This is a genomic window from Algoriphagus sp. NF, assembly GCF_028823735.1.
Classification (GTDB): domain Bacteria; phylum Bacteroidota; class Bacteroidia; order Cytophagales; family Cyclobacteriaceae; genus Algoriphagus; species Algoriphagus marincola.
This window is the reverse complement of sequence record NZ_JAPEIB010000009.1, coordinates 1-115,343: the sequence shown is the minus strand read 5'-3', so window position 1 is coordinate 115,343 and position 115,343 is coordinate 1. Positions and strand designations below refer to the sequence as shown.

Sequence of the window (115,343 nt, the reverse complement as noted above, 5' to 3'; positions counted from 1 at the left end):
TGAATTGAAAGACGAACCCTTCCCCTTCCAAACTATAAAAATACCCACTAGCACGGATATCAAAATACCCAATTCGTTGTATTTCTCTGGATGATTTTTACGGGCAACTTGCAAATAAAAATCCACTATGAAACTAAGATCTTTACTACTTGGCCTTTTGGCCTTCGTTTTTTTTGCATGCCCAGATAAGGATGATGAGATTCCTCAGGGTTCTCTGAATGTAGAAGCTACCATCGACGGGCAAGCCTGGAGAGGTGCCGGAAATAGCCGAATTACCAATGTGGCAGGTTTCACTGTCTTGGCTATCGGAGCCGGAGCGACTGATCGCTCTAATTTGGCTTTTACGCTGGATGCAGAGCGAACTGGGAATTTTGACCTAGCAGGTACAGCTCTTTGGACTACATCCAATCAAGTGGTGCATAGCGCAACCTCCGGAACTCTTACGATCACAAATATTGATGGGGACAAAGTATCGGGCACTTTTTCTTTCAAGGCGAGTCCGATGACTGGTAGTGGGCCCGAGGTGAATATTACAAACGGAAAGTTTACGGATGTAAATATTATGCGCTGATCAATTTTTAAGTGAAACTGAAATTCACAAAATCCATACCCTATAGAGTTAAATGGACGACTTTTAGCTTTTGTTTGGGACTTTTTTGATAAAGGGGAGGCAAGGGTGTGCCTCCCTTTTTTTTAGATCAGGTTCTCCTTTTCTAGTTTCAATTTGATCCGTTCATGCTGCTCCCAGAATCTAGTCTCAATTTTCTGCATCGCGCTCTGGAATCTCGGTCGATTCTTTATCGGTTCAAATACCGGTTCATCTTTCAGATACAAAAACCAAAATTGATTATTTTCCTCTTTGGCAAAGGCTTCCAAGGATTCCAATGCTTTTTCCCAATCCTCCTCTATCGCATGCTTGGTGGCCAAAGCTATATTGCGGTAAATGGATTGATCTAATTCAGCAAATTCTTGGTACTCTTCAAAAAGTCGATTGGCCTCCTTTACTTTTCCATTCTGCTCATAGACCAGTGAGATTTTAGAATTTTCTAATTCATAAATAGAAAGACCATTGGTCTCTCGAGCTTCCACAAAAATGGTGTAATAGAAATCTGCACTGTCGTACTTCCTGTCTAGGTAGAAAAACTTTCCAATATCCTGAAGAATATCCAGTCGGCTTGGATCTCTTTCCCATAACTTAATCAAGCGCTGACGCATCTTTTCATTGTCCTTTTCTTTGGCAAAGAGGATGTATGACCTCAGGTGCGGGGCATAATAATTTGTCGAATCAAAAGCTAAAGATCGATCGATAAATTCCTTGGCTTCATCTACAAAACCTGCCGTAACCAGGGCATTTGCCAACTGAAGGTAGCTGTAACTTTGAGAAGTGGAGTCTCCACTTTCTACCTGAATCTGTACTGCCTTTAAGGCATATTCCAGGTATTTTTCTGTATCTGGCTCCAGCCTAAAATAGAAATCTGCCAGCATTTGTATGGCTAAGGCCGAATTTGGGTTGTATTCGAGTGCCTTTTCCAAATAAGGTCTTGCAAGGGCAAATTCTTCGCTTTGGATATAATAAAAGGCCTTAGCCGTCAGGCTTTCGGCCGATTTTGAATCGAACAAGAGCGCCTTGTCGGCGTAAGAATTTATTTTCTCGGTATACTGCTTTTCAGCGCGAAACATCTCCAATAAGTAGTAGGAGATAGCCACGTGAGCGTAAGCCAAAGAAAACTCTGGGTCCTGCTCGATTGCCTTTTCGAAAAGGGCAATCCCTTTCAGAAGGCCTTCGTCAGTCCGGGAATGGTAAGGTTCCAAAGCCTGGAGGTAATAGTCGTAAGCGAGAAGGTTATCCGTCGGTCGCTTTTCGATTTGTTCAAGTTCAGTCGGAGTGACGAATACCTTGATCGCATCTGTGATTTGGGTCGCAATTTCATCTTGAATGGAAAAAATGTCTGCCAATTGACGATTGTACTGCTCCGCCCAAACTTGCCGCTCTGTCTCTGCATCGATCAACTGGATGCTGAGTAAGACTTGCTCCCCGACCTTTTGCCCGCTGCCTGAGACAAAATAGCTTACCCCAAGCTCTGAAGCCATTTCAGGAATGCTTTTGTTGGTATTTCGGTACTTTTCTACGGACGAGCGACTGATCACCCGGAGGTTTTTGATTTTCTGAAGATTGTTCAGGGTAGACTCCATCAGACCATTCACAAAGTAGAGATTGCTGGAGTCGGCACTTTCATTTTTAAAGGGGAGTACCGCAATGGATTTCTCTTCCAGGGAAAACTGAGGCTCCGTTTTGGGCCAAAAGAAATAGCTGAATGCTACAACTAGTAAAACTGCCAAAAGTCCAAAAATCCAAGTTTTCGAAAGCCTATCTTGGTTTAGTTGTGCGATAGGGTTATCTTCTTTTTGAGGTATTTCTATTTTTTGTTTTCCTACTTCGCCGGGAGGAAAACCATACTGTTCGCGAAAACACTTGATAAAATAAGACGCGCTACCAAAACCTACCTGATACGACACTTCCGAAACAGTCATGTTTCCTTCTTTGAGGAGATCCATGGCAATTTCCAAGCGGATTTTTCGGATGAAGATGCTTGCCGAAAGGCCGGTCCCTGCCTGTATTTTTCTCAATAGGTTGGATCGGCTCATGTTCATCGCCTCTGCGAGTTCGGATACACCAAATTGCTCATCGGAAGCTTTATCCACCACGATGGCAGTGGCCTGAGAAAGGAAGTCTTCGCTATGTTTTTGATCTTCTGCCATGCTAAAAATTCATTTTCAAGGTAGAGAAATTTACTCAAAGTGACAGCCACTTTTTCCGAAGATTCTCCTGCCAATCCAATGCTTTTGCGTCATAGTTTATAGCCTTGCGTCATAAATTTTATCCTTGAGCGATACTTTATGCTTTTGGCATCCTGCCTTTTACACCCACCTCTGAGGCTTGCCCCAACTTTGTAGCAAACAAAATTCAAAAAGTATTCAATCAAAAAACAACACTATGAAAGCTTTAAAAAACAACACGCTCAAAGTCATTGCTAGCCTTTTACTAGCAGTAATCCTTTTGCCCGCATGTAGTAATGCGCAAGACAAGGCTGGAAAAACTCAGCAAATTGAAGCGCCTAAACTTGACATTCATACGGCAGTGATGACCAATAATCTGGATGTGGTCAAGCAGCATATTGCTGCAGGTTCGGATATTAATGCAAAGGAATCTTTTAGTGGATCCACTCCTCTCATTACAGCAATCACATTTGACAAGCGGGAAATCGCTCAAAATCTAATTGAGGCCGGAGCGGACTTGACCATCGCCAACAATGACGGAACGACTCCACTGCATGCTGCGGCCTTTTTTGGTCGGGTAGAAATCGTGGAAATGCTGCTTGATGCGGATGCGGACAAGTCACTCCAAAATAATTTTGGGTTTACTCCTCGCGAGACGGTCATGGGACCATTTGCCGAAGTCAAGCCGATCTACGAAATGATGAAGCAGCAACTCGGGCCAATGGGTCTTGAATTGGACATGGAGCGACTGGAAAAGACTCGCCCCGTCATTGCGATGATGCTTCAATAATTCCCAGTATCATTTCATCAGATCATGACAACTCAAAGAAGATACGATATTGATTGGCTGCGGGTGATTGCGATCGCCCTGCTGCTGATTTACCATATTGCGATAGTATTCCAGCCTTGGGCCATGTTTCTCGGTTTTATCAAAAGCGAGGAGCTCATGACAGGGCTTTGGAAGCCGATGACCCTATTGAATGTCTGGCGGATACCTTTTCTATTCTTCGTATCAGGAATGGGGGTTTACTTTGCTATCCGCAAGCGAAACTGGAAGGAACTCTTGATGGAGCGGAGCAGGCGAATCCTGCTTCCCTTCCTTTTTGGAGTGGTGGCGATTGTGCCTATTCATTTTTTGATTTTCCAAGCTTATTATATTCTCCCGTTGGGTTACTCAGCACATCCTGCCCATTTGTGGTTTCTAGGAAATATTTTCGTCTATGTGCTTCTTTTAGCTCCGATCTTCTTTTACCTGAAAAAATCAGAAAATGGAGCTTTTAAGAAGAAGCTAGCAGTCTGGATGAGTAATCCCCTTGGCCCTTTGTCTCTTTCATTGCTTTTTGTTTTGGAGGTGATTTTGGTCAAACCACAGGTCTTTGAAATGTATGCCTTGACTTGGCATGGATTCTTTATCGGAATTTTAGCTTTTTTCTGTGGTTTTCTGCTGGTCTACAGCGGAGAAGCTTTTTGGAAAACGGTCTTGAACTGGCGTTGGGCTTACCTAGGGCTAGCTTTGGGGATGTATCTGACTCGATGGATGGTCTATGATTTGGTCGCTCCCGGCTATTTGATGGCGATAGAATCGATCTCTTGGATTATGGCCATTTTCGGTTTTGGGTACAGGTACCTCAATAAGCCGAGTGCTATCTTGAGCTATCTGAGTCAGGCGGCATATCCGGTTTATATCTTGCACATGGTGGCCTTGCATACTGCGGCTTCGGTGATTTTACCGCTGAATTGGCCGATTTTCTTTAAATTTCTTGCCATTATTGGATTCACAGGAATTTTCTGTTTCGTGATTTTCGAATTCCTGATTCGTCGAATACCATTCCTAAGACCGCTGTTCGGACTTTCTTGGGATTTCAAAACCTCCAAAATCAAACCACTATCCGTTCCTTCCCTTGATTGATTTTCAGGGAATGTTTTAAGCATTTATCAGCACTATGAACTCATCAAAAAGAAAATATGCCATCCTTGCGGGGCTTTCCCTGATCCTGATGGCAGTCTTAGCAGGCTATGCCTATGGCTTTGTCTATGGCTCCTTAGTTTTTCCCGCAGATGCTGAGAAAACGAGGGATTCGATCCAGCAAGCTCTTGGAACCTATCAATCTGGCATCGCTGCTTGGATAGGGATTTTAATCTTGGATATTTTGGTCGCATGGGTCTTGCATCTGTATCTTCGGGAAGTACATCCTCGCCTTTCCCTCACGACCGCAATGATCCGAATTTTGTATTCAGCGGTGTTAGGATTGGCGATATATCACCAACTGACAGTCATTTGGATCCTAGATGAGGGTACGGCAAACCAGATCATTCAAGAGCTGAAAGCCTTCGAAAGCATCTGGTCTAATGGCTTGATTCTTTTTGGACTCCATTTGATTGGTTTAGGGTTTCTTGCCTGGAAGGCTGAATTCGTGCCCAAATTTTGGGGAGTACTATTGATTTTTGCAGGAATATCCTACTCGGCAATTCATCTGGCAAAAGCTTTTTTTCCTGAGCAGATCGATCAGATCATTTCGATCGAACAGGTACTTTCTTTACCCATGGCCCTTGCTGAAATTGGATTGGCAATCTGGCTTGTTTGGAAGGGTGGAAGGATTCCTAGTCACAGTAAAAATTTGTCTCAATGAAACTCAAAAAAGTACTTCGAATCCTTTTTATACTCGTGTCAATTTCCGCTACCATTTATTTCGTCCCTTGGTTGATCCTGCGGGCTTGGCTGGCACCAATCCCTGATACTATTCAGGAGCAGGTAGCAATGGCTATAAATTACAAACTGGATGGTATCATCGTCTATGTGGATCAGGGTGGAAAAGAACCGCATTTCTATTCGGCTGGCTGGAAAGATCGGGATCAAAAAGCCCCTGCCGACCCCAATTCACTATTCAAAATCGCCAGTATCAGCAAGCTCTACATCGCCGCTGCAGCCAGCAAAATCGTGGCGAGTGGAGCCCTTTCGCTGGATGATACCTTGGAAGAGTTGCTTCCTGAGGTTGCTAAACATATTGAAAATGCAGATCAAATTACCCTTCGACTTTTGATCCAACATCGCTCCGGGATTCCTAATTATTCTGACCAGCCGAATTATCCCTGGGATAAGCCATTTACCGAAAATCGTCCGGCCTTGGAATTGATCTACGACTTGCCGGCTGACTTTGCTCCCAATGAGAAATACGCCTATTCAAACACGAATTATTTGCTGATCGGTGAAATTTTGGACAAAACCTTGGGCTATTCTCATCATGACTTTATCCGAACAGAGATTTTAGAGCCTCTGGGATTGAAGCGCACCTATAGTTTGCTATCGGAAGTGGATCAGGATGAACTGATGAGTGGGTATTTTGTGGGCTATCCTTTGGATATAAAGGGAAATGATTTTATCCACCCGGGAGGATCCATGATTTCTACTGCGGAGGAAGTGGGAATTTTCCTCCGCGCCTTGATCGACGGGACCTTGCTCACAGAAAAGGAGCAAGAAATTTATTCCTCGGTATACGTCTATGAGCACACTGGGCTCGTGCCTGGCTACCAAAGCATTGCCAGATATCATTCGGATATCGATGCGGTGGTGGTACAGTTTGTCAATACGAATGGAGGCTACGCCTGGAACTTACACGAGATTGTATATAATCGGGTGGTGAAGATTTTGAGGAGGAATAAATAGCTTTTGTTTTTTATAAAAGATAGATGTTTGAAAATCTTTGCGCATCGATTTCATCTTTTGTGCCTGAACTTTTTTGAGTATACTTGTGTACACAATAAGGTACACCAAATTTGATTTTATGTTAGTCATCAGTTCTCGAGAATTCAGGGATAACCAGAAAAAGTATCTTGACTTAGTTGATCAAGATGAGCATATCATCATCCAAAGAGGGAGAAATAAATCGTATGTGCTATCCCCTGTGAAGGAAGGGGATGAGTTTTTGATGGACCCTAAAACTAAGGCTCATATCCAAAAGGGCATAGCTGATCATCAATCAGGAAGAATTACAAAAGTAAAGCCTGAAGACATCGATGCTTTACTTGGGCTATGAAATATGAACTTGCCTTTACGGATCAAGCCATCAAGGATATTGAGAAGTTTAAGATTTCAGGAGATAAACCTTTGCTTCGAAAATTGAGAGCTTTATTGGATGAGTTGCAAGTTCATCCTCAAACTGGAACTGGCAAACCAGAAAGATTAAAGCATGATTTTGCTGGTTATTGGTCCAGAAGAATCAATCATAAGCATAGGTTGATTTATTCCATCGAAGAGGACAAAGTGCTAGTCACGATAATTGCTGCCTTTGGACACTATTCTTAATTAAATTGACATTGCTTAAAAATGACAATCAACAGATTGATTATTCTTCAAATCAATCCCCTCCCAATCGCATCCTCAGCCCTAGATTTCCCCTCAGGAAGACTTGATCTCCTAATAAGTAGGGTGTAGCTTCCATTAGTATTCCCAGTCTTCTAAAAGTAGAAATGGGTTTAATCGTTGTGCCAAAGGGTAGCCCTATTGAAGCTTCTGGACCTATTCCGAAATCACCAAAAAATCCCAGCATGACTCCTCCATGGAGATTATACCACTCCGAGCGGTAAAAATTGTATTGTCCAATAGCTTCTATGCCAAGGTCAAGCTCCAATCTGTCTGGAGCTAAAAATCGAAGTTCACCAAAAAACTTCTTTTCGATATCAGTTCCGACGCCGATCTGCGCAGATAGTCCTGAATGATATATCCCCACTTGAACCTGAGAAAAAGCCCTGCTAAAACAAAGAAAGGCAAATACAAAGATTAAAATGTGCTTCATAAAGATTCGATTTTCAATAATTGGTTAGTTTCAAATAAAGGCAAACATACTACTATAAATCACATTAAAAAACTGAAATTATGTATTTAGCAAGTTGATCTAAGGGGACTTATTTGTGACCTGAGATTGAAGGCTTCGACTCCGCTCAGCCTGACATTGATTTTGCTTAGCTCGACGTCAAGAACAATATCTAATGTATTGCTGAATTTCTTTTCCAGGTTAATTCTTCGGTATTTCAATTTTCTTTCCCTCAAAAGCCCATTTCTGCTATCTTTGTGCCTTATTTTGAGCGGGATGCCCCGCGTGAGGGATAGAAGCGGTATCTGCCTGATCCGATGGCAATCGGATCAGCGGATAAGAGCGGATAGCCCGACCCCGCCTTTTCCGGCGGGGGCACGCCCAAAAAAGCCCGACATTCATTCATCCGACCATATTCGATAGTGAAAACGTATCAGGAATTCAAACAGGTAGATTACCCGCACATCGGGGAGTCAATCCTTCAGTATTGGAAAGAAAATCAAATCTTCGAAAAGTCCATTGCCAACCGGGAAGGTGCGGAAACCTTCACATTTTTTGAAGGTCCGCCTTCGGCAAATGGAACTCCCGGGATCCACCACGTGATGGCCCGGACGCTGAAGGATATTTTCTGCCGCTACAAGACACTGAAAGGTTTTCAGGTCAAGCGAAAAGGAGGTTGGGATACGCATGGACTTCCTGTGGAGCTTCAAGTCGAGAAAGAACTCGGCATTACCAAAGAAGATATCGGCAAGAAAATCTCGGTGGAGGAATACAATAAGCGATGCAAGGAAACGGTGATGCGATTCAAAGACGAATGGGATGACCTGACCGAGAAAATCGGCTATTGGGTTGACTTGGATGATCCGTATATCACCTTTGACAGCAAATATATTGAGACGCTTTGGAGCTTGCTGAGAAGGCTTTATGAAAAAGGCTTGCTCTACAAGGGCTACACTATTCAGCCTTATTCACCGGCTGCCGGTACGGGACTTTCTTCCCACGAGTTGAATCAGCCAGGGACCTACAAAGACGTCAAAGACACTTCCATCACGGCTCAGTTTAAGTTGAAAGGGGAAGAGAATACCTACATTCTCGCCTGGACCACTACGCCTTGGACTTTGCCTTCCAATTCGGCTTTGGCGATTGGTGAAAACTTGGATTATGTGAAAGTGAAGACTTTCAACCCTTATACCCACGAGCCGGTCACGGTCATCTTGGCAAAGTCAAGAATGGGAGCTTATCTCAATCCAAAGGCTGCGGAGCTGAAGTTGGAAGATTATAAACCCGGGGATAAATTGATTCCTTACGAAGTGGTGGATGAATTCAAAGGGAAAAGCATGCTGGGATGGGAATACGAGCAGATCTTCCCAATTGAAGCCTTGGCATTGCCGAATCCGGCGTTTACGGTGGTAGCGGGTGACTATGTGACCACTGAAGATGGTACTGGAATCGTTCACTTGGCGAAGGCATTTGGTGCGGATGACTTTCGAACTTTGGTACAGAATAATGTGCCCGGCGTGTTTGTCAAGGATGACTTGGGTAATGATATTCCAGTCGTAGACAAGCAGGGGAAATTTCTTCCGGTAGTAGGAGAATACCTAGCTGCGAAAATGAAGGAGCATGGAATCACGGCTCACAAAGCGTATGGGGCGGATGATTTTTATGTCAAAAATTACACTGAGGATGATGAGAGTGCTGCGGATTTCAAAAACACCGATATCATCATCTCCATCATTCTGAAGAATGAAAATAAGGCCTTTAAGGTCGAGAAGTATGAACACACCTACCCTCACTGCTGGAGAACAGACAAGCCTGTCTTGTACTACCCCCTAGAGAGCTGGTTTATCAAAACCACTGCCTACAAAGATCAGCTGGTAGCCCTAAATAAGACCATCAACTGGAAGCCTGAGGCAACTGGTACGGGGCGATTTGGCAACTGGCTGGAAAATCTGGTAGACTGGAACCTCAGCCGTTCCCGATTCTGGGGTACTCCCCTTCCAATCTGGAGAACAAGCGATGGTACCGAAGAAAAATGTATTGGTTCTATTGCTGAACTCAATGCTGAGATCGAAAAGTCCATCGCTGCTGGCTTTATGAAGAAATCTCCTTATGAAGGAAAAGAACTGGATTTGCACAGACCCTATGTGGATGATGTGATTTTGGTTTCGGAGAAAGGTGAAAAAATGTTCCGAGAGCCAGACTTGATCGATGTGTGGTTTGATTCTGGAGCCATGCCTTATGCGCAGTGGCATTATCCATTCGAAAATGAGGAAATCTTCAAAGCCAACTATCCGGCGGATTACATTGCCGAAGGTGTGGATCAGACTCGAGGATGGTTCTTTACCCTGCATGCCATTGCCGTGATGCTTTTCGATAGCGTTGCCTTTAAAAATGTGATCGCCAATGGCTTGGTCTTGGATAAAAATGGAAACAAAATGTCCAAGCGATTGGGCAATGCTGTGGATCCGTTCAAGACCTTAAAAGAATACGGCCCGGATGCTTTGCGCTGGTACATGCTGAGCAATGCCAACCCTTGGGACAACCTAAAATTCAATCTGGACGGTGTAACCGAAGTGCAGAGACGCTTCTTCGGTACGCTTCAGAACAGCTATAATTTCTTTGCGCTATACGCTAATTTGGATTCATTCGTCTACGACAAGGCACAATCCGTACCGGTAAGTGAACGGGCAGAACTAGATCAGTGGATCGTTTCTAAGTTGCAGTCTTTAATTGCCGAGGTAGAGGAAGCCATGGATAATTATGATGCAACAAGAGCAACTCGAGCGATCATGAATTTCACGGTGGATCAGCTTTCCAATTGGTATGTGCGTTTGGCTCGGAAGCGATTCTGGAGGGGCGATATGAATAGAGATAAGCAGGCTGCCTACGAGACCCTTTATGAGTGTCTGCTTTCTATCTCCCAACTCATGTCTTCCTTTGCTCCTTTCTATGCTGATTGGCTCTACAAAAATCTGACAGAGGCAGGTGAAAGCGGCCAAGAATCTGTGCATTTGACGGATTGGGTTTCCGTAGACCGAGCCTTGATCAATACTGATTTGGAAGAGAGCATGGATTTGGCGCAGACGATTTCCTCCTTGGTGCATTCGCTTCGCAAAAAGGAAAAGTTGAAAGTTCGTCAACCGCTGCAGCGAATCTTGATCCCTGTTTTGAGTAAGAAAACGCAGTCCCAAATCAAGCATGTGGAAGAATTGATCAAAACTGAGGTCAATATCAAGGCGGTTGAATACATCGATGATGCTTCCGGGATTCTAGTAAAAGAAGTAAAGCCAAATCTGCCTGTGCTTGGCAAAAAATATGGTCCTAAGATGCGATTTGTGGTTGCAGCGATCAAATCATGGGGACAAGATCAAATCAATCAAGTCGAGCGAAACGGTTCGATTGCCATAGATGTTGATGGAGAAAAGGTAGATCTACTTTTGGAAGAGGTACTCATTTCTTCTCAGGACATTCCAGGGTGGTCTGTAGCTTCAGATGGAGGAGTGACAGTTGCCTTGGATGTTACCCTGACAGATGAGCTGAAGCAGGAGGGTGTGGCCCGCGACTTGGTCAACCGAATTCAAAACCTGCGAAAGGATATGGGACTGGAAGTACAAGACAAGATTCATATTTTGGTGGCTGATGGCAATGCATTGGTAGACGAGTCGATCAAAAATTTTGGTTCCTACATTCAATCTGAAACCCAAGCGCTGAGTTTGCGTGTGAGTGAGGAGGCAAAATCAGGAACTTTACTCGATATGGATGATTTCGAAATCGAAGTGAAGCTCACCAAAGCCTAATCCTAAATCATGAATAAATACATCAAATATTTCGGAATTGCGCTTTTGGTCATCCTCATCGATCAGGCAGTGAAAATGCTTGTTCATTTTGAGATGGATTTTGGCACACCTGGTCAAATTAAGATTTTTGGGGACTGGTTTAAGCTTCATTATACCACCAATCCAGGAATGGCATTTGGGATGGAGCTGGGAACCGAATATGGTAAACTTCTCCTAACTAGCTTCCGATTAGTAGCGATGTTTGGGATAGGTTATTATTTATATTACATCATACAAAAGAAGAATCATACTCTTTATATTATTTGTATTTCCATGATTTTGGGAGGTGCAATTGGTAATTTGATTGATTCTATATTTTATGGTGTTTGGTTAAATAATGCCCCTTATGATGCACCTACACCATGGTTTCATGGTCAGGTAGTGGATATGTTCTATTTTGATATTTGGGAAGGATACATCCCTGATTGGGTTCCGCTTTGGGGTGGAAGTTATACAGCATTATGGCCTATATTCAATATTGCAGATGCAGCAATTTTTGTAGGAGTGGCCATTATTCTGATTTTCCAAGGGCGTTTTTTCCCGGAAACACCGAAAAAAGAATCACCGGAACCCGAAATAGAGGTGAATGAACAGTGATTTTTGATGAATCAAAAAGAAAACCCTTTCTGGAATGCTCCCGAAAGGGTTTTTTTGTTAATTTTCACATTCCTATTCAATAATAAATAGCCGCCTCTTTATCGAATTATCAAAATTCGTTGGTAATAATTATACAATAATTAAATGATTGTAGATTCCTCGCAACCTTTTCAAATAGTCTATTCAATTTTCAATCATGAGTTTCTAGGCTTACTATTTGAGTCTTTTGTAGTGCAAATTGATGATAAAGGAAGACTCTCTTTAGCCTACCAAAATATCAGTTCCGCCAATGCCTCGGAGTTCGATTCCGGACTCGATACTAAGGACTATGAGTTGATCAAGTTGATGGATGCGATGCAACCGGAGGAGGTAATCAAACCGTTAATCCCTGCCAAGAAGAAAGTCCGTCCAAAAGACTATGTACAGCAGGTATTTGATCCAAAAACTGAAAATAAAGCCGTTCAGGAACTACTGCAAAAGCGTTTAGAGCGACAGCGCGCTGAGATATTGCCCAAGCTGATTGGTCGAAGACTTTTCGAGATGGGATCGGATGGAAGCCCAACTTGGAAGGAAATTGAAGTGCTGCCGGAGCCTACATCCATTATATTTCATTTTCATAAAAATCCAGACAATACGCATTATTACCCTACACTAAAATACAAGGGTGAGCAAGTCGTGATTCATGGAAAAGGTGGATACCTTTTATGTAAAGATCCTGCGTGGTTTACGGTCGATCAAAAGCTTTATCACTTTCCCAATCATGTTGATGGGATGAAACTTCTGCCTTTTTTGAGAAAGAAGTTTATTCTGATTGAGAAAAAGATGGAACCGGTGTATTTCCGAAAATTCATGGTTCCGATGATGACGCAATACAATGTAGACCCCAAAGGTTTTGAGGTGACTACGGATCGGGGAAAACCAGAGACCATTCTACAGTTTTATCCTTTGAGTGGAAGCCAAGGCGATATTTGGGGAGGCTTTTCGGACGAAAGTGAAGAGCAAAAGATTGTTTTTGAAATTCGATTCAAATACGGTGATGAGCTTTATCCTCCCGGTGCAAAAGAGGATGGATCCAGTCAGCCTGTTACCTTGATTGAGAAGGACGGTGAGTTCATGTTTAAGCAAACCATCCGGGCCGTACAAAAGGAAAAGTCCATGATCTCATTCATCAAGAAGCTTGGGATGGATTTTACCAAAGAGCGTCCTGTCAATCTTGCCAAAACCCTGGCATTTGAGTGGCTAAGCGAAAATGAGGAGTTTCTTGAAGAAAAGAGTATCAAGGTTATTCAGAAGCCAAGCTTCGAAGGAAAAGTCTATCATATAGGCAAGGCTCAGATGACCATCGAAGTCAATGAAAATATTGACTGGTTTGATGTCAAAGCCATGATCAAGTTTGGAATATACTTGGTTGCTTTTCAGAAAATCCGAAAAATGATCTTGCAGGGCAAGACTGAATTTGAATTGCCCAATGGAGAAATGGCGGTTATTCCCGCTTCTTGGTTTGTCAATTACTCGGAGCTGTTTTCTTTTATGGAAGATGGTACGGTGGATGGTCAAGTGATCATGCGGAAGCATCATTTGGCTTTGGCCAAGCAGCTTGAGGAAGGCAATCTTGTTCAGTTGACGCTCAGTAGAAAACTTGAGCAGCTTCGAGACTTTGAAAGTATTGAGGATTACGCATTGCCAGAATATTTTGAAGGGGATTTACGACCCTATCAAAAGGCCGGCTACAACTGGCTTCGTTTCCTTAATGAATTTAGATTTGGAGGCTGTTTGGCAGATGATATGGGTTTGGGTAAGACTGTTCAAACACTGGCTCTTTTGGCCTTCGAAAAGCAGGAAAACCCGGGTTTTTGTTCATTGCTGGTCATGCCTACTTCCCTGATTTATAACTGGGAGCTAGAGGCAAGGAAGTTCTGTCCTGAATTAAAAATTCTGGTCTACTCCGGTACACAGCGGATCAAGGATCCATTCAAGTTTAGAGAGTATGATTTGGTGCTGACATCCTATGGGATTACTAGACTGGATATCCATGTGCTGAAAGATTTTTATTTCAATTATGTCATTCTGGATGAATCCCAAGCGATCAAAAATCCAAGCAGTAACATCGCCAATGCAGTCAATAAGCTAAAAAGTAAGCAAAAGCTGATTTTGACAGGTACTCCAGTTGAAAATGGTACCATGGACCTTTGGTCTCAGATGAACTTTGTAAACCCAGGACTATTGGGTACACAGGCAGGATTCAAAAAGCAGTTTCTTCAGCCCATCGAAAAGCAAAATGACAAGGAGAAGGCGATTAAGCTGCATTCGATGATCAAACCATTTATTCTTCGAAGACTCAAATCACAAGTAGCAACCGATCTTCCGGAGAAAATCACCAATGTGAAGTACTCAGCGATGACTGAGGAACAGGAAAAGGTATACGAAGAGGTAAAAAGCTATTACCGGGAGAAAATCATTGGAGAGAATCCATTGGCATCTCTTGGTCGCCAACAGTTTACCTTGCTTCGGGGTCTTACCCAACTGCGACAGATCGCCAATCACCCCAAATTGGTTCGAGATAATTATGAGGGGAATTCCGGTAAGCTAGAAGATGTGACCTACATGTTGCAATCAACAGTTTCGGAGGGGAATAAGGTTTTGGTATTTAGTCAGTTTGTAAGGCATCTCGCTATAGTTCGGGAATATCTGGACTCGGAGGGAATATCCTATTGCTACCTCGATGGCTCGACTAAGGACCGACAAGGGCAGGTGGAGCGTTTTCAGCAGGATGACAGCGTAAAAGTATTTTTGATTTCCCTCAAAGCGGGTGGGGTAGGATTGAACTTGACCAAGGCAGAGTATGTCTTCTTGCTTGATCCATGGTGGAATCCAGCAGTCGAGGCACAGGCAATTGACCGAGCGCATCGAATAGGCCAAGAAAACAAGGTGATCATCTATAAATTCATCAGTATAGGATCAGTGGAGGAGAAAATCATGGCCTTACAGGATCGAAAGCTTGCACTTGCCGGGGAATTGATCGGAACAGAAGATAGCTTTATGAAAAGCCTCGATAGTGAGGATATTCGGGCTTTGTTGGATTAAATAATTTCAAAATTCCAAAATTTGAAAATTCCAAAATTGGAATAACTCTTCCGTTTTGGAGGATTGAAAGATTGGTAATTAGCTACTGGATAATTTTTCAATTTTTGAATCTTTCAATTTTCAAATTTAAAAAATTGAAAGTCAGTCGACTAGGCTACTATTCATAAGATTTAACCATAATTTATTCTTATCGAGTGATATTCTCAGAGATATTTTTCTAAATTATTACAATCAATTACCATTTATTCTTTCCTGCACATGCCTAGAGCCAAATCCGATAAAGATCGGAAAATCTTTGTGCTGGACACGTCAGTGATCCTATATGCACACAATTCCATTATGAATTTTGCCGAGCACGATGTAGTCATCCCGATTACGGTGTTGGAAGAACTCGATCAGTTCAAAAAGGGCAATGATACCAAAAACTTTGAGGCCCGGGAGTTTATCCGACTATTGGACAAGCTGTCGAGGGATCAAATGATCCATGAGTGGACTCCGCTCAATGGAAAGACCAAGGGGAACTTCAAGGTCTTGATGAACCCAGATAATAAGATCAATGCCAATGTGATCTTTGGAGAGGAGAAGAATGATCATAAAATCCTCAATGCGGCTCTTTACCTTAAAGAGAATGAGAAAAACCGAAAGGTCATTTTGGTCTCAAAAGACATCAATCTTAGGCTAAAGGCAAAATCGCTTGAGATTCTTGCTGAAGACTATGAGACTGGTAAGATCAAGAATATCACAGAACTCGAAAATACCGGCAAGTATGTGCTCGAAGATGTAGATCCAGATCATATCAATACCCTTTATGAGGTAGGATTTATCGAAGCCAAGTCTGTTTTGGGTACTCGTAAGCGAAAGGCTAATGCTTATTACATCCTCAAAAGCAATAAAAACTCGGTCTTGACTTATTACAATTCCGATGAGAATGTACTGGAGAGAGTAGATAAAAAGCTAGCATACAATATCAAGCCCAAAAATGCGGAGCAGACTTTTGCACTGCACGCCATCACTAATCCAAATATTAGACTGGTGTCCATTCAAGGGGTAGCGGGTACCGGAAAGACTTTATTGGCATTGGCTGGGGCCTTGGAGCAGCGTAGAGATTACAAGCAGATCTATTTGGCACGGCCGATTGTGCCTCTTTCCAACAAGGATATAGGGTATTTGCCTGGAGACATTAAGTCCAAGTTGAATCCTTACATGGAGCCGCTTTGGGATAATCTGAAATTTATCCAAAATCAATACAAGGAGACAGATAAGGAATATCAAAAGATCACTGAGATGGTCAATCAGGAAAAACTGGTTATTCAGCCACTTGCTTACATTCGAGGTCGTTCTTTATCCAATATTTTCTTTATCGTGGATGAGGCTCAAAACTTGACTCCTCACGAGATCAAGACCATTATTTCCCGAGCAGGTGAAAATACCAAAATCGTTTTCACCGGGGACGTGCATCAGATTGATACTCCGTATTTAGACTCCCAGTCTAACGGCATGTCCTACCTGATTGACCGGGTAAAAGATCATCCTCTCTATGCCCATATCAAGTTGGAGAAAGGGGAGCGGTCTGAGTTGGCAAACTTGGCGAATGAATTGTTGTAAATAGTCTTTCAGTAACTTTACTCAAATGGGCGGTCTTATAAATTCTTATAGGACCGCTTTTTTTGTGGACTGGAATAAAACATGTAAAACTTTGTAACCCTGAAACCCCCAAATTTTCTTTGGTAATTTGTCCGTAAGTGATAGAGAAGCGTACGTTTTTGAACACTAATTTTTTGAAAAAGCTTAAAATCAGGCTTCTAGGCCAATATTTTCACTTTGGGTCAGTTTTGGCATATAGGATTGGTACAAAAGCAAACCAACTTACAAAGCCATGACTACTTCAATCTTCACACAAAAAAACATCTGTGCAGCTTTAGGATTGGCAATGGCTGTTACCATTGTCATCAAAGCAAATGTCGAACAAAGACAAACAGAAAATACTGCCCGATTTGAAATCACTAAACCAACTACACAAATGGGCTTAGAAACTGCCGAAGGTCCTGAGATTCCTCAGGTAAAAATTTATCGAGAGGAAAACTCCTGATCATAGAGGAACTCTCAAAACGACAACTCGTAAGGGTTAATTTGGTTGATTGTTTGGTTAAATAGAAAGAGACGGGCATTGTCCGTCTTTTTTTTTCAATCAAACGTAGTTTTTTAATATTCCTTTCTATCAAATTGAATCTTATCAATTCCTTAAAACTAATTACCGAATCAATTTTTACATTTGAATTGCTGGAAGCATTTAATAAAACAAATACCCTAGACAAATTTCAGGGTCTATGAGCCAATTTATCCGATACCTCCAAGACTACTTTCAAAAGCATTTCCATCTTGGGTTTTATCTCAGTGTGACACTTTTTCTGGGCTTAGGGATTTTTCTCAATTATAGATTTGACTTCGAAAACAGCTTCATTGATTCATTTCATCAGACCTGGGCTCAATGGCCATTGATGTCCATTGTCACTATGTTTCCTTTTTTGGTCATTTGTGGACTGCTTTATTTATTTAATCTAAACCGAAAATGGCTTTTCTCTTTAGAGTTTTGGCTTCTGTTTTTGCTGGCGACTTTACTGATTGGATTTCAGCGTTCTTTCTTTTTACACTATACAATTGTGGACTTATTTGAACTTTCGGATCGTCTTTTTATCGGTAAATTACTCTGGTACCTGAAGTCCTATATTATCACTTTGGTTCCTTTGTTGGTCTTTTATCGATTTTATGAGTATCCCCAGGATCCGCATAAATCTTGGTACGGATTAAAGGTAAAAGGCTCTGACTTTCGACCTTACCTTTTCTTGATCCTTCTTGTCTTTGTAGGAATAGGTTTGGCTTCCTTTATTGGAGATCTGACTCGCTATTATCCCCGCTTTGATAAGTCAGGAGGAGATATTTTTGCACAGGCACATGGAATTCCGGAATGGGTCAGCATTTTGTTTTTCGAACTGCTATATGGCCTCAATTTTCTGAATATTGAGTTTTTCTTCAGGGGCTTTCTGGTAATAGGTTTTTCCAGAATTTTAGGAGGAAATGCAGTGATGGCTATGGTGGGGGCTTATGTTTTCTTACATTTTGGCAAGCCCATGGCAGAATGCATTTCTTCGGCCTTTGGGGGCTACATTATCGGGGCATTTGCCTTTTATTCAAAGCGTATTTGGGGAGGTGTGGCGCTGCATGTCGCCTTAGCTTGGAGTATGGAGTTTTTTGCTTGGCTTCAGAAGTCCTTATACTAAGATCACCAGCAGACTTTTTGCACCATGAGCTCCGATTACCAATGATTGTTCGATATCTGCAGTCTTGGATGGCCCTGCGATAAATAGTCCAAATCCAGAATGATCACTGTCTATTCGGTCATAGGCCTGATGCATATTGCTGACCAAGGTTTCTTTCGAAAGAATCAAGACCAAATGCTCGGTGATAAAAGGAAGGGCTCGGTGGGGTAATTGAGAATCATCCAACCACATCGCTCCATTTTCAGCTACTCCAAACTGAGCATCCAAAATCGCCAACTCAAGATGATCTAATTGATGTGCATCGTCAGGAAGCTCTTGCGTAGCGTAGGTATGAAAAGGCTCCGAACAGGAAATGACGTGTTGAAAATTGGTACTTGCTATCCAGTTTTCAAATTCCTTCTTGCTCAAGATTTCTCCTTTATTGGCCTCAATGGCACTTTTAAAAAGTTCTACCAAATCACCTTCTAGCTGAAAGTTTGGGATATCGGGTAAGGCTTTGTTTTCTTTTTGAATACCCCGTATCGAATTCAAGATTTCTTCCCGACTACTCATGGCGATTTCGTTTATACCAGTCTTGAAATGATTCCTTTGGAGCTTTGGGAAGGTCTCGGCTTTTTCCCCAAATATTCAGCGGATTATAAATCACGCTCTCTGGCAAGCTTTTGATTACTTTTCGCATCAAAGATCCAGAAAATTGATAGGCTAATGGACTTTTGAATATTCCACTGGCTAATTTCATGGAAAGGCCTTTTCCTACTTTTCCATGATGTTTAGTGATTTCCTGTCGCCATTCATAGAGCTGTTCGTGAATATTGATTTTGACTGGGCAGACATCCGAGCAGCTTCCGCAAAGGGTGGAGGCAAAAGGCAGGGTGCTGTATTTTTTCATGTCTAATCCCGGCGAAAGAATAGATCCAATTGGGCCGGGGACGGTGCTGCCATAGCTAAATCCTCCGCTTCTGCGATAAATGGGACAAGTATTCATACAAGCCCCACATCGAATGCATTTGAGGGAATTTCTAAACTTTTCCCTAGCCAATTGTTTGCTTCGGCCATTATCCACGAGGACTAAGTGGATCTCTTTCCCTTTGGCAGGACTTCTAAAATGTGAATTGTAATTGGTGATGGGCTGTCCGGTAGCCGACCTAGCCAAAAGGCGTAAGAAGACCCCTAGGTCTTTCCTTCGGGGAATGATCTTCTCAATGCCCATGCATGCGATATGGGTATCAGCCAAATGAACTCCCATGTCCGCATTTCCTTCATTGGTACAAACGAGGAATTCACCTGTCTCGGCAATGCCAAAATTCACCCCGGTGATGGCTACTTTCGCTCCCAGGAACTTCTCCCGCAAATGGAGTCTTGCCGCATTGGTCAGATAAGTCGGGTCCTCATTTCCCTTCTCAGTATGTAGCTTCTCGTGGAAAAGGGCTGAAATATCCCGCTTCTTCAAGTGAATAGCAGGCATAACAATGTGGCTAGGCGGCTGCTGAAGGAATTGAACGATTCGCTCGCCTAGATCCGTATCAACGACCTCAATACCCTGTTTTTCCAGATAGGGGTTAAGATGGCATTCTTCGGTCAAAATTGACTTGCTTTTGACAATAGCCTCGCAATTTTTCTCTTGAAGAATGCTCAGTACAATTTCATTGTGCTCTTTCGCATCCTTGGCCCAATGAACTTTTATGCCGTTTTTTTGAGCATTTGCTTCAAAATTCTCTAAATAAACATCAAGATTGGATAGGACATTATCTTTGATTTGGGAGGCAAGATTTCTGAGTTCTTCCCATTCCGGGATAGTCTTGCTGATGAGGTCCCGCTTTTCCCGGACCATCCAAAGCGTTTCGTCATGCCATTGGGAATTGGCTTGATCCTTTAGAAACTCAGTGGCTGCTTTGGGATGGCTCATCGAATAGCTTGATTTAGGATTTCTGCGATATGCATAAATTCAACTTTTTGTCCCTCTCGCTTGGCTATGCCTTCCAAATGCATTAGGCAAGACAAATCCCCGCCGGTCAAAACGTCTACCTCATGGGATAAATGATCGGCCAAGCGATCTTTTCCCATCTGGATAGATAAGGCTTCTTCGGTAATGGCAAAGGTCCCCCCAAATCCACAGCATTCATCATTGCGACTGAGCTCGACCCACTCCAATCCGTCTAACTTTTTCAATAGCTGTTGTGCTTTGTTAAAATGAGGAATATTCAACTCAGAGCAGGAAGCCAAACGAAGTCCCCGCAATCCATGGCAAGAGGAATGAAAACCAACTTTTTTGGGGAAGGAGCCTTTTAGTTTTTCTACTTTGAGTATATCAGTCAGGAACTCGGTTAACTCATAAATCCGATCATGCACCCGATTTTGCTCCTTCTCCATGTCGGGGAGCTTGGGAAAATGCTCCTTCACATGCAAAACACAACTGCCGGAAGGGGCGACGATGTAATCAAACTCTTCGAAAAGTTGGATAAAGTGAAGACTTGAACCTTCTGTATCTCGCTCATATCCTGCATTAGCCAATGGCTGTCCACAGCATGTTTGCCCCAATGGATAGCTTACCTTACAGCCTAGCTTTTCCAAAAGCTCCAAAGTAGCAATGGCCACTTGAGGATAAAACTGATCCACGTAGCAGGGGATGAATAGGCCAATATTAGGTTCTTTTTTCATCGATATTGTAAAGGCTTGAATTTAGAATTTTTCATTCAAGTCAATCCAAGAAAGTGATTTTTCATCAAAACTCATTGGCTATAGCGTTCTGAATTTATATTTCTGGTTTTCCAAAAGATTTTTTAACCCTAACTTCGAAGCCAAAGAATCCAAAAAATGAAAAAATCACTCTTTCTTATTTTATTCCTAGCCTTTGGGCTTGGAGCAGCTTTCGCTCAAATCCAAACCCCTGAGCAGTTTCTTGGCTACAAGCCCGGTGACCGATTCACTCCGCATCATCGGATGGTAGATTATTTCGAGCATGTAGCTGCGAATAATCCCAATATCCAACTCGTTCAATACGGGGAAACCAATGAAAAAAGGCCGCTTTTTATTGCGATTCTTTCTAGTCCTGAAAATATGGCCAATTTGGAACAAATCAGGGAAGACAATCTCAAGCGAACAGGAATGCTGGAAGGTACTCCAAGCACGGCTGTTCCGATCAACTGGATGTCTTTCAATGTTCACGGAAATGAATCCGTGGGAATGGAAGCAGCGATTTCTGCCTTTCATACCTTAGCTGACCCTACTAACGCAAAGTCACAGGAATGGCTCAAAAATCAGGTCGTGATCATCGATCCCTGTATCAACCCTGACGGTAGAGATCGCTATGCCATGTGGTACAATCAAAAGATGAATACCATCCTCCAGCCGGATTTGCAATCTATGGAGCATAATGAACCTTGGCCGGGTGGTCGAGCAAACCACTACCTCTTCGATCTCAACCGTGACTGGGCATGGCAGGTACAAGTGGAATCTCAACAAAGACTAAAAATCTATCAGCAATGGATGCCTCAACTCCATCTGGATTTTCATGAGCAGGGAATCAATAATCCATTTTATATGGCACCTGCTGCTGAGCCTTTGCATGAGCAATTGACTGACTGGCAGCATGAATTTCAGGATATTTTTGGAAAGAATACGGCCAAGTATTTTGATGAAATGGGTCGTTTCTACTTCACAAAAGAGCGTTTTGATTTGCTTTACCCATCCTATGGCGATACCTACCCGATGTACAATGGTGCTATTGGAATGACCATTGAGCAAGGTGGAAGCGGACGCGCCGGACGAGGAGGATTTAATGCCGTGGGTGATACAGTCACTTTGAGCTATCGTATCGAAGGCCACTACACCGCGGCCATGTCTGCTGTAGAAGTTACCAGCCAAAATAGCCAAAAGCTATTGGACGAGTTTTCGAAGTATTTCGAGCAGAATTCTTCAAATCCGATCGGGAAGTATAAAAGCTTTGTAATCAAAGGCGAAAGTAACCCTGCCCAAAAGGCAAAATTATTGGCACTTCTGGATAAAAATGGAATTCGATATGGTAAGGCCGGAAGTAAGTCAGGTCTTCGCGGCTTTGAATATTCAAGTGGTAAGAATGTGAGTTTTTCCACCGACGAAGATGATATCGTCATTTCTGCCTTTCAGCCAAAATCAGTTTTGACTCAGGTATTTTTTGAGCCCAATCCGCAGTTGAATGACAGTATTACCTATGACATCACTTCCTGGGCACTTCCATACGCTTACAATCTCGAAGCTTATGCTTTGGAAAGCCGCTTAGATCCTTCAGGAGAATATGAGGAGGCAGAATTTAAAAATGTTGCGGTTTCGAAAACTCCTGTAGCCTATATCGCACGATGGGAAGGAACCCGAGATGCGGCATTTTTGGCCTCACTTCTCAGACAAGGAATCCGAGTGAAATATCCTGAATACGCCTTCAAAACTGAGGGCAAAAGCTTTCCCGCAGGGACACTTTTGATTACCAAAGGGGGGAATGAGTATGTAGCAGATTTTGACAAAAAAGTGGCTGAAACTGCCAACCGCTTTGGTGTGATGCTCGAGACTACCATGACTGGATATATGGAAGAAGGTAAGGATTTTGGTTCGCCGAATATTCGGGTGATCCAAGCTCCAAAAGTTGCCTTGGTTGGTGGTGATGGTACTTCTTCACTCAATTACGGTGAAATCTGGCATTTCTTCGAGCAGGAACTCGACTATCCGCTTGTAAATCTAGAAATGGGTGATTTGGGCCGATATGATTTGAGTGATTATGACGTCTTGATTATGCCATCTACCTGGGGTGGAGGACTGAGCAAAAGTGCAGAAGAACGAGTATTGGAGTGGGTTCGCGCGGGTGGTAAGTTGATTGCCATTGATGGAGCAGTTAATCTGTTTGCGAATAAGGAAGGATTTGCCCTGAAAACATTTGATACTGATGAGGAGGAAAAAGCTGCAAAAAAAGCTGCTGATACCTTAGCCAAGGTGGAGCGTTTGGAACCTTATTTGGAAGGAGAGCGCCTGGCAATTTCCGGCGGAGCAGCTGGAGCGATTTATCAAGTCGATATGGATGAGACGCATCCTTTAGGCTACGGTACGGGAGGAAAGTACTACACGCTGAAGAATAACTCCAATATTTTTGCCTACATGGACCGAGGAGTCAATGCCGGAAAAATCATTTCGAATGACTCCTACCGTACCGGATATATTGGCTACAAAATCAAATCAAGTATGGGCGAATCTCTGGCAATCGGTAGCGAGCGAAAAGGCCGTGGAGAGATCGTTTATTTTGTAGACAATCCGATTTTCAGAGGTTTCTGGGAATCCGGTAAATTGGTCCTGAGCAATGCGATTTTTTTGGTAGGACAGTGATTTAGTAGCAAGTATCTGGTATCAAGTAGCAAGAGGCCGACTCCGATTATCGGGGTCGGTTTTTTTGGAAAAAAGGCGCTCTAATAAATTAAAATTGCACATTGATTTGTGCACTTTTTGTGGTTTTTTGCACATATGGATGTGCAAAAAGTCATAGGCCTATCTGGCTGTTAATTTTATTCTATGTATTTCCGCTTTCCTGCTGGGAAAATAGGTGTATAATCCAAAATAAGCCTTAAGGTTTAGAATTCGGAGACTTCATTCTTCCAACTTCTAGCTTCCAGCCAGAATGAATAAGAATGAATTTCAACTTTTATTATTGATTACAATCTTCATCTTTTATGAAATATTCTCAATTTCTTTCCCTATTTTGTCATACTGAAACAATAAACCTTTAAACCCTTTTGCCATGAAATCAAACAGAAGAGAATTCTTCAAAAAAGTGGGTGTTGGCACACTAGCTGCATCCGTTCCTTTTTCTTCCCAAGCTTTTGCAAAGGAAAGTGCTCCAAATTCTGATGAGCAATTTCTCCAAATCGGAGACAATATTGCGATCGCAGATACCAGTAATGGTAAAGTTCGCGGCTATATCCTCAACAGTACTTACACTTTTTTAGGCGTTCCATACGGAGCAGATACCTCAGGGAAAAACCGTTTTATGGCTCCTAAAAAGCCAGAACCCTGGACTGATGTAAAACCCACAATTTGGTGGGGGAATACCGCTCCGCAGATTATGGATAACCGCTACGCCAATGTGCATTATTCTTTTGCGGATCATTGGAATTACGATGATGTCAGCGAGGATTGCCTTAAGCTCAATGTTTGGACTCCTAGTTTGGACGGAAAGCGAAGACCAGTCATGGTTTGGCTACACGGTGGAGGCTTCACAAATGGAAATGGCATCGAACAGGACGGCTACCATGGTGAGAATTTTGCACAGCAAGGGGATGTAGTCTTTGTCTCCATCAATCATCGATTGGGTCCGATTGGATTTACGGATCTTTCGGGTGTAGGAGGGGAGAAATACAAGGATTCCGGTAATGTCGGCATGCTGGATATTATCGCTGCTTTGGAATGGGTCCGGGACAATATTTCCAACTTTGGAGGAGATCCAAACAATGTTACCATCATGGGACAGTCTGGAGGAGGTGCAAAAGTAACCTGCGCTATGGCGATGCCTGCCTCAAAAGGGATCGTTCACAAGGGTGTAGCGCTGAGTGGAAGCATGCTTACCGCGAATGATAAAGAATATGCTCAAAACCTCGGAAAGTATGTGATGGAGGCAGCTAACTTGACTCCTCAAACCATCGATCAACTTCAGGAGTTGAGCTGGAGGGAGTATTTGGATGTGGCTTATGTGGCATTGGAGCGCATGCGAAAAGAATTTCCTCAACCAGGTTTCAGGGGTGGGTTTGGTCCTGTGGCTGACGATATTCATATCCCGAAGGGAGAGTTTTTTAGCGAGACTTCCCCTCATGCATCCGATATGCCTTTGATGGTTTGTACGACATTTCATGAATGGAACCCGACCCGAACCAATGCTGAATTAGAAAAAATCGATCGACTAGGTGTCATCGATCAATTGAAAGGACGGTTTGGAGATAAGGCCGAAATGGTTTATTCAGCCTATGAAAAGGATTTCCCCAGTGTCTCCCCGGCTGATCTTTGGGCGATGATCTTATCCAATCGTCAGGGCGCGATCAATACTTCTACAGCAAAAGCCAAACAAAGTGCCCCCGTTTATTTGGCTTGGTTTGGCTGGGAGCCCAATCTGTACGATGGCAGAATGAAGGCATTTCACTGTATCGACATTTGCTTCTGGTTTAAGAATACGGACCGCATGTACACGCATACAGGTGGAGGTGCGAGACCTCGTGCTCTCGCGGATAAAATGAGTGCTTCACTTTTGGCATTTATGCGCACAGGAAATCCGAATGTACCTAGTCTTCCAGATTGGCCAAAATTCTCAGCAATTAATGCAGAAACGCTAATACTCAATGATTCCTGTCAGGTCAAAAACAAACCTGATGGAAATGGTTTAGCGGCTTTGATGGCCTAATTCAATAGAATGCTGCTCTTCAAAAGGGCAGCATTTTTATTTCAAACGGTTTCCAAAATTTTTCCTTGAATTTTTATCCTTCTGGGCCTTATTTCCCATTGCTTTTCCCATAAATTAGGCGCTCTCAAATGAATGATTATGACTGATTTTAAAAATTATAGCGTTCCTTATCAAATCGCTCCTGAATACACTCAAAAAGTAGCTTACTTCTCCATGGAGTTTGCCGTACATCAGCCGCTAAAGATTTATTCCGGCGGTTTGGGTTTTCTTTCCGGCTCCCATCTACGAAGTGCTTACGAATTGGGGCAAAATCTGATCGGAATAGGGATTCTTTGGAAATATGGCTATTACGATCAAACTCGAAATCAAGATCAAACCCTCAAGCCTGAGTGGTATGAAAAGACCTACAGCTTCTTGGAAGATACCGGAATTAAGTTTCGGGTGACTGTTCACGACGTACCGGTATGGGTAAAGGCTTGGTATCTTGCCCCTGAGACTTTTAACTCGGCTCCTCTATTTCTGCTCAGTACAGATTTGCCTGAAAATGACTACCTCAGTCAAACCATCACGCATAAGCTATACGACTCTGATACAGCCGCCAAAGTAGCCCAATGTCTGCTACTTGGGATCGGAGGAGCCAAATTGCTGGATGAACTCAATTTCAATCCTGATGTCTATCATTTGAATGAAGCTCATGGCGTAAGCTCAGTTTTTCATTTGATGCGCAAGTTTGGTAGCAAAGAGGATGTTCAAAAGCGATTGGTTTTCACTACCCACACACCAGAAGAAGCGGGTAATGAAAAACATGATATTCATTTATTGAATAAAATGAGCTTTTTCAATGGATACTCTCCTGACGAAGTACGAGAGATAGTTGGCTTTACAGGTGATACTTTCAATCATAGTCTTGCAGCTTTGCGCTTTGCGAGAAAGGCCAATGGTGTGTCTAAATTACACGGAGAGGTAAGCCGGGAAATGTGGAGAAACTATCCGAATATTCCTGAAATCACACATATCACCAATTCCCAAAACTTCAAATACTGGTCCGATAAGCAATTGTACCGATTTATGGATCAGGAGGATCAGGAAGGCTTCGATGATAGAAAGTGGTACTTGAAAAAGCGGGCTTTTGAAATCGTGGCCGATCAGACCGGGAAATTACTTGACCCTAAAGTACTCACCATTGTTTGGGCAAGAAGGTTTGCTACTTACAAGCGGGCAGAGCTTATCACAAGGGATATCAGAAGATTCGACGCATTAATGCGAAACTCAAAATACCCGATTCAAATTATTTGGGCTGGTAAGCCCTATCCACTTGATTACAATGCGATCTCGGTATTTAATCAACTCGTTCATCTGAGTAAACAGTACCCTAATATGGCAGTTTGCACGGGCTATGAATTGACGCTTAGTAAGCGATTGAAACAAGCCTCAGATATCTGGCTGAATAATCCCCGAGTACCACGGGAGGCTTCTGGCACCTCAGGAATGACCGCATCCATGAATGGTGGAGTAAATTTCTCCACCTTTGATGGATGGATTTGTGAGTTTGCTGAGCATGGGAAAAACAGCTTTATCGTTCCTCCAGCTAATTATAATACCATGCATGTGGAAGATCAGGATGAGTATGATTTGGAAAAGCTTTATGAGGTGTTAGAAAATGAGATTCTTCCTACCTATTATGATCAGCCTGATCAGTGGAGAGGAATTGTTCAGAAGGGAATGAAAGATGTCATCGGCTTTTTTGAAAGCAATCGTATGGCCAAGGAATATTACGAGGTACTTTACAAAAGTTGATTTAAAAAAGTATTTTGACCAATCTATCAAGCTCAAATCGGATATTCCGGTTTGAGCTTTTATTTTGCTTCTCAAAGCTGAACGTTTTATGAAAAAGATCCTGCTCCTAGTATTTCTATTTCCCATAGTTTCCATAGCTCAGGAGATAATGCCTCCATTGATTCCTTGGAACGGAAAATCTGAAACTCTTCTTGTCGAAAAATCCAACCCATGGATCACTCCCGGTGAACTCAGTAATTTGACAGAGTCACCAACATACGAAGAAACCTATCAGTGGATCAAAAAACTGGCTGACTCAAGTCCCTTGCTTCAATTGAAAAGTCTGGGTAAAAGTGAGCAAGGACGAGATATATGGATGCTTGTTGCCTCAGCTTCTCAACGTTTTGATGGAGCTAGTCTTAAAGCTAGTGAGAAGCCTTTGATCTTCTTCCATGGAGGGATTCATGCTGGGGAAATCGACGGAAAAGATGCAGGGATGATGTTGCTGAGGGATATCGTTCATGGAGATAAGGGAGACTTACTCGAATTGGCAGATATTCTTTTCATTCCAATCTTGAATGTCGATGGTCATGAGCGCAGAAGTCCTTTTGGACGCGTCAATCAGCGGGGCCCTGCTGAAATGGGGTGGCGGACCAATGCTCAAAATTTGAACTTGAACCGAGATTTTTCAAAAATCGAAACAGCAGGAGTTCGGGCAGTAGTAGAAGTCATCAATGAGTATCAGCCTGATCTGTATGTAGATGTGCACGTGACAGACGGGGCCGATTACCAATACGATATTACCTACGGCTACGTCAAAACCGGTGGCTATTCTCCGGCAGTCAGTGAGTTTTTGGCAAATACCTTTCAGCCCGAAGTGGATCAAGCACTTGAAGATTGGGGACACATTCCTGGCCCTTTGCTTTTTGCAGCAAACGGAAGAGATTTCTCTGCTGGGAATGTTGCTTTTTCCTTTAGTCCACGCTTTTCCCATACCTATGGGGATGTCAGGCATTTGCCCTCCATTTTGATAGAAAACCATTCGCTCAAGCCCTTCCGGCAGCGTGTTTTAGGTACTTATGTATTTATGGAACAAGCCATCAAAACCATGGCTTTACATTTCGAGGCAGTTCAGCAGGCAATCGAAAAAGATCAAAACCAGGCCAAAGAGTCCTTGGCTGTTAAATTCAAATTCCGGGATGCACCGGCAGATACCATGGACTTCAAAGGAGTGGCTTCAAGAAGAGAGAAGTCAGAGATCACGGGCGGGGAATATGTCGTTTGGGAAGGAAAAGCGATCAGTCAGCAAGTACCCTCACTTTTGATGGATGTACCGGTACAAACTGTACCTATTCCCAAGGCCTATTGGATTTCTTCCGAATGGGGTGAAGTAATCGAAAAGCTACAGATTCACGGTGTTGAAATGGAAACCCTTACCGAGGCAAAAGAGCTGAAATTGGAATATTCCAAGGTGACAGAGTTCAAAATGGTTGCTCAGCCCTATGAAGGCTTGATGCGGGTGCAGGATTTCGGTTCGGAAAAACTTTATCGGACCCAAACCTTCCTTCCAGGCTCGGTTCGAGTTAAAACAGATCAAGATTTGGGTGAGTTGATCGTAATCCTTTTAGAGCCTGAGTCTGTGGACAGCTTTTTCCAGTGGGGATACTTCAATTCGATTTTTTCACAAACCGAATACATGGAAACTTACATCATGGAGCCAATGATTGCAAAGATGCTTCAGGAAGATTCTGCCTTAAAAGCAGAATTTGAAGCAAAAAAAGAAGCAGAACCTGAGTTTGCTCAGAACCCAAGAAGGATTTATCGTTGGTTTTATGAAAAGACTCCTTATTTCGATCAAAACTGGAAGGTCATTCCGGTGGGTAGAGAATGGTAATTGAACTCGGAATATGAAAATCGAACACTTGGCTATTTGGGTGAAAGATCTGGAGGCTATGAAGCGTTTTTATTGCCAGCAATTTGACTTCAAAGCAGGTGAACGCTATCATAACTCTAAGCGAGGTTTTTCATCCTATTTCCTTTCAGGTGAAGAAGGAGCTAGGTTGGAGCTTATGCAGCAGGATGATGTAGAAGATGCAAGTGGCCCAAGAGGGAAAAGATTGGGTCTGGCACATATTGCGATTTCTGTAGGTTCTGAAAAGGCAGTTGATCAATTAACGGAAAAGCTACGATCTGCCGGTGTCAAAATCCTAGGCGAACCTCGGCGGACCGGTGATGGCTACTACGAAAGCGTTATTGAAGATCCTGAAGGAAATTGGGTGGAGTTGACCGTGTGATTACCAGCCTCCCCCGAGTGCCGCATATAAGTTTGAATAAGCAGTAAGCAATTGCTGCTTGGTTCCAGCCCAATTCAACTGTGCGTCAAATGCCTGACGCTGTGACTCCAAGTACTCCAAATAGGATGTTACACCCTGATTATATCGCTCTTGGGAGAGAAACTGGGCTTTGACAGCTGCATCCACATGAGCTTGTCGAGCGATCAGTTCTTTTTTGAGGGATTCTATGGAATACAGAATATTTTCAACCTCTTCATAGGCGCTGAGGACGGTTCGCTCATAATTCAGAATTGCCTGTCTTGTCCGACTTTCTTCTATGTCTACTTGCCGTTGCAAAGCCCCCCAATTGAATAATGGCCCGAGAATGCTAGCTCCCACATTCCAAGATGCTCCACCACTTCCCAAAGAAGAAAACTGGGAGCCCGCTACTCCGAGTAGCCCGGATAGTGAAATATTTGGCAGTAGGCTAGCCTTGGCAGCTCCTATCAGAGCATTGGATGCAATTAGGTCTTGCTCCGCAATCAATATGTCAGGCCTTCGCACAAGTAGTTCGCCAGGCAGAATTACGGGGAAAGGGATGTCTTCTGGCTGATCTAAAAGCTTGATTCCGATGGTTTTGGAATCGGGTAGCTCACCAACTAATCGGCTGAGAAGGTTTTCGGAAGAAACGATCAATCGCTCCCAAATCGGAATACTTCCTGCTGCAATGGCCTCCTGAATTTGTGCTTGATTTAAATCTATTTCTGCGATGATTCCTTTGTCAAATCGCTCCTCGATGATGTTGAGCATGCTATCTCGTAGGGTCAGCGTCTGCTCGGAAATTTCCAGTCGTAATTTGTACTCCAAAAGTTGGAAATAGGTGGTCGCTACGGTATTGATTAGACTTAGCTTGACAGCCCGGTAACCTTCCTCGGATGCCAAAATGTTAGCTTTGGCTGCCTCATTTAATCGTCGATATTTTCCCCAAAAATCTATTTCCCAGTTTACCGAACCGAAGCCGCTGAAAATGTTGGTGGTTGTACCCAAATCAAATCCTGCGAAATTACCTCTTTGGGCAGCTCCTGAATATCCGATGGCTGGAAGCATTTGGGATCGCTGAATGACGAGGGATGCCTGCGCCTGTTGAATGTTTTCAGCTGCGATTTTCAAATCCTGATTATTTTCCAGAGCTTTTTGGATCAAATCCTGTAAAACTTCATCCGGAAAAACATCAAACCACTCCACATTTACGGCGGAATCTATTTGAAGTGTATCCACATTTACAAGAATCGAATCCAAATTTCGATCCAGTTCATCCGTTCGATACGTTTCATAAGTCAATACTTCGGCTCCTTGGTAATTCTGTCCTGATTTACAAGACCAGAAAATGCCAACTATTACTATCAATCCTAAAATCCGATTCATTTCTCAGTTGATTTTAGTGCCAAATCACGTTTTTCTTCATAGCGGGCTAATTTTCCTACCAAGACAAAAAGCATAGGATATAAAAACAAGCCCAAAAAGGTAGCAACTCCGATACCTCCTAATAAAGCCATTCCCATCACTTTTCTGGCAATAGCTCCAGATCCACTAGCCAGGATCAACGGCAAGACTCCAAGAATAAAGGAAAATACGGTCATCAAAATTGGTCTGAATCGAAGTCGAGCCGCTTCAACCGCTGCCTCAAATAGGCTTAGCCCCTCATCAAATTTGATTTTGGCAAATTCGACAATAAGGATGGCATTTTTCGCCGCCATTGCAATCAACATGACTAGGGAAATTTGTGCGAAAATATTATTCAAATAAAGCTCATCGAATAGTCTCGCCAGATAGAGAAATAGGAATGCTCCAAATAATGCAAATGGCGTCCCCAGCAAAATCGCGAATGGCATAGACCAAGACTCGTATTGGGCAGCCAAAATCAAAAACACAAAGAAAAGGGAGAAGGCAAAGACAATTCCTGCTTGTCCCGATGCTGCACGCTCTTGGTAACTCATGGCATTCCAACTGTAGGTCATATCATCAGGCAGAACTTCTTCGGCCACCTCTTCCAGCGCATCAAGTGCTTGAGTGGAGGAAAACCCTGGAGCAGGCCCGCCCGTGACCTCTGCTGAACGATACAAATTAAATCGATTGGTGTAATCAGGTCCTGAAATAGGTTTAACGGTCACAAAGCTTGAAATCGGGACCGATTGACCCTTAGCGTTTTTGATGTAGAAGAATTCAAGACCTTCCTCCCCTTGACGATACTCTGGTTCTGCCTGAATGTATGCCTTGTAAAGTCTTCCGAAGCGATTGAAATCATTGACATAAGCTCCTCCTAGATAAGCGGCAAAAGTATTATACACGTCCGCGAGCTGAAGTCCTGCTTTGAGGACTTTTTCTTCATCAATTTCTATAAATCGCTGTGGAACTGTTGCTTGATAGGTAGTGAAGGCTGATGCGATTTCGGGCCGTTTTTGCGCCGCCTCGATAAATGCATAGGTGTGCTGGGCCAAATAAGCCGGATCTTTTCCTTCCTTGTCTTGAATCATGATACTAAAACCAGATCCATTACCCAGTCCAGGGATTGCCGGAGGTCCGAAGCATACAACTTGTCCGGATTTAATCTCAGAAGTAAAAATTCTGTTCAGGCGGGCCATCATATCAGCGGCGGTAGCTTCACGATCATCCCAGTTTTTCAAGGTCACAAACATAAATCCCGTATTTGGGATATAGCTACCAGCTAGTAGACTAAAGCCTGAAAGGCCGGTAGCAAACTCTGTTTCTTCTTGGGCCATGACGATTTCTTCTACCTTCCGCATGACCTCATCTGTTCGCTGCATGGAGGATGCATTGGGGAGCTGCACGTTAACGAATAAATATCCCTGATCTTCTTCAGGCAGGAAGCCTCCGGGAACCATTTTGGCAAAAATACCCGCTGCTATCAGCGTAATTATGACATAGGCCGCTCCACGTTTGAGTTTTCCTGCGAAAAACTTCGCCACTCCCGTATACCGATCAGTATTGGTGTCAAACCAGCGATTGAACTTCCCGAAAAATCCTTTCTTGGGTCCAGGCGAATCTTTAAGCAAAAGAGCACAAAGCGCAGGGCTAAGACTCAAGGCATTGATGGAGGAGAAAACAACCGAAATGGCAATGGTAATGGCGAATTGTTGGTAAAGTTTGCCGGTGATACCTGCCATGGCTGCCACGGGAACGAATACAGCTACCATTACCAAAGTAGTCGCTATTACCGGAGCACTTACCTCCTTCATGGCAGCAGTGGTTGCATCTTTAGGATTCATTCCTTTCTGCATATTTACCTGCACTGCTTCCACGACCACAATCGCATCATCGACGACTATTCCAATCGCTAATACTAATCCTAGGAGGGAAAGTGTATTGATGGAAAAACCCAATAGTGGAAAAACCATAAAGGCTGCTACCAAGGAAACTGGGATCGCCAAGGTCGGAATCAGCGTTGCTCTCCAATCTTGGATGAAAAGGAAAACTACCAGAATAACCAAAACAAGCGCAATGATAAAAGTTTCGATGATTTCTGCGATACCGGCGGTGATCGGTGCGGTGGAATCAAGTGAAATTTGATAGTCAATTCCTTCAGGAAAGTTGAGTTTCAACTCCTCCATGGTACTGATAATCTGTTCGGCAAGTTCTACTGCATTGGATCCGGGAGACTGATAAACTGCCACGATTGCACTCTCTTTTCCGTTCAGTCTGGTGAAGGCATTGTAGGACTCCACACCTAATTCCACTCGTGCAATATCTTTGATTTTGACTTGGCTTCCGTCATCCTCGGATCGAATGACGACATTCCCAAACTGCTCTTCAGAAACCAGGCGATCAGGCAATCTGACTGTGTAGGTAAATTCCGTTCCCTCGGGTGCAGGTTCGGCTCCAAATTTTCCTCCCGGGGCTACAACACTTTGCTGGCGTATTGCATTCATGATCTCCGGAACAGTGATTCCTAATCTTGCAAGGCGGTCCGGTTTGACCCAGATTCGCATTGAATAGTCACTAGAACCCAAGACCTGTACCCGGCCTACCCCTCGTATTCTGGCCAGTTTATCTTGAACATTGATCAACCCGTAATTTCCTAAAAAAGCTTGGTCATAAGTTCCGTCTGGAGAAGTCAATGCAATCAACATCAAAATGTTTGGCATTGACTTTTGGGTTTTGACACCAATACGTTTGACTTCTTCCGGGAGTTTGGGTGTGGCTGCGGCTGCTCTGGTCTGCGTGAAGACCGTATTCATATCCGGATCGGTGCCCAAGTCAAAGGTGACATCCAAAGCGAGTGACCCATCATTTGCATTGGTGGATTTCATGTAGAGCATGTTTTCCACCCCATTCATCTCTTGTTCCAAGGGAGAGGCTACCGATTGCTCGACACTGATTGCATTTGCTCCAGTAAAGGCTGTACTCACTCTGACTACAGGAGGAGTAATGGCCGGGTACTGCTCAATAGCCAGCCCCAAAATCGAGATCCCTCCTATGATGACCATAAATAGGGCAATGACTATAGCGACAATGGGTCTACGTACGAAAAAGATGTGATTTTGCTCTTCTAGCTTATTCATACTATCAGTCCTTGAATTGAGAGATGAATTCCACTTCCTCGGGAACGATAGTCATACCGTTTCTTACTTGCTGTAATCCTTCAAGTACAATTCGATCTCCATCCTGTACGCCCGATTCGATCAAAAAGTAATCTCTGTATTTTCCAGTAATGACTACCTCATCACGTGAGACTACATTGTCATTATCTATTTTGAAAACAAAAAATCTTCCCTGAAACTCGCTGACTGTGCGCTGAGGAACAATTACCCCATTTTCAACTTCTTCGATGATAGCCCTTACCCTAGCGAATTGGCCAGGTCTAATCAATCGGTCTGGATTGGGGAAAGAGGCTTGAATCAGGATAGTGCCTGTAGAGGTGTCAATTTCGCGGTTGATAAAATCCACATAGCCCTCTTGGTCAAAAACACTTCCATCTGAGAGCACTAAATGTAAGGGTAGATCTGCTTTGGGTTGATTTCTGGCTTCCTGATATTCTCGGAAAAGTGCTAAGTAGTCGTTTTCGGCAAGGAAAAATTCTACTCGAATAGAGTCGATCAAGGATACTGTGTTTAAGATGACTGGGTTGGGACTTCTTCCGACAAATTCCCCCACCTTGGCGTTGGTTTTGCCTATCAGTCCATCGATGGGAGACTTGATTTTTGAATATCCCAATTGGATGTTTTGGAAGTTTAGATTGGCCTTGGCAGCATTCACTGCAGCTTCTGCAGCATCTCTTTTTGCTATGGCAGCATCCAGATCTTTTTGAGAAATGGCATTGATCTCAGCGAGCGGTTCATATCGTGCCAAATCATTCTCTGCTTGAGTAAGGGCCACTTGGGCCTCTGCCAATTGGCTATTTGCGGCATTCACTGCTTCCTGAAGTTGGTCAGGATCTATGGTATAGAGGAGTTCACCTTTTTTGACGAGTTTACCTTCGCTGAAATGAATTCCTTCTAGATATCCCTCCGTGCGAGTTCGGATTGGCACATCTTGTTTGCCATAGACTTGTGCTACAAAATCCTTCTCAATTTGGACTTTTTGAGAGTTGATTTTGACAACCTTTATTTCGGGGCTGGGTGCAGCAGTTGGTGTTTCAGATTTTTCGCCACAGGCTGTGAGAAGTGCAAGTCCAAAAATTAACTTTAGAAAATACTTCATTGTGCTAGGTTATTTTAAAGAATCAAAATTTAGCAAAAAAAATATGGGAATATTGAAAAAGACTTTTTTTTATCTAACAGAAAGCGTTTTTCAATTAAGAGGCATTCATTTTCATTTAAGGAAAGTGATTTTGACTCAAAACTCAGCCTTTTATCCCGATATGAGTTTTCAAATTGACAGGCCTTATGGATTAAATGAATATGTCGGTCAGATTTTTTCCAACACTAATTCAAACTTCACCTTGATCGAGTTTTCAACTTTGACTGTACCGAGGAATTTGATTGGTGGGTCAAGCTGAAAGTCTGAGAAAGTGACTTCTTGAGCCCCTAGAAGGAAAGTTTTGCCATTTTCCTTGGTGGAAAGCTGACAAGAAATGGGGAATCTACGACAGGTTCCGGCAAGTGTGATTTCTACATTTCCACTTAGTTTTTCCATTGCTGTGTTCAGATTCTCTCTTTTCAAATCCAAAAATCTTACTTGGATTTCAGGGTGTTCTTCTGCCTTGACGGTTTTGTGAAAGTCCTTGGTCATCATCCGATTAAAGCAGTCAAAGTTTTGGGACCTGAGTGTGACTTCTCCTGACCAAGTAGCAGTCTTGTCTCCGGGAATTATTTCTTCTTCGAGAATATCATTTCCATGATAATTCATGGATTGGCACTCGAATGAATTGATATTGGTATTACCTTCAATGCTGACTGTGCTTTGGGAAGATACAAGCCATTGATTGACTTCTTTTTCTTTTGGAATGCTTGATATTGAAAATAAAAAGCTCACTAAAATTAATAGTAGCGTTTTCATTTCTTTGGAGGTTTGAAAGGCTGACACTCCGAGAAGTGCCAGCCTTTTAGATTTGGAAATAAAATTTTGAGAAGATTAGAAGCTGATTGCTGCTTCTAAATTAACTCCTTTAAATTCACCACCATTGTATTTGCTGTCAGCAGCAAAGCCTTCTTTATACTGCTGATTGACATATTCCAATTTGATCAAAACATTGTTGGTCATAAACCAACCTCCACCGATGTTGGTGCGGGTTATTTTTGTATCAATTGCACCTTCACTCATATTTCCATTCACTGAATTCAAACGTGCTCCAAAATAGAATTGCTCCATTCCTCCAAATCGATATAGCGCTTCTCCTGCAAGCTGAGTGAATTGGCCATTTCCTTGTTCCTCGGAATTGCTGACGATTTCGTAAATACCGAAGAATTCAAAACCTTTGACTTTAAGGAATGGGTTGAACTGTATCGCTGACATTTGTCTGAATCGTGGGTTGAAACGTCCCTCGAAATCATTTACTCTTTCAGCGTTAAGCTCTTCCATTATCTTGTAATATCTGGAGCCTGCTCGGTCACCACCGTACAACCATGTACCGGTAGTTGTGCCATTGTTTAGATACCAAGACCCTGTCAGACGGAATCGTACATCTTCGTTGAATTGCTTGTCAAAACCCAACTTTCCATAGAAAGAGACCTTGTTGTCAGAATTGTCATTGACAACTACACTTTGATTCAGCTTACCGTTGGTTAGACCAATGACCCCGATGAAACCATTTTTCTGGACTGTTACTTCCCCAAAAGCCTCAGTCGAGAATGCGTCCATGATATAATTACCGATGAAGGGGTTGAATATTACCCGTGCATTGTCTGAGCGTCGGAAGTGTGCGTCACCGTAGTTAAATTCATCCAAACCAAAGGTAAGTGTGGTTACACTCATGAGCCCCTCTAGGAATCCCGGCTTGATAAAGTCAAGTTTGTCAATCTGCATGTGACCGCCCTTTACCCAAGCCTCGTTGTGGTGTTTGGAAGATAGGTAGGTACGAAGGTGTAAACGGACACCGTCAGCAAGTTGCGTATTGATATTGAGGTTAGCAGTGGGAAGGTTTACATTAGAGCCTAGGTCCACTAGGTTATTTAAGGAATTGGAATGGTTGATAGATTGGAATTGAAGGGCAAAGTCTCCTCCGACAAAAACTTTTACTTTTTCGAATGTACTGTTTGTCTCTTTTGGAGTTTCGAAGACATTGATACCTCTTTTGTCGTTTGCTCTAAAGTATTGAAGCTTGTCAGATTCACTTTCTTGAGCAAAGGTGGCTGTAGTCACGGCAGTGAGGGCAATAAACCCAGCAGATAGTCCGTAGATTAGCTTTTTCATAGTTTAAAGATTTAAAGGGTTAATTTTTTGTAGAATAAATGGCTTGGAAACTCAAAGTGAGTTCGTTACCTGTTTTTATTGTCCCGAAAACCGCCGTAGGAGGCTCAAGAGAAAATTGTTCAAATGTGATGTCTTGCTTCCCGGTGAAGAGAATACTACTGCCCTGCACTGAATAATTGACAGTCATAGTCAGGTCTCGGCTGTTTCCTGCAATATTGAGTTTCCCCTTCGCCTTGATCGTTGATGGAGTCATCTCTTCCACTTTAGTAAGTTCAAAAGTGATTTTTGGGAAGTCATCTGCCTTTATAGCTTCATAGGCATTTTTGTCCATAGAAGACTTTCCACTTTTTAGGGCCTTAGAGTTCAAGCTCAAGGAGAGAGATTGGATGCTTTCGATTTTCTTATCAGCCAAATTGATGATTGCTTGGCCTTCTACTCCCGTTTCTGCGACCATGTCCCAATCGTGTAGAGTCGAAGTACCTGAGACTTTCATCTCCTTGACATCGCTGATACTGAAGGTCTGCTGAGCCTGAATTACTGAGGCAAGCGAGCTTGCTAGCAGGGTCAGCATTAAAGCGATTTTTGTATTGATCTTCTTCATAAGATTAAAGGGTTTGTTTCCGTATTGGATGATTCAAAAGTAGTGGGGCAATCATTCCTAACTCGTGACAAGAGTTGCCTATAAAAGTGACTTTTGTCACAAAGCGACCGGGTGATTGGTCATATTCTTTCCCGTAATTATGTTTTGAAAAATAGGCGGTAGGCAGCCGATAAAAATACTTTATTCTGATATATCTTATTATACCGAATTAAAAATTAAAAATCAGTTATTGTGTAAAAATCAATTTTGGGCTTGACTATATTTATTCGTCTTAATTCTGAGCTTAAAAGAACTGACCAGGCTCATTAAAAAAATCTAAACCAATCCATATTTTGCCTTGTTCTCATTAAGTTAAGGTCAATCCCCATTGGCATAATTATTTATTACCTTCGCGCTTTAATCCCCAATTCATATTTATGAGTCAAACCACTGCCTCTCAAGAGGAATTTATAGAGATTTTTGGTGCTCGAGAGCACAATTTGAAAAATCTGGATATAAAAATCCCGCGGAATAAACTGGTCGTAGTCACAGGTCTGAGTGGTAGTGGAAAGAGTTCACTGGCTTTTGATACCATTTATTCTGAGGGGCAAAGAAGGTATCTGGAAAGTTTCTCTGCCTATGCCCGATCATTTTTGGGCGGAATGGAGCGGCCTGACGTGGATAAGATCAATGGGCTTTCACCTGTGATTGCCATTGAGCAAAAGACAACCTCTAAGAATCCACGCTCGACGGTTGGAACTACGACAGAGATCTATGATTTCATGCGATTGCTTTTCGCGCGTGCCGGAGAGGCCTTCTCCTATCTGACTGGGAATAAAATGGTACGGCAGACGGAGGATCAGATTATTGAGCAGTTGTTTTCTAATTTTTCTGGAAAAAAACTCTACCTCTTGGCTCCTGTTGTGAAAGGTAGAAAAGGGCATTACCGGGAGCTTTTTGAGCAAATCCGCAAAATGGGATTTTCGAAAATCCGGGTTGACGGAGTGGTGATGGATGTCGTGCCCAAAATGCAAGTGGATCGTTATAAAATTCATGACATTGAAATAGTCATTGACCGGATAATAGCAGAGGAATCGGACCGATTTCGTATTACGCAGTCAATTAAATCGGCCCTTCAGCACGGAAAGGGAGTGATGATGTTGCGGGATGAAGAAGGGAATATCCACCATTTTTCTAAATATCTGATGGATCCTGAAACTGGGCTTTCCTATGACGAACCAGCTCCCAATCTATTTTCATTTAATAGCCCTTATGGTGCTTGCCCCACTTGTAATGGTTTGGGTATTACAGAGGAGATTACCCGCGAAAGCATCATCCCGGATCCGAGTCTAAGCATTACCCGGGGAGGGATTGCCCCCTTGGGAGAGTACCGGGATATCTGGATTTTCAAAAAAATCGATGCTATCCTGAAGCATTATAAATGCAGTATCAGCACACCCATTGCCAAGCTTCCTGAGAAAGTTATTGAGGTATTGCTCTATGGGAGTCAGATAGAAGTGGCCGTGGACTCGGTAAAGTATCCGGGGACTAAATGGCATACTAGCTTTGAGGGAATTGTAAATTTTCTCCAGAAACATCAGGAAGGCAGTTCAGAGAAAATCCAAGACTGGGTTTCTGAATTTACAGTGACAAGAACTTGTCCAGATTGTGAGGGCTACAGGCTCAAAAAGGAGTCTCTGCACTTCAAAATTGATAATACCCATATCGGACAGCTAGCGATGCTGAATATCCGTGATTTGGGGGAATGGTTTTCGGATGTTGAAAGCCGAATGACTGAAAAGCAACAGGTTATTGGTACCGAGGTGCTCAAAGAAATTAGAAAGCGAATAGGTTTCCTGCTGGATGTGGGTCTAGATTATCTTACCCTGAATCGGCCATTGAAGACCCTCTCAGGAGGAGAAGCGCAACGAATTCGATTGGCGACTCAGATCGGGACACAGTTGGTTGGAGTATTGTATATCCTTGACGAACCGAGTATTGGTCTCCATCAGCGGGATAATGTCAAGCTCATTCAGGCCCTTCAAAGTCTGCGTGACTTGGGAAATTCAGTGCTTGTAGTAGAGCATGATAAAGATATGATGCTTGCATCAGATTTCGTGTTGGATATGGGACCAGGCGCGGGAAGACATGGAGGGCATGTGGTGGCAGCTGGAAATCCGGATGAAATCCTAAGTCAAGGGGGAGTGACTGCTGACTATCTCAAAGGAAAGCTAGGCCTGCCAATTCCAGAGCAAAGGAGAAAAGGAAAAGGCGAATCCCTAAAATTGACCGGTGCCTCAGGAAACAACCTCAAAAATATTGATTTGAATATTCCATTGGGGACTTTGACCCTGATTACTGGAGTGTCAGGAAGTGGGAAAAGTACATTGATCCACGAAACATTGTACCCAATTCTCCGACAGGAATTTTACAGTTCCAAAAAAGAGCCGATGCCTTATAAGAAAATTGCGGGATTAGAACATTTGGATAAGGTAATCGAGGTGGATCAATCGCCGATTGGACGTACTCCTCGTTCAAATCCTGCCACATATACGGGAGTTTTCTCAGACATCAGAACGCTTTTTACAGAGCTTCCTGAGGCGAAAATCAGAGGCTACAAACCCGGTCGTTTTTCTTTCAATGTCAAAGGGGGTCGATGTGAAGACTGTGAAGGAGCCGGAATGAAATTGATCGAGATGGACTTCTTGCCGGACGTGCATATCCCATGTGAGACTTGTAAAGGAAAACGCTACAACCGGGAGACTTTGGAAGTACGATTCAAAGGCAAATCTATCGCAGATGTGCTGGATATGACGGTAGAGCAGGCGGTAGAGTTTTTTGAGAATCAACCAAAAATCCTCAGGAAAATCAAAACCCTAAAAGATGTAGGCTTGGGTTACATTACTTTGGGCCAACATGCGACTACTTTGTCCGGGGGAGAAGCTCAGCGAGTAAAATTAGCTACGGAGCTTTCCAAAAAAGATACCGGAAAGACCTTTTATATCCTGGACGAACCCACAACTGGCTTGCACTTTCAGGATATAGAAATGTTGATGGAAGTCCTTCAAAAGTTGGTGGACAAGGGCAATACTGTGCTCATTATTGAGCACAATCTGGATGTGATCAAGGTTGCGGACTACATCGTGGATTTAGGACCTGAAGGTGGAGATCAGGGTGGTCGTATTTTAGTAGAAGGAACCCCCGAAAAAGTGGCTGCTCATCCTGAAAGCTACACAGGGAAATTCTTGAAGGAGGAGTTAAATCTCTGATAAGGGAGACAATCAGTTGATTCTTCCTTTTATCAAAATATGAAAAGACCCTTCATGTGCTTCATTTATATTTGAAGTTGGATGAATCGCAGCGTATTATATTGGTTGTTGCAAATACTCGGCTGGGGTAGTATAGCCCTGGTGCAGATTGCTTTGGGGTCTTTGTCTCCCACAGGAATTGGGCCTGTGCAGATTTTGGGTCTTTTGGTGTTGGCAGCTTTCAATTTGCTAGCCACTCATTTTCTACGATTTATCATCAAGCGCTATGATTGGTTTCAACTGAAATTTCCACGCTTGATTCTTCAGTCAGTTCTGGCGATGTTAGCCTTGAGCTTTGTTAATATCATTGCTCAAATTCTTATCAATCTGGTATTTGGCACACTCAATCCGGAAGAGGATTTTGAAGTTCTGGTGATTTTGGCCGGGCTTTTCATTGCATTTCTCTTCTATGCTCTTTGGTTTTTGCTTTACTTTTTGTTTCACTTTTTGGACAATTACAACACCAGTCTGAAGTATGAGGCTCGAATCAACCAAATCCGCCTCAATCATCTCAAAAGTCAGCTGAATCCACATTTTATTTTCAATGCCCTCAATTCGGTAAGGGCTCTGGTAGATGAGGATCCGGATAAAGCCAAAAATGCCATCACCCGAATATCCAATATCCTGCGCTTTTCGCTGATGATGGACAAGAAGCAAACGATCGATTTTGAGGATGAGCTCAATACTGTGAGAGATTATCTGATGTTGGAGTCGATTCGCTTTGAAGAGCGGCTACAAGTAGTGTATAAGATTGAGGATGAGGCCTATTCTTATAAATTACCCCCTATGATGCTTCAGACTATCGTGGAAAATGCGATCAAGCATGGAATTTCTAATCTGGTCAAAGGTGGACTGATCGAAATTAAGTGCCGGGAAGGTCTCGAAGATGATTTGTATATTCAGGTGAAAAATAGCGGCCATCTCCATACTCCTCCCAGCCTAAAACCCAAGGCCGGCGGTGGCCATGGTCTGAGTAATACAGTGGAGCGATTGAAGCTGATCTATGGAGACAGGGCCAGTTTTCGAATATTCAATTCGGAAAATGAATTCGTGATTACTGAAATTAAAATACCCAAACAAAGAGTTACCTTCGAAACATAAACACATACATTATGAGAGCCATTGTAATAGATGATGAAAGATTGGCACGAAAGGAGCTGATCAACCTACTCAATCAACTCGAATCTGTCGAAGTGGTAGGAGAGGCGGTCAACGTAGATGATGCCAAGGAGAAAATAGAATCCCTTCAGCCGGATGTGATTTTTCTAGATATACAGATGCCGGAAAAAACCGGATTTGATTTGCTGGAAGAACTCGATTCTGTGCCACATGTGATATTCACCACTGCATACGATGAGTATGCGCTGAAGGCTTTCCAAGTCAATGCATTGGATTATTTGCTCAAGCCCATTGAGCCAAAGCGCTTGGAAGAAGCGATTTCGAAGTTGAGTAGTAAAATCGAAGGAGCTACTAGCACTACTGAGCCTCATCCATACCAATCAAAGAAACTCACCTTAGAAGATCAAGTTTTTGTTAAAGATGGAGATCGCTGTTGGTTTGTCAGATTGTCCAACGTCCGACTATTCGAATCTGACGGAAACTACATTAAAGTATACTTTGACAATTTCAAGCCGATGATTCATAAGTCCCTGAATGCCTTGGATGAGCGCTTGGATGAGAAGTCGTTTTTTAGAGCTAGCCGAAAGCACATCATCAATCTGGGATGGGTTGAAGGGATAGAGCCATGGTTTAATGGTGGACTGGTAGTGACCCTTAGAGGAGGAGATCGGATTGAGGTGAGCAGACGTCAGGCAGCTCGATTCAAAGAGATGATGAGTCTTTAAAATATTTCATAGGCAAAAAAAAGCATTTGATTTACAAAATTAAATGTTGTAATTAGTGAAAAATTAAACTTCGTTTTAATCTAATTACCCTTTTGTCCATTAAAGCTTGATTATCAATTATGAAAGAAGAGCGGATACTCATAGTCGAGGATGATCCCAGTATTGCGGAAAATATCCAGGAAATTCTCGAACTATTAGGCTACGTCAACATAGACATTGCCAACTCAGCCAATCAATGTATCAAGGTCATTAAGAAATACAGACCTGACCTGATATTTATGGATATCAAGCTCAAAGGTGATAAGGATGGCATCGAGCTCGGAGAGATTGTTAAGCAGATGGTCGATGCTCCTTTAGTGTTTGTGACTTCCTACAGTGACCCTACTATCATCGAGCGTGCCAAGCGAATTTCTCCGGCAGGATTTATAGTGAAGCCTTTCAATACCAATGATATTCACGCCATTGTCGAAATTGTGCTTTATAACAAGCGCACCAAGCCTGCCCCAGAAGTAGCTGCTGTCAAGACCGGAACAGAAAGCCCTTTTTTGGTTACGGATGCAGTATTTATCAAAGCGGATAATGCCTTTGAGCGAGTTCCTTACGAAGAGGTGTATTATGTGGAGGCTAATGGCAATATGGTTACGATATTCACCAAAAACCGTGATTACCATATCCGCAAATCCATGAAAGAGATCGAGGAGATACTTCCATCTCATCTTTTTCTCCGCGTGCAAAAGTCCTTCATCGTACAGCTAGGTCAGATCGAAAGCTTCAATACCAAAGATATCAATCTCAAATCTGGAGCTGTGGTGCAAGTAGGTAGACAGTACTACAACAGCTTCCTAGCCAAATTGAATACTATTACAGAAAGTTAAGCTTATTATCCACTAACCTTAACCTAGATCCCGCTTCTCAAGAGGCGGGATTTTTTTATCATTTGGGTGTAGTAACTGCTTAGGTTTGGGGTTTTGAAAAGTAATTTACCATGAAAATCGTAAATAAAAAATTCGATTTTCATGGTAAAATGATTTGAATTTACCTTTTATCTCTCTATTTTTACCATGAAATCCGTAAATCAAACTTTCGATTTTCATGGTAAAAGATCGTCAAATTCTTCCTCTTTTGCAGGAATACCTTTCGATTTTCCCTGCTGTAGGCTTATTGGGCCCGAGACAAGTGGGTAAGACGACTTTGGTCAAAAACCTGAAACTCGAAAAGGACAGCCTCTACCTCGACCTAGAAAAAGCCTCCGATCGGGCAAAGCTGGTCGATCCGGAACTTTTTTTAAAAGCCTATGCGGATAAAACAGTCATTCTCGATGAGATCCAACTCATGCCAGAGCTTTTTGCCGAGCTTCGAAGCTTAATGGATGAGCATCGCGAACCTGGACGGTTTATCTTGTTGGGTTCGGCTTCACCGGATCTGATCCGAAAAAGTGCAGATTCCTTAGCCGGTCGAATTGGATATCTGGAACTGACACCATTTTACCTTGGGGAGATTGATTCGGATGAGTTGGAAAAACTCTGGATTCGAGGTGGATTTCCCTTGTCTTTTTTAGCCATAAGCGAACGAGAATCTCAGCTTTGGAGGCGAAACTTCATCAAAACCTATCTCGAACGTGACTTGGCACAAATCGGATTAAGTACCGATCCGAGACTGGTAGAGCGATTTTGGATGATGCTTGCCAATGCACAGGGAGGAATCTGGAATGGCGAAAGTTTCGCAAGGGCCTTGGGGATTACACGGCCTACCGTAAACCGATACTTGGAGTTTCTGCAAGGTTCCTTTATGGTCAGGGTCCTGGCACCTTTTCATCATAATATTAAAAAGCGCCTAGTCAAATCTCCAAAGGTTTTTATCCGGGATACTGGATTGCTACATTCCCTGACCGGAGTGGAAAGTATGGATGTATTGATCAACCAATTATTAGTCGGACCGAGTTGGGAGGGCTTTGTGATTGAGCAGATCATCTCCACGCTGAAGGATGAGTTTGAATATTACTTCTACCGAACCCATCAGGGTGCAGAATGCGATTTGCTTTTGGTGAAAAATGGAGTGGTCAAAACGGCTATCGAAATCAAAAACACCCTTTCGCCTAAGCTTAGTAAAGGCATGCAGATCAGCATGGACGACACCGATGCTGAAAGTGGCGTTATTATCTGTCGAATTTTGGATAGCTTTCCTCTTTCGGAAAAAGTAAGGGCGATGGGTTTGAGGGAGTTTTTGGGAAACTCATTCATATAAAAATAATACCGCTTACCCCCCCCCCCCCCCCTAAATCCTTCTTTGTAAAATTCATTTTCAATGAAGCTTTCTGAAACTAAAATCACAAATCCTTTAACTATTTAAACGTAATGATTTATGAAAAAAATTAAAGTTTTTGTGGCGGTATTTGTCGCCTTTGCCTTACCACATTTTGGGATGGCGTGTAGCAACACTTGGTACACTTGTGAAAATTTGCACGAATTCTTGATTCAAGTTGCCGAGAATTGTCCGTGTGAGGGGAGCATGATCATTGAAGATTGTGATGCTGGAATGATTGAACTTGATTATAGTTGTGAAGATTAATCAAGTAATAGTGCATCCCAAGTTTTTCTTGGGATGCCTTTATAAATTCATGGAATTTAAATCTTATAAATTAATGAGAGTCTTTTTTCTTCTTGCATTGGTTTTCTGTTTTTCGTGCCACTCTGATCCTATTAAACCATTAAAAATTCATTTTGAGGAAAAAAATCTCCCAATCGGGCAGGTAGGAGTCTCGTCCTCAAAACCCTTTTTTTTCTTCACCGATTCTAGTGGAATGTATGTTTTTGATGAATTTACCAGAACAATTGTCAAATTTGGTCGAAACGAGGTAGTACCCAAAGAGTTTATATCTTTTGTAGATGAGGATAGATTTGAAGTCTCAGAGATGCAAGGCTTTATATATTCCAAGTTTGGCTTTTTTTTCTTTAATCCAAATCAAATCATTCATTTTGATAATGAAGGAGAAGTAAAGAGATTTCGACTAGAGGATTTGATTATTGATTCAACGAGTGAATTCCTAGACTATGGTTATAAAATTCAATTCAACTTGACTTTTGCAAAGACTATTTCAGCTTTTGATGCTGAAAATAATAGGTTATTTTTTGTTTTAAGGAAAGATAAGGAATTGAAAGTTGGAGAATATTCATTGAATTCTCCTTCAAAAGTGAAGGTTTATGATATCATCGATAATGATATGATCGATGTCCAAAGAATTGGCAATCAATTTTCAAGTAAGATTTCATTAAGTAATGCTGTAAGCCCTATTTTAAGTTACGCAAATGGGAATCTTATGATTTCATATCCTTTTCAAAATTCTTTTCAGGTATTTGATTTGAAGACAAATAGGCTTTTAGAAAGTACCATTACTTCCTCGATACACCCGAATTCGAAAGAAATTCAATATGTCGAAAAAAATGAACTAAATGAGTTTGTTTCCAAAATAAAAGCATGGAATAACGATGTTACATTTGGACCAATTTATTGGGAGGAAGAAAATCAAGTTTATTATCGATTAGTTAAGGGAGTTTCGAAGAGTTTGAATCCATTTGATGGTGAGCTTTTTCTATCACTTTTTGATTCCAGTTTCTCCTTGATTCAAGAAGAAAAATTAACGGAATATGCGTCAAACCTTTCCTTTGAATATTTTAAAATGGACAAAGAACTCTGGATAAAAAAGGCTTCACCAGTAGAAGATGAATTGATATATCATACCATGTCTTTAACTAAGTAATCCTCAAATCTTTTTTGTCGGCTTGAGGAATCTCTAGCTTACAAACCTTCATCGATAAATAATTGTCTTGAAGATATTGTTGAAGGATATATTGCCAAAGAAATAAAAAAGCACAAAATCGATTCGATTTTGTGCTTTGTGAGTGGGATTTAGGGGTCCCGATAGCTATCGAGGACGAACCCATGACCAGTACTAGATAGATTCTAGAAAGTGGGATCTAGGGGATTCGAACCCATGACCTCTGCCCTGTCAAGGCAGCGCTCTAAACCAACTGAGCTAAGATCCCATTGATGCTCGCGAAGATAGTCATCCGAATTAGGCTTCACAATAGTAGATTATCCTTGTTACCAAATTTTTTTGGTTTAGACATTATTGGGTTCCATTTCCTTTTTTCTATGGAAAATGGGTATGCCTACCCGGTCTATATGCTTGATCAATTCTGGCTCTTGGATCTGATGGTAACTGACTAGATCAAAAAGATAAGGCATGTTTGTCTCTTCATTGAGGAGATAACTGATTTGACTCACTGTTTCAAAATTCAATTTATTCCCTTTCAAGGCTATATCCACATCACTTCCCTTACGGTAATTTCCCTTAGCCCTGCTTCCAAATAGAATGGCCTCTTCAACTAGTTCTTGATTCCTGATGATTTCTAATATGGATGCCATATCCGATTCCAAAAGCCCAAATTTATTCTTCATCGACCTTGCGTTTGAAGTTGATCTGTAGATTCTTTAATATGGGAAAGTATTTCTTCTGAATGAGCTTTTCCATTTCTGTAGCCTTTTGCTCATCATAAGTGTGAGCAGTCAGGTTTCTGTCTTGTAACAAATCCATCCAATCATGGCCGTTATCCAAAAGATTGACTTCAAATGCTTTTTTTAAGGCTCCTCTTGGTGATCGGATATCCACAAAGCCTTGCTCTTCCAAATAATCCTTGACCATGTTCCATGCAAGCTCAAAAGACATTTCAAAAAACTGGATAATACCGGCTTTCTGCACCATATCTGGCTCTGAAATTTGAAGAGCATTCTCTAAATGCCTCATTGCTTTGCTAAAGTTAGAAAAGCGTTGTTTCCAACGAATGTCCTCATTTTTCATGCTTCAGTCCCTTAATTTCTCTTTACAAAATACAGTTTTAATTCTGTTTTTCCTTTTTTGTCAATTAAGGTCAAGGGAGAATCCTTCGAGGTTTTAAAAATCCCAAAGGATTTAGCAAATCCCTCCCTCAAAAACTTCGCGGTGTAATTCCCCTTTTCTTTAGTCAAATCTTCAGGCGTACCGGCAAAAACCAGAACACTTCGAAAAATTATTATTCGATCAATCCTCTACTAATTGACCTGAGCTGAGAAAGAACACTTGAAATATAATCTTTGAAATAAGCTAAATCGTTCTCTTCTGGAATTAATCTTTTTCCAGAGTTGGATTGAAACTGTTCGTTAAGGCTGATTTTTGAGCCAAGATCCCTTTTGATTTGATTGAACAAATCAGAGCTCACCAAAGCATGGGAACTCCAATAGTTAGGATCATAAGCAACCATGCTTTCCAATCCCACAAAACCAAATCCTTTTTCCAGCGACGCTAAATTTTGTTTCGACTGGACAAACTGAAAGTCCTCGAAAAGAATTTTCTCAATAATCGTGACTTCACTTCCTTTCTGGTAAGGTCTTGGGTTTCCGATATTGATGGGGCCGAAAAGTTTAGCTTTTAATTCTACTTTGCTCACAAAGGCTTTGTCACTAGAATTTTCAAAAATGACTGAAAGACTACCGCCTATTTGCCGTTCTCGCCCATTTCGGTTTTTTGGAAATGCGACGTAATTGTATTTGGAGAAGTTGATGGTAATACTCTCGATATTTTCTCCTAACTCATCCAAAACAATTTTTCCTTCTCCAATGAGGAACAAGTCTGAATTGGCTTTGGTACGTTCCTCAACTTTTGAGGTAAATAGAATGATTTCTTTTCCATTTTCTAAGTCATACTGGAAATCGTAGAATTTGAGATTTGAAGAGGATAATGGCCAAGAATATTCAAAAGCATGCATTAATTCTCTTGCATAAAAAGGTTTTATAAAATACTGATCTGACCTTTCTGTGCTGGCTAAGGTATTCCTTGCAGGAATCGTATCTCCTGTCATCCAGTCCCAATGATGACTTCTCCTCAGTTCTAGGGGCACTAGAAATTGGTAAGCACTACCGCCGCCCCATGCTTGTACAAAATTATAGGGCTTCCACTTTTGACTCTTGGATTGAAGAGAAATACCACTCGCTTCGAAAAAATCCACATACTTTTCTTGCTGTTGGACAGCATAATAACCCTTGAAATTAGATAGGAATGCATTCTTTTCAAAAGCAGACTCAAAGCTTTTGTTGAGGTATTTGAGCTGATCGACAGGGTTTTGAAAGGATCGGATTTCGATTTCTTCCAGCGCGATTTCCACCCTTTCCAGAAGAATCACTTTTTCCGCATTTGGCTCCACAATGAACTCCCTGTCTTGGTAAAAGAAACTTCGGATAAAAAATGTAACTCCTTCCTCCAAGGTGATATTTCCAATGCTATCGGTGATTCCATAAACAGTCCCATCTTCAGAAAATATGGGTAAAAACGGTACGGGACTTCTTTCTTCCTTCTCACCTTTTTCTAGTATGGAATACTGTTGCTTCTTTTGTTCAGCTTCTTGACCGAACGAATATTGTGAACCCAAAAGTATGGCTGCAAAAGTTGCAAAAACTGACAAAAGTAGGGTTGACTTCTTCATTCTGATAATTTCAATCTGTAGACGACAATCTTTTCTTCCCGTTCAAACTGTTTATTGTAGGATCCATAGAGGTACGGTTCCTTGTATCCAAAGTAGTTAAACCCTTTGGGTACAGCTTGGTCTAGCAGCAAGGTGTCATTTCTATAAAGCTGAATTCCATCTTCTAACGGGCTGTTTTTAGTATAACCTCGTACTAAAAGATCTCGCCCCTCAACAAAATCTAAAGTAGTATAGTAGTTGACTTTTGGGCGAAGTTCTTCTCTGCCCAGATCAAACTCAGTCACATCCGAAGCAGTCAGATCAGGATAGTCGGTCATCATGTCTGTGCCAGAATGACCAAATGCATTCTGAATCATGGCATCAGCTGTAAACTTGTACAACAGGCTGTCTGCCTCAAAACCCTGAACAAAAAAATGGTTTTCAATCGGAGCAACCGGAGTCCCCATCAAATAGGGTATAAAATTTCTTTCCGAATAAATAGGCGGATAGCCTCCTGAGATTTGTATTTTCCCATTACTCAAATCAAGTATTCCTAGGTTTTTGGCTTCCTCAAAGTAATTTTTATTTAGAATGTAATTGTACTCTGGATGGGTAGAGGATATCTGAATCATCACTCTCTCCTCTCCAAACCAGGAAGGTTTTTGGAATTCATAATGGAGTTCGTAAATGCCTGCGTAATCAGGTTTGGGGTTTTTCAACAATTCATCATAAGGCGTATTTTCATGGTAAAAGTCCAAGTTGCCTGTTTGGGAAATAGCCCAATTCTCATCAACCACATAATAGTCATAACTCCCGCCCAAAAGAAATAGTCCCTGATCTCCGGAAGCCATGGCAACAAGCCCTCCCTTGATCTGATTTGGACCTTCGCCGATTCCTATTTGCGTTTCTTTAAGGCTTAGGTCATCATTGAAGACATAGATTATCCCGGTTCTTTTATCCGCGAGAATAATCTTATCATTAAAAATCTTCCAGATTCCACTTCCTGAGAAAATGACCTCTTTATTCTCTAGTGAATCAACTTTTAAAGAAATATTATTGATTTTGGCATTCCGATAATAGCCAATTTCCTCACCGTTGAATTTGACTTTTTCTGAGGAAGTGCAGGAAAGAAAAATAAATGAAATAAAAGCCCCGATCAAAAACTGCTTCTTAGATATCAGGGAAATTAAAGAGGAGTTATCGGGGCTATTCAATCCTTTCTCAGCTTTAAGTTCAAGATTGATTTAATGAAATAAGCTTAGGCCTGGAACTAATTTCAACACTAAGTAAAAAAAACAAACCTAGTTGTCAAGAAAAATCAAAAAAATCTGATTAATTTTTTAAAAGTTAAGGATTCACAGGGGTGAGGTAAAGTTGATTTTAAACAAACCCTTCCCTCAAATACTTCGCGGTGTAATTCCCCTTTTCCTTAGCTAAATCCTCCGGAGTTCCCGCAAAAGTCAAATGTCCACCTTTGTTTCCGCCCTCGGGCCCTAGATCGATCACCCAATCAGCGGATCGGATCACTTCGGTATTGTGCTCAATAATGATCACCGAGTGACCCTGATCGATCAGCGCATTGATGGAGTGCAAGAGTTTACTGATATCATGGAAATGCAAACCCGTTGTGGGTTCGTCAAAGATAAAGAGAACTTGATCGCTCGCTTTTGTTCCTCCTTTACCTAAGAAAGATGCCAATTTTACACGCTGAGCTTCTCCTCCAGACAAGGTGTTGGAGCTTTGGCCCATTCCGATATAACCCAAGCCGACTTCCTGTAAAGGCTGAAGTCGATTGATGATTTGCGTTTTTCCTTTGAAAAACTCCATGGCCTCGTCGATGGTCATGTCCAAAACCTCGGAAATGTCCTTGTCCTTGTATTTGACATCGAGAATTTCATTCTTGAATCGCTTCCCTTTGCAGGACTCACAGGTCAGATGGATGTCAGCCATAAACTGCATCTCTACGGTGGTCGTTCCCTCACCGGAGCAGGCTTCGCATCGCCCACCATCCACATTGAAAGAAAAGAAAGCCGGTTTGTATCCTCGTTGTTTGGAGACTGCCTGATCGGCAAAAAGCGTCCGGATGGCATCATAGGCCTTCACATAAGTCACTGGATTGGAGCGGGAGGATTTTCCGATCGGATTTTGATCGACAAACTCTACCTGAGTAATCCGCTTATAATCGCCTTCTATCTTATCATATTTTCCACTTTCGTCAATGACCGTTCCCAGCATTTTTCCCAAAGCAGGATAGAGTACTTTTTTAATTAAAGTGGATTTTCCAGAACCGGAAACCCCTGTCACCACAGTTAAGGTATTCAGTGGGAACTGAACTGTCAGATTCTTCAGGTTATTCTCCCGAGCGCCTTTGACGATGATAGAATCCTTCCATTTTCGGTTACCTTCTTTTCTGAAAATCTGCTCTTCTCCGCGTAAGTATCGGGCGGTATGGGTTTGGGCTGAAGCGATCAGCTCTTGGATGGGGCCTTGGAAAAGTAGTTTCCCCCCGTGAATTCCCGCATCTGGCCCTATGTCGATGATTTGGTCAGCTGCCTTCATCACCTTGTCTTCATGCTCCACCACGATGACAGTATTACCCATATCTCGAAGAGACTTTAAAACACCCACCAAGCGATCGGTATCCCTTGGATGTAATCCAATACTCGGTTCGTCCAAAATATACATGGACCCGACCAGCGCCGAACCCAAAGAAGTGGCCAGTTTGATGCGTTGATATTCTCCTCCGGAAAGCGTGGACGTCAGGCGATTCAGAGTCAAATAACCCAAGCCTACCTGATCCATAAATTCTAGGCGGCTGACAATTTCCTTGAATAGTCGGTTGGCTACTTTGGCTTCATGAGGTTCTAGTTCCAGCTTATTGAAAAAGATCAAGGCCTCATCGATCGGCATCAGGACGATATCGGTGATGGATTTGTCCTTGATTTTGACATAACTTGCATCCTTTCGAAGTCTCGTTCCTCTACACTCAGGACAGGTCGTCCTACCTCGGAAGCGGGAAAGCATCACCCGATATTGGATTTTGTGGGTTTTGGTTTCTAAGTCTTTGAAAAAAGCATTCAAACCCTTGAAATACTTGTTTCCGGTCCAAAGAAGCTCTTGCTCTTTTTCGGTCAAATCCTCATACGCCCGATGAATGGGAAAGTCGAATTCGATGCCTTTTTTCAAAAGTGGCTCCAACCAAGAGCGGGAAGATTCTCCTCGCCACGGGGCGATGGCTCCCTCGTACACGGACATCGTTTTGTCAGGGATGACCAAATCCGGATCGATGCCCAAGACATTTCCAAAACCTTCGCAGCGCTTGCAGGCCCCATAAGGATTGTTGAAAGAGAAAAAGTTGACTGAGGGCAATTCAAAGCTCATTCCGTCGAGTTCAAATCGATCGGAAAATTCACGGGTTTCCTTGTCAGGAATGGTGATTTTGCAGTCTCCATGTCCTTCAAAAAGGGCCGTTTGTACCGAATCAGCAATCCGAAATTGATTGTCTTCATCCTCTTTTCGGACAGAAGCCCGATCAATCAGGATTTCATAGTTTCCTTTCTGGATTTTCTTTTCCTGAAGCAAATCCTCTACAAAATAAGCTTCTCCGTCAATCAAAATTCGGGTATAGCCTTTTTGCAAAAGCAATTCCAATTCCTGCTCGATTTTCCTCCCTTTTGCTACCTGAAGCGGGCAGGAGATCATGACTTTATCTCCTTCTTCAAAAGAAAGGATGTAATCCACAATATCGGTGACCGTGTGATGCTTGACCTCATTTCCGGAGATAGGCGAATAGGTTCTTCCCACCCGGGCAAAAAGCAGCTTGAGGTAATCGTAGATCTCAGTGGTAGTGCCGACGGTTGAGCGGGGATTTTTAGTAGTGACTTTTTGCTGAATAGCAATCGCAGGAGCAACCCCTTTTATATATTCGACTTCGGGTTTTTCCATCCGACCGAGAAACTGACGGGCATAGGAACTCAGACTTTCCACATACATGCGTTGGCCTTCGGCAAAAAGTGTATCAAAAGCGAGGGAAGATTTGCCGGATCCCGAGAGTCCTGTAATAACCACAAACTTATTTCTGGGAATGGCTACACTCAGGTTTTTTAGGTTATTGACCCGGGCGTTTTTGATGATGATACATTCTTTGGGATCGAGTGAATCGATATCTTTTTTTGCTTTCAGAGTGCTCAAAGTCATAGCTGGCAAAGTTAATCATCTAACCCTAGAAGTCATGCGAAAGTTTGCTTCGATGTGAGTCTGATTTATTGCCGTCCCTACGAGGAGTAACGACGAAACCCGCCTACCAACGGGCTGTCAGTCTCATGAATTGTAGAATGTCTCTAGATGAGATTGCTTCAGGGCTACAAAGTTTTTAGAAAGGATGAAAGGATATCTAAGCCCCTCGCAATAACGGGCGACTTTGACATTCCTCAAAACTCCCACCTAGTAAACAGCCCGAAGTTTTGGGCAGTCTGCCTTTTTGTACCGTATGCATCCCAGTTTGCACCGATTCCAAAGCCAAGAGGGCCTTTTTTCAATCCCGCTCTCAGGTAAAGGAAACTTCGCCTATGTGAGGTTTCAGAAATTCCCTGGATGTACATCAATTGTACTCGCGAGTAAATCGACCACGTGTCATTCAATCGAGGTTTGTATTCATAAATACCAAAAATTTGCCCATCGGCTCCTTGGTTTGATAGGACATTGACAAAAGTCAAGGCAAGGACTTCCCGATTGGCAAAGACATGCTGAACTCCAGCCATAGGCATAAATCCTACTTTTGAATTGGCTTCTGCCCCTGCAGCCAAGCTAAATCCACTTTTACCGAGCTTGTACGTTACCTGTACGGGGGCGACGATAGAGTTCCCCAGCGTTCGTTCCCGATCATAGTTCTGCGCAAAAATGCTGATGGCTACCAAACTAAACTTGCTAGTTGGGCTGAAGTCTCGTTTGACGATCAGTTGGAAATCCAGCCGTTCATTTCCAAACATGATTTCAGCAGGAATTGGCGTATGGGGTGCTTGAGCTTTTGCCTGGAAAGCAAATGCAAAAAGGGTGAATAGGGAGATAAGTGCTTTTTGGAGGAAATTTAGTTTCATTTTGGATGCTATCGATTTAGAATCCAAAAGTAGGGAGGCCTGGCTTCCAAAACCTTGCTCTAGATCAAGGTTTTAGCTAAAGCTCCGCCTTCAGCCGACTCAAGGTAAAAGGGGTGATCCCCAAATAAGAAGCAATCAACTTGCTCGGTAGTCGAGATAGAATTCTAGGGTATTGTTCTAGTAGCCACTTTAATCTTTCTAGTGCACTGTAGCTTTGAAAATTATAAATTCTCTTCTGAGAAGTGATGTAAGCATTTTCGAGCATATTTCGATAAACACGGTTGATGGAAGGAAGGCTTTCAACCAGATCTAAAAAAATGGACTTGGGAATAGCTAACAGTTCGGTTTTTTCATTTGCCTGAATGAATTCCTCCGAGGGCATACCCGTGATGAAACTGGTAAGATTGGTAGCGAATTTGTTTTCAAATGCAAAGTAGCGGATCAGTTCCTCCCCTTTTGGGTCTATTTTGTACAGTCTCAGGGAGCCTTTGATTACAAAATAATTGTATTTGCAAACCTCTCCTTCTTGAAGTAAAAATTCATTCTTCTTCACTTTTTGGAAAATGAAGCCTTGCTCTAATTGGCTTTTGGTCTCTTCGTCCAGAGGATGAAGTTTTTCAATATAGGAATGAAGAGGGCTAAATTCGTTCATTGTTAAAATAGCGTGACGATGAAAAGGGGGTATGCCCCTCTCTACAAGATATTCACCTTTAATGGATTCCCCTAAATTAAACTCGGGGATTATTTTAGCCCTTCTTTACCATCTTTACACTTTCTTACTTTCCAACTTTTATCCTTTTCTTCGCAACATGGATTTCCAATTTCTCCTAGATGGTTTGGCCGAGGGCCTAAAAGCGATGACCTGGCTCGAAGCGGTGGCAGTCTTTTTTGGGATTGCTTCGGTATTTTACTCCATGAGGGAGCATATATGGGTGTATCCTACGGGTATTGTCTCTACCCTGATTTATGTTTGGATCTGCCTCCAATACAAGCTTTATGCTGATATGGGGATCAACGCCTATTATTTTAGCATGTCTATCTATGGATGGTATATCTGGACGCATCCGAAAGAAAATCAGGCAGTACTCCCTGTCACTTGGCTCAAACCCAAAGGATGGTTGATTTCCATTCTCATATTCATTGCCTCTTATGGAGTCCTGTCATTTGTGCTGAGCAACTTTACTGACTCAGATGTACCCTATTGGGATTCATTTACTACTTCTTCGGCCTTTGTGGGGATGTGGCTCATGGCCAAAAAGAAAGTGGAAAACTGGATCATGTGGATCATTACAGATTTGGTATCCGTGCCGCTCTATTTTTACAAAGGCTTGATTTTAACCTCTTTTCAGTTTTTGTTCTTTACTGTTTTGGCATTTTTGGGCTTATTTGCTTGGATTAAATCCGCTAGAAACTATGCAAATTCCTAGGAGAATCCTCATTCTTGGCCCCGAATCTACAGGGAAGAGCACCTTAGCCTCTGACCTAGCGGTCCATTTTGAGGAGCCGTGGGTACCGGAGTTTGCACGGGAGTATCTTAGCCTGCTGGATAGGGAATATGAATACCAAGATTTGCTACAAATCGCCAAAGGTCAGGTCGCATTGGAGGATGAATTGGCTCAAAAAGCGCAAAAATTTTTATTCTGCGATACAGACCTTCGAGTGATTCAGGTCTGGTCGGAGCATAAATATGGGAGAGTCCATGATTGGGTAAAAACAGAATTAGATCAGCGTGTTTATGATCTGATTTTGTTGACAGACATCGATTTGCCCTGGGAACCGGATCCCCTTCGTGAGCACCCAGATCCGGAGATGCGCCAGTATTTTTTGGATTTATACCTTGAAATGGCAGCCCAAAGTGGAATTCCTTGGGAAAAAATCAGTGGAAACCGTTCCGCGCGCTTAGAAAAATCAATAGATTTAATCGAAAGCCACTTTAGCCAATAATCAAATGATCTCACGTATTCTTGCTGCTATTGCCCTCTTTGCAGCTTTCTCATGTCAGTCAGCCGAGCAGAAACCTCCAAAACCAAATATTGTCCTAATCCTCGCAGACGACTTGGGATATGGGGAAGTTGGATTTAATGGGCAAAAACTCATCAAAACTCCTCACATGGATGCCTTAGCAGCAAGTGGAAAAATTTTCACCAATCACTATTCAGCTGCCCCAGTCTGCGCTCCGGCAAGGGGAATGATATTGACAGGCTTACATAGTGGGCATGCCTACATCAGAGGAAATGATGAGTGGAGGGAGCGCGGAGATGTCTGGGATTATGCTAAAGCAGCTACCGATCCAAATCTTGAAGGACAGCGACCTTTGCCTGCTTCGACACAAACTCTTGCTAAAATTCTACAGCAAAATGGATACAAAACCGCCCTGATCGGGAAATGGGGTTTAGGAGGCCCATTATCCGAAGGGATTCCTACGAATTTGGGCTTTGATTATTTCTTCGGTTACAACTGTCAGCGACAGGCTCACAATCTTTACCCTCCCCATTTGTGGGAAAATGAGACGAAAGTTTCCCTGAATAATGAATTGATGGTTCCGGGTACAAAGTTGGATTCGTTGTCAGACCCGATGAGCATGGATTCTTACGCAAAGTTTTTTCAGCCCGACTATGCGCCGGATGTCATGCATCAAAAGGCGCTTAGCTTTCTGGAGGAGAATTCCGAGCAGCCCTTTTTCCTCTATTATGCCTCTCCATTACCGCATTTACCCCTTCAGGCTCCTAAGGAATTGATTATGGAATACGTGGAGGTTTTTGGAGAGGAAGAACCTTATGATGGCTCAAAGGGCTATTTTCCAGCTCGCTATCCTAGGGCTACTTACGCGGCGATGATTTCGCTTTTGGATCAGCAAATTGGAGAGCTTCGCAAAAAGGTTGAGGAAATGGGCCAGCTCGAGAACACGATTTTCATTTTGACTAGTGATAATGGGCCATCCTACACAGGAGGAGTAGATTTCGAATTTTTTGATAGTTCCGCACCATTCAGTAATGGCTATGGTCGGACCAAAGGTTTTGTTTACGAAGGTGGAATTCGAGTACCAATGGTGGTGAATTGGCCAGGGAAAGTAGAAGCTGGATCAAAGTCTGACCATGCCTCAGTTTTCTACGATCTGATGCCGACTTTTTGCGAATTAATCGGAGTAGCGGTTCCTGATCAAACAGATGGGAAAAGCTTCCTGCCAGCAATTTTGGGACAAGAGCAAGAGCCCCATGACTATTTGTACTGGGAGTTTCCAGAGTATGGTGGTCAACAGGCTGTGCGCAAGGGAAAATGGAAGGCTGTCCGCCAAAAATTGAAGGAAGGTATCATTCAAACTGAATTGTATGACCTTTCAGTTGATCCGCAGGAACAAAATGACATAGCTGCTCAAAACCCTGAATTGGTGGCAGAGATGGAAGAAATCATGAAAAATAAGCATCAGACTTCCAGTATTGAGCGCTTTCAGATTCCTATTTTGGAGAATTAATTACCATTTCCCTAAAGCCAAGGTTGCAGCTTCCACCAATCTCATCTGGTCAGGATGGTAATTGTTATTGAGTAGAATAATCGTTTTATTTTCTTCGATAAACCGCACAATGATTGTTTTGTAGCCAGGGTTATCTCCTGTGTGCATGACCATTTTGCCATAAGGACTATTGGGGTCCAAGTCCCAACCAAATCCATAAGTGCTTTTTGCCCCATCATTTAGCTCGAAAGGGGAAAATGCCTGTTCAAGTGTCTCATTGCTGACCAATTTTTCGGTGTAAAGCGCCTGATCCCATTTCAATAAATCCTGAGCAGTACTGCTGACTCTTCCGGGTCCTTTTCGCTTTCCTAGCCAAAGGGTGTAATCGGAAGATCGAAAGCGGTTGGCATTTACATAATTCCCATTTTCATCCTTCAGATGACCAATAGCAAAGTTTGTGACCTGAGCTTTTTCCTCTAAACTTCTGATTGCTGTATTTTCCATACCAACAGGATCAAAAATCCATTCTTTGGAAAGCTCAACGAAGTCCCGGTCTGTCACCTCTTCCACGATGCTTGCTAAAATCACATAGCCGGTATTGCTGTATTCATAGTTGTCACCTGGCTCAAAAAGCTTAGGGGGAGCATAGCGACGGAGATATTCTAATATCTCAGGGTTGCCGGCAGCCTTACTCTTATCCCAGTGCTCATCCATTATAGCCTGATAGTCTGGCAGTCCAGAGGTGTGCGTCAAAAGGTGGCGAATAGTGATATTAGGGTAGGGTACTCGGATATATTTTTCGATGGGATCGTCGAAACCCAGCAAGCCTTTTTCCTTGCACATCATGATCATCATCGCAGTAAACTGCTTGGAAACCGAAGCCATTTCAAATACATCATCAGGTTGAAGTGGGATGCCTTCTTCAAAATTTCGCATACCCATGGCTTTTTCAAAAAGGACTTTTCCATTTTCAGCCAAGAGGATTACTCCGGAATAGCCTTCTGTTTCGGCTCTATCCAGAGCATTTTGGAGATGTCGTTTTTGGCCAGAGGCCGAAAAAACAAATAAGAAAACTAGCGGGAAAACGAGTAGACGGTTCATGGCTTTTGGATTTGTTTCATGATAAAATCAATGGTTGCTTGGTAGGCTTTGACCCAATTGCTGTGCAGGATAAATGAATGAACTTCATCTGGAAAAACCAATTGCTCGACTTCCACGCCCTGTTTTCGGAGGACTTCTGCCAATTCTACAGATTCAGAAAAGAGTACATTTCGATCATCATCTCCATGTATTAAAAGAACAGGGTCTTCCCAGTTCTCCACATAGGCCATAGGAGATGATTTGAAAGCCAGCTCAGCCATCTCGGGGAATTTCTCGGGCTCATACCAGGAATCAAATACCGGGATGTCATTATTCCAATTATGCACGCCGTGGATATCCACACCGGCGAGGAATTTTTCGGGAGCTTGTGCCAAACCATGTGCTGTCAAAAACCCTCCGTAGCTTCCACCCCAAGGGATGATTTTGGAAGAATCTACGTCTGGTCTTGCTGCCAGATAATCCGCTGCCGCCATCAAATCCAAAACCTCGCTGGCTCCTCCTGCACCGTAGTTTTCAGCTTCCCGAAAGTCCATCCCATAGCCGATTCCTGATCGGTAGTTCAGTGTCAGGGCGATAAATCCATTGGCAGCAAAATACTGCTGAAGTGCATAGGCATTGCTGTAATATTGGGAGTAATTGAAGCCTAAAAGCATCTGTCTGCGGCTCCCTCCGTGAAGGAAAATGACAGCTGGATATTTCTTGGTAGCGTCATGGTTTGGAGGAAGGAAAAGCTGGGCTCGTGTTTTGAAACCATCTTCCGCTTGAAGGTCCAAGCCGAGGGGTTTGATTAGTGTTTTTGGAAAGTCCTGAGGGAAGAATTCTTCTGCAAGTGGCTCAGAGTTATCATTTTGTCGAATATATGGCCAGGCCGGTCGGTTAGCTGTGGCAGAAAGATAGGCCAAGCCATCTTCCAAGCGGACAGGTGACCAATTGATATTTCCTTTTTCGGAAAGATCTTCCAAATCAAAGGAATTCAAATCCAAGCTGTAGATTTTTCTACGCTCAATATCCCCAATATTGCTTGTCAGCAAGAGTTCATCTTTTTTGTAGCTCGTTTTCACTTTTTCGACAATGCCTTGCCCCTTGGTCAGATGCTTGACTTCCCCACTGGTAGGATTGACTGCGTACAATTGCATCCAACCGTTTTTCTCCCATGGGAATACCAGTTGACCAGAAGGCGTCCACCACAATCTATCCGCTTCTGCAGGAAGATCCCAAACCACAACCGAACCGGGCCCTGTTCCGGAATTCCAAACTTCTTCTGCCTTCATCGTCTCCATATCCAAAACCCGGATGCTCCACGGATTACTCTCCTTAATGGCAGTGAAAGAAAGTAAGTTGTTGATATTCGGTATCCGTAGATAGGCCAATTGTTTGCCATCGGGACTCCATGCTGGATAGCTGTCTTTGTCCAGACTCGTCTCCGGATAGGTCAATTTCTTTTGCTCAAAATCCCAAATCCCAATAAAAGAGTGGTCGCCTCGGGTAGAGACGAAGGCGAGCTTTTCTCCATCAGGGGAGAAAGATAGCTGGCTAGATCCTCCCCTAGACACAAACAGCCTTTCCTGCTGGGATGAACTGTCATTGAGTGACTTCCAATAGACATTGGGTCCAATTTTATAGACTAGGGCTTGCCCATCTGGTGAAAAAGTGATGGTCGAACCCGGACTGAAATACCGGGTTTTTAGGGTGGTCAAATCAATTAAGTGAATTTTAAAATCAGTATTTTCCTGAAGTTGAGCCGGATTGGCTGCTTCTCCAGAGGAGTTTCTAGAATTTCCACGCACAAAGGCTAGAATTTTTCCATCCGGGGAAAAGGCTAGCTCTCCTAGTCCAAGCCCTTCATCTCCTTCAAAATTTGTGATTTTTTTTGCTTCGAAATTCGGGCTTTCCGCCAAAAAGATATTCCGTTCTCCTTCTAAATTAAAGACCCAAGCGACTGCTTTTCCATCCGGACTCGCTGTCAGATCGGTAGGAAAAGGAGCTGAGAGATATTGTGCGATGGATTGGGCATCTGTTTGATAAGCAGAAAGGAGGAAGAGAACGAGATAGGTTAGAATTTTTCGCATTGCCTAGTTGATTTCAGACAATTTAGCGATCAGAAAATGGCTTTCAAAGTTCCTGCTAAGCTTTGCTACCTGAGATGAATTCTTTTGATTTACTAATTGATCAATAAAACCTGAATCTACCGAACTATTTTCACCATGCTAAGACAAGCCATGCTATCATTTTTTCTTTTTTTGAGCATTGACATGCTTGGTATTGCTCAGCAAAAAAAAGTGGTCTTTATCATTTTAGACGGGATTCCTGCGCCAGAACTAGAAAGAATTCATACGCCTAATTTGGATCGAATATCAAAAGTTGGAGGTTATGCAAGGGCATTTACTGGGGGAGAAAAAGGAGGGAAGTCTGAGACTCCGACTATCTCAGCTGTAGGGTATAATTCATTGCTTACCGGTACTTGGGCCAATAAACATAATGTCTGGGGAAATGACATCGAATCACCCAATTACGATTACTGGACGATATTTCGGCTGATGCGAGAGGCTAGGCCTAAGTCGAAACTGGCTATTTATTCTACCTGGGAAGACAATAGGACCAAATTAATCGGAGAGAGAAAGGCGGAGACTGCTTACCTGAAATTGGATATTGCTTTCGATGGATTTGAAAAGGATACGATTCGTTTTCCCCATGATACGGAAAAGACTTACCTCCGAAAAATTGACAATTTGGTGTCATTTGAAGCAGCACATTCTCTCAAAACCCAAGCTCCGGATCTTTCATGGGTCTACCTGGAGTTTACCGATGCGGTAGGACATCGCTATGGGAAAAGTCCCCAACTTACTTCAGCCATAGAGTTGGCTGACCGTCAGGTAGGAAGAATTTGGGAGGCTATTCGGTTTCGGGAAGAAAATTATGGGGAGGAATGGATGATTTGGATCACCACCGATCATGGTCGAAAGGCGCCTGAGTTCAAGGATCATGGTGGTCAAAGTGATTCTGAGCGGGAAATTTGGATGATTAGCAATGCTAAAAACCTGAGTGATAGCTTCTATTCCGGAAAGGCTTCCATGGTGGATATTTTACCGACACTGATTGAATTTTTGGAAATTCCTGTGCCTGAAGTACAGCGGAAAAATTGGGATGGAGCAAGCCTGATTTTGAAAAAATAAAGCTCTGGCAAAGTAGCCAGAGCTTATCAATTAATTATCTATCATTCCTTTTCGGTTTGGAGATCGCGGAACTGGCCAAAATGACGGCTGACCGCTTCTTTGATTGATAGGAACTCTACGTTTTCTGGAAACTAATTCCGGTTCTTCGCAAGCCATGTAAACCAAGATTGCGGTCATGATGGCATTGTTTTTTACTTCCTCAAACACGATCTTATCATAAGTGTCCAGATTCGTATGCCAAGTATAATTGAAATAGGACCAGCTAAGCGAACTAAGCGAGAAAGCGGGAACGCCTGCAGCCACGAAAGAGGCATAATCTGAACCCCCACCACCTGGGTTCCCAGGGAAAGTAGTTTCAATTTCGCGAGTGATTTCCCTTGGTACTTCCGCCATCCATCTGCCAAGGTATTCATAGCTGTCCACAAAACCCTGTCCAGAAAGTCGGGCAATTCTACCGGTTCCATTATCCTGATTAAAGAGCACCTGAATTTTATCCAGCGTTTCCGGATGATCTTCCACGAAAGCTCTTGATCCGTTTAAGCCTTGTTCTTCTGAGCCCCAAAGACCAACTAGAATAGTCCGTTTCGGATTAGGATAGACCTTCTTTAGAATTCGCATCACTTCCATCATAGTGATGACTCCGGTACCATTGTCCGTAGCACCGGTCGCTCCGTCCCAAGAATCAAAGTGAGCTGATAACATGACATACTCTTCAGGTTTTTCGGTTCCTCTTATTTCACCAAAAGTATTGAAGGTAGGTTGCACGCCTGTTTCTCTTGATTGAGCATTTAGGTGGATTTTGGGTTTCTTGCCGTTTTCGGCTAGTCTGAATAATAGCCCATAATCTTCAAGAGATAGGTCTATGGTAGGTACTTTTTTCGTGTAAGCTGAGAATATTTTATTAGCACCAAATCCTTTGGACCAGTATGAAGTGATTACTCCCAAGGCGCCGGCTTCTTCTAATACTACGGGAAGCTCTCTCCGTCCATGACCTGTCTGACTGATTCGCATTTCCCAATCAGCCTGCATTTCACCTCTTTCTTCTTTCATCTTGGAAAAAGATTCCTCTGTGGCCCATTCTTCCCAGTTGTAGTCAGGTCGTCCGGAAACTTCTGGAGTAGAAATCATCACATATTTACCTTTTACATTGGGCAACCAGTCTTCAAAGGATTGTCCCTCTTCTAGTCTTGGAATGACGATTACCTCACCTGTTGCACCACCCTCGGGACTTGGAGGGCTCCATGCGAGTTGAGTTCCTGATAGAGATCGCACCCATGGTTCTACCATATCGATGTGGGTAATCCCACGCTCCCAGCCGCGCCATTCTCCCCATTGCTCATTTTTCCCCTCTATGCCCCATTCTTCAAATTGTGCTACTGCCCAATCGTGGGCCTTTTGCATTTGGGGCGAACCCACTAATCGTGGACCGATCCCATCCAATAATTCATGGCCGAGATATCTCAGCTGAGAGTTTTCTTCAGCTTCTTTGATGATGTTTTCAATGACAGGATCTTGGGCTTTTATTTGTGTGCTGATAAACAACATCAACCCAATCCCTATGAGGTGGCATTTTCTCATAATAGAATTTGTTTAGAAAATAAAAATATAGGAAAGACTTAAAATAGGCGGAACCGTTGGTGGATTTAATTGGGAATTGAAAAAGTAAAATTCAACAGGTTAAAAAATCAATTCAAATTTCAAAATTGCTTGCATCAGTCTAAAATGCTTATCCTTCGAATAGAGGGTCAAATTTTCTTCGATTACCTGATTGACGATAATTAAATCAGGAATTCCTACTTTATTGATCCCACTCTTCAGATTTAATTTTTGAAGATGTCTAATCACCTCCCAATCTATATCTAATTTGACCTTCTCAAGAGCATCTAAACCCTCTATTATTTCTGTTCTTTTTTCGTGATGAAGTTTCGGAATTAATTCGGTTAGAATGATGTCATTAGTGACAACAATATCTTCTTGGAGATATACTTCCAAAGGGCTAGTCCTTGAATATTTGAAAAAGTCAATCCAAACGGAAGAGTCAACTAATATTTTTTGGATAGACATTATTTTCGATCTCTGCTTATATCTAAATCAAGATCCAAGTCTATGGTGCCTTTCATAGAAATCAATCTTTTGCGCTTATTTTGAGCGATTTTTTCTTCCAATACTAACTTCACAGCCTGACTTTTGGTACTTGCCCCTGTGATTTTCATCACCTCCTTCAATAATTCCTCAGGGATATCAATGGTAGTTCGCATAAATAATGGTGTATTTGTGCATAAATTTTTATGTAAGATATTGAAAATTTTAAAGTCACGAAAATTTAAAATTCCTGACTTTGCTCAAGTATTGGGTTTTTCTTTTCCACTCTTCCCAAATTGGGTGCAAATTAATTTTTGATTGAGTTTATTTACCTTGTCAAAAGCCCAAAATGATCATGAAGCAAAATCAGGAATACTCATTATTCCTTCTTGGACTACTTGAGAGCAGCGCTGAACAGAAATCTCTGGATTGGCTAGAGCAAAAAGTTTCAAAAATTAAGGATGCCTCCAGTCCTACCGGCTTTTTTTTGGCTTTTTCACAGGCATCAAGGTTTTTTTCAAAAGATCCGCTCAAACTGAGCAATGCGGAAAAAAACAAGGCTGAGCATCTAGTAGAAGGATTTGATCCTAGTCATTGGAATTCCTTACAAACTGCAAGGACCTACTTGTTATTCCATCTTAATTTGGACCAGGAAGATTGGTTGAAAGCAGTTAATCAGCTTTTTGAAACAGGGGATTTGTATGAGCAAGCGGCACTTTATGCAGCGCTTCCATTATTGCCTTTTCAAAATGAACTTTTGCCAAGAGCAATAGATGGTTGCCGAACCAATATGACTTTGGTCTTCGACGCGATTGCTTTGAATAATCCCTTCCCGAGAAAGAATTTCCCCGAGCTTAATTGGAATCAAATGGTATTGAAGGCGATTTTCATGCAGCGGCCTCTTTACCAAATTCAAGGACTGGAAGAGCGAAGAAATTCAGCGCTTGCTGAGATTGCTTCTGATTTTGCTCATGAGCGATGGGCAGCAGGTCGAAATGTGATGCCGGAACTTTGGCGGCTGGTAGTTCCATTTATCAATGAACGATATCTTGCTGATCTTGAGAGAACCTTGAATTCTGATGATCAACTAGAGCAAATTGCTGGAGCCCTAGCCTTGGCTGAGAGTGATTCGGAAGAGTCTAGTTCCCTTCTTCAAGCATACCCGGTTCTTATGGGAAAAGTTACTTCCGGAAAATATGACTGGGAGGCAATAGGCAGAGAATTTCAGGATAAAAGTGCTTGATTTCAGATCCAAATAATAAATCACTTAGATACCAAAACCTTTTCAACCATGTACATAGATCCGCATATCCACTTAGTTTCCCGTACCACTGATGACTATGAAGCCATGCAAAAGGCAGGAATAGTTGCTACCATTGAGCCGGCTTTTTGGCTCGGACAGCCCAGGACGGAGGTAGGAAGTTTCAAGGATTATTTCAGCACCCTCGTGGGATGGGAGCGATTCAGAGCCAGTCAATTTGGGATTGTACATTATTGTACGATGGGCTTAAATTCTAAGGAGGCCAATAATATTCCCTTGGCTGAGCAAGTGATGGAGCTTTTGCCACTTTATGTGGGGAAGGAAGGAGTGGTGGCAATCGGTGAAATCGGATATGACGATCAGACAGAAGCTGAGGATAGGTTCTATCGGGAGCAACTCGAATTAGCCAAAGAAGTGGATTTGCCAGTATTGATACATACGCCCCACCGGGATAAGAAAAAGGGAACCTACCGTTCTATGGATGTGGCAGAGGAGCATGGGATGGATCCGGGATGGATTATCGTCGATCACAATAATGAAGAGACTGTCAAAGAAGTTCTCGACCGAGGGTATTGGGCAGGCTTTACCATTTACCCGCACACCAAGATGGGTTCGGAGCGAATGGTAGAAATCGTCAAGCAGTATGGACCTGAACGAATCATCGTCAATTCTGCTGCAGATTGGGGGATATCTGATCCTTTGGCAGTGCCCAAAACTGCCGATCTGATGCGAAAAATGGGAATTCCTGAAGAGCATGTGCAGATGGTCACTTATAAAAATGCACTTGCTGCATTTTCACTTTCTGGGCAAATGCACGAAGATGATTGGTTGAAGGCTCCACCGATCGATCAGACCAAGAAAATGGGTGGTAATTCTGTACTTCGGGGAGGACAAGTTCCAAGAGTAGAGGGTCCGTCTGATCGGGTAGAGAACTGATTCATGGCAAGCAAGCTATTCGCCTATCTCCAACTCACGCGTCCAGCCAATGTGGTGACAGCTATTGCGGATATTTGGGCAGGTTTTGCCATTGCCGGGGGCTGGTCCTACTTGATGACAAATTGGGAACAAGGGTCGGGGGATTTTTGGCAAAATTTGCTTTGGCTTTCTTTGAGTACCATCGGGCTTTATGCAGGTGGTGTAGCTTTCAATGATATTGCTGATGCTGACTTGGATGCCATAGAGCGACCCGAAAGGCCAATTCCGAGTGGAAGAGCATCAAAAAACGGAGCGATTCTGATGTCCTCATTGCTACTTTTAGGAGGAGTCTTAGCTGCCTTTAAAGTAAACCATTTAGCAGGAATTTTAGCAATTTCTGTGGTTTTTTGCGCCTTGCTGTATGACTATTGGGGTAAGCATCAAAATTTCTTTGGACCGATCAATATGGGACTTTGTCGGGCTGGGAACTTGCTACTTGGCGTGGCGGTAGCGCCTGAAGTTTTAAGCAAAATTTGGCCGATTGGTCTTTTGCCGCTGGTCTACGTAGCAGCCATTACCATGGTCAGTAGAGGGGAGGTACACGGTAAAAACCGAAAAGCTCTTTTTGGTGGATTTGGGATGTATTCCTTGATTGTATTGGCAATCTTTTTTGCAGCAAAAATTCAAACAAGTGATTTTTGGCAGGTCATTCCATTTTTGGCTTTACTTTCCTACATGATTTTTCCACCGCTTATCAGAGCTATTCGGACCCAATCACCTCAATTTATCGGAAAATCCGTCAAAGCTGCCGTTATTTCATTGATTATTGTGAATGCTTCCCTCGCTGTGGCCTTTGAAGGCTGGGAGATTGGGCTCGTGATTCTTGCACTTTTGCCCTTATCTTTGGGACTAGCCAAAGCTTTCGCAGTCACCTAATTATGCCTTTTCGAAACTTTCGCTTGCACAGACCTATTATCCCTGTATGAATACCATTTTGCAGCAGTCCTTCTCGGTTTCGTTTCAGTATCCCGTATGCTTTACTGAAGACCTCTTTTCTTTGGAAAATCCAATCTTGGTAGATGTTTTTGAAAAAGGAAAGTCAGTCAAAACCTTTTTTGTGATAGATAGTGGAGTGACTGAAGCTTTCCCAGATTTGGTTTCAAATATTAAGTCCTATGCAGCTCATCTTCAGGATCGGTTTTTCCTTTGCGCGGAGCCATTGATTGTGCCTGGGGGAGAGACATGCAAAAATGATCCCGATGTTTATCAGCAAGTAGTCAAAGCAACCAATGATTACGGGATTGACCGTCATTCTTATATTGTCGCTATTGGAGGGGGGGCAGTATTGGATATGGTTGGATTTGCAGCTGCTATTTCGCATCGTGGGATCCGATTGGTTCGTGTCCCGACGACTGTACTTTCTCAGAATGACTCTGGGGTAGGGGTCAAAAACAGCATCAACTACTTCGGAAAGAAGAATTACCTCGGTACTTTCACCACTCCTGTGGCCGTCTTAAATGACTTTAATTTCTTGAAGACGCTCGATGATCGAGACTGGCGAGCTGGAATCTCCGAGGCTTTGAAGGTCGCATTGATTAAAGATTTGAGTTTTTTCGAATGGCTGGAAAAGCAAGCATTAGCCCTTTCCAAAAGAGAAATGGAACCGATGAAAGCTCAAATCATTCGGTGTGCGCAGATGCATATGGACCATATTGCAGGAAAGGATCCTTTTGAATTCGGTTCTTCTCGGCCCTTGGACTTTGGGCATTGGGCGGCCCATAAGCTCGAGCATCTCAGCCAGTATCGTGTTAGGCATGGAGAGGCTGTCGCCATTGGGATTGCCTTGGATTCATGTTATTCCCACCTATTGGGATGGATCAGCAAGGAGGATTTGGATAGGGTTCTTGGGGTGATTCGAACTTTAGGCTTCTCGCTTTATGAGCCTGAGCTTTCTGGTGAAAATCTCATTCAGGGATTACGGGAGTTTCAGGAGCATTTGGGAGGTCAGTTGACGATTATGCTTTTGGAGAAGCTTGGTAAAGGAGTCGAGGTGCACGAAATGGATGAAAATCTTATTCAATCTGCAATCCAACTACTAGAAGAGGAAAACCGAACAGTCAAAAATCATTGATTTATGCATATTTGGGACTTTCATCTGAGCTACTGTAGCAATATCCATCCCGGAGAAAGCTGGAAAGAGACTTTCGAAAATCTAAAAAAGTATATCCCTCAAGTTCGCCAAAACCTGAGTTGGGAAGGAGCTTTTGGAATTGGTTTGCGCCTATCTCATGAGGCTAGCTTGGAACTTCAAAATCCGGAAAACCTGAAGGCTTTTCAGCAATGGCTTGAGTCAGCAAATGCCTATGTTTTCACGCTCAATTGTTTTCCTTACGGAAGTTTTCATCATACAGCTGTAAAGGACAAGGTGCATCAGCCCGACTGGACGACTAAGGAACGGAAAGAATATACCATTCGGAGTTTTAGGCTTCTGGCTGAATTACTTCCTAGCGGTCAAGAAGGAGGGATTTCCACTTCGCCCGTTTCCTATAGGTATTGGTTTCCAGATAAAAATTCGACCGAAACAGCATTGGAAACTGCTGTTCAAAATTTTGCAGAAGTGGTCGCTGAGTTGGAGAAAATTGAACGAGAGACTGGTAAATATTTACACCTGGATATCGAACCTGAGCCAGACGGAATTTTAGAGAATTCGGATGAGATGATCTGGTTTTTCCAAGATTGGATGCTAACCAAAGGAGCGGATTTTTTGGTGTCTCAGTATGGCTTTGGTAATGAAAGGGCAAAGGAACTTGTTCACCGTTACATTCAGGTTTGTTACGATGTCTGCCATTTTGCGATCGTTTATGAAAAGCCGGAAGTAACCTTTGAGAAGTTTGCGAAAGCAGGGATTAAAGTCGGGAAAATACAAGTATCAGCAGCCTTGCAAGTCAAGCTGGAGCAGGACCGAGATGCCATTCGAAATCAATTAGAAGAATTTACGGAATCCACCTATCTGCACCAAGTGGTGGGTAGAAAAATGAATGGTGATTTGGTTTCCTATTCAGACTTGCCAGCGGCATTGGAGCAACTTGATGGCGCGGTAGAAAATGAATGGAGAATCCACTTCCACGTGCCGCTCTTTGTTGAAAAATATGGGCAATTCTTTTCCACTCAACCCCAAATTGTCGAAGTTTTGGAATACTTAAAGCAAAATCCTGCCTTGTGCAAGCATTTAGAGGTGGAGACCTACACTTGGGAAGTTTTGCCTATCGATATGCAAGTCAGACTAGATGAATCAATCAGTCGTGAGTTGAGTTGGGTATTGGAAAGATTGATTTGAAAATGAAAAAAACCGTCGTCCTAAATATCGTAGCACTTTCAACCCGCGTAATTGGCGAGCATACACCTTTTCTCAAAAGTTGGATAGAAAGTAAGCGAAAGGCCATCATCGAGCCTGTTTTACCAGCTGTAACCTGTTCCGCTCAATCGGTGTATTTGACAGGGAAAATGCCTGCCGAGAATGGAGTCGTCGGGAATGGATGGTATTTTCAGGATGAATGCGAAATTAAATTTTGGAGACAGTCAAACCGTTTAGTTCAGGGGCCTAAAATTTGGGACAAGCTCAAATCCGAAAATCCGGATTTTGTCTGTGCGAATATGTTTTGGTGGTACAATATGTACTCTTCAGTCGATATCGCTGTGACTCCACGGCCGCTTTATCCTGCTGATGGACGAAAACTCCCTGATTGTCATTCCCAACCGATGGAGCTTCGGGATAGACTCCAAAAGGAGCTCGGTCAGTTTCCCTTATTTTCTTTTTGGGGACCCAATGCCAATATTTCCTCTACAGATTGGATAGCAAAAGCTGCTAAAAAAGTTGATCATTGGTATAAGCCTACCCTCAACTTAGTCTATTTGCCACATCTTGATTACGGACTGCAGAAGTATGGTTTGGATTTCGACAAGATCGGTAAGCTGCTTGAAGAGGTGGATTTGGTAGCCAAAGACTTGATCACCTATTTCGAAAATCAAGGCACAGAAGTTATTCTTCTCTCAGAATACGGCATTACGAATGTTTCCCAACCCATTCATATCAATAGACTTTTGAGATCGGCAGGCTGGATTCAGGTGAAGGATGAATTGGGTCTCGAAACCTTGGACGCTGGCACTTCACAGGCATTTGCCATCGCTGATCACCAAATCGCTCACGTGCACATTCAAGACAAAACGGTCTATGATCAGGTAAAAAGCCTCTTGGAAAATACGCCTGGAATTGAAAAAGTTTTGGACAAGGAGGCTCAAAAGGAATATGGGTTAAATCATGATCGCTCAGGTGATTTGGTAGTGGTCGCTGATTCTGACTCCTGGTTCACATATTATTTTTGGTTGGATGATGAAAAAGCACCTGATTATGCACGATGCGTGGATATTCATCGAAAGCCCGGATATGATCCTGTGGAATTGTTTTTAGATCCGAAAATTAAATTGCCCCTATTGAAAGTGGGCTCAAAGGTGCTCAAGAAAAAACTGGGATTCCGGTATTTGATGGATGTGATTCCTTTGGAAGCGGAACTTGTGAAAGGTTCGCATGGTCGAATTCCTGAGGAGGACGAGGACAAACCCATATTTGTAGGGTCGGAAGAGTTGGTTAAGTCTAAAAAAATCAAGCCTACTGAGGTTTTTGATCTGATTTGTCAAGCTGTTAAGTCTTAAACCAAGCCTAAGGTCTTTTTGACAGATCGCAGGTTCTCTTGTTTTTTAGGGGTTCGATGTTTTTTGCAAAACTCCGTATGGTAATGATGCTTTTCCAAAAATGTCAGTTGCAATTCATTCCAAGCCTGCTCTGAAAAACTAGGATTGAAGTGTTTGAGCTCTTCAAAAAGTGCACTTCCTTGACGCTCGAAATCGTCCGTACCCAAATATTCCAAATCCGCATCTGCAATAATTTTCTCTAATTGATTGGTGGGGCTTTGGGGGATTTTGGTTGCCATAATCATCCCATGGATTTTCTTTAAATCTTCCTCAGAAACGATTTCTCCAAGGTAATGCGTAGCAATCCCACATCCGATTTCCTCATGGTTTTTTGGATTTTCTATAAAACCAGTATCATGGAAAAGAGCGGCAAGTCGAAGTAGTTCCTTGTCTTTCTGGTTTACATTTTCCACATCAGCCAGAAAAAGTGACTTCTCGATGACATATTCCGTATGGGCAGGATTATGATAGGTCAAGTATTCGGGAAGCTGATCCAGAATATCCTGATAGATCTGTTTCTTTATTTTTTCAAAATCGATCATACGTGCTTTTTTCCCACTTGTTTGACGACTCCACCCTTTACCTCTTTGATAGTTTGGACATAAAAGAAGGCTTTTGGGTCAATTTCTTGAATAGCAAGCTTCATTCGATGAACCTCTAGCCGTGTCACCACTGTCATGATAATATCACAGGGATGATGGATATGAAAGGTGTCAGGAAGGTAACCTCGCTCGCCTTTATAAACGGAGATAGCCTTTTTAAAATCCTTTACTATCAATTCTTTTACCAATTCGTGTTCTTTCGAAATAATTGTTAGGGCGGTGTACTCCTCAAAGCCCTCAACAACGTAGTCAGTTGTCTTGATTGCTGTGAAATAAGTCAGTATGGAGTACATGGCGGGCTCAATTCCAAAAACAAATGCAGCGGATAGCATGATCAAGGAGTTCAAGAAGACAGTAATCTCGCTTGCAGTAAGGGCAGAATTTTTATGAAAATACTCTGTAACTACCTCAAAACCGTCAATTAATCCTCCTCCACGAATAATCAGCCCAATTCCTAATCCCATTAAAAAACCTCCGAAAACAGCTATTAGGACTTTGTCTTCGGTAACGGTTGGTACCTCCAAAAAGTGAAGAACAATCGTGAGGAGAAATATCGAAAATCCACTTTGGATAGCGAATGTCTTACCGATCATTTTCCAAGCCATAAAAAGGAATGGAAGATTCAATACCACCAAAAGTAGGTTAAGATTTATCCCAAAACCTAGATTTGCCAAGATGGCAATACCAGTCACCCCACCATCCAAAAATTTATTGGGAAGCATAAATGCTTCTAAGGCTATCGCCGCAAGAGCAACGCCGCAGATGGTGTAAACCAAGGATTGTGGTGAAAGGATGGAAGCCCAATCTATTTTTTGCTTTGATGACTGCTTCATCCTTTAGATTTAATTAAAAATACCTTCACTATTTAAGGCAATAATTGCAGATAAGTCTTCAATATCAAAATTTTTGATCTTTTAAGAAAATAATTATTTAGTAGTTTAACAAGTAAGATCTTATTTATTTTTGGTCTCAAGAGCTTGAATATAAGAAAGTGCCGACCCTAAATGGACCTTAGGATCGGCTTTATCTATTAATGTTGAAGCGAAGTAGTCACTTTTGGGGCTTCTTTAGTCCAGGAGCTGATATCCAACTTTCTTGGGTTGGGATAGATTTCATCTAAGGTATTTCCATCGTAAATGCGCCCGTTTTTGACTACATGGCTGATGGTGTTGGTGTTTCGGATGTTCTCTAAAGGGTTTTCTGAAAGAATCACTAAGTCCGCTAGCTTTCCTTTCTCGATACTACCCAACTCCTGATCTAATCCAAGGGCCTCCGCACCTAGAATGGTAGCAGTCCGTAATGCATCCAAATTGCTCATACCACCGCTTGCCACAGTCCATAGCTCCCAATGATATCCAAGCCCCTGCAGCTGACCGTGAGACCCTACCCCCGCAAGTCCCCCCTGCTTGACGATATCATTGATTCCTCTGCCATGATCTTCAAATACATGATCCTCCGGAGCAAACCAGCCACCAAGACTTCCTACTCTACGTCTAGCTTTAGAATTCATCTCTGTGTAAGGAGTGAAGCGATTGAGCTTCGGATCGTGGAGAGGACTTTCGGTCGTGTAGAAGTAGTTTTCTGCCCAAGGCCCTCCATAAGCTACCAAGAGGGTAGGGGTGACGGCCATTTTGCTTTCTGCGATGGTTCGTGTCACATCCGAGTATAGTGGGTAGATTGGGATGGCATGCTCATGTCCGGGGTACCCATCAAAAAGCTGTGTCATATTCAGCTTATAATCCAATCCTCCCTCAGTAGTAGGCATCAGCTCCTGCTCTTTGGCAGCCATAATGACCCATTGTCTATGTTGTCTATTGCCTACCAGATACATTTTGATGTATTGCGTATTGTAGTACTTCGAGTATTGCTTGAGGACGTTTTTAGTCTGTTCTAGGGATTTCAGATTGTACATCCAGAAGCCTACACCGGGTCCTGTAGAATATACTCTTGGCCCCGGAATCATTCCTGCATCGACCATGTCAGCATAGGTAAGTACATCGGTAGTCGCAGTCTGAGGATCTCGGGTGGTAGTCACTCCATAAGCTAGGTTGGCCGCGTAGATCCATACCGTGTTTTTGTGAAGATTCCAAGTTGGCCACATGTGAGCATGCGTGTCCACAAATCCTGGAGTGACAGTTTTACCGGTGATATCGATTACCTCGGCTCCAGAAGAATCAAGAGTGCCAGTTTTTCCAACTGCCAAAATTCGGTTGTCTTCAATGAGTATATCCCCATTTTCAATGACTTCTGCGCCTTTCATGGTTACAATTCGGGCATTTTTCAGAAGGATTTTTCCTTTAGGAATGTCTCTATCGAAGTAGACCTTCACCTGAAATTCCTCAGGTTTGTAGCTCTCTTTTTCCTTTTGCTCAGCTTTATAAATGCTATCCGCCTTCGCAAGCGTCTTATCTGCTTTGAATAGGGAGTCAATTCGTTTTTTCTCTGCTTTTGCCAGCGAATCTGCCAATTTTACGGCTTCTTCCCCTTTAGCTTTGAGCGTAGATACACTGTCTGCATCTGCCAGCATTTTGGATTTTTTGGCTGCTGCTACAGAATCCTCGATAGCTTCGGCTCGGGTCAAATCATATACCCAATGACCATTGCCAAGGGACCAGTGGATTTTTTCTCCATTAGCCTCCCAAGCAGGCCACTCCCCGCCGATTTCAGTCAGTTGTCTGGAAGGAAAACTGCTTGATTTTGGATCGGCTACATTGATGGTTGGTGTTTTCCCCACCTGAGGGATAGTTACCACATAGACGTTATTGTTGATTTGCGCGAGCGCTTTATTGCCTTTCGGGGCCATAAAGATGGAGCTGGCGCTGGATGGCCGCATCTGAGGTTCTTGCGCTGATGCACCCTCCGGTAGCATGCAGTAGTTTAGGGCGGCTGCATTGGAAAAAGGCTTACCCATCACGTAGCGGAAGTCATTGAGACTTTCATGATCGTGATTTTCATGTGAGTCTAATACCGAACCGAAAGGTGTGATTCCTGTGATTTTGGCATGGGTTTTTTCATCAGTACCGTCCCATTTGATACTCATCAGCGCACCGCCCGGGCCGTTTAGGTAGATTCTGCTCGTATCTTGGGTGAAGTGGGCATTACCGATATTTCTAGCTTCTTTGATCGTCCGTAGGGAGCCTCCTGCTGCTGGTATCCAGGCCAATATAGACTCTGCACCGCTGATTCCGGGACCTTCAGATTCTTCCATGAGGCGTTTATCCCCTTTGAAGACCACAATTTTTCCATTTGGACCCCAGACAGGACCCATATAGAGAGCACTTTCAGTGGTGAGTTTACTAACAGTTCCATTCCGGCCAAAGGAAGCTTTGTACAAATGTCCTCCTTCCTTTTCGTCCCAAGTGGTAAAAACTAATTGACTGCCATCAGGGCTCCAAGAAGGCATGGCTTCGGTAAAATTATGCTCACTCACCCGAGTAGGTTTTCCATCCGGAAATTCCATCACGTACAATCTGTTTAAGACTGTGAAGGCAAGTTTTTTCCCGTCAGGAGATGGAACCGCATCCCGGATTTGGGTGGCTAGTTTGGCCGAGTCCTTGACTTCATAATTGAAATAAAGTCGAGGTCCCATGGCAAGTTTCACTTCAGCTTCAAAAGGGATTTCCTTTGCTTCAGATCCATCTACAGGGATCTTCCAAAGCTTTCCTCCATAGGAGGCAATGACATGTTTGCTATCCGGAGTGAAAGCCATGGCAGGAAGTACGCCCTGTGGCGCAATGGATTCCTGCTCGTCTCGCTGCACGGGGTAGGCGAGCCACTTTTCATCACCAGACTCCAGGTCTCGAATGACCAGTCCTGTCTTATCATCCCAGCGGGAGCCATAGACCATCCATTTGCCATCATCTGAAAGGGTAGGAGTAAAGGCAGATCCATAGCGGGAAGTAATGCTGGTAATGTGTCCTTCCTCTAGGTCATAGGTGCCGATTTGGTACTGGGGGAGAAGGGCATTGTAATTCCAAGAACCTGTCCGATGAGAAAAGTAAACTTTTTTGCCATCAGAGCTAACAAAGGGATCGATTGTCTTCATAGAAGATGGCTCAGGATTGAGCTGAATACCTCCACCTCCATCTTTGTGATACATCCAGAGCTTGGTGATTCTACGGCCCTTGGCTACGACAATGTACTCTCCGTCCGGAGTCCAGTCCGCACCTGGTACGTCTCCGGTTTTATCCTTCGTCACTTGTACGGTATCCTTTTTCTCAGTATCGATGTACCAGAGATTATCGTTTCCGGCTCGATCGGAGGTAAAGAGAATTTTCTTTCCGTCCGGTGAAAATCGAGGGTGAGTCTCGTAGGCCATTCCTGTAGTGATGGGAGTAGCTTTGCCTCCTTCCATAGGAATGGTGTAGATATCGCCCATGAGGTCAAAGGCGATGGTCTTGCCATCCGGACTAACGTCCACACTCATCCAGGTGCCTTCTTGGGTATTGAATTTGATTTCTCGTTCGGGTTTCAGTGGAAGCTCTTTGAACTTGGGATAGTCTAAAGAGTCTTTTGCCGTGCTGTCATTTACAAAACCTGAATAGGGTAATGCTCCCTTTTGATTTTCGGGCGAAAGGATTGTAGCGCTGCCAATGGTCAGCAATGCCGCTGTCCAAATGGCTGGGTTAAGAATAAGCTTCATAGTAATTAGGATAGGATTAAGCAATGGAAGAAACAACCTCCAAAACTTTTACCGGGTGGGTTTTATTTTTCATTTTGATCTCTCCGATTTCACGGAAACTGAATTCGGTCATCACCGGGCTTGCATTTTTTTCTAATACTAATATTTCACCGGGCTTAGCCGCAGTTTGCAATCGGGCTGCCACATTCACAGCATCCCCAATGACTGTATAATCTAACCTCCGGAGGGATTTTGATCCAATATTTCCTGACACCATTTCGCCAGAGTTGATTCCGATGGAGACCTGGGGTTTGAAATTGTTTTCTTCCGAAAAAACAGGCATTTCATTGATTTTCGTCCGGATCGCCAAACTGGCTCGTAGTGCTCTGGCAAAATGATCCTCCCCCTGAAAAACGGCCATTACGGCATCTCCGATAAACTTATCCACGCTGCCAGCCTCTTCGATGATCTCCTTGACCATGAGGTCGAAGTAGTCGTTTAATAGACCTACCACGACATTTGGCTCTTCATTTTCGGAGATCTTGGTGAAAGCCACCAAGTCGATAAATGCCACAGATGCCTCGATCACTTCATTTTCCATCAAGCTAGATTCCAGCTCTTTGTTTCCCATGAAGTTCAGTACCGTTTCATCCACATACATCTTCAAAATATTATTTTCCCGCAGTGCTTTTAGAGTGGATTTGATCTGATTGCGGTACTGAATAGTCTTTTCCAGGGTGATTTCCAGATCTCGGAAGTCCACCGGCTTGGTGATAAAGTCAAAAGCGCCCAAATTCATGGCTGTGCGGATATTTTCCATGTCTCCGTAGGCAGAGATGATGACGGTCTTCAGTAAGGAGTGTTTTTCCTTCACCTTTGAGAGGAGCGTGAGTCCATCCATTTCGGGCATATTGATATCGCTGAGAATCAAATCTATATCGGGATTTTCTTCCAGCATCTCTAACGCAATCCGACCATTCAGGGCAAATGAAAACTCCATCTCCCCCTCACGGATGCGTTTTCGAAATTTCTGTTTGATCAGAATTTCGAGATCCGCTTCATCATCTACTACGAGTATTTTGACCATTTTTTTAAGAATTGTGCTTTTCGATCAGCTTGTTTACTTCTGCTTTTAGCGTGATAAAATCTATGGGTTTGGTGAAAAATTCTTTTGCTCCCGATTCCATCGCTTTTTCATAATTCTGCGTATCACCATAGGCAGAAATCATGCTGACCTGAATTTCTGGGAATTGGTTTTTGATATTGTTCAATAATTCCAAACCGTTCATTCCTGGCATATTGATGTCTGAAAAAACATAAACTACTTTAGGTGGATGCTCAGAGTCTAGAATTTTGAGAGCTTCTTCACCTGAAAAAGCAAATGCGAGTTCCAGAAGACCACTTTTTACTTCTTTTCTGAATTTCTGTCGAAAAAGCATTTCCACGTCTCTTTCGTCGTCTACAATGAGTATTTTCATCTGTTTATAATTTGTTTTTTAGAGGTCAGATGGAATCTCGCATGGGAATAGTCATATCAGTGTGTGATTGCTAAATCATGCTCGATTTCATCACGATTCATTTTTTGGGATAAATATTTCAAATTCAGTAAACTCACCGGGCTTACTTTTTACTTCAAGTCTTCCATTGTGGCCTTTGGTAATGATGTCATAACTCATGGATAGGCCCAAGCCAGTCCCTTTTCCGGTAGGCTTGGTGGTAAAAAAAGGCTGGAAGATTTTATTTTGAATGGAAGTAGGAATTCCTTTTCCATTGTCTCGTACTGTGATTTTTACTCCAGAATTGGTTGCATGAGTTTTTACAATGACAGAGGGAAGAAAGTCATTTACTCCTTTCTGATTGAGTTCACGTTTCTTTTCATCTGCTGCATAAAACCCATTATTGATCAAGTTGAGAAGTACTCGACCCACATCTCCTGGGACTACGCTTATTTTTTCCAGGCTATCGTCGGTTTCTATTTTAAAATCCGCATTGAAGGATTTGTCTTTGGCTCGAAGTCCGTGGTAAGAAAGCCGCAAATATTCGTCAGCTAATTCATTGATATCGGTTGGCTCTTTCTGTCCCGTACTGCTTCGGCTATGGAGCAGCATTCCTTTGACGATGGAGTCTGCCCGCTTCCCGTGGAGCATGATTTTCTCCAGATTGGTTTTAAGATCGCTCAAGATTTCAATCGCCTCCTCCTGATTGCCGGAAGCCAATTCTTCTTTTGCTTCTTCGATCAATTCGGTGCTGACATCGGAGAAATTGTTGACGAAGTTGAGTGGGTTTTGGATTTCATGGGCAATACCTGCAGTGAGTTCCCCAAGCGAGGCCATTTTCTCAGAGTGAATCAACTGCTCCTGAGCTGCTTTGAGTTCGTCGAGTGCTTTGACCAGTTCATTCTTCTGCTTGGTGAGTTCGGTCGTCCGTTCGGCTACTTGTTTCTCTAGTTGGGTTTTGAGAGCCTCGGTTATTTTGTATTCCTTCTCTTTTTCGAGAGCTTTTTGTTTTTCTTTTTCGAGAGCTTTTCGCTGCTTGGTATTATTGACCCACATCACAACGGCCCAAATGATCGCGAAAAACTTAGCACTTACTATGTACCCATCCAGGCTTTCCAGGAAGCTTTGACTGATCATTTCAGCCAAGCTTTCAATAGAAAAGATTGCCATAATCGGCAACCATGCGTAGACCATTCCTTTTCTATGCTGCAGCTCGGGATTTCTAATAGTAAGGTAGACGATTAATGCCCCTAGTCCGATATTTAGCAGAATCGCAATTTGAGAAATAATGGGTAGTCCTGAGTTGGCCAAAATCCAAAAAATTGCCGCAACAGCCATCCCCCCTTTGATGATACGCTTCCATTCCTGAGACACCTCAATGGGTCCCATGGGACGTTGCAGATAGTACAACAAAATCAAAAGAATGAATCCGAGATTCATAGGCTAGGTGGTTTTTTTGGGTTTTACTGGAAGAAATATAGTAAAAGTCGTGCTAGAATTCTCACCCGTCTGACTTTCAACATTTATTTCACCTTGATAAGACTTAATGGTATCATAGCTCAGAGACAGCCCCAAACCTGTTCCGAGTCCAGTTGGCTTGGTAGTAAAAAAGGGTTGAAATATTTTACCAATGATGTCTTGAGGAATGCCTGTTCCGTTATCAGAAATTTTAATTTCAATACCCTTTTTGACTTTGTGCGTACTGATTTTCACTTTTGGGATAAAGTCAGGATCCGTACTCTGCTTGGCTTTTTCTTGGGCTGCATAGAAGGAATTGTTACACATATTGATCAGAATTCGGGAGATTTCCTGCCTGATCACTTCTGGCTGGGGCAGCTTTTCAGAAAGCTCCTTATAGTATTCACCTTTGAAATCTTTTTCTTTTGCTCGGATTCCGTGGTAGCTGAGACGAATGGATTCATCTGCAACCATATTGATATCAACAGGCTCTTTGGTGCCCATGCTTGCCTTGGAGTGTTGGAGCATGGCTTTGACGATGGCGTCGGCTCGCATGCTATGTGTAGCGATGCGATCCATGTTTTCTTTGACATCTTTGGCGATAATTTTTGCCTCCTCAAAATCCCCAGATTCGATTTCCTCATACATCTCCTCCACCAGCTCATGACTTACTTCAGAGAAGTTTTTGACAAAATTCAAGGGATTCTGAATCTCATGAGCTATTCCAGCGGTGAGCTCCCCAAGTGAGGCCATTTTTTCGGCCTGAATCAGTTGTGATTGTGTTGATTTGAGGTTTTCGTGTGCAGACTCGAGGTCCTTGTAAGCTTTTTCGATTTCCCGAGCATGGGCAAGTTCTCGTTCTTTGGCTTTTTCTCTTTCTGCTTTCAGCACCCGGTTTCTTTGGTACAAATGAAGGGGATAAATCAAAGACAAGAATAAAATGGTATAAATCGTGTAGGCCCACCAGCTGCGGTACCAAGGAGGAAGAACAGTGAAAGAAAAGCTGATCGGCTCAGTCCATTCTCCTGACTCATCTTCGATGGGGCCTTTGATTCTCGCTCTTACTTCAAACTTGTAGCTGCCTTCTTGAATGTTTCCGAAAGTAGCAGAGGTACGTCTGAGGACAGGTCCCCATTCAGATTCGTAGCCATTGAGGCGGTATTGATATTCGATTAAGTCAGGTTTGGACAATTCATCTGTCCCGTATTCGATATTGATTTGATTGTGGCGATAAGGCAAAACCAGCTTTTGGGGAATGGGGAAGAATCCATCCACACTTTCAAAACTCACCCCTTTGAATCTGCGGCTTAGATTACTCTCTTCACTGGGATTGAGTCTTCTTTTGATAGTGATGAGTTGGTCTGTGGCTAGAAGCTCTGGAGAAACCTTTTCTGCGTTTTGTAGAGACTGCCAAGGAATTATTTCCTCATTTAGGCGGATTTGTTTCAGTAAAAGTTTGGGTTGACTTTGATTGCTCTCATTTTGGGAAAGGTCAAAGCGAACCAAACCATTTTTAACGCTTCCGGTACCTGCCCAGAGAATTCCATCCCGATCAAGGAGTAGTGCATTTTCTCCATCAGTTAAATCCTTGACAGGATAGCCCGTTTCCGAATTAAAAATATTCAGGTTTTGAAGGGGGTTGTCTGCCTTAGGGTCAAAATCAAAAATCGCCAAACCTTGGTTGGTTCCCAAGCTGATTGATGGCCCTGGTAGATCTGTGATTTGAAGAATGACATTATCAGGAAGTCCTTGCTCTGTATCGATTGATAAGAAGTTGGGAAGATGGTCAGGACTTTCTCTTAAAGTTTTGATATCCTCAACAAACAAAACGCTTATGCCATGTCCGGTACCTATCCAAATATTGCCGAGCTCATCTTCAGTCAATCGCAAAACGGCATTGTCGATCAAGCCTTGATCCATTGAAAAATTGATGAATTTCTCCCCATCAAAGCGAGTAACGCCACCATCTACTGCCCCAAACCAAATCGCTCCGGTTTGGTCCTCAATGATATCTAGAACCTCATTTCCGATGATTCCCTGGTCAGTTGTATAAAGAGTTAAGGTTTCGTCTTTCCACCGAACCACCCCATCATAGGTTCCCATCCAGATGGAGCCGTTTCGGTCTTGGGTAAGGCACAAAATCTCATCACTCGGAAGTCCAGATTGACTGTCAAAGATGGTCACCACATCTCCTTCAATAATCGACACACCATCTCCGCCTGTTCCAAGCCAAATCCGGTCTGTTTTATCTTCCAAAATCGCATGGATCACATCTCCAGATATTCCTTGTTCGGAAGAAAGGGTGGTAAATGACTGGCCGTCATATTTACTGACACCCCATCCAGCTGTGCCAAACCAGTGATTGCCTTCTCTGTCCTGAAGGCCAGAAAGTACGAGGTTTCCGGCCAAGCCTTGTTGATTGGTAAAGCTGGTAAAAGCCAATCCATCCAATCGGCTGACACCTCCTCCATCTGTGCAAAACCAAAGATTCCCTTGACTATCCTTTGCCAGATCGAGCACACTGTTGCCAGCCAGACCTTGTTCGGTTGTGTAGCTGATAAAACGCTCACCATCAAACCGACTTACACCTGTCTCGGTGGCAATCCAGATTTGTCCATTTTTATCCGAAATGATACTTCTGACAACGTTTCCTGCCAAACCATCGGCTTTGTTGAAGTTTTGAAAAGCTTTTCCGTCGTATTTACTGATCCCTCCTCCCAAAGTTCCTATCCAGAGAAATCCATCCGCATCAGAATAGATTGCCCTTATTCGATCGCTAGGTAAGCCGTCCTCAGTGGTAAAAGTCTTAAAAGTACTTCCATCAAACCTGCTCAATCCATCACCATTCGTTCCGAACCAAAGATTCCCCTCTGAGTCTTTGGCCATGCTGATGACCACATCTCCGGCCAGTCCATCGGACTGATCCAAAGTGCTGAAGCTCTCTCCATCATATCGAATTACACCGATTCCACTAGACCCAAACCAGATATTGCCATCCCTGTCTTCCACCATCGAATAGATGACATCGTCGCCTATTTTGTCATAGCCGAAGTTTTCGAAAGTCTTTCCGTCGAATTTGCTGATTCCTCTGCCGACGGTTCCAAACCAAATATTTCCCTTGGAATCCTCCAGCATACTTCGGACAATATTACTGGCGAGGCCTTGATTTTCGGTGTAGGTATAAAAGTCCAATCCATCAAATCGAGTCGCTCCTCCTCCATTTGTTCCAAACCAAATATGCCCTCGTGAGTCCACTAAGGCACTATTCACCCCATCCAATGCGAGCCCATCGTCCGAGGTGTATTTTTTGAACTGTGAAACTCCTCCTTCTCCTAAAAAAAACGGGTTGGAATCTTGGTCCAGAATCGGATTCCCTTGCTCATCTCTAAGCATGGGAAGCATAGACCTTTTTTCATTGTTGGGCTTGTTGAAATTTCGGAGTCTTGACTTTGGAAGGCTGCTAAAAGAGACTTTTATCTCCCTTGGCTGATTCCCTTCTTCCAAATCGGAAAGTCTTTGAATAGGTGCTTTTACAAGATCGTCGGTTTTGGTGATAGGTTTTTTTGACTCCGATTGGCAACCAAGTACCAGAATAAAGAGTCCTCCAAATACCAGGACTTTGCTGTACTGGGTGAATTTTAAAAGTGGAATTTTTTCCAATTTTTCACTAAAAAAATTTTTGAATCTCATGGATTGATTTTAATACTTGCCTGACTTTGGCGTTTAGTAAAAAGAGAAAATTTATCATTTGTGAATTCTTCAAAAAATCGCATACAAATTGCTGATTATGAGATTTAAAAACATTTAATAATTGGGAAAATACAAAAACATTGACAGAAAAAATAGCGACTTGTACCTTTTCTTCCCCTAACTGAAGATATATTTCCCGAAATTCATTTCTTCAGGTATTTCATGTAAATCAATAAATGAAAATGGAATTTTTAAGCTACCTTTTTTCCTGAAATCAATTCAAAATGAGTTAGCTATGAATTTTAAAATTTCAGTTCTCGCATTATTGCTCTTTTCGCTTTTTATAAGGCCTGCGTCTGCTTTGCAGGAATCCACTCCAGGCTATTTCATGCATCCCGATGTACATGAAAACACGGTTGTTTTTGTAGCCGAGGGAGATATTTGGAAGGCCTCACTTTCCGGGGGGATGGCTACCCGCCTGACCACTCACCCAGGAGACGAGTCAGATCCCAAAATCTCTCCCGATGGCCAATGGATCGCTTATGCGGCTAGCTACGAGGGTCCGACTGAGGTCTATGTCATGCCGATTTCCGGAGGTCTTCCCAAAAGATTGACTTACGAACCTGCCGCTTCTATTCCCACGGCTTGGAAATCCGCGACTGAAGTGGCCTATACCACCAATCAGTACTCCACCTTGCCACGATTGCGCACCGTGGTGGTGGATATGAATTCCAGAGAAAAAGAAATGCTTCCTCTGGAAATGGCAGCTGAGGGGAGCTTTGACAGGGAATCGGATACGTACTTTTTTGTGCGGCCTACTTATCACAACAATGTAACCAAGCGATACAAGGGAGGGACAGCTCGCCAAGTCTGGAAATACAGCGATGGAGCTCCTGAAGCCGTCAAACTCACACAGAATTACGATGGGGAAGATCATCATCCGATATATCATGATGGAAGAGTTTACTTCATTTCTTCCCGGGATGGCATACAGAATGTCTGGTCCATGAATCCTGACGGCTCGGATATTCAGCAGCACACGAAGGAAGAATCCTATGATGTGAGAGAGTATTCTCTTTCAGGAAATACGTTGGTTTATCGAGCTGGAGCAGATCTTTACCAGATGAGTTTGGGTCAAAGCCAAGCCCAAAAAATCGCGATCAATCTGGTTTCTGATTTTGATCAGTTGCGGGAAAATTGGGTAGATAATCCAGCCAGCTATATCACCAATATTTCTGTTTCCAATGATGGAGAAAAAGTGGCCTTGAGTGCCCGAGGTCGGGTTTTTGTTTTTCCTGCGAAAGAAGGCCGGATGCTTCGACTGAGCCGAAAAGACGGGGTTCGCTATCGGGATGCGGTTTTCACTACTGATTCTAAGGATATTCTGACCTTTTCAGATGAAAGCGGGGAATTTGAAATCCATCAATATTCCGGTTTGGGTTTAGACCAAGGAAAGCAATTGACGGATAATGGTACCACGTTGCGATTCAACCTTACTCCTTCTCCCGACGGAAAATGGTTGGCTTGGACCGATCTGAATAATGACCTTTGGATTCGTAATCTTTCCACGGGAAAAGCCGTCAAAGCCAATCTCACAGATGAGGACTTGCATGGTAGCATGACTTGGTCTCCCGATAGTCAATGGTTAGCCTATGGGCAGGCTGCTTCCAATACTTTTACTCAGCTATTTGTCTTTAATCCCAGCACAGAAAAGCGAATTACCTTGACTTCTGACCGGACCAACAGCCTCAATCCCCAATGGAGTGCAGATGGGAACTGGATTTATTTCCTCTCTGACAGGAACTTCGAAACCAAAGTGGGTAGTCCTTGGGGGCAGCGACAGCCAGAGCCTTTCTGGGAAAAGCAGATGAAGATTTACCACATTCCTTTGCAGAAGGGCTTGATTTCTCCTTTCACTCCCAAAAACGAACTGAAAGCGGAAGAGAAGAAATCTGAAGGTCCAGTGACAGTAACCATTGATGAAGAAGGATTGATGGAGCGAGTGCAGGAGGTTCCTGTGCCAGCTGGAAATTATAAAAATCTGATCGTGACGGATAAGGCTTTGTATTACCATCGAGTAGGTCCGGGCCCAGGTATTTATTATGGCGGCGGGGCATCCAATGATGATGAGCCTGCCTTGATGATGACTCCGATTTCGGAAAAAGCTGAGCAGAAGGTTTTCGCAGACAAAATCAACAGCTATGCGGTTTCAGCAAATAACAAATATGCTTTGCTGCGTCAAGGCTCCAGTCATTTCTTGGTGGAATTAGGGACTTCACCCGTTTCTGATTTATCAAAAAATAGATTGGATCTAAGTGGCTGGAAATTCAGCATAGACCCTCGGGAAGACTGGAAGCAGATCTACACCGATGCTTGGCGCATGGAGCGGGATTATTTCTACGACGCAGGCATGCATGGGGTAGACTGGGACAAAATGTACGAGAAATATCTTCCGCTGGTGGATCGGGTCACTACACGAAATGAGCTTTCGGATGTGATAGGGGAGTTGATTGGCGAACTCTCTGTTCTGCACACCTCCGTACGAGGAGGAGATACCCGAGATGGGGATGATAATATTCAGTTTGGAATGCTGGGAGGACTTTTCTCTAAAACCAATAATGGCTACAAAATCGATTACATCTTCCAAAGCGATCCCGACTATCCTGATGAGAAATCACCTTTGAGCCATCCTGCTTATGGAATTCAAGAAGGTGATGTGATCACGCATATTGACGGGACTTCCGTATTGGAAGTGGAGGATATGCAGGTATTGCTTCGTGACAAAGCTGGCAAGCAAGTTCGGATAGCAGTAGCTGGAAAAGGAGATCACATCATTTATCCCATGAGTTCTCGGCAGGAGAGTAATCTCCGCTACAACGATTGGGAATATACCCGGAGATTGGAAACCGAAGCCAAATCCAATGGAGATATCGGCTATGTCCACTTGCGAGCCATGACTTCTGGTGACATTGGACAGTGGTACCGGGATTTCTATCCACAGTTTAAGAAGAAAGGCTTGGTCATCGATGTGCGCCATAATAGAGGAGGAAATATTGATTCTTTTATCTTGGAAAAACTCATTCGTGAGGCTTTCTTCTACTGGAAGAGCCGAACAGGAGAGCCCTACTGGAATATGAATTATGCATTCCGAGGGCATTTGGTCCTGTTGGTGGATGAGTTTACAGCTTCCGATGGAGAGGCTTTTGCCGAAGGCTTCAGAAGATTAGGTTTGGGCAAAGCAATCGGAGCTAGGACCTGGGGAGGTGAAGTTTGGCTTTCCGGAGTGAATACCCTTTCGGATAATGGCATTGCACGGGCTCCAATGAATGGGGTTTATGGAGTCGTTGGTGGAGACACCAACGACGGCGAGGATGTGGAATGGCTGATCGAAGGAGTTGGGTTTATTCCTGATATCGAGGTGATTAATCTGCCAAAGGCCACTTTCGAAGGAAAAGATGCTCAGCTGGATGCTGCGATTGAGCATTTGAAAGAGTTGATCCAAGAAGATCCGCGTTCGGTACCAGCGCCACCTGCATATCCGGATTTGAGTTTTAAAAATGGGAAGGATTAAAAACCCGCTAATTTATTGAATTTATGCGAGGCAGCGAGATCATTGGTTTCGCTGCCTCCATTTTTTGATGGATTTTCCCGAGAAGTAAATCAGTGCCAAAAATCCTGAAAAAAGGGAAAATTCTGCTCTGTTTGATTCAAAATTAAAGAATTACTCCATCCATTAATAGGGTTTGAATTTGGAAAAACTCAATCTTCCAAGCGCAGAAATCTCGCCGCATTCCCATAAAATATCCCTTCTTTATCCTCCTCTGTCAAGAAGTCCAAGCTTTCCAGAAACTCTATGGATTTTTCGATGGCGTAGGGCCAGATCATTTGGTCGGAGCCAAACATGACTCTGTCCAGATAACCAGCATGCTTGATGTTTTTAAGAAAATCCGTCACGTATCTTTGGGTATTTGGCTCCACCCAGAGTAATACTGCGATATCTGTATAAAGTTGTGGATAGTAGGCCATCAACCGAATGGCATGTTCCGGCCAATCTTCTCCTCCGGCATGCATCAGATAGACTCGAAGTTTGGGATACTTGACCAATACATCTTCGATCAGGTAAGGATCTCCTAAGGCCAGTCTTGCTTTTGGGGACCAAGAGTAAGTGCCTCCCGGATCCCCACCTCCCGTATGCACAGCAACTGGAATGTCATATTTTTCACAAATTTCGAGATAAGGTTGCCAAATGGGATCGCTGAGCGTGGTACCGCCGTAGTAGGGACCCAATTCTCCAAAGATTTCGATTTCACCTGCTTTGATCATTTGCTCAAACCGCTCAATATCGATGTCGTAATCATCTGGGGAAATAGACAAAATCCCCTTGATCACACGGTTATCTTTATCTTTTTCTTTCCAGATACGGACACTTTCGGGATTACCACTGACAGCAGCCTTAACGATATTAAATCGTTCAAAAGCTGCAAAAGTCTCTAAGCGATGTTGCTCAGCATTTGCTGAACCCTTTACCCCATAATGATCTGTAGCAGAAGGTTCCCTCACACCAAAATCACTCTCGGTGTAGGAGTGAATGTGCATATCGATGATTTTTCTTTGTGAAAAAGCTTCCTGAAAGGATATTCCTGTTAAGAAAATTAATATAAATGTTCTTTTCATTGGTGTGTGATTCATGGATTGATTCATTTTTTATTCCACTGCAAAACGATCTCTGTGATAAAAAGCGGAACCACCCATGAAAGCCAAATGGCGGTAGGACCTGTTTCTATAAATGGCCCCAAATCATCATAAAAAGGCTGTCTCGTCAACCATCGAAAAAGGACGAAGGCAAAGGTGACCACGTAGCTTCGGATCATCCATTCTTTGTGGAGGTTGATTCGGCGCAGAAGGATAAATCGAAAGGCCATCCCTGTGGTGCCAAACCATGCAAAGGCCAAACCGATCAGAGATAAGCTCCAAGTCCAATGGAAATCAAGGGCGATGGTGAGTGAAAGTGTAATCGAGCTAATGACCGCGATCAAAATTCCACAGATATAGGCCATTCCTATTATGCGGTGGACTTTGAGATATCGAATTCTAAAAGCTTTCCAAAATTGAAAGGGGCCTAAAGTGAGAGCGATGAGCCCCCCTGAAATATGGCCGATCAATGGCCATTTCATCTCCCAATAGTCTCCAAAAAAGGATTCCTCAAAGCCAAAGTAGGGTAAGGCGTCATGCAGAATGAATTTGCCTGCAAAGAGGATGAGGAAGCCCCAAACAAAAAGTAGAAGCCAGGCTTTGGGTTTGCTTGGTACAAGTGTGAGTTTAGTTTCCATTGGGATTTCTCAGTTAGTAGTTTGAGGAGAAAGCCTATCCTAAGCTATTGAAGCCTCGTGTAGTTTCTTGGTATCCACGTATTGTTGAAATCCCGTGATTTTTCCATTTTTCACAGTCCAAAAATGTGCAACCTGCGCATTGTATGCTTTTCCGCTTTTATACTTGGCATCATATCGCAAAGTGGCTAGTACCTTTCCATGAAGCATTTCATGGATTTCGATGTCCTTTAGATTGAAGTATTCATGGTCTTGCAAAATGGGTCCAAAAACTCCATTCAGAACTGCATCTGGACCCACATAGGGATTTCCTTTTGCGTATTCATTTCCTTCGGCTTCGTTCCAAATGATTTGAGAATCCATAGTCCCGAGAACTCCCGGTACATCTCCTTTGCTGAAAGCCTGGTAGAGACTATCGACAACTGCTTTATTTTCTGCGGATTCCTTGATTAAATTTTCCATGGTTTTATAAGATTACTATTAGTGTGATTTATGGGCTTCCAGTTCGATTTCAATCAAAAACTCGGGCATGACCAAGCCTTTGACTTCAATCCACGAACCGGTAGGAAACTGCTTATGGTAGATTGAGCCTCTATATGCTGCGTGCTCTAAAAAGGCAGGCATATCCGTGGTGAATACATTTTCTACCAGTACATCATCGAAGCTGCAGCCATAATGTGCCAAGACTTTTTCAAGGTCAGCATAGCAGTTTTTCATTTGCTGAAGAAAGTCGCCAACAGCCAAGGGGTTACCTTCATCATCCATGCTTACTGCTCCTGAAATCTTGATGCCATCTCCGATTTTCACTGCGTGGGTGTAGCCATAGGCTTTTTCGAGTTCGGGTCTAAGAGAGAAAAATTCTGGGGTTTGACTGCTCATCTCATTTTTTTTGGTTAAAAGATGGAATAATCTCCACTTTCATTTGATCCTTCCCAAAAGACTTAGGATGAAGGCCTATAAAATGTTTCCCCAATGAGTTTTTTCCTTCCCCGGAAAATTCACAATTAAGCAATTGATATTCAATTGCATTTTATTGTATATTAATCGCATGAAGCGATTTTTTATCCTTGTTTTTGTATTGTTTCAGATTCAACTAGAAGCTCAGGTAGTTTCAATAGACGGTAAAGTCGAATATTCAAAGATCTTTGAGGAGACAGATGATTTTGGTGCGGATTACCTTGAAAAAATAGAGCAATCACTTCCTTCAGTGAAAGAGACCGAATTGAGGATGCAAATGCTCTGGGATCTGGGCTATTATTACCATACCAGAAATCTACGCAAATCCCTTTCCGTCATCAATCAAGGGCTAGAAGAGGCTCGAATAGCAGAAAGTAAGCTATGGGAGGGTAGAATGCAGGTGGCCCAAGGGGCTGTTTTGCTGAGAATGGAACAACTCGATCAGGCAGAAGAGGTACTTCAAAGTGCTTTGGAAAAACTTCCCGAATCCGAAACTTGGCTTTTGCTCACCAATCTGGGCTATGTCCATGAGCGAAGGGGAGACTTGGGAAAGGCTTTTGAATTGGCAACCCAAACTCTTCAACTCGGGGAGAAATACGGTGACAGGAAAGCTATGGCCATGGCCTATTCGGATATCAGTAACTTATTTTGGAAGCAAGGCAAACCCGAGCAAGGATTGGAATATGGACTGAAGTCTCTCGCCCTTTTTGAGGAGCGGGAAATCCAGGATTTGGATTTTGATTTTACCCTGCATGTGACTGGAAATAACCTGATTGCACTCGGGCGAAATGAGGAAGCACTTCCTTACTTCCAGCGATCAACGCAGATGGGCAAGCAGTACGGATTTTACAACAATCTCAGCGACACTTATATCGCCTTGACGGATTTGTATCTGGCTTTGGAGGATTTTGAAAATGCCGAAACTTCCGGCAAGGAAGCGCTAAAATACGCGGAACTCCTTCAAAATGAGTTTATGGTCGTGCGCTCCCTGCTTTCTTTGGGCAAAGTGAAAAAAGAGCAGGGATTCTATCAGGATGCGATTACCTACCTTGGCCGAAGTATCCGCACGGCTACCGAGGACTTTGGAGATCGGTATTTTTTGAGTTTGATCTATCGCGAATTGGCGGAAGCCTACGAGGGAGCAGGTGAAATTTCCAATTCCTATCAGGCGTTTAAGCGCTATCATGAGCTCGATCAATCTGTCTTCAATGCAGAGGCGGATCAGCGGATTGCTCAATTGCAAACTGAAATGGATGTAACCCAAAAGGAAGGAATTATTTCCCTTCAAGAGGAGGCGCTGAAGCGACAGAATATCATTCAGATTTTTACACTTCTATTCACCGCATTGATGGTGTTTTTTCTATTCTTCCTTTATCGGGTTTTTGTGAAGCGAAAAAAGTACAGCCAACTTTTGGAAAAGCAGAATCGAGAAAAAGAATTTTTGCTGAAAGAGATCCATCATCGGGTCAAAAACAATTTGGAGACTATTTCCAGCCTCTTGGCTTTACAGACAGCTCAAATCGAAAATGAGGAGCTTCAGGACATCATGATCGAAAGCCAAAACCGGGTTCAAAGCATGGGGATGATCCATCAAAATCTCTATCAAGGAGAAAATCTGGCAGCGATCGAAATGAAGAATTATTTCAAAAATTTAGGCGCTTTTATCATTGATTCTTTCGATGCTTCGGCACGAATAAGCTTGGAAGTAGAGATGGAACCCCTGGAGTTGGATGTGGATCGTGCGATTCCGATTGGTTTGATTGTCAATGAGCTGATTACCAATTCGCTGAAGTATGCGTTTCCAGATGGAAGAGAAGGTGAGATTCTGATTAATTTGAAAAAAGATCAGGATCATCTGTATCTGAAAGTAGCAGACGATGGCGCTGGAATGAAAAAAAATAATCCCACTTTGGGAACGGGCTTTGGTACTCAGCTCGTGGCACTTTTGACTAAGCAGCTCGACGGAAAGATGACACTGAGTACCCAAAAAGGAACAGAATTATATTTTGAGTTTAAGACCAATAAAGCAGCATGAGTGAGAAGACCAGAATTTTGATTGTGGAGGATGATATGATTATCGCTGCAAATATTTCCCTGCAGCTCTCTAAGCTTGCCTATGAAGTCACGGGAATTGAGTCCCGGGGAGAGGATGCCATCAATCACGCCATGGAAAATCATCCGGATATTATTTTGATGGATATCCAGCTGAAAGGGGGAATGACTGGGATAGATGCAGCAAAGAAAATCCAGGAAAAGACTGCAATTCCTTTGATTTACCTGACAGCCAATTCAGATGAGGCCTCCTTTCAAAAGGCCAAAGAAACCAAACCCTATGCCTTTATTTCCAAGCCTTTTAACAAGCTAAATCTGGAGCGGACCATTGAATTGGTAGCTGAAAAAATCAAAGAGGAAAAAATTGAAACGGAAGATTCAAATTCGTTGATTGAGGCCCTGGATGACCGGATTTTTATTCGAAACAATGGGAAACTGATCAAGCTGATGCTGGACGAAATTCTCTATATCGAAGCTGATCGAAACTACTGTAATATTTTTACTAACAATCAGAATTATCTCATTGTCAGTCCATTGAATGCATTTTGCCAAAAGATTGAAAGTAGGGATTTTCTGAGGGTGCATCGTTCCTATGTGGTCAATCTTAAGAAGCTAGATGCGGTGGCTGACTCACATTTGGAGATTATGCGAAAGGTCATCCCAATCAGTAAAATGTATAAGGAGGATTTGATGCGGAGTATTCGAAAGGTTTGAGTTTTACCCTATCTTCCCATCTCCATTGATATCTTTTCCGCTTTGTTCCTCAAGTACTTTCAGTGTTTTGATCAGTAGTTCTTGCGTCTTCCGCAATTCACTCTCCAGATAGGCCACCCGTGCTTCCAAAGAGGAAGCTCTAGAGTCCTGACTGGAGATTTGGCTTTGTTGGATTAGGTTCCAGAATAGTCCCATGGTCAATTCGTAAGTTTGATTGTGAAAATTGTGCCTTTTCCCTCTTCGGATTCTACTTCGAGAATTCCCCCATGAGCCTTGATAATATCATAACTCAAGCTCAAACCGAGTCCAGTTCCTGATCCTGAGGGCTTGGTCGTGAAAAAGGGCTGAAATATTTTGTCTTTGATGGACTCGGGGATTCCCGGGCCATTGTCAGAAACTGAGATTTCTATTCCATTTTTTGTTTTAAGCGTACTTAGTGTCAATTGTGGTTTGTATCCCTCCAAGTTACCTTTTGCTTTTTCACTCACCGCATAGAAGGCGTTATTAGCCAAATTGAGTAAAACCCGACCTATTTCAGAAGGCAGAATTTTGACTTTTGGAAGATTCGGAGCGAGATTCAATTTGAGATCTGCATTGAAAGACTTGTCCTTGGCTCGAAGCCCATGATAAGAGAGTTTGACATATTCATCAGCCAAAACATTGATATCTGTAAGTACTTTTTCACCGGTACTTATTCTGCTATGCTCCAGCATATTTTTCACAATGGAGCCTGCGCGATGACCATGTTTGTTGATTTTTTGGAGGTTTTGCTTAAGGTCAGCGATGATTTCAAAAATGAGTTCATAATCACGTTCTGCTGCGGGTTTTTCCTGTTCTTCTTCGATTTCTTCAATTAGCTCATTACTGATTTCGGAAAAGTTGTTGACAAAGTTCAAGGGGTTTTGGATTTCATGGGCAATTCCAGCTGTGAGTTCTCCGAGCGATGCCATTTTTTCAGCTTGGATTAACTGTGATTGAGTATTGATTAGCGCCTCATTTTTATTCTGAATATTTGCCAAGGCTTTCGATTTGCCAGTTTCATAAACTAATAAAATGATAAAGATCGTAAGATTAGTCCCTAGGATGGAGGAGAAATAAAAGAGATTGCTTTTTGCAGGGTCGAAGGTAGGGACCGGCGTTCCGAATTGACTCTCAAACCAGAATAATCCCAAACTGAGGAATGCTGATAGAATCATCCAAAATGTCGCAGCACGTTTTCCCTGTATCAACATTGCCACCGCGGGCAGTAAGAAGAATGCCGCTGCAGCAGGAGATGATAAACCTCCCTGAAGCCATGCCTGTATTGGAAAGCTGATGGCAAATTGTGATAAAACTAATGTGGTAGCGATGGATTTTTTTAACCCATATCGATAAGCTAAAAGAATAAGCAGGTTAATCACCCCATTGACTAGAAGCAGGTAGCCATTAAGCTCCGCTTTGATCTCAATAGCCAAATTGATCCCCAGAAAATTAGAAACTGCCGAGATAAGTAAAACTGCGACAAATATTCGTTCTGATCGTAATTCATCTCCGCTCTGTAGCTTTTGGGGAGGGATGAAAAACTCTGTGATTTTTTTAAACATAATTATGCTTTACTAAGTGCTCCAAATAGCTTACCGTGTCTTTTCCAAAGAATGTAGATGAAGGTATTGTCCAAAATAAAACAAGAAATTCCCAGGAACTGAACGAAGTGATTTTCAGGGTAGAAGAAGAACATGGAAACAGAAATTAATCCTGTGCCCAACATTCGAGCCCAGGCCAAAACCATTGAGAATTGTCCGGTATCTTTGGTTTGCATCAGCAAAAACACACATTGTAATGAGAGAATTACATTGATGATATATCCCGAGTTTGCCCCGATGAGTGTGTCAAAGCCTTCATTTCTAAAGAGGTAGGAGAATATGATCCAGAAGCCAAAATTGATCACACAGAATAATGCGAAATGCTTTTTGGTCTCCGGATTCATCGGCTGTTTGGTACCATATCGAAGGACCGAGTAGAAAATAAAGCAGTCTAATAAAAATGCAGCCTGATAGCTCAGGGCGAATAAAAGACCGGTATTGGGATGATATATCCAGCTCCATACGAATTCCCACCCGATATTCGCACCAGCAACGTAGGCTGGCATTTCCACAAATTTCTTTTTGCGGATTTCCATCACTAAAATCACGTATGCGACGACCCAAAAAAGGCAACCGACACCATTGAAAATAAGCCCGGCAAGTGAATAATCTTCAAAATTGATTAAAGGCTGATTCATAGCATTTAAGATTTTGTGCCCCAATCTTGTGTGAGGGATTTGGGAATGTAGAAATTGATGATTGAGCGGGTGGTCATTCGTTTAAGCATCAGCATAAGGCCAAGCTTTGTAAATCCCTGAAGGAAAAATGAAAAGATCAGGCTTTTATCCAGAAACTCACCGATTGCGGTAATTCGCTTGAGCTTTTTCTCCATTCGGTCAATTTTGGCTTGATCGATGGGCTCTACTCCAAGCAAGTCCGAAATATCTTTGCCCATCATCAATCGCATCATGGCAATATTGGATTGACTCCCCAGAATGGGTTTTGATTTCGTGTCTTGGAATTCCCGAAGGGCTTTGACCAATTCCTTGGCATGATCACTTGGGGCAATTTCTTTGTCCAGAATGCTGTGACCGAGCTTCAATGCATCCTTGGCGTTTTTGGGAATCATATCCTCATCTAGACCAGCGATGTGGCCGATCACCCTCCAGCAATGAATGTAAGCTTCCATTTCTACTGGCTCAAATTCTACCCCAATCGTCTCGAGCCCTTCCAAAATCAAAGCGGAAAATGACATCAAAGTCCCCGCTAAATCCTCCTGATTGATAGGCTCACCGTAGGTGTCGGCATCCCAGTTATGTTGCTTCAGAAAGTATCGAATGGTGGCATGGATGAGACGGACTTTTTGTGTAGCTCTCAGTCCCTTACCTTTCTTATCCAGTCCATCCGGAGACATGGCAAAAACAACGAATAGGGCCGTTTCTGCAATTCTTCTTGAGTAGGCGTCCAAGGAACCCTTCTTTTCATTGAGTCGGGCAGTCTTGTGAAGGACTTCCGCACCACGGGCACAGGCATAGCATTCAGGCAGTGATTTGTAGCAAAGTAAAAGCCCTATCCAAATCCCATGTCTAAGGTAGATTTGTTGGCCTAATGCAATCAGATCAGGGTCGGCCCATTCAGGGAGTTTGGCACTTTCTTCAAAATAATCATGAAGCTCTTTGGGTGCTGTGGGGGGTAGTTGTTCGCTGTCTTTGACGATTGATTGAAAAAGATGATTGATCTCAGCCGATTCTTGTTTTGCCATGATAATAGCTACTGTCTGATCAGCTAAGGGGTCCATGTGAGCACGCTTGGAATCCAACTTTTGAGGGGACCAATCCGAAAGTTCTTGAGGATCCATTTCTTTGAATTTCTGAAGAGCTCTTCTTTTAATTCTTTTGTTTTTGATGACAAAAGCGATCGATAGGACTACAAAAATGAGTAATAAGACCAAAAGTAATTTTGAGAGCATATGGGTGATAGTTAGTGTATATGGTCGAGTTTAGATAGGCGGATTTTGTAATGCTGGATTTTAGTATTCAACTTAATTTTTAGAGTTTTAATGCAATAAATGCTTTCTAAAGTACAAATTGAAAAATTAAAAAAGCGAATTTTTTATTTTTTATTTGGCGTCTTTTAATTCGTCAAACTTGACTTGTAAAGCATCGCCTTCAGGGTGAAGTATACAGTAGCTCACTCGGGCAATTATTGAGGTAGTGAAATCACAAACTTACTTCCATCCTGATTGCTTTCGACATCCAACCGACCTCCATGCGCCTTCACGATGTCATTGGTAATACTGAGCCCTAACCCAGTACCTTCTGTACCTTTTTTGGTGGTGAAGAATGGTTGGAGAATTTTGTCCTTGATTTCATCTGGAATGCCAGGGCCATTGTCTTCTACTTCAATTGTAACTTGATTTTTCTCGATCTTCGTGGAAATGGTGAGTTTCGGTTGGTAATTGCTAGACTCATCGTTCGTTTTTAATCTCATTGCGTCGAATGCATTATTGCAGAGATTAACAATGACTCTGGAAAAATCTTCTGAAATCAGATTGACCTTACCTATTTTCTCATCAAATTTCAGTTCTATATCCACATTGATGGGGTTTTTTGCTGCCCGCATCCCGTGAAAACTCAGGTTTACATATTCCTTCAGAAGAGCATTTAAGTCAGTAGGCTCCATTTTGCCATCTCCACCTCGGGAGTGTTGCAGCATGGAGGTTACAATCCCATTAGCTCGCTTTCCATGTTCCTGTACCTTGGAAAGATTTCCTTTCACATCTTCCAGAATGGCGATGATCTCTTCCTTCTCCTCCGAATCCACTAACTTTTCCAACTCCTCAAAAGCTTCATCAATCAGTTCATTACTGACTTCAGAGAAGTTATTCACAAAATTCAATGGATTCTTAATCTCATGAGCTATCCCAGCGGTGAGCTGTCCTAGAGAAGCCAGTTTTTCTTGCTGCACGAGTTGAGTTTGTGTGGCTTTGAGTTCAGACATTGCCGACTCGATCTCCGCCTTGGCTTGCTCTAGTTTGACAAAATCCTCATATCTGGAATAGGCAATCGCAAAGGCTTCGGATAGTGATCTGATCAAGTCAATTTCATCTTCAGAAAGTGGTTCTGTAGAACCCACATATAGCATCCCTTGGGTAAAAGGGACGAAATGAAGGTTTAGGGATTCTGGAGGAGCGGCTGCGCCCTGATAGGTTTTTTCATCTTGGATCAGATCCTTTTCCATGATTTGTTGAATCCAGTTGAGAAAGTCTCCCTTACCCCAATGCTGTCGGTAAACTTCTCCTTTTCGCCAGGCTTCGACGGTCTGGAAAGTGAGCTCGCTCGCATCAAAGGGAAGATGCAATACTCCCAAAGATTTCCCCTCAGGCGAAGAGAGGTAGGCCTCTACGATTTTTGCTTTTTCATTGATGATGAATACTCCGCAGCGGATAAATGGAATGTCTAAAGTGGTGAGCTCTTTGAATAAAAGTGGGGTGATTTTATCCAGATCTGCAGCTGTCCTCATAGAGGAAATATCCGCCCGAACTCGATCCAATGAGGCTTGTCTTCGGGCTTCTTTTGCGCTAGCCTGGGCTCTCTGCAAATCCAAGAAACGAGTGAAAGCGAATGAAAAAACCGCTGTGGCTCTTCGCATCAAATCCCAACTTTCAGCTGAGATGGGCCCTGAAGATGCGGCGCCTAAGAATCCATCTGAAAACTTATAAAGGTGATAGGTTCGTTCGGGGATAGTTTCTCCATAGAATCTACTTTTTCCAAGAAGTTCAGATTTGCTTTCACAGTATCGGATCCATTCTACTCGCTGTTCGCCCTTCATAAGAATGGAGGTTTTTTTCTCTTTAGATCGATAGAACCTCAACATTTGATTTCCTACCCAAGTATCCTGCAGATCAAGGACCATTTGATCGGAAACGCTTCTTGCGGGGTTCTGACTATTTTTTATCGTGAACCAGCATTGGGTCAAGCCATTCGATTCTTCATGAATGTAAATGGAGCTTGTTTCCAATTCCTCGACACCTAAATTCCCCATTTCTTCTCTTAGCAGTTGTGCTACCTCGGTGAGCTCCTCCGGATCTTGCATAGCCAAGGAGCGGGAACGAACTTTTTCCAATGCTGCTTCGATTTGAGCTTCCCGAGCCTGATTTTCTGCTTTTTGGAGATCGAGGAAACGCGTGTAGGTCAGATCAAAAACCTGGGCAAATCGCTTAAAGATATCTTCCTCCCCGCAAGGAACTTCGGTAATTATCACCAAGTATCCAGTCTTGAAGTAGGCTGCATGCAAGCGTTGCCAGGTAGGACGGGGAATACCGGATCCCTCCATTTCCTCAAAAATTTGAGCAGCTATCGGGATTTGTAACAACCAATCGTAATGCTCCTGAAGTTGTGGTCCTTCTAATGTGACGGTTCGGTAGCTTTCTCCTTTTTTCCAACCTTCATAGAGGCTTTCGTGTGTATAGTCTCCAACATTTGGAAGGAAAAAGGGGTCGATTAATCCATTATCCGCGCTCAGCCACCACTCGTCTTCTTGACGATCTTTTTCACAAAGGACAAAGCCGCAGGTCCATAAATTATCAACCAGCGTATTCAACTCATTAAATAGAAGAGTCGCTACATCTCCAAGTTCCTCGGCTTTTTGCATGCCCATGGTACGAGATCGCACCCGCTCTAATGCCGCTTCAATTTGGGATTCTCTAGCTTGTGCTTCGGCTTTTTGTAGGTCTAAAAAGCGCGTATAGGTTTGCTCAAAGACTTTGGCAAATCGCTTCAAAATCTCATTTTCTGAATCCGTGAAGGGAATCCCTGAATAATTCTGAATTCCCAGCATGACATCACTCAATAAAACAGCAGAACGTGAAAATCCCGGGCTTGAAAAAATAAATAGCTTTCTTTCTTCCGGTACTTCAGGGTAATGAAGAAAGAATAATTCAAAAAAATCATTCTTTTCCTCTTTGCTGAATTGGTCGGAAATGAAATTAAGACCGGCCTTCTTGGCATTTTTTATAGAATTGAACACGGCATTATTCCTATATGGAATGTGCTGAAGAACAGGATAAGGCCTGCCTGGAACTGCGGTCCAAAGATTAAAGTCATCCGTGTCTCTAAAAGACAAATCTATCTGGGCAGAATCAATGTTGAAATTGAGTTGGCGGAACTGCTCAAAAACTATCTGAATTACTTCAGGGAATTCCTCACTCTTGTGCATAGCCAGAGATCGGGAACGTACTTTCTCCAGAGCCGCCTCAATCTGGGCTTCCCTTGCCTGTTCTTCAGCTTTTTGAAGATCCAAGTATCGGCGATAGGCGAGTTGAAAGACATTTGCAGCTCGTCGGAGAAGGTTTAGGGAGCTTTCATCAGGCTGGGTATAGGTTACCATTACGAGGGCTCCTCCCTTAAAATCTGAGATTGACCAATAGGCTATTATTTCTTCCGTTGGGAGGGATTCGATCTTCTTAGAAAGCATAGCGTAGGCCTGAGGAGAATACTTTTTCATAGCGAGCAACCACTCCTGGCCTTTTTCTCCATCATTTACCAAGACATAATCCTTGTCCCCAGCATAATAATGGGCCATCATTTCATCTACGATCTTGATCCCAGATTTTGGAAATTTTGCCATTCCTTGGAAGAGCTTTTCCTCCATACCAGGTGCACGAACAGCTCCCCAAGATTCGAAATAGTCTTCATCCTCTTCATATAAATGAATGGCACAGACTTCCAGGTCTTCTTGACCTAATTTACCCATTTGGATTCTTAGTTCTAAGGCTACCTCTTCCAATTCTTTTGAAGAGTGCATAGCCATAGCTCTAGCCCGAACTCGCTCAAGTGCTGCTTCAATCTGTGCTTCTCTCGCTTGAGACTCTGCTTTTTTTAGGTCAAGGAATCGGGTATAGGTTTGTTCGAAGACTTTTGCAAAGCGTTGGAAAATCACATGGGATTCAGGGACAGGCTGATAGGTAATGAATAGCAAGAACCCATGCTTGAAAAAAGCAATATGATCGTACTGCGACTCGGGTAGTGTGGCTCCAGAAGATATAATTTCACGAAGTGCATCGCCCATGACAGGAATAGTCATTAGGTAATCATAATGCGCTTTACAATCTTCGCCCAGAAATTCTTCCACATGGAAAGTTTCACCAGCTTTTCCTTTTTCGTAAAACTTCAGGAAGAAATTTTCCCTGGGAGTTTTGTAGAAGGGTAAAGACCCTTCTCTGCTGCTAAACCATTCATAGTCGCCTTCTGGATCATCAGCATAGATATGGAATGCACAGCCCCAAGTATCTATTCCCAAGGCTCTGACCTGCCGATCCAAAACTTCTGAAGCTTCAGTCAGCTCGTCTGAGTGCTGCATAGCCATGGTTCTTGATCGTACTCGTTCCAGAGCAGCTTCTATTTGTGCTTCTCGTGCCTGTGCTTCGGCTTTTTGGAGGTCGAGGAAGCGGGTGTAGGCCTGTTCGAAGACTTTTCCGAATCTTTTTAGGATGTCATTATCCGCATCGGAAAATATCTGACCTTTCTGATTGATGATAAAAATGCTGGTATTGCTGGAAACGGTACAGGATCGGAAATACGGTTTTTTTCCTTCAAGCCTTTGTTTTTTCTCTTTTGAACTAAGTCTTGCCCATGGTTCATGTTTAAACAGAAATTTGAAGTATTCATTTTTCTCTTCTGCGGTAAATTCTTCAGTGAAGAAACCAGGGCCCCTTTTGATTCCTTCTAGTAGATCGGTATAAAAGGGTTTTTCAAATCTCGGGATTTGGACTACCTGCGATGTTTCGGCTGTTCCGCCGGCACCCCAGCATTTGAGTTCCTGATCGATCTCGCTGTTGATCACGATGAAAGATCCGCCATGAATGGAAAGTCCCAGCTTGACTAGTTCCTCATGAACGGTATGAATGACTGACTGCAATTCACTGGTCTGGTGCATGGCCAGACTTTTAGATCGAACCCGCTCCAAAGCTGCTTCGATTTTGGCTTCTCGCGCCTGTGCTTCTGCTTGTTGGAGGTCCAGATATCTTCGAAAGGTTTGTTCAAACTGGGAACTAAACCGCTGGGCAATGCTACTGATTTCGGAATCAAATTCTTCAGGGCAAAAGGCGTAGAAAAACCCATGTTCGAAGATAAAACAGTGCTGGATCTCTTTTTTGGGAAGTGTTTCCAGCGGGATCTGGATTTTATATTCCGGTGCAGTATTGAGCATCCGATAATAGTCCAGTAAATCCTCCCCTTCCAAAATATACTTGTGAAAGGGAACTTGTTGGAGCCAAGCCTGACGGGCTTTTATTAGCATGGGGTGCCAATCCATATTGATGTTGCCAACATGCAGATTGACCTCATCCCCGTTTTTTCTAGCGGTCCAAAGCTGATTATTTTCGTTCTCATGATTCAGAATTCCTATTCCAAACCTAGTCTGTTCATCTACTCCCAAAGCAGTGAGTTCAGCGAACATTTTGAGAATGCATTTCCCTACGTCCTCACTGCTATGCATCGCCATGGTCTGAGCTCTGACTCGTTCTAGTGCAAGGTCGATTTCAACTTCTCGGGCTCGGGCTTCAGCCTTTTGGATATCTTGAAATCTTCTGTAGGCTAAGGAAAAAACCTGATGAAATCGCTTGAATAAATTCAGAATTGAAGTTTCCATCGGCTGATAGAGGGTCAGACCTAATCCTCCCTGTCCTATGGATAAAAAGCAATGGCTGATTTCATCAGAGTCCTCCAAAAGAGGGTCAGGGAAATGATTCTCCGCTTTGCGATGTTCACGAAATTCCTCCAGTTCTTTTCCTGAAATAGTACCAGTAAAGTGCCCGTCTTTCGATGCCAGCATTTGCTTCACCATTCCATGTTCGACGGGGTTTTTGAGATATTCGGTCCGTTCTACTGCTTCTTTATCATAGTAAGTAAAATACTGGTAGCAAAGATAGATTCCTTTTTCCTCGTCAATAATTGCCGTCTGAATATTCCGAATTTTTTCGACTCCAAACTTTTCTAGCTGTTCCGAAATAATGCGGCAGATAGCCAACATATCCTCGGGTTTTTTCATACCCATGGCTACAGCCCTGACTTTTTCGAGAGCAGCCTCGATAGCCAATTCCCGGTTTTTTTCGACCAAATCAGCTGTTTTTTCTGAGATAATTTGCTCGAGTTCTTCTGTCTTTTTCTTCCAAATATCTATTCCCCAAGTGTCCTCTTCGCTTTTCACCTCCTCCGGTTTAGAGCCATGCCAATGGACCACGATCCATTTTTTTTCTTGATATTCAAAGACTATGGAAAATCGTAATTTTATTTCAAACTGATCCGAATCGGTGGTGATTCTCATGATCATGTCATCGACGTAAATCGCGGAATTCTCCCCGTTTAGGACTCTTCGGTGTACCGGCTTTATCTGATGCTCTAGTTTAATTCCAATTGCCTGCTCTTCTTGCCTTTTGATCAAGTCAAAAAATTCCTGACTGGAAAAGATCCGCTCATCCTCTGTTGTACCAAAACCCATGATTTTTGGATCAATCAAGTGCTTCAACTCATCGATAATCGGTCGAATATTCAATCCGATTTCGATAAATTCTTGATAGGCTTGGTTAAGCGATTGCTCTTTTTCTTTCCTCATTATGAACTCGACTTAAAATCTGAATCAATCGGTAAATAAATGATCATTTCGGTTCCTTCACCTTCCTTGCTTTTGACCCGAAGATCACCTCCATGTGCCTTGATGATATCATAGCTTAAGCTTAAGCCAAGACCAGTACCACTTCCTGTAGGCTTGGTGGTGAAGAATGGTTGGAAGATTTTATCGATGATGGCTTTTGGGATTCCGCCTCCATTGTCTTTTACGCAAATTTCTACACCATCTATTCCGCCTAATTCTACCAAACGGGATTGCACGGACACTTTTGGTTTGTAGGATTCGTTGATTTGTTCTTCTTCGGAAATCACAGATCGTTTCCGCTCAGCACAAGCATAGAAGGCATTATTAATCAGATTGAGAAATACTCTCCCTATATCTTGAGAAACTACCTTTACCCGTGGGATATTTGAATCCAAGTCTGTTTCAAAGTCAGCTGAAAAACTCCTATCCTTTGCTCTCAGTCCATGATAGCTTAGGCGAAGAAATTCATCCGCAAGGGCGTTCAGATTGGTTGGTTTTTTCTCTGATGAGCTACCCCGGCTATGTTCGAGCATTCCCTTGACTATCGAGTCAGCCCGTTTGCCGTGATGCTTGATTTTGGTGAGATTTTCCTTTAAATCTTTACTGATTGTCTTGGCATCTTCTATATTTCCATTTTCCAACTCTTCATGCATTTCATCAATCAACTCTTCACTGACCTCTGAAAAATTATTGACGAAGTTTAGCGGGTTTTGAATTTCATGGGCAATGCCGGCAGTGAGCTCACCGAGAGAAGCCATTTTCTCGGAGTGTACTAACTGGGTTTGTGTGGCTTTTAATTCTTCGTAAGCTTTTTCTATTTCTCGTGCATGGGCAAGTTCTTTTTCCCTATTTTTCTCTTTTTCCCGGGCTAAAACCCGATTTGTTTGGATTTTGACCAAGCCATAGACCAACAAGGCAAATCCCAGAAAATAGATGATAAATGCCCACCAAGTGGCGTACCAGGGAGGTAGGACGGTAAAAGAGTAAGTTATTTCTTCGGATAAGGTGTTAAAGGTGTTTTTAGCCCGAACTCGAAAGGTGTAATCTCCATAAGGTAAATTGGAAAAATCCCGAGTGACTTTATCCTCCCAATTTCCCCATTCTTCATCATAGCCTTCCAAATAGTTTTGAAAGAGGATTTTATTTTCCCTGACAAAAAAGGGAGCAGCATATTCAAATGTTATTTTATTGGAATTGTAGGCAATTTCAGGGGGCTCTCTATCCAAAAATTCAGCAAGCATAAGTGGACCGGAAGAACCAGAAATCGCTGTAAAATAAAGGGGAATAGAATAGTCTGTTTTGTATTGTTTATTCGGGTCGAGCCTCATCAGCCCCTCGTCAGTTCCAATCCAAATGACCCCGCTGGGCTCCGTATATCCTGATGCTATGCCACTGGCTGTTATCAGATTTACAGGGTAAGTTTCGAGTATAAAGCTTCCATCGGGTTGCTTTACTGCATACCTTTTTTCTCCCTTAAAGTCTAAAAAAACATTACCCGTTTCTCCAACCCCTAAGCCATAGGTGTCCAAATTGATATCTGCTACTTCATCGGAAAAGCTAAATAAAGGGTCCCGCTCAAAGCTTTGGGTGGATGCGTCAAAATAGTAAAAGCCATCGATGCCTGAAGTATATACTTTCCCTTCGATGGGCCCAACTGCCAGTCCGGATAGTCCTCTGATTCCATCATTTTCACTAAACTCCTGTACTCGCGCATTAGGCACATCAAGTCTGCCAGAGGCAGTTTCTGGCAAATTAATTCGGTACAGAATTCCGGCTTGGGTTCCTCCCCAAATTTCTCCTTGCTCATTTTCGACCAAAGAATAAACAGCTCTTGTGACGCCGGTTATGGGGCCAATGTCTTCGTATTGATATTCTCCATTGCTTCCTAATTCCCTTCTAAAAACCTGAATTCCGAAATTCCCGCTGAGGAAAACATAGCCTGGATGTTTTTCAGACACTAATATTCTTAAGGTTTGAAAGGGTGCAGTTTCAGGAATAATTTTGGCTTGATTTCCCCTTATTTCATATACACCGACCCCTGTGCTCAAAATCCCATTGGTATCGGAGTACAGATCAAAAACCTGAGTATTGGGTGTCCCTTCTACCTTTTTGACAATTCCGTCTGACTTGTCAATGTATAATACCGTGGTAGAGGTGCCGATGTATAGGGTATTGTCGAAAGCTGAGAGTGAAAGTGCATTTCCGATTTCATAAGTATCCGAATCAAATCGGGTAAGTGGAGAGAATATTTCAATTTTGGAAAGTCCGCTATTAGTCCCAACCCAGAGATTATTGGTATTGTCTAGATGGAAAGCATAGACACTTTGATCTGGAATGGAATTTTTAGTATTAAAATGTGCTTTGATCGCCCCTTCTCGATCGACTATAAAAAATCCATAACCTAAAGCACTGATTGCATAAGTGCTGTCAGGAAGTGGAAGTGCCTTATACAATGTTCCATCTTTTAGATAGGGATCAATTTCGGTAGGGAATGGGGTGAATGTATCCCCATCATATCTAAAAAGACCACCTGAAAATGCTCCTACAAGGAACTCTCCTGTGTCATTGTAGGGCAGCAGCACTTGGACTCGATTCGCACCCAAAAATTCACTTCCTGGAATCAACTGAAGGCTTTCATCTTCTTCCCGGTATAGACCTAGGTTTATTTGATGTGTATAGTACTCCCCATTGAGTATAAAGCCATACATGAACTCGGTATCCGGTTTCCATATTTTGATGTTCCCCGATTGATCTTCTGTCGCCGGGGTGTAGATGAATATAGCTTCTCTCGCCTGGAAGTAGATTTTTCCCTTACTCTCTCTAATAGACCAGATATCATTAAACACAAAGTCCGAAGGAAATCCATCCAAAATCGATCTTTCAACTGTCTTGCCGGTAGAATCCGATATAACTATCCCGAAATCTCCCAGCGAACCGTAATAAAAGGTACCATCAGAGGCGAGTAAAGATGACCGTACATTCGTATTGAATTCTGTACTCGGAGAGGCTAAAAGATTCCAATTCTTACCATCAAATTTTTGCAATCCTGAGCTAGTGCCCACAAAAAGAAAGTCATCCTTGTTTTGATTGACATTCCAAACCTGCTGACCTGCCAAAGAGTTGCCCCCTATCACATAGTTGGTGTAGCTAGGAACTCCTTGAGAAGCATTGATCTGAGCTTGTGATTGAAAGCTGGTCAGGCAGAAAAGTAGTACAGCAATAGAAAAGCTAATAGACCTAAAGGAAAAAAAGGATTTGTCTGAATGTTTCATGGTGCTCAAAATTTTAGTAGTAAGGAAGAGGCTCAGTTAGACTTGCGCAGAACCTATTTCCTGGAAACTGATACTTATGTCATGTGAAGCTGATTTGCTGATAGATGGATAGGTAGCGATATAATGAATTTGGTGCCTTTTCCTTCAAGGGTCTCGATATCGAGTTGTCCCCGGTGGGCCTTAATAATGTCATGTGAAATACTTAGGCCTAAACCAGTTCCCTCTGTACCTTTTTTTGTGGTAAAAAAGGGCTGGAGTATCTTGTCTAAGATTTCTTCTGGTATTCCAGGACCGTTGTCTTCGATTTCTAGGTAAACGGCTTTATCCTCGGAATGCGTCCTGATGGTCAAGCTAGGCTTATAGTCAGATATCTGCCTCTGAGCCTTTACTCTTAAGGCATCAAAGGCATTGGTGCAGAGATTAATTATGACCCTGGAGAAGTCTTCTTTGATAAGCGACACCCTAGGTAGACTTGGTGCCAAATCAAGGTTCAAGTCAAGATTAATAGGGTTTTTTCCAGCTCGCATCCCATGGTAGGCTAGGTTTGAAAATTCAGCTAGCAATTCATTCAAATCAACTTCTTTGGTTTCGCCAGATCCACCTCTCGAGTGCTGAAGCATCGAAGTCACAATATCATTGGCTCTAGTGCCATGCTCATGGATTTTTTTCAGGTTGATTTCGATGGTATGAAGCAGATCAGTCATTTCCTCAAACCGCTCTTTCAATTGAGGACTGCTGCTGTAAACTTTCGCTTCACTGACCTCTTCCAAAACCTCAGTGACCATTTCGATGCTGAGATCAGAAAAATTATTGACAAAATTCAGGGGGTTTTTGATCTCATGAGCAATGCCAGCAGTAAGCTGTCCGAGAGAAGCAAGTTTTTCTTGTTGGACCAGTTGATCTTGGGTAGTGCGAAGGTCCTTCAGTGCGATTTCTACATTTTTCTTGGCAATCTCCAGCTTTGTGAAATCCTCGTAGCGATCATACGCTACCGAAAAATTACCTGCCAATGTTTGGCAGAGCTCTTCATTTTCAGTGGTAAGAGGCTCCGAATTTCCGATGTAGAGCATCCCCTGCTTGAATGGGAAAAACTGTAAAATAAGTTGCTCGGGAATGGGTCCGCCCACATATTCTTCTTGGGAAGAAATAAACCCTTTTTTGCTTAAGCTCTCCACCCAATTTCGGAAATCATTCTCGCTCCACTTTTCCCGATGCCGGTTTTGCTTTTTCCAATAGAAATGAACAGTCTGCGTGAGTTTTGTCGCTTCAAAAGGAATATGTAAGGCAGCAATGGATTCCTGATTTTGGGTGTTTAGAAAGACATGCATTAAGTCATTTTCTTCTTCCACTATGAAGATTCCGCACCGAATATAGGGGACTTGAAGTTTGGACAATTCTTGCCAGATAAGTGGTGAGATTTCTTCCAAATCTTCTGCCTTGCGCATGGATGCAATCTCAGCCCTGATTCGCTCTAGAGATGCCTGCCTGGAAGAGATCAAGGCAAGCTCTTCTACAGCTTGCCTTTTTTTATCCAGTTCCTCGATAGTTTCCTCTAAAAGTATAGAGGTAGTCCTTCGCATCTTTTCTGAGCGATCAAGTTTAAACTCTACAATGCTCAAATCCCTTTCGATGCCCTTGGCCGAACGGCTCAATTGCTCCTTTTCTTCTTCGGTGAGCTTTTCTGACTTGGAGATTAGCTCCAGAATTGTCTGAATATTTTTATTCATAGAATGATTCGAAAGAAAAAAGAGGGCTTACGAGCAGTTCCCTCTGTTTTCTCTTTGCTGTAATTTATTTCTCTGATAATGCGACAAGCGAACAAGTATTGTTATGAAATTCGTGTTTGCCCTTGGTTGACTTACCCATCTCCCCGTAGCTGAAAAATCCGGCTAAAGGAGCGTCCCAGACATTTTTCACTTGGTCAATTTCGTCGCTGACCATTGGGCCAAGAGAAAGGTGTCTAGCCTTGCACGAAAACATAATCAAGGCATCAGCCTTCGGAAGTTCATTTTTTTTCACAGTCTCGCATTCTTCTACTACTTTCTCGATGACATTAAAATCTGGAGCAAGAGAAAAGCGGATTTTGGAGCCTTGTGGGACACTTCCTGCGCATACTAAAGAGCGATCATTTTTATTCGCAAATAGCGGGGCTCTAATTACAGGCTCTGTTCCTTCCCGTTGGATTTGCATCGGGAATTCTGAACCTACATTGACGATGACCTCTTTCCATTCATCGATATTTTTATTGACGCCCATGTACTTGATGACTACATCAAGTGCAGGTTCATCATCGATGGTGTAAACCGTATTTCCTTCGCTTTTGGTAATCGTTCGAACGGTGCCTACAGGTTGCCAGCCGCTGGTCGCCAAACCTGCAATGGATATTTTATCCTCATCAAGAATCAGCGCTACGATTCCGGTGATGTTGTAATGGCCATTAGTAAATGCATAGGTCCCAGTCATGGTGAAATCATCTCCGGCCATTCCACCAAAGATGGTGACCTCTGGACCGACTGCTTCTTCAATACCTTTGATGATCATTTCCCCATCTGTGCTGATCCCTCCTGAGGCAATGATGAAAGCCGGATTTTTAAAGGTATTCAAACCCAATTTTCCAGTTTTTCGGGCTACATCTAGAATATTCCCATCTCCTGTCTCGAAGTGGACACATTGAAAATATTCTTTCTTGATATCCAAAAGCATGATCACGATGGACTCCTCACCAATTTCTCCGTCTATAAATTCTCCTGCGGTGGTTGCTCCGAAAATACTGATGTCTCTTTGCTCTAATAATTTGCAAATAGCCACCCGGTCCTGCTTGATGGATAGAAATATGATGGCTAGTGTAGGCTTAAAGCCATCAGAAAGAGTGGTTTCAAGGGCTTGACTGATTTCAGCCAGTGAATTTCCTTTGATTGTTTTTGCTTTCATGCTTGAAAAGATTTTTAAGAGTTTACAGTGGTTGCAAAAGAGTCCGTGGCAAAAGCTGGAAGTCCGAAAGCTTTTTGCTGGAGGACATAGTCACTCATGATGAGTGCACCTTCTACCCATCCCTGCTCAGGTGACCAGGATTCATTGCATACAAATAAGTTTTCGGCGGGTGAAGTGATGTGGGGATAGACTTCTTGGAGATCATTGATATTGATTTTGTATTGATGATATCCAAAGCCATAAGGATCCTGACCCCACACCCGATAGGTCGACAGTACTGGATTAGGTACCTGATCATCTTCTTTCAGGCCGAACAATAATTTGATCTGCCGCATGATCTCATGGACTAGTGCTTTGGAGCAGGCTTTGGTTCCAGGGGGATTTTGTGGAAAATCTTCTGTTTGGTAGAGGTCTCCTACATTTTGCATCTCTTTCCAGAAATTTCCCCGGATATAGTCCGTATACTGAGTCAAAGCTGCCGGCCCATTGTAATTTTTATCGGCAATTGGATCAGAAGGGAATTGGGAAAAGCAGTAGACAGAACCTAAGGGAAGATCCGTGAAATTCGGCCCATTTGTCAGATTGATGTCTTTGATTTGATGCCACCAGCGCTCTTTAAAGTAGAGACCCACTTTTGTCAATTCCATGTTTTGCACACTGTTGACCGCGCTCATAAACTTTTCATTCTGTGAAAGAATCGGTGAAACTTTGATCAATTCTTTGAGGGGCTTCTTGGGGATGGCAAGGATTACCGTGGGAGCAGTATAGGATCCCAGATTTGATTCGATCAAGTATCCGGATTCTGTTTTGGTGACAGATTTGACGGTTTCATTCAGGTGAATACTTCCACCTGCTTTTTGAATAGAGGCTGCCAAGGCATTGGGCAGGGATTGAAATCCTTCTTCGAGCGTTTGGAAGTGGGCATTTTTGGGATCGGGGAAATCGAATAAAATCTGAAGTCCTTCTCCGGCATTGATATAGTCCTGAAATGGCCCCATAAATCCCATGATATGGCTGAGCATCTCAATGCATTCTTCGCTCATGTTATAATTCCTAAGTATACTCCAAAAGCCCCATTGATTGATCGGAATGGGTTTTCCTTCAAAGTTTTTGTAAGTGCAGTTGTTTCGGAAGTGTACCCATTCGGCAGGAGAGGAGGGAAGTGGAATGCAGTTTTGGTTTAAAATATCATCGATCACTGCTGTCAGTATATCGGAGGGTTTTCTGCCTTGTTCATTGGGAGCGAGATTGAATAGGGAAGCCCAAATGGCATTGTTACTCGCTTTTACCTCGGCTTGGGTGAAGGATTTTCCCCGGATGTAATATCTGTTGTTGTCATCACCCATTACAAAGTCCACGGTACGAATCTGCGCCTGGGGATTTCCTTTATTTTCCTCATTCAGTGCATCGATCAATCCCCATAAATGTTCCATCCCTTTTCCTCTGGGGACAAAGCGCATTCCACCTTCTTCATCGTGAACTTGATAGGTTTTTCCGTCGTGACCTTTGATATCCACAAAAGTGGTTTCAAGTCGACCGCCTACCTGCCCCATTTTCTCTAAAATGGTCACCTTGGTGGATGGCTTCTCTTTCAGTAAACGCCAAGCTGCAAAAAGTCCGCTCATACCAGCTCCGACAATTAGGACATCAGTGGAGTGACTTGTTTTTTTTGTTTTAGTACTCATGATAAAAAGAAATTAGAGTTTGAGATTTATTTATTGACAAAAAGCTTCCAAGCTGAAGGATAGTCCCGTTCATCTAGATTGATACTTACAAGATAGGTGGAGGCTGTATCGCAGCTGATATCTTCTAAGAGGGACTCCAAGTCTCCAATGGTGTTGACCACGGCGCTTTTAGCATTCCCCGAGTTGTTTGAGAAACCTTTCATCAGACTCACATAATCCCATTCTTGGAGAATATTTGCCTCCTCAAAGGGAGCCGAGGATCCGGTTTTATAAGGGGCAGGATCTAGCAGCATTTGCTCTACACCATATACTTTGTTATTCAGCACAAAAACTACCGCATTTCGACCTTCTTGTACCATGGTTGAAACCGCTTGGCAAGTCAACTTAAAAGCTCCATCTCCTACGATCACGAAAGTCCTGACATCTTCTCGAAAGGAAGCTCCCAGACCTGCAGGTACGCTCCAGCCGATGGATGCCCAGATATTCTGCGCTAGAAACCCATCTTGACGATTGATTTTCAAGGAGGAGGATCCTCCGAATGATGAAAGGCCGATATCGGCTACGATCAGGTGATTATCATTGACATGCTGATCGAGTACTGCAAAAAAGGAATCGTATGTAATTGAGGTTTGGGGAGCAGGAATGGTTGGGATCGTCGGAGGGCTTGGCTGCTGCCATGAAGATTTATATCCGTTTTTCTGAATTAGTGCCATGACGGCATCTATCACATGCTCTAGAGAGACCTGTACATAGAGATTTTCACCGTCTTTTACCATATCCCGGGAAGCAAAGACTTGGGTAATATTTCCAGTCTCAGTGCTTTTGGAGCCAAAAGTATTCAGGTCTGTATTCCATACTCCCAATCCAATGATTGCTGTGGATTGCTTCAAATAGGAATTGGTGTAATCACTAGTAAATACAGCATCATGCATCCCCAGAAACCAGGGGTTATCTTCTGAAACTACTGCTTTACCCAAAAAAGACGTGACATAAGGCGCCCCAATAGCCTGTTGCAAAGCGGCAAATTTGGATTGTAATTTTCTGGTGGCGATTTCCTTTCCTATCCAAAGAATAGGCTTTTCTGTTGATATCTTCGCATAGACAGCCTCGGCTGCTTTTTCTATGGCCTGCACGATTTGGGCTGCGTACTTATTTGGGGCGGATTGTGCAGCCATACCTTGAAGTACAGGTAATGACTCATAGTTGGGAACAGGGCTTAGCGTTCCCTCGGGATTTGCACAAGGCATGTAATAGCAATCTTCCATGATCTCTATAGCCACCGGCTTGCTTTTGCTGATACATGCGATGATGGCAGCATCTATTTGCGAAGGTGCCGTCAGTGGGTTTGATATCCGTTCAAATGCTACTGTGACAGGAGAGTAGACTGTGCGATTGGTGTCTTCGGTGCTGACATTGTGATGATAGAGTTCGCCGGCATTGATCTCGTCCATGAGTTTGGTATTGCTCAGCGTACCGATGATCGCTACGACAGGGACACTTTCTACAAAGGAACCTCCGATGGCATTGAGTAAAGAAAATGAACCTACACCGGTGGTCACGGCAACTGCCCCGAGACCATTAGCGCGGGAGTAGCCATCCGCTGCATAGCCTGCATTGAGTTCATTGCAATTACCGATACGATGAAGGTACCGATCCCCCTTTGGGGATTTGTAAGTATCAATGATTTCTAAAAGATCGCTGGTATAATCTCCGGGAACTGAAAATAATTGATCTACACCTAGCTGATGGAGCCTGTAGGCTAGGTATTTCCCAACGTTCATTGCATTGGGATCGAAAGTGTTTGAATCAGACATAAAATGAAAATTAAAAGATTAATAAGATTAAATTATTATCACAGTAAAGGGTTCTAATCCGATGCTTCAATTCATTAGATCTTCATATCAATGAAAACTTGTCTAATCCCCGTATGGGATTTTCAGGATAGAACGCTATAAGTAAAAGCCGATAAGTCAAAAATTCTTTCAGTGAAAAATCTATTTGCTTCACTGATTTAATTCTTTCTAAAATACAAAAGACACTTGTAATTACAATAATTAAATCTCGAATTTTTCAATCTTGTATCAATTAAATCAAGTTTTAAAATTGTATTCCGACTTTGCTTCGTATTAAATGATTCCAGCTTTTGTTATTACTATTTAAAGAGGCTGTTATTTCTCCGATTAGATACTTTTAAAAGATACTTTTTTGTACCCGTAAGGGGGAGGTCGTTTGGACAGATGTGATAAAAAAACTCCCCAAATACCGATTAAATTTTTCCAACAGGTTTATGAAAAGTGCATTTAATCTTCGGAAACTAGGTGATAAAATATCCCCAAGATTGGGGATTGATTTTGCCTGATTATTCTTTCACTTTTGAATCAGCCTTTAATCAAAAATTTAATTCCAAGTAGATGAGTGTTCTCAACCGGTTTTACAAATTCAATTTATTCAACTAAAAAATCATAAAATGAAATCGTATCTTCCTAAAATTGCTTTTTCCCTCCTTTTTTATTTAAGCTTTTCCACATTTGCCCATGCACAAAAATCCATGCAGGAGCTGGCTGAATTGAATGATAAAAAATGGGACAAGCTAGTCAAAAGCTATAAAAATAATAGTACCTGGATCGATCAACTTCAAGGCTTGCTCAATGAGGACTTGGTGTCTGAAGATAATTTACCTAATCCCAAAAAAATTGGTGTACTGACTATGCAGATCTGGGATTATTCGCAGACCTCATCCAGCACTGTGGCACAGACTACTGTCTATACCAAAAACTATCTGACCCCAGAAGGAAGCAATCTAGTAGCAGAAACTTTTCTGGAAACCATGCTTCCAATATTTGAGGACAAATTCAAGGCAAAAGGGATCACACTTTTAGAGCCGGATGAGTATCTCACAGATGCAGAAAAGCGAAAAATTTATGAAGAAGGGCCGTCTCGAATAGATGTCAGTGGATTGGTCAAGACATTTGGCGCTATCACTTCTTTCTTGACCAATGCAGATAAAGGAGAGGGATCTGCTACTGCATCAGGCTATGAGTTTTATCCAATCAGTGTTAGGACTATGGCAACAGACTTCAAAGCACCGGCAACCCTTGGATTGCTTGTCGAAGATTTGGATTTAGATGCGGTATTGATTCTCTCAGTTGGAGTGAGTCTTATCCGAAATGGTCGAACTTTAGTATTGCATGAAATAGAAGCAGGAATTGTCGGCCCCATTGACGATGACCAATCCAAGGAATATAAGGGAAGAATCGGGGCAGGTATCATGAATATGTATAGAGATGGTTTAAGCTATAGTTCCGTCATTCTGGAGGTAGAGCCTTTTGAAATCGCGAAAATCAATAAATCTGAAGGATCGATTGAAGATTGGCAATTGGATGGACTGGACGTAGTCAGTTCGCGTATGGCCGCTGACCTAATCAGAGGTATGGAGAAATTTGTTGCTCTGGATAAGTCGAAAGATTGATTCTTTCTGATCTCTTACATACAAAACTTTTAAAATTGAATCTGGGGTTTTGCCCCAGATTTTTCAAAGTTAAAGCTAGCGCGAAGCTATAAGTCAATGAGTTGGTGTGAAATTGAAAACTTAACTAAGCCGACTAAGCTTTTTTGACCGGTTTTCTTAAACAGGTTTTTCTTATGACTTTCTACTGTATGTCGACTAATGAAAAGCTTATCTGCAATTTCCTGGGTTGTAAATTCCTGAATGATCATTTGGAGAACCTCCACTTCCCGTTCGGTAAGCGATTGAAGGATTTCATGCTTTTTGTTTTGGATTAGGAAATTGGACCTGAGTTTGCTCACGATTTGATCGCTGTAGAAGATACCATCGTCCAGTACGCGATTGACGGCGTTTACCAGCTCTTCGCTAGTATTTTCTTTGAGTAGGTATCCTTCCGCATCTGCCAAAATGATCTCATTCACATACTGGTCATTGTCATGCATGGATAGGATGATGACCTTGGTATCTGGGTGATTTTCTTTTACCCACTTGGTCAGCTCTATCCCGTCGACCTCAGGCATATTAATATCTGTGATGACTAGATCCACGGAGCTAGAATCTATGAATTCCTGAGCGGATTTTCCATCAGTGAATTTTCCAAGAAGGCAAACTCGAGGAGTCTCCCCAAGTAGCATTTCTATTCCCTCCATGACGATGGGATGGTCGTCTACGAGAATCACTTTCATTTCATTCATGGGCTATTGGGAATAAGAATTTGAATATCAGCGCCGTGCTCTGCCTTGTTAATTTGGATAGAACCACCCAAAATTCCTGCACGAGTTTTCATGTTTTGGTAGCCAATCCCCGTACTATTAGCTAATTTCTCTTCCGACAAGCCAATCCCATCATCCCGATAATTTATGGAAAGTGTATCCTCAATTTCCTTTGCCGATAGGTCAATTTTAGAAATATCCCCATGCTTTAGGCCGTTATGCACGAGTTCTTGAATGATCCGATAGAGATGGACCTGATTTTCCTTTTTTATTTTGATATTCAGATCAGCTATATGTAGCTGAAAGTCCACTTTTTGCGTTTTATTGATGAGTTCTTCCATTTCT

The 115,343-nt window shown here is 42.8% G+C and carries 85 protein-coding genes and 1 tRNA gene; 39 read left to right on the top strand and 47 right to left on the bottom strand.

Features of this window, described 5'->3' with window-relative positions; genetic code table 11:
- Positions 1-127: 127 nt before the first annotated feature.
- Entirely contained in the window at positions 128-571 is a 444-nt protein-coding gene (locus OU792_RS06240; protein ID WP_134199221.1) for a DUF6252 family protein, read from the top strand.
- A 122-nt stretch (positions 572-693) separates the two neighbouring features.
- Here the strand turns inward: OU792_RS06240 and OU792_RS06235 are convergent, their stop codons facing one another.
- On the bottom strand, positions 694-2,760 hold the full coding sequence (locus OU792_RS06235) for a helix-turn-helix domain-containing protein (RefSeq protein WP_274669759.1): 2,067 nt from the start codon (positions 2,758-2,760) through the stop codon (positions 694-696).
- 235 nt (positions 2,761-2,995) lie between these two features.
- On the opposite strand from OU792_RS06235, the gene OU792_RS06230 reads away from it, so the two are divergent.
- The 6 genes from OU792_RS06230 to OU792_RS06205 all read left to right on the top strand — a co-directional run bounded on the left by OU792_RS06230 (position 2,996) and on the right by OU792_RS06205 (position 7,081).
- A complete protein-coding gene (locus tag OU792_RS06230) occupies positions 2,996-3,568 on the top strand; it encodes an ankyrin repeat domain-containing protein (RefSeq protein ID WP_274669758.1) in 573 nt (190 codons plus the stop codon).
- Between the two features lie 24 nt (positions 3,569-3,592).
- Positions 3,593-4,687 carry an acyltransferase family protein gene (locus OU792_RS06225; protein ID WP_274669757.1) on the top strand — a complete coding sequence of 365 codons (1,095 nt, stop codon included), beginning with the start codon at positions 3,593-3,595 and terminating at the stop codon, positions 4,685-4,687.
- A gap of 34 nt (positions 4,688-4,721) precedes the next feature.
- Positions 4,722-5,408 carry a DUF4386 domain-containing protein gene (locus tag OU792_RS06220; protein WP_274669756.1) on the top strand — a complete coding sequence of 229 codons (687 nt, stop codon included), beginning with the start codon at positions 4,722-4,724 and terminating at the stop codon, positions 5,406-5,408.
- Complete coding sequence (locus tag OU792_RS06215) at positions 5,405-6,442, top strand: serine hydrolase domain-containing protein (protein ID WP_274669755.1); 1,038 nt, start codon at positions 5,405-5,407, stop codon at positions 6,440-6,442. Before OU792_RS06220 ends, OU792_RS06215 begins: the two co-directional genes overlap by 4 nt.
- A gap of 118 nt (positions 6,443-6,560) precedes the next feature.
- A complete protein-coding gene (locus OU792_RS06210; RefSeq protein WP_134199233.1) occupies positions 6,561-6,812 on the top strand; it encodes a prevent-host-death protein in 252 nt (83 codons plus the stop codon).
- A complete protein-coding gene (locus OU792_RS06205; RefSeq protein WP_134199234.1) occupies positions 6,809-7,081 on the top strand; it encodes a Txe/YoeB family addiction module toxin in 273 nt (90 codons plus the stop codon). The genes OU792_RS06210 and OU792_RS06205 overlap by 4 nt, the downstream gene beginning before the upstream one ends.
- Positions 7,082-7,133: 52 nt before the next feature.
- Here the strand turns inward: OU792_RS06205 and OU792_RS06200 are convergent, their stop codons facing one another.
- Positions 7,134-7,571, bottom strand: a complete 438-nt coding sequence (locus OU792_RS06200) for a hypothetical protein (RefSeq protein ID WP_134199236.1) — start codon at positions 7,569-7,571, stop codon at positions 7,134-7,136.
- 440 nt (positions 7,572-8,011) lie between these two features.
- On the opposite strand from OU792_RS06200, the gene ileS reads away from it, so the two are divergent.
- The 6 genes from ileS to OU792_RS06170 all read left to right on the top strand — a co-directional run bounded on the left by ileS (position 8,012) and on the right by OU792_RS06170 (position 18,384).
- Positions 8,012-11,386: an isoleucine--tRNA ligase gene (gene ileS, locus OU792_RS06195; protein WP_274669754.1), complete on the top strand. Its 3,375-nt coding sequence runs from the start codon at positions 8,012-8,014 to the stop codon at positions 11,384-11,386.
- 9 nt (positions 11,387-11,395) lie between these two features.
- Positions 11,396-12,022 (top strand): lipoprotein signal peptidase, encoded by a 627-nt coding sequence (locus OU792_RS06190; protein ID WP_274669753.1) that lies wholly within the window; start codon positions 11,396-11,398, stop codon positions 12,020-12,022.
- 144 nt (positions 12,023-12,166) lie between these two features.
- Positions 12,167-15,106, top strand: coding sequence for a DEAD/DEAH box helicase (locus OU792_RS06185; RefSeq protein WP_274669752.1), 2,940 nt, complete (start codon positions 12,167-12,169; stop codon positions 15,104-15,106).
- Between the two features lie 258 nt (positions 15,107-15,364).
- Positions 15,365-16,711: a PhoH family protein gene (locus tag OU792_RS06180; RefSeq protein ID WP_100628981.1), complete on the top strand. Its 1,347-nt coding sequence runs from the start codon at positions 15,365-15,367 to the stop codon at positions 16,709-16,711.
- 271 nt (positions 16,712-16,982) lie between these two features.
- The gene (locus OU792_RS06175; protein WP_134199243.1) at positions 16,983-17,195 is read left to right on the top strand and encodes a hypothetical protein; all 213 of its coding nucleotides are present in this window, start codon (positions 16,983-16,985) and stop codon (positions 17,193-17,195) included.
- A 238-nt stretch (positions 17,196-17,433) separates the two neighbouring features.
- Entirely contained in the window at positions 17,434-18,384 is a 951-nt protein-coding gene (locus tag OU792_RS06170) for a hypothetical protein (RefSeq protein WP_274669751.1), read from the top strand.
- Here the strand turns inward: OU792_RS06170 and OU792_RS06165 are convergent.
- The 3 genes from OU792_RS06165 to OU792_RS06155 are packed head-to-tail and all read right to left on the bottom strand — an operon-like array spanning position 18,376 to position 21,042.
- The gene (locus OU792_RS06165) at positions 18,376-18,936 is read right to left on the bottom strand and encodes a LutC/YkgG family protein (protein ID WP_134199247.1); all 561 of its coding nucleotides are present in this window, start codon (positions 18,934-18,936) and stop codon (positions 18,376-18,378) included. The genes OU792_RS06170 and OU792_RS06165 overlap by 9 nt on opposite strands.
- Positions 18,929-20,290 (bottom strand): lactate utilization protein B, encoded by a 1,362-nt coding sequence (locus OU792_RS06160; protein ID WP_134199249.1) that lies wholly within the window; start codon positions 20,288-20,290, stop codon positions 18,929-18,931. The genes OU792_RS06165 and OU792_RS06160 overlap by 8 nt, the downstream gene beginning before the upstream one ends.
- On the bottom strand, positions 20,287-21,042 hold the full coding sequence (locus tag OU792_RS06155) for a (Fe-S)-binding protein (protein ID WP_134199251.1): 756 nt from the start codon (positions 21,040-21,042) through the stop codon (positions 20,287-20,289). The genes OU792_RS06160 and OU792_RS06155 overlap by 4 nt, the downstream gene beginning before the upstream one ends.
- Positions 21,043-21,198: 156 nt before the next feature.
- Here OU792_RS06155 and OU792_RS06150 point away from each other — a divergent pair, with 156 nt between their 5' ends.
- From OU792_RS06150 to OU792_RS06130, 5 genes are all read left to right on the top strand, one after another.
- Entirely contained in the window at positions 21,199-23,730 is a 2,532-nt protein-coding gene (locus OU792_RS06150) for a M14 family metallopeptidase (RefSeq protein ID WP_134199253.1), read from the top strand.
- Positions 23,731-24,139: 409 nt separating this feature from the next.
- A complete protein-coding gene (locus OU792_RS06145; RefSeq protein WP_134199255.1) occupies positions 24,140-25,789 on the top strand; it encodes a carboxylesterase/lipase family protein in 1,650 nt (549 codons plus the stop codon).
- A gap of 138 nt (positions 25,790-25,927) precedes the next feature.
- Entirely contained in the window at positions 25,928-27,586 is a 1,659-nt protein-coding gene (gene glgP, locus OU792_RS06140) for an alpha-glucan family phosphorylase (RefSeq protein ID WP_342453727.1), read from the top strand.
- 88 nt (positions 27,587-27,674) lie between these two features.
- Positions 27,675-29,459: a M14 family metallopeptidase gene (locus tag OU792_RS06135; RefSeq protein WP_274669749.1), complete on the top strand. Its 1,785-nt coding sequence runs from the start codon at positions 27,675-27,677 to the stop codon at positions 29,457-29,459.
- 13 nt (positions 29,460-29,472) lie between these two features.
- Entirely contained in the window at positions 29,473-29,859 is a 387-nt protein-coding gene (locus OU792_RS06130) for a VOC family protein (protein WP_274669748.1), read from the top strand.
- On the opposite strand, the gene OU792_RS06125 is transcribed toward OU792_RS06130, so the two are convergent.
- The 6 genes from OU792_RS06125 to OU792_RS06100 all read right to left on the bottom strand — a co-directional run bounded on the left by OU792_RS06125 (position 29,860) and on the right by OU792_RS06100 (position 38,308).
- Positions 29,860-31,263, bottom strand: a complete 1,404-nt coding sequence (locus tag OU792_RS06125; protein WP_274669747.1) for an efflux transporter outer membrane subunit — start codon at positions 31,261-31,263, stop codon at positions 29,860-29,862.
- A complete protein-coding gene (locus tag OU792_RS06120) occupies positions 31,260-34,418 on the bottom strand; it encodes an efflux RND transporter permease subunit (protein WP_274669746.1) in 3,159 nt (1,052 codons plus the stop codon). The genes OU792_RS06125 and OU792_RS06120 overlap by 4 nt, the downstream gene beginning before the upstream one ends.
- 4 nt (positions 34,419-34,422) lie before the next feature.
- Positions 34,423-35,556 (bottom strand): efflux RND transporter periplasmic adaptor subunit, encoded by a 1,134-nt coding sequence (locus OU792_RS06115; RefSeq protein WP_274669745.1) that lies wholly within the window; start codon positions 35,554-35,556, stop codon positions 34,423-34,425.
- A 207-nt stretch (positions 35,557-35,763) separates the two neighbouring features.
- Positions 35,764-36,354 (bottom strand): YceI family protein, encoded by a 591-nt coding sequence (locus OU792_RS06110; protein ID WP_274669744.1) that lies wholly within the window; start codon positions 36,352-36,354, stop codon positions 35,764-35,766.
- Positions 36,355-36,429: 75 nt separating this feature from the next.
- A complete protein-coding gene (locus OU792_RS06105) occupies positions 36,430-37,707 on the bottom strand; it encodes a hypothetical protein (protein WP_026946820.1) in 1,278 nt (425 codons plus the stop codon).
- 19 nt (positions 37,708-37,726) lie between these two features.
- Positions 37,727-38,308 (bottom strand): YceI family protein, encoded by a 582-nt coding sequence (locus tag OU792_RS06100; protein ID WP_134199272.1) that lies wholly within the window; start codon positions 38,306-38,308, stop codon positions 37,727-37,729.
- Between the two features lie 416 nt (positions 38,309-38,724).
- Here OU792_RS06100 and uvrA (OU792_RS06095) point away from each other — a divergent pair, with 416 nt between their 5' ends.
- The 7 genes from uvrA (OU792_RS06095) to OU792_RS06065 all read left to right on the top strand — a co-directional run bounded on the left by uvrA (OU792_RS06095) (position 38,725) and on the right by OU792_RS06065 (position 47,196).
- A complete protein-coding gene (gene uvrA / locus OU792_RS06095; RefSeq protein WP_274669743.1) occupies positions 38,725-41,556 on the top strand; it encodes an excinuclease ABC subunit UvrA in 2,832 nt (943 codons plus the stop codon).
- A gap of 81 nt (positions 41,557-41,637) precedes the next feature.
- Positions 41,638-42,696 carry a sensor histidine kinase gene (locus tag OU792_RS06090; protein ID WP_134199275.1) on the top strand — a complete coding sequence of 353 codons (1,059 nt, stop codon included), beginning with the start codon at positions 41,638-41,640 and terminating at the stop codon, positions 42,694-42,696.
- 11 nt (positions 42,697-42,707) lie between these two features.
- Entirely contained in the window at positions 42,708-43,439 is a 732-nt protein-coding gene (locus OU792_RS06085; RefSeq protein WP_134199277.1) for a LytR/AlgR family response regulator transcription factor, read from the top strand.
- A gap of 119 nt (positions 43,440-43,558) precedes the next feature.
- Positions 43,559-44,314 (top strand): LytR/AlgR family response regulator transcription factor, encoded by a 756-nt coding sequence (locus OU792_RS06080; protein WP_024283861.1) that lies wholly within the window; start codon positions 43,559-43,561, stop codon positions 44,312-44,314.
- Between the two features lie 217 nt (positions 44,315-44,531).
- Positions 44,532-45,683, top strand: a complete 1,152-nt coding sequence (locus OU792_RS06075) for an ATP-binding protein (RefSeq protein WP_134199279.1) — start codon at positions 44,532-44,534, stop codon at positions 45,681-45,683.
- A gap of 117 nt (positions 45,684-45,800) precedes the next feature.
- Positions 45,801-46,007 (top strand): hypothetical protein, encoded by a 207-nt coding sequence (locus tag OU792_RS06070; protein WP_134199281.1) that lies wholly within the window; start codon positions 45,801-45,803, stop codon positions 46,005-46,007.
- A gap of 49 nt (positions 46,008-46,056) precedes the next feature.
- Positions 46,057-47,196 (top strand): DUF4221 family protein, encoded by a 1,140-nt coding sequence (locus OU792_RS06065; RefSeq protein ID WP_134199283.1) that lies wholly within the window; start codon positions 46,057-46,059, stop codon positions 47,194-47,196.
- Between the two features lie 211 nt (positions 47,197-47,407).
- Here the strand turns inward: OU792_RS06065 and OU792_RS06060 are convergent.
- The 8 genes from OU792_RS06060 to OU792_RS06025 form a co-directional block, all read right to left on the bottom strand.
- A tRNA-Val gene (locus tag OU792_RS06060) sits at positions 47,408-47,482 on the bottom strand.
- 76 nt (positions 47,483-47,558) lie between these two features.
- Entirely contained in the window at positions 47,559-47,897 is a 339-nt protein-coding gene (locus tag OU792_RS06055; protein WP_134199284.1) for a nucleotidyltransferase family protein, read from the bottom strand.
- Complete coding sequence (locus tag OU792_RS06050; RefSeq protein WP_026946827.1) at positions 47,887-48,297, bottom strand: nucleotidyltransferase substrate binding protein; 411 nt, start codon at positions 48,295-48,297, stop codon at positions 47,887-47,889. Before OU792_RS06050 ends, OU792_RS06055 begins: the two co-directional genes overlap by 11 nt.
- A 211-nt stretch (positions 48,298-48,508) precedes the next feature.
- Complete coding sequence (locus tag OU792_RS06045) at positions 48,509-49,954, bottom strand: hypothetical protein (RefSeq protein WP_134199286.1); 1,446 nt, start codon at positions 49,952-49,954, stop codon at positions 48,509-48,511.
- Positions 49,951-51,147 (bottom strand): hypothetical protein, encoded by a 1,197-nt coding sequence (locus OU792_RS06040; RefSeq protein ID WP_274669742.1) that lies wholly within the window; start codon positions 51,145-51,147, stop codon positions 49,951-49,953. Before OU792_RS06040 ends, OU792_RS06045 begins: the two co-directional genes overlap by 4 nt.
- Positions 51,148-51,313: 166 nt before the next feature.
- On the bottom strand, positions 51,314-54,130 hold the full coding sequence (gene uvrA / locus OU792_RS06035) for an excinuclease ABC subunit UvrA (protein ID WP_274669741.1): 2,817 nt from the start codon (positions 54,128-54,130) through the stop codon (positions 51,314-51,316).
- 233 nt (positions 54,131-54,363) lie between these two features.
- Positions 54,364-55,029, bottom strand: a complete 666-nt coding sequence (locus OU792_RS06030) for a hypothetical protein (RefSeq protein ID WP_274669740.1) — start codon at positions 55,027-55,029, stop codon at positions 54,364-54,366.
- A 76-nt stretch (positions 55,030-55,105) separates the two neighbouring features.
- On the bottom strand, positions 55,106-55,681 hold the full coding sequence (locus tag OU792_RS06025) for a Crp/Fnr family transcriptional regulator (RefSeq protein WP_274669739.1): 576 nt from the start codon (positions 55,679-55,681) through the stop codon (positions 55,106-55,108).
- A gap of 157 nt (positions 55,682-55,838) precedes the next feature.
- Between OU792_RS06025 and pnuC the strand changes: the two genes are divergently transcribed.
- From pnuC to OU792_RS06010, 3 genes are read left to right on the top strand one after another with little or no spacing between them, the layout of a single operon-like run.
- Entirely contained in the window at positions 55,839-56,456 is a 618-nt protein-coding gene (gene pnuC / locus OU792_RS06020) for a nicotinamide riboside transporter PnuC (RefSeq protein ID WP_134199890.1), read from the top strand.
- The gene (locus tag OU792_RS06015; RefSeq protein ID WP_274669738.1) at positions 56,443-56,973 is read left to right on the top strand and encodes an ATP-binding protein; all 531 of its coding nucleotides are present in this window, start codon (positions 56,443-56,445) and stop codon (positions 56,971-56,973) included. The genes pnuC and OU792_RS06015 overlap by 14 nt, the downstream gene beginning before the upstream one ends.
- Positions 56,974-56,977: 4 nt before the next feature.
- On the top strand, positions 56,978-58,501 hold the full coding sequence (locus tag OU792_RS06010; RefSeq protein WP_274669737.1) for an arylsulfatase: 1,524 nt from the start codon (positions 56,978-56,980) through the stop codon (positions 58,499-58,501).
- Here OU792_RS06010 and OU792_RS06005 read toward each other — a convergent pair whose 3' ends face one another.
- The gene (locus OU792_RS06005; protein ID WP_274669736.1) at positions 58,502-59,581 is read right to left on the bottom strand and encodes a serine hydrolase domain-containing protein; all 1,080 of its coding nucleotides are present in this window, start codon (positions 59,579-59,581) and stop codon (positions 58,502-58,504) included.
- Positions 59,578-61,650, bottom strand: a complete 2,073-nt coding sequence (locus OU792_RS06000; protein WP_274669735.1) for a S9 family peptidase — start codon at positions 61,648-61,650, stop codon at positions 59,578-59,580. Before OU792_RS06000 ends, OU792_RS06005 begins: the two co-directional genes overlap by 4 nt.
- Before the next feature lie 135 nt (positions 61,651-61,785).
- Here OU792_RS06000 and OU792_RS05995 point away from each other — a divergent pair, with 135 nt between their 5' ends.
- Entirely contained in the window at positions 61,786-62,754 is a 969-nt protein-coding gene (locus tag OU792_RS05995) for an alkaline phosphatase family protein (protein ID WP_274669734.1), read from the top strand.
- A 30-nt stretch (positions 62,755-62,784) separates the two neighbouring features.
- On the opposite strand, the gene OU792_RS05990 is transcribed toward OU792_RS05995, so the two are convergent.
- The 3 genes from OU792_RS05990 to OU792_RS05980 form a co-directional block, all read right to left on the bottom strand.
- Positions 62,785-64,332: a M20/M25/M40 family metallo-hydrolase gene (locus tag OU792_RS05990; protein ID WP_274669733.1), complete on the bottom strand. Its 1,548-nt coding sequence runs from the start codon at positions 64,330-64,332 to the stop codon at positions 62,785-62,787.
- Between the two features lie 99 nt (positions 64,333-64,431).
- On the bottom strand, positions 64,432-64,818 hold the full coding sequence (locus OU792_RS05985) for a PIN domain-containing protein (RefSeq protein WP_134199307.1): 387 nt from the start codon (positions 64,816-64,818) through the stop codon (positions 64,432-64,434).
- The gene (locus OU792_RS05980; RefSeq protein ID WP_024283841.1) at positions 64,818-65,012 is read right to left on the bottom strand and encodes a type II toxin-antitoxin system VapB family antitoxin; all 195 of its coding nucleotides are present in this window, start codon (positions 65,010-65,012) and stop codon (positions 64,818-64,820) included. The genes OU792_RS05985 and OU792_RS05980 overlap by 1 nt, the downstream gene beginning before the upstream one ends.
- Positions 65,013-65,191: 179 nt before the next feature.
- On the opposite strand from OU792_RS05980, the gene OU792_RS05975 reads away from it, so the two are divergent.
- From OU792_RS05975 to OU792_RS05950, 6 genes are read left to right on the top strand one after another with little or no spacing between them, the layout of a single operon-like run.
- Positions 65,192-66,079: an EboA domain-containing protein gene (locus tag OU792_RS05975; RefSeq protein ID WP_274669732.1), complete on the top strand. Its 888-nt coding sequence runs from the start codon at positions 65,192-65,194 to the stop codon at positions 66,077-66,079.
- 48 nt (positions 66,080-66,127) lie between these two features.
- Positions 66,128-67,033, top strand: a complete 906-nt coding sequence (locus OU792_RS05970; protein ID WP_026946840.1) for a TatD family hydrolase — start codon at positions 66,128-66,130, stop codon at positions 67,031-67,033.
- Positions 67,034-67,036: 3 nt separating this feature from the next.
- Positions 67,037-67,948, top strand: a complete 912-nt coding sequence (gene eboC / locus OU792_RS05965; protein ID WP_274669731.1) for a UbiA-like protein EboC — start codon at positions 67,037-67,039, stop codon at positions 67,946-67,948.
- A 46-nt stretch (positions 67,949-67,994) separates the two neighbouring features.
- Positions 67,995-69,143, top strand: a complete 1,149-nt coding sequence (locus OU792_RS05960; RefSeq protein ID WP_274669730.1) for a 3-dehydroquinate synthase — start codon at positions 67,995-67,997, stop codon at positions 69,141-69,143.
- Positions 69,144-69,146: 3 nt separating this feature from the next.
- Positions 69,147-70,349, top strand: coding sequence for a metabolite traffic protein EboE (gene eboE, locus OU792_RS05955; protein WP_274669729.1), 1,203 nt, complete (start codon positions 69,147-69,149; stop codon positions 70,347-70,349).
- A 2-nt stretch (positions 70,350-70,351) separates the two neighbouring features.
- Positions 70,352-71,722 (top strand): alkaline phosphatase family protein, encoded by a 1,371-nt coding sequence (locus tag OU792_RS05950; protein WP_274669728.1) that lies wholly within the window; start codon positions 70,352-70,354, stop codon positions 71,720-71,722.
- Here OU792_RS05950 and OU792_RS05945 read toward each other — a convergent pair.
- The 7 genes from OU792_RS05945 to OU792_RS05915 all read right to left on the bottom strand — a co-directional run bounded on the left by OU792_RS05945 (position 71,719) and on the right by OU792_RS05915 (position 83,628).
- Complete coding sequence (locus tag OU792_RS05945) at positions 71,719-72,303, bottom strand: HD domain-containing protein (protein WP_026946845.1); 585 nt, start codon at positions 72,301-72,303, stop codon at positions 71,719-71,721. The two genes, OU792_RS05950 and OU792_RS05945, sit on opposite strands and share 4 nt — an antisense overlap.
- Entirely contained in the window at positions 72,300-73,196 is an 897-nt protein-coding gene (locus tag OU792_RS05940) for a YitT family protein (protein ID WP_035483821.1), read from the bottom strand. Before OU792_RS05940 ends, OU792_RS05945 begins: the two co-directional genes overlap by 4 nt.
- A gap of 197 nt (positions 73,197-73,393) precedes the next feature.
- Positions 73,394-77,005, bottom strand: coding sequence for an amidohydrolase family protein (locus OU792_RS05935; protein ID WP_274669727.1), 3,612 nt, complete (start codon positions 77,003-77,005; stop codon positions 73,394-73,396).
- Between the two features lie 16 nt (positions 77,006-77,021).
- Positions 77,022-78,071, bottom strand: a complete 1,050-nt coding sequence (locus tag OU792_RS05930; protein ID WP_274669726.1) for an adenylate/guanylate cyclase domain-containing protein — start codon at positions 78,069-78,071, stop codon at positions 77,022-77,024.
- A 4-nt stretch (positions 78,072-78,075) separates the two neighbouring features.
- The gene (locus tag OU792_RS05925; RefSeq protein WP_026947548.1) at positions 78,076-78,462 is read right to left on the bottom strand and encodes a response regulator; all 387 of its coding nucleotides are present in this window, start codon (positions 78,460-78,462) and stop codon (positions 78,076-78,078) included.
- Between the two features lie 90 nt (positions 78,463-78,552).
- Positions 78,553-79,920 carry an ATP-binding protein gene (locus OU792_RS05920; protein WP_274669725.1) on the bottom strand — a complete coding sequence of 456 codons (1,368 nt, stop codon included), beginning with the start codon at positions 79,918-79,920 and terminating at the stop codon, positions 78,553-78,555.
- Positions 79,921-79,923: 3 nt separating this feature from the next.
- Positions 79,924-83,628 (bottom strand): two-component regulator propeller domain-containing protein, encoded by a 3,705-nt coding sequence (locus OU792_RS05915; RefSeq protein ID WP_274669724.1) that lies wholly within the window; start codon positions 83,626-83,628, stop codon positions 79,924-79,926.
- A gap of 295 nt (positions 83,629-83,923) precedes the next feature.
- Between OU792_RS05915 and OU792_RS05910 the strand changes: the two genes are divergently transcribed.
- Entirely contained in the window at positions 83,924-87,199 is a 3,276-nt protein-coding gene (locus tag OU792_RS05910) for a S41 family peptidase (RefSeq protein ID WP_274669723.1), read from the top strand.
- Between the two features lie 188 nt (positions 87,200-87,387).
- Here the strand turns inward: OU792_RS05910 and OU792_RS05905 are convergent, their stop codons facing one another.
- From OU792_RS05905 to OU792_RS05890, 4 genes are read right to left on the bottom strand one after another with little or no spacing between them, the layout of a single operon-like run.
- Positions 87,388-88,302, bottom strand: coding sequence for an amidohydrolase family protein (locus OU792_RS05905; protein WP_274669722.1), 915 nt, complete (start codon positions 88,300-88,302; stop codon positions 87,388-87,390).
- A gap of 23 nt (positions 88,303-88,325) precedes the next feature.
- Complete coding sequence (locus tag OU792_RS05900) at positions 88,326-88,958, bottom strand: DUF2306 domain-containing protein (protein WP_274669721.1); 633 nt, start codon at positions 88,956-88,958, stop codon at positions 88,326-88,328.
- A 39-nt stretch (positions 88,959-88,997) separates the two neighbouring features.
- Entirely contained in the window at positions 88,998-89,417 is a 420-nt protein-coding gene (locus OU792_RS05895) for a nuclear transport factor 2 family protein (RefSeq protein ID WP_274669720.1), read from the bottom strand.
- An 18-nt stretch (positions 89,418-89,435) separates the two neighbouring features.
- Positions 89,436-89,834 (bottom strand): RidA family protein, encoded by a 399-nt coding sequence (locus OU792_RS05890; protein WP_274669719.1) that lies wholly within the window; start codon positions 89,832-89,834, stop codon positions 89,436-89,438.
- Positions 89,835-90,003: 169 nt separating this feature from the next.
- On the opposite strand from OU792_RS05890, the gene OU792_RS05885 reads away from it, so the two are divergent.
- The gene (locus tag OU792_RS05885) at positions 90,004-91,947 is read left to right on the top strand and encodes a tetratricopeptide repeat-containing sensor histidine kinase (protein ID WP_274669718.1); all 1,944 of its coding nucleotides are present in this window, start codon (positions 90,004-90,006) and stop codon (positions 91,945-91,947) included.
- Positions 91,944-92,678: a LytR/AlgR family response regulator transcription factor gene (locus tag OU792_RS05880; RefSeq protein WP_274669717.1), complete on the top strand. Its 735-nt coding sequence runs from the start codon at positions 91,944-91,946 to the stop codon at positions 92,676-92,678. The genes OU792_RS05885 and OU792_RS05880 overlap by 4 nt, the downstream gene beginning before the upstream one ends.
- A gap of 3 nt (positions 92,679-92,681) precedes the next feature.
- On the opposite strand, the gene OU792_RS05875 is transcribed toward OU792_RS05880, so the two are convergent.
- The 10 genes from OU792_RS05875 to OU792_RS05830 form a co-directional block, all read right to left on the bottom strand.
- Positions 92,682-92,873 carry a hypothetical protein gene (locus OU792_RS05875; protein ID WP_134199342.1) on the bottom strand — a complete coding sequence of 64 codons (192 nt, stop codon included), beginning with the start codon at positions 92,871-92,873 and terminating at the stop codon, positions 92,682-92,684.
- A 2-nt stretch (positions 92,874-92,875) separates the two neighbouring features.
- Positions 92,876-94,261 (bottom strand): ATP-binding protein, encoded by a 1,386-nt coding sequence (locus OU792_RS18630; protein ID WP_134199344.1) that lies wholly within the window; start codon positions 94,259-94,261, stop codon positions 92,876-92,878.
- A 2-nt stretch (positions 94,262-94,263) separates the two neighbouring features.
- Positions 94,264-94,938 carry a transmembrane-type terpene cyclase gene (locus OU792_RS05865; RefSeq protein WP_134199346.1) on the bottom strand — a complete coding sequence of 225 codons (675 nt, stop codon included), beginning with the start codon at positions 94,936-94,938 and terminating at the stop codon, positions 94,264-94,266.
- 5 nt (positions 94,939-94,943) lie between these two features.
- Entirely contained in the window at positions 94,944-96,209 is a 1,266-nt protein-coding gene (locus tag OU792_RS05860) for an oxygenase MpaB family protein (RefSeq protein ID WP_134199348.1), read from the bottom strand.
- A gap of 233 nt (positions 96,210-96,442) precedes the next feature.
- A complete protein-coding gene (locus OU792_RS05855) occupies positions 96,443-102,853 on the bottom strand; it encodes an ATP-binding protein (RefSeq protein ID WP_274669716.1) in 6,411 nt (2,136 codons plus the stop codon).
- Positions 102,853-106,164 carry a sensor histidine kinase gene (locus tag OU792_RS05850; protein ID WP_274669715.1) on the bottom strand — a complete coding sequence of 1,104 codons (3,312 nt, stop codon included), beginning with the start codon at positions 106,162-106,164 and terminating at the stop codon, positions 102,853-102,855. The genes OU792_RS05855 and OU792_RS05850 overlap by 1 nt, the downstream gene beginning before the upstream one ends.
- Positions 106,165-106,238: 74 nt before the next feature.
- On the bottom strand, positions 106,239-107,891 hold the full coding sequence (locus OU792_RS05845) for a sensor histidine kinase (RefSeq protein ID WP_274669714.1): 1,653 nt from the start codon (positions 107,889-107,891) through the stop codon (positions 106,239-106,241).
- A 64-nt stretch (positions 107,892-107,955) separates the two neighbouring features.
- Positions 107,956-109,095 (bottom strand): FIST signal transduction protein, encoded by a 1,140-nt coding sequence (locus OU792_RS05840; RefSeq protein WP_274669713.1) that lies wholly within the window; start codon positions 109,093-109,095, stop codon positions 107,956-107,958.
- A gap of 14 nt (positions 109,096-109,109) precedes the next feature.
- Positions 109,110-110,780, bottom strand: coding sequence for a flavin monoamine oxidase family protein (locus tag OU792_RS05835; protein ID WP_274669712.1), 1,671 nt, complete (start codon positions 110,778-110,780; stop codon positions 109,110-109,112).
- Between the two features lie 26 nt (positions 110,781-110,806).
- Complete coding sequence (locus OU792_RS05830; RefSeq protein WP_274669711.1) at positions 110,807-112,594, bottom strand: thiamine pyrophosphate-binding protein; 1,788 nt, start codon at positions 112,592-112,594, stop codon at positions 110,807-110,809.
- A 653-nt stretch (positions 112,595-113,247) separates the two neighbouring features.
- On the opposite strand from OU792_RS05830, the gene OU792_RS05825 reads away from it, so the two are divergent.
- Positions 113,248-114,249, top strand: a complete 1,002-nt coding sequence (locus OU792_RS05825; protein ID WP_274669710.1) for a hypothetical protein — start codon at positions 113,248-113,250, stop codon at positions 114,247-114,249.
- Positions 114,250-114,335: 86 nt separating this feature from the next.
- On the opposite strand, the gene OU792_RS05820 is transcribed toward OU792_RS05825, so the two are convergent.
- Positions 114,336-114,971: a response regulator transcription factor gene (locus OU792_RS05820; protein ID WP_222584044.1), complete on the bottom strand. Its 636-nt coding sequence runs from the start codon at positions 114,969-114,971 to the stop codon at positions 114,336-114,338.
- Between the two features lie 5 nt (positions 114,972-114,976).
- A partial coding sequence (locus OU792_RS05815) for a sensor histidine kinase (RefSeq protein WP_274669709.1) occupies positions 114,977-115,343 on the bottom strand: 367 nt, incomplete at its 5' end.

Bases quoted from the DNA above. Each gene is read 5' to 3' on its own strand.
- OU792_RS06125 (WP_274669747.1), bottom strand. From the start codon at position 31,263: ATGAATCGGATTTTAGGATTGATAGTAATAGTTGGCATTTTCTGGTCT.
- OU792_RS05845 (WP_274669714.1), bottom strand. From the start codon at position 107,891: ATGAATAAAAATATTCAGACAATTCTGGAGCTAATCTCCAAGTCAGAA.
- OU792_RS05970 (WP_026946840.1), top strand. From the start codon at position 66,128: ATGTACATAGATCCGCATATCCACTTAGTTTCCCGTACCACTGATGAC.
- OU792_RS18630 (WP_134199344.1), bottom strand. From the start codon at position 94,261: ATGTTTAAAAAAATCACAGAGTTTTTCATCCCTCCCCAAAAGCTACAG.
- OU792_RS05840 (WP_274669713.1), bottom strand. From the start codon at position 109,095: ATGAAAGCAAAAACAATCAAAGGAAATTCACTGGCTGAAATCAGTCAA.
- OU792_RS06085 (WP_134199277.1), top strand. From the start codon at position 42,708: ATGAGAGCCATTGTAATAGATGATGAAAGATTGGCACGAAAGGAGCTG.
- OU792_RS06050 (WP_026946827.1), bottom strand. From the start codon at position 48,297: ATGAAAAATGAGGACATTCGTTGGAAACAACGCTTTTCTAACTTTAGC.
- OU792_RS05920 (WP_274669725.1), bottom strand. From the start codon at position 79,920: ATGAATCTCGGATTCATTCTTTTGATTTTGTTGTACTATCTGCAACGT.
- OU792_RS06090 (WP_134199275.1), top strand. From the start codon at position 41,638: ATGAATCGCAGCGTATTATATTGGTTGTTGCAAATACTCGGCTGGGGT.
- OU792_RS06180 (WP_100628981.1), top strand. From the start codon at position 15,365: ATGCCTAGAGCCAAATCCGATAAAGATCGGAAAATCTTTGTGCTGGAC.
- OU792_RS05945 (WP_026946845.1), bottom strand. From the start codon at position 72,303: ATGATCGATTTTGAAAAAATAAAGAAACAGATCTATCAGGATATTCTG.
- OU792_RS06045 (WP_134199286.1), bottom strand. From the start codon at position 49,954: ATGAAGAAGTCAACCCTACTTTTGTCAGTTTTTGCAACTTTTGCAGCC.
- OU792_RS06015 (WP_274669738.1), top strand. From the start codon at position 56,443: ATGCAAATTCCTAGGAGAATCCTCATTCTTGGCCCCGAATCTACAGGG.
- uvrA (WP_274669743.1), top strand. From the start codon at position 38,725: ATGAGTCAAACCACTGCCTCTCAAGAGGAATTTATAGAGATTTTTGGT.
- OU792_RS05895 (WP_274669720.1), bottom strand. From the start codon at position 89,417: ATGGAAAATTTAATCAAGGAATCCGCAGAAAATAAAGCAGTTGTCGAT.
- OU792_RS05930 (WP_274669726.1), bottom strand. From the start codon at position 78,071: ATGGTCAAAATACTCGTAGTAGATGATGAAGCGGATCTCGAAATTCTG.
- OU792_RS06235 (WP_274669759.1), bottom strand. From the start codon at position 2,760: ATGGCAGAAGATCAAAAACATAGCGAAGACTTCCTTTCTCAGGCCACT.
- OU792_RS06240 (WP_134199221.1), top strand. From the start codon at position 128: ATGAAACTAAGATCTTTACTACTTGGCCTTTTGGCCTTCGTTTTTTTT.
- OU792_RS05985 (WP_134199307.1), bottom strand. From the start codon at position 64,818: ATGTCTATCCAAAAAATATTAGTTGACTCTTCCGTTTGGATTGACTTT.
- OU792_RS06005 (WP_274669736.1), bottom strand. From the start codon at position 59,581: ATGAACCGTCTACTCGTTTTCCCGCTAGTTTTCTTATTTGTTTTTTCG.
- OU792_RS05925 (WP_026947548.1), bottom strand. From the start codon at position 78,462: ATGAAAATACTCATTGTAGACGACGAAAGAGACGTGGAAATGCTTTTT.
- uvrA (WP_274669741.1), bottom strand. From the start codon at position 54,130: ATGACTTTGAGCACTCTGAAAGCAAAAAAAGATATCGATTCACTCGAT.
- OU792_RS06170 (WP_274669751.1), top strand. From the start codon at position 17,434: ATGAGCCAATTTATCCGATACCTCCAAGACTACTTTCAAAAGCATTTC.
- OU792_RS06115 (WP_274669745.1), bottom strand. From the start codon at position 35,556: ATGAAGTATTTTCTAAAGTTAATTTTTGGACTTGCACTTCTCACAGCC.
- OU792_RS05935 (WP_274669727.1), bottom strand. From the start codon at position 77,005: ATGAAGCTTATTCTTAACCCAGCCATTTGGACAGCGGCATTGCTGACC.
- OU792_RS06070 (WP_134199281.1), top strand. From the start codon at position 45,801: ATGAAAAAAATTAAAGTTTTTGTGGCGGTATTTGTCGCCTTTGCCTTA.
- OU792_RS05860 (WP_134199348.1), bottom strand. From the start codon at position 96,209: ATGCTCTCAAAATTACTTTTGGTCTTATTACTCATTTTTGTAGTCCTA.
- OU792_RS05995 (WP_274669734.1), top strand. From the start codon at position 61,786: ATGCTAAGACAAGCCATGCTATCATTTTTTCTTTTTTTGAGCATTGAC.
- OU792_RS05880 (WP_274669717.1), top strand. From the start codon at position 91,944: ATGAGTGAGAAGACCAGAATTTTGATTGTGGAGGATGATATGATTATC.
- OU792_RS06200 (WP_134199236.1), bottom strand. From the start codon at position 7,571: ATGAAGCACATTTTAATCTTTGTATTTGCCTTTCTTTGTTTTAGCAGG.
- OU792_RS05890 (WP_274669719.1), bottom strand. From the start codon at position 89,834: ATGAGCAGTCAAACCCCAGAATTTTTCTCTCTTAGACCCGAACTCGAA.
- OU792_RS05835 (WP_274669712.1), bottom strand. From the start codon at position 110,780: ATGAGTACTAAAACAAAAAAAACAAGTCACTCCACTGATGTCCTAATT.
- OU792_RS06220 (WP_274669756.1), top strand. From the start codon at position 4,722: ATGAACTCATCAAAAAGAAAATATGCCATCCTTGCGGGGCTTTCCCTG.
- OU792_RS06230 (WP_274669758.1), top strand. From the start codon at position 2,996: ATGAAAGCTTTAAAAAACAACACGCTCAAAGTCATTGCTAGCCTTTTA.
- OU792_RS05950 (WP_274669728.1), top strand. From the start codon at position 70,352: ATGAAAAAAACCGTCGTCCTAAATATCGTAGCACTTTCAACCCGCGTA.
- OU792_RS05905 (WP_274669722.1), bottom strand. From the start codon at position 88,302: ATGAAAAGAACATTTATATTAATTTTCTTAACAGGAATATCCTTTCAG.
- OU792_RS06030 (WP_274669740.1), bottom strand. From the start codon at position 55,029: ATGAAACTAAATTTCCTCCAAAAAGCACTTATCTCCCTATTCACCCTT.
- OU792_RS05915 (WP_274669724.1), bottom strand. From the start codon at position 83,628: ATGAGATTCAAAAATTTTTTTAGTGAAAAATTGGAAAAAATTCCACTT.
- OU792_RS05885 (WP_274669718.1), top strand. From the start codon at position 90,004: ATGAAGCGATTTTTTATCCTTGTTTTTGTATTGTTTCAGATTCAACTA.
- OU792_RS05910 (WP_274669723.1), top strand. From the start codon at position 83,924: ATGAATTTTAAAATTTCAGTTCTCGCATTATTGCTCTTTTCGCTTTTT.
- eboC (WP_274669731.1), top strand. From the start codon at position 67,037: ATGGCAAGCAAGCTATTCGCCTATCTCCAACTCACGCGTCCAGCCAAT.
- OU792_RS05975 (WP_274669732.1), top strand. From the start codon at position 65,192: ATGAAGCAAAATCAGGAATACTCATTATTCCTTCTTGGACTACTTGAG.
- pnuC (WP_134199890.1), top strand. From the start codon at position 55,839: ATGGATTTCCAATTTCTCCTAGATGGTTTGGCCGAGGGCCTAAAAGCG.
- eboE (WP_274669729.1), top strand. From the start codon at position 69,147: ATGCATATTTGGGACTTTCATCTGAGCTACTGTAGCAATATCCATCCC.
- OU792_RS06025 (WP_274669739.1), bottom strand. From the start codon at position 55,681: ATGAACGAATTTAGCCCTCTTCATTCCTATATTGAAAAACTTCATCCT.
- OU792_RS05865 (WP_134199346.1), bottom strand. From the start codon at position 94,938: ATGAATCAGCCTTTAATCAATTTTGAAGATTATTCACTTGCCGGGCTT.
- OU792_RS06105 (WP_026946820.1), bottom strand. From the start codon at position 37,707: ATGAAAAAGCTAATCTACGGACTATCTGCTGGGTTTATTGCCCTCACT.
- OU792_RS06165 (WP_134199247.1), bottom strand. From the start codon at position 18,936: ATGAGTAGTCGGGAAGAAATCTTGAATTCGATACGGGGTATTCAAAAA.
- OU792_RS06145 (WP_134199255.1), top strand. From the start codon at position 24,140: ATGAAATCAAACAGAAGAGAATTCTTCAAAAAAGTGGGTGTTGGCACA.
- OU792_RS06100 (WP_134199272.1), bottom strand. From the start codon at position 38,308: ATGAAGAAGATCAATACAAAAATCGCTTTAATGCTGACCCTGCTAGCA.
- OU792_RS06160 (WP_134199249.1), bottom strand. From the start codon at position 20,290: ATGAGCCATCCCAAAGCAGCCACTGAGTTTCTAAAGGATCAAGCCAAT.
- OU792_RS05825 (WP_274669710.1), top strand. From the start codon at position 113,248: ATGAAATCGTATCTTCCTAAAATTGCTTTTTCCCTCCTTTTTTATTTA.
- OU792_RS06010 (WP_274669737.1), top strand. From the start codon at position 56,978: ATGATCTCACGTATTCTTGCTGCTATTGCCCTCTTTGCAGCTTTCTCA.
- OU792_RS06080 (WP_024283861.1), top strand. From the start codon at position 43,559: ATGAAAGAAGAGCGGATACTCATAGTCGAGGATGATCCCAGTATTGCG.
- OU792_RS06205 (WP_134199234.1), top strand. From the start codon at position 6,809: ATGAAATATGAACTTGCCTTTACGGATCAAGCCATCAAGGATATTGAG.
- OU792_RS06110 (WP_274669744.1), bottom strand. From the start codon at position 36,354: ATGAAAACGCTACTATTAATTTTAGTGAGCTTTTTATTTTCAATATCA.
- OU792_RS05990 (WP_274669733.1), bottom strand. From the start codon at position 64,332: ATGAGAAAATGCCACCTCATAGGGATTGGGTTGATGTTGTTTATCAGC.
- OU792_RS06120 (WP_274669746.1), bottom strand. From the start codon at position 34,418: ATGAATAAGCTAGAAGAGCAAAATCACATCTTTTTCGTACGTAGACCC.
- OU792_RS05900 (WP_274669721.1), bottom strand. From the start codon at position 88,958: ATGGAAACTAAACTCACACTTGTACCAAGCAAACCCAAAGCCTGGCTT.
- OU792_RS06135 (WP_274669749.1), top strand. From the start codon at position 27,675: ATGAAAAAGATCCTGCTCCTAGTATTTCTATTTCCCATAGTTTCCATA.
- OU792_RS06075 (WP_134199279.1), top strand. From the start codon at position 44,532: ATGGTAAAAGATCGTCAAATTCTTCCTCTTTTGCAGGAATACCTTTCG.
- OU792_RS06215 (WP_274669755.1), top strand. From the start codon at position 5,405: ATGAAACTCAAAAAAGTACTTCGAATCCTTTTTATACTCGTGTCAATT.
- OU792_RS06225 (WP_274669757.1), top strand. From the start codon at position 3,593: ATGACAACTCAAAGAAGATACGATATTGATTGGCTGCGGGTGATTGCG.
- OU792_RS06175 (WP_134199243.1), top strand. From the start codon at position 16,983: ATGACTACTTCAATCTTCACACAAAAAAACATCTGTGCAGCTTTAGGA.
- OU792_RS06000 (WP_274669735.1), bottom strand. From the start codon at position 61,650: ATGCGAAAAATTCTAACCTATCTCGTTCTCTTCCTCCTTTCTGCTTAT.
- glgP (WP_342453727.1), top strand. From the start codon at position 25,928: ATGACTGATTTTAAAAATTATAGCGTTCCTTATCAAATCGCTCCTGAA.
- OU792_RS05850 (WP_274669715.1), bottom strand. From the start codon at position 106,164: ATGAAACATTCAGACAAATCCTTTTTTTCCTTTAGGTCTATTAGCTTT.
- OU792_RS06150 (WP_134199253.1), top strand. From the start codon at position 21,199: ATGAAAAAATCACTCTTTCTTATTTTATTCCTAGCCTTTGGGCTTGGA.
- OU792_RS06055 (WP_134199284.1), bottom strand. From the start codon at position 47,897: ATGAAGAATAAATTTGGGCTTTTGGAATCGGATATGGCATCCATATTA.
- OU792_RS05940 (WP_035483821.1), bottom strand. From the start codon at position 73,196: ATGAAGCAGTCATCAAAGCAAAAAATAGATTGGGCTTCCATCCTTTCA.
- OU792_RS06155 (WP_134199251.1), bottom strand. From the start codon at position 21,042: ATGAAAAAAGAACCTAATATTGGCCTATTCATCCCCTGCTACGTGGAT.
- OU792_RS06210 (WP_134199233.1), top strand. From the start codon at position 6,561: ATGTTAGTCATCAGTTCTCGAGAATTCAGGGATAACCAGAAAAAGTAT.
- OU792_RS06190 (WP_274669753.1), top strand. From the start codon at position 11,396: ATGAATAAATACATCAAATATTTCGGAATTGCGCTTTTGGTCATCCTC.
- OU792_RS05830 (WP_274669711.1), bottom strand. From the start codon at position 112,594: ATGTCTGATTCAAACACTTTCGATCCCAATGCAATGAACGTTGGGAAA.
- OU792_RS05960 (WP_274669730.1), top strand. From the start codon at position 67,995: ATGAATACCATTTTGCAGCAGTCCTTCTCGGTTTCGTTTCAGTATCCC.
- OU792_RS06130 (WP_274669748.1), top strand. From the start codon at position 29,473: ATGAAAATCGAACACTTGGCTATTTGGGTGAAAGATCTGGAGGCTATG.
- OU792_RS06065 (WP_134199283.1), top strand. From the start codon at position 46,057: ATGGAATTTAAATCTTATAAATTAATGAGAGTCTTTTTTCTTCTTGCA.
- OU792_RS06185 (WP_274669752.1), top strand. From the start codon at position 12,167: ATGATTGTAGATTCCTCGCAACCTTTTCAAATAGTCTATTCAATTTTC.
- OU792_RS05820 (WP_222584044.1), bottom strand. From the start codon at position 114,971: ATGAAAGTGATTCTCGTAGACGACCATCCCATCGTCATGGAGGGAATA.
- OU792_RS05875 (WP_134199342.1), bottom strand. From the start codon at position 92,873: ATGGGACTATTCTGGAACCTAATCCAACAAAGCCAAATCTCCAGTCAG.
- OU792_RS05855 (WP_274669716.1), bottom strand. From the start codon at position 102,853: ATGAGGAAAGAAAAAGAGCAATCGCTTAACCAAGCCTATCAAGAATTT.
- OU792_RS05980 (WP_024283841.1), bottom strand. From the start codon at position 65,012: ATGCGAACTACCATTGATATCCCTGAGGAATTATTGAAGGAGGTGATG.